The 115,343-nt window shown below is 39.8% G+C and carries 98 protein-coding genes, 5 tRNA genes and 2 rRNA genes (2 of these 105 only partly in view); 49 read left to right on the forward strand and 56 right to left on the reverse strand.

Features of this window, described 5'->3' with window-relative positions; translation table 11 throughout:
- From BLO34_RS07075 to BLO34_RS07145, 14 genes are all read right to left on the reverse strand, one after another.
- A 23S ribosomal RNA gene (locus BLO34_RS07075) occupies positions 1 to 1,344 on the reverse strand (it extends 1,481 nt beyond the left edge of the window).
- A 208-nt stretch (positions 1,345 to 1,552) separates the two neighbouring features.
- Positions 1,553 to 1,629 (reverse strand) — tRNA-Ala (locus tag BLO34_RS07080).
- A 129-nt stretch (positions 1,630 to 1,758) separates the two neighbouring features.
- A tRNA-Ile gene (locus BLO34_RS07085) sits at positions 1,759 to 1,832 on the reverse strand.
- Between the two features lie 155 nt (positions 1,833 to 1,987).
- Positions 1,988 to 3,508 (reverse strand): 16S ribosomal RNA (locus BLO34_RS07090).
- The 16S and 23S rRNA genes sit together here with 2 tRNA genes alongside, the layout of an rRNA operon.
- 575 nt (positions 3,509 to 4,083) lie before the next feature.
- Entirely contained in the window at positions 4,084 to 5,421 is a 1,338-nt protein-coding gene (locus tag BLO34_RS07100) for an MATE family efflux transporter (protein WP_090753958.1), read from the reverse strand.
- Between the two features lie 51 nt (positions 5,422 to 5,472).
- A complete protein-coding gene (locus BLO34_RS07105) occupies positions 5,473 to 6,879 on the reverse strand; it encodes a M20/M25/M40 family metallo-hydrolase (protein WP_410503928.1) in 1,407 nt (468 codons plus the stop codon).
- Entirely contained in the window at positions 6,872 to 7,741 is an 870-nt protein-coding gene (locus tag BLO34_RS07110) for a PPK2 family polyphosphate kinase (protein WP_090753960.1), read from the reverse strand. The genes BLO34_RS07105 and BLO34_RS07110 overlap by 8 nt, the downstream gene beginning before the upstream one ends.
- Positions 7,742 to 7,743: 2 nt before the next feature.
- Positions 7,744 to 8,910, reverse strand: a complete 1,167-nt coding sequence (locus BLO34_RS07115) for a sigma-54-dependent transcriptional regulator (protein ID WP_090753962.1) — start codon at positions 8,908 to 8,910, stop codon at positions 7,744 to 7,746.
- A complete protein-coding gene (locus BLO34_RS07120) occupies positions 8,910 to 9,800 on the reverse strand; it encodes a hypothetical protein (RefSeq protein ID WP_090753964.1) in 891 nt (296 codons plus the stop codon). The genes BLO34_RS07115 and BLO34_RS07120 overlap by 1 nt, the downstream gene beginning before the upstream one ends.
- Before the next feature lie 110 nt (positions 9,801 to 9,910).
- Entirely contained in the window at positions 9,911 to 10,828 is a 918-nt protein-coding gene (locus BLO34_RS07125) for a mechanosensitive ion channel family protein (protein WP_231959584.1), read from the reverse strand.
- Positions 10,813 to 12,108: an ABC transporter permease gene (locus BLO34_RS07130; protein WP_090753968.1), complete on the reverse strand. Its 1,296-nt coding sequence runs from the start codon at positions 12,106 to 12,108 to the stop codon at positions 10,813 to 10,815. Before BLO34_RS07130 ends, BLO34_RS07125 begins: the two co-directional genes overlap by 16 nt.
- On the reverse strand, positions 12,101 to 13,030 hold the full coding sequence (locus BLO34_RS07135) for an ABC transporter ATP-binding protein (RefSeq protein ID WP_090753971.1): 930 nt from the start codon (positions 13,028 to 13,030) through the stop codon (positions 12,101 to 12,103). The genes BLO34_RS07130 and BLO34_RS07135 overlap by 8 nt, the downstream gene beginning before the upstream one ends.
- Before the next feature lie 222 nt (positions 13,031 to 13,252).
- Entirely contained in the window at positions 13,253 to 14,386 is a 1,134-nt protein-coding gene (gene dnaJ, locus BLO34_RS07140) for a molecular chaperone DnaJ (protein ID WP_090753973.1), read from the reverse strand.
- Position 14,387: 1 nt separating this feature from the next.
- Positions 14,388 to 14,945 (reverse strand): nucleotide exchange factor GrpE, encoded by a 558-nt coding sequence (locus BLO34_RS07145; RefSeq protein ID WP_090753975.1) that lies wholly within the window; start codon positions 14,943 to 14,945, stop codon positions 14,388 to 14,390.
- Positions 14,946 to 15,163: 218 nt separating this feature from the next.
- Here BLO34_RS07145 and BLO34_RS07150 point away from each other — a divergent pair, with 218 nt between their 5' ends.
- Together BLO34_RS07150 and BLO34_RS07155 are read left to right on the forward strand one after the other, a co-directional pair.
- A complete protein-coding gene (locus BLO34_RS07150) occupies positions 15,164 to 15,817 on the forward strand; it encodes a YceI family protein (protein WP_090753977.1) in 654 nt (217 codons plus the stop codon).
- An 83-nt stretch (positions 15,818 to 15,900) separates the two neighbouring features.
- On the forward strand, positions 15,901 to 16,686 hold the full coding sequence (locus BLO34_RS07155) for a hypothetical protein (protein WP_090753980.1): 786 nt from the start codon (positions 15,901 to 15,903) through the stop codon (positions 16,684 to 16,686).
- Between the two features lie 47 nt (positions 16,687 to 16,733).
- Here the strand turns inward: BLO34_RS07155 and BLO34_RS07160 are convergent, their stop codons facing one another.
- A complete protein-coding gene (locus BLO34_RS07160) occupies positions 16,734 to 17,129 on the reverse strand; it encodes a hypothetical protein (protein WP_090753982.1) in 396 nt (131 codons plus the stop codon).
- 4 nt (positions 17,130 to 17,133) lie between these two features.
- Positions 17,134 to 18,045, reverse strand: a complete 912-nt coding sequence (locus BLO34_RS07165; RefSeq protein ID WP_090753984.1) for a TIGR01777 family oxidoreductase — start codon at positions 18,043 to 18,045, stop codon at positions 17,134 to 17,136.
- A gap of 121 nt (positions 18,046 to 18,166) precedes the next feature.
- Here BLO34_RS07165 and BLO34_RS07170 point away from each other — a divergent pair, with 121 nt between their 5' ends.
- Positions 18,167 to 19,165, forward strand: coding sequence for a Gfo/Idh/MocA family protein (locus tag BLO34_RS07170; RefSeq protein WP_090753986.1), 999 nt, complete (start codon positions 18,167 to 18,169; stop codon positions 19,163 to 19,165).
- A gap of 31 nt (positions 19,166 to 19,196) precedes the next feature.
- On the opposite strand, the gene BLO34_RS07175 is transcribed toward BLO34_RS07170, so the two are convergent.
- Positions 19,197 to 19,625 carry a DUF2141 domain-containing protein gene (locus tag BLO34_RS07175; protein ID WP_090753988.1) on the reverse strand — a complete coding sequence of 143 codons (429 nt, stop codon included), beginning with the start codon at positions 19,623 to 19,625 and terminating at the stop codon, positions 19,197 to 19,199.
- Between the two features lie 163 nt (positions 19,626 to 19,788).
- Between BLO34_RS07175 and BLO34_RS07180 the strand changes: the two genes are divergently transcribed.
- A complete protein-coding gene (locus BLO34_RS07180; RefSeq protein ID WP_090753990.1) occupies positions 19,789 to 20,607 on the forward strand; it encodes a hypothetical protein in 819 nt (272 codons plus the stop codon).
- Here BLO34_RS07180 and BLO34_RS07185 read toward each other — a convergent pair.
- Both BLO34_RS07185 and BLO34_RS07190 read right to left on the reverse strand, forming a co-directional pair.
- The gene (locus BLO34_RS07185) at positions 20,602 to 20,928 is read right to left on the reverse strand and encodes a MerR family transcriptional regulator (RefSeq protein WP_090753992.1); all 327 of its coding nucleotides are present in this window, start codon (positions 20,926 to 20,928) and stop codon (positions 20,602 to 20,604) included. The two genes, BLO34_RS07180 and BLO34_RS07185, sit on opposite strands and share 6 nt — an antisense overlap.
- Complete coding sequence (locus BLO34_RS07190) at positions 20,928 to 21,908, reverse strand: M23 family metallopeptidase (RefSeq protein WP_090753994.1); 981 nt, start codon at positions 21,906 to 21,908, stop codon at positions 20,928 to 20,930. The genes BLO34_RS07185 and BLO34_RS07190 overlap by 1 nt, the downstream gene beginning before the upstream one ends.
- 158 nt (positions 21,909 to 22,066) lie before the next feature.
- Between BLO34_RS07190 and alaS the strand changes: the two genes are divergently transcribed.
- The 6 genes from alaS (at position 22,067) to BLO34_RS07220 (ending at position 27,858) form a co-directional block, all read left to right on the forward strand.
- Positions 22,067 to 24,712: an alanine--tRNA ligase gene (gene alaS / locus BLO34_RS07195; protein WP_090753996.1), complete on the forward strand. Its 2,646-nt coding sequence runs from the start codon at positions 22,067 to 22,069 to the stop codon at positions 24,710 to 24,712.
- Between the two features lie 9 nt (positions 24,713 to 24,721).
- A complete protein-coding gene (locus BLO34_RS07200) occupies positions 24,722 to 25,291 on the forward strand; it encodes an RDD family protein (protein WP_090753998.1) in 570 nt (189 codons plus the stop codon).
- 35 nt (positions 25,292 to 25,326) lie between these two features.
- Positions 25,327 to 25,959, forward strand: a complete 633-nt coding sequence (locus BLO34_RS07205) for a hypothetical protein (RefSeq protein WP_090754000.1) — start codon at positions 25,327 to 25,329, stop codon at positions 25,957 to 25,959.
- Between the two features lie 5 nt (positions 25,960 to 25,964).
- Positions 25,965 to 26,258: a hypothetical protein gene (locus BLO34_RS07210; RefSeq protein ID WP_090754002.1), complete on the forward strand. Its 294-nt coding sequence runs from the start codon at positions 25,965 to 25,967 to the stop codon at positions 26,256 to 26,258.
- Between the two features lie 62 nt (positions 26,259 to 26,320).
- Complete coding sequence (locus tag BLO34_RS07215; protein WP_090754004.1) at positions 26,321 to 27,235, forward strand: GSCFA domain-containing protein; 915 nt, start codon at positions 26,321 to 26,323, stop codon at positions 27,233 to 27,235.
- Complete coding sequence (locus BLO34_RS07220; RefSeq protein WP_090754006.1) at positions 27,232 to 27,858, forward strand: DUF4230 domain-containing protein; 627 nt, start codon at positions 27,232 to 27,234, stop codon at positions 27,856 to 27,858. Before BLO34_RS07215 ends, BLO34_RS07220 begins: the two co-directional genes overlap by 4 nt.
- An 89-nt stretch (positions 27,859 to 27,947) precedes the next feature.
- Here the strand turns inward: BLO34_RS07220 and BLO34_RS07225 are convergent, their stop codons facing one another.
- The 6 genes from BLO34_RS07225 to BLO34_RS07250 form a co-directional block, all read right to left on the reverse strand.
- On the reverse strand, positions 27,948 to 28,409 hold the full coding sequence (locus BLO34_RS07225; RefSeq protein WP_157686715.1) for a hypothetical protein: 462 nt from the start codon (positions 28,407 to 28,409) through the stop codon (positions 27,948 to 27,950).
- Positions 28,406 to 29,098, reverse strand: a complete 693-nt coding sequence (locus tag BLO34_RS07230; RefSeq protein ID WP_090754010.1) for a hypothetical protein — start codon at positions 29,096 to 29,098, stop codon at positions 28,406 to 28,408. The genes BLO34_RS07225 and BLO34_RS07230 overlap by 4 nt, the downstream gene beginning before the upstream one ends.
- Before the next feature lie 30 nt (positions 29,099 to 29,128).
- Complete coding sequence (locus tag BLO34_RS07235; RefSeq protein WP_090754012.1) at positions 29,129 to 29,677, reverse strand: RNA polymerase sigma factor; 549 nt, start codon at positions 29,675 to 29,677, stop codon at positions 29,129 to 29,131.
- A gap of 132 nt (positions 29,678 to 29,809) precedes the next feature.
- Positions 29,810 to 32,953 (reverse strand): efflux RND transporter permease subunit, encoded by a 3,144-nt coding sequence (locus BLO34_RS07240; RefSeq protein ID WP_090754014.1) that lies wholly within the window; start codon positions 32,951 to 32,953, stop codon positions 29,810 to 29,812.
- A complete protein-coding gene (locus tag BLO34_RS07245; protein ID WP_090754016.1) occupies positions 32,946 to 34,106 on the reverse strand; it encodes an efflux RND transporter periplasmic adaptor subunit in 1,161 nt (386 codons plus the stop codon). Before BLO34_RS07245 ends, BLO34_RS07240 begins: the two co-directional genes overlap by 8 nt.
- A 169-nt stretch (positions 34,107 to 34,275) precedes the next feature.
- Entirely contained in the window at positions 34,276 to 35,745 is a 1,470-nt protein-coding gene (locus BLO34_RS07250; RefSeq protein WP_157686716.1) for an efflux transporter outer membrane subunit, read from the reverse strand.
- A 450-nt stretch (positions 35,746 to 36,195) separates the two neighbouring features.
- Here BLO34_RS07250 and BLO34_RS07255 point away from each other — a divergent pair, with 450 nt between their 5' ends.
- Both BLO34_RS07255 and BLO34_RS07260 read left to right on the forward strand, forming a co-directional pair.
- On the forward strand, positions 36,196 to 36,915 hold the full coding sequence (locus tag BLO34_RS07255; RefSeq protein ID WP_090754020.1) for a Bax inhibitor-1 family protein: 720 nt from the start codon (positions 36,196 to 36,198) through the stop codon (positions 36,913 to 36,915).
- Positions 36,916 to 37,761 (forward strand): zinc-dependent peptidase, encoded by an 846-nt coding sequence (locus BLO34_RS07260; protein WP_090754022.1) that lies wholly within the window; start codon positions 36,916 to 36,918, stop codon positions 37,759 to 37,761.
- On the opposite strand, the gene BLO34_RS07265 is transcribed toward BLO34_RS07260, so the two are convergent.
- From BLO34_RS07265 to BLO34_RS07285, 5 genes are all read right to left on the reverse strand, one after another.
- Positions 37,713 to 38,324 (reverse strand): hypothetical protein, encoded by a 612-nt coding sequence (locus BLO34_RS07265; protein ID WP_090754024.1) that lies wholly within the window; start codon positions 38,322 to 38,324, stop codon positions 37,713 to 37,715. The two genes, BLO34_RS07260 and BLO34_RS07265, sit on opposite strands and share 49 nt — an antisense overlap.
- A 218-nt stretch (positions 38,325 to 38,542) precedes the next feature.
- Positions 38,543 to 40,234, reverse strand: a complete 1,692-nt coding sequence (gene ettA, locus BLO34_RS07270; RefSeq protein ID WP_090754026.1) for an energy-dependent translational throttle protein EttA — start codon at positions 40,232 to 40,234, stop codon at positions 38,543 to 38,545.
- The gene (locus BLO34_RS07275) at positions 40,231 to 40,644 is read right to left on the reverse strand and encodes a hypothetical protein (protein WP_090754028.1); all 414 of its coding nucleotides are present in this window, start codon (positions 40,642 to 40,644) and stop codon (positions 40,231 to 40,233) included. The genes ettA and BLO34_RS07275 overlap by 4 nt, the downstream gene beginning before the upstream one ends.
- Positions 40,644 to 40,820 carry a CAL67264 family membrane protein gene (locus BLO34_RS07280; protein WP_090756521.1) on the reverse strand — a complete coding sequence of 59 codons (177 nt, stop codon included), beginning with the start codon at positions 40,818 to 40,820 and terminating at the stop codon, positions 40,644 to 40,646. The genes BLO34_RS07275 and BLO34_RS07280 overlap by 1 nt, the downstream gene beginning before the upstream one ends.
- A gap of 48 nt (positions 40,821 to 40,868) precedes the next feature.
- A complete protein-coding gene (locus BLO34_RS07285) occupies positions 40,869 to 42,023 on the reverse strand; it encodes a class I SAM-dependent RNA methyltransferase (protein ID WP_090754030.1) in 1,155 nt (384 codons plus the stop codon).
- 44 nt (positions 42,024 to 42,067) lie between these two features.
- Between BLO34_RS07285 and BLO34_RS07290 the strand changes: the two genes are divergently transcribed.
- From BLO34_RS07290 to BLO34_RS07310, 5 genes are all read left to right on the forward strand, one after another.
- The gene (locus BLO34_RS07290; protein WP_090756523.1) at positions 42,068 to 42,877 is read left to right on the forward strand and encodes a class I SAM-dependent DNA methyltransferase; all 810 of its coding nucleotides are present in this window, start codon (positions 42,068 to 42,070) and stop codon (positions 42,875 to 42,877) included.
- Entirely contained in the window at positions 42,874 to 43,545 is a 672-nt protein-coding gene (locus BLO34_RS07295) for a ZIP family metal transporter (RefSeq protein ID WP_231959422.1), read from the forward strand. The genes BLO34_RS07290 and BLO34_RS07295 overlap by 4 nt, the downstream gene beginning before the upstream one ends.
- A gap of 355 nt (positions 43,546 to 43,900) precedes the next feature.
- Positions 43,901 to 44,644, forward strand: coding sequence for an outer membrane beta-barrel protein (locus tag BLO34_RS07300; RefSeq protein ID WP_090754032.1), 744 nt, complete (start codon positions 43,901 to 43,903; stop codon positions 44,642 to 44,644).
- A gap of 81 nt (positions 44,645 to 44,725) precedes the next feature.
- On the forward strand, positions 44,726 to 46,216 hold the full coding sequence (locus BLO34_RS07305) for a coiled-coil domain-containing protein (RefSeq protein ID WP_090754034.1): 1,491 nt from the start codon (positions 44,726 to 44,728) through the stop codon (positions 46,214 to 46,216).
- Between the two features lie 3 nt (positions 46,217 to 46,219).
- Positions 46,220 to 47,242 carry an OmpA family protein gene (locus BLO34_RS07310; RefSeq protein ID WP_090754036.1) on the forward strand — a complete coding sequence of 341 codons (1,023 nt, stop codon included), beginning with the start codon at positions 46,220 to 46,222 and terminating at the stop codon, positions 47,240 to 47,242.
- Positions 47,243 to 47,359: 117 nt separating this feature from the next.
- On the opposite strand, the gene trhA is transcribed toward BLO34_RS07310, so the two are convergent.
- The 5 genes from trhA to mnmA form a co-directional block, all read right to left on the reverse strand.
- A complete protein-coding gene (gene trhA, locus BLO34_RS07315; RefSeq protein WP_090754038.1) occupies positions 47,360 to 47,989 on the reverse strand; it encodes a PAQR family membrane homeostasis protein TrhA in 630 nt (209 codons plus the stop codon).
- Positions 47,982 to 48,935: an NAD(P)H-dependent flavin oxidoreductase gene (locus BLO34_RS07320; RefSeq protein ID WP_090754040.1), complete on the reverse strand. Its 954-nt coding sequence runs from the start codon at positions 48,933 to 48,935 to the stop codon at positions 47,982 to 47,984. Before BLO34_RS07320 ends, trhA begins: the two co-directional genes overlap by 8 nt.
- A gap of 232 nt (positions 48,936 to 49,167) precedes the next feature.
- Positions 49,168 to 49,380, reverse strand: coding sequence for a DUF2007 domain-containing protein (locus BLO34_RS07325; protein WP_090754042.1), 213 nt, complete (start codon positions 49,378 to 49,380; stop codon positions 49,168 to 49,170).
- 12 nt (positions 49,381 to 49,392) lie between these two features.
- Complete coding sequence (locus BLO34_RS07330; protein ID WP_090754044.1) at positions 49,393 to 50,985, reverse strand: S8 family peptidase; 1,593 nt, start codon at positions 50,983 to 50,985, stop codon at positions 49,393 to 49,395.
- A gap of 9 nt (positions 50,986 to 50,994) precedes the next feature.
- Positions 50,995 to 52,173 carry a tRNA 2-thiouridine(34) synthase MnmA gene (mnmA, locus tag BLO34_RS07335; protein WP_090754046.1) on the reverse strand — a complete coding sequence of 393 codons (1,179 nt, stop codon included), beginning with the start codon at positions 52,171 to 52,173 and terminating at the stop codon, positions 50,995 to 50,997.
- A gap of 166 nt (positions 52,174 to 52,339) precedes the next feature.
- On the opposite strand from mnmA, the gene BLO34_RS07340 reads away from it, so the two are divergent.
- From BLO34_RS07340 to BLO34_RS07350, 3 genes are all read left to right on the forward strand, one after another.
- Complete coding sequence (locus BLO34_RS07340) at positions 52,340 to 53,299, forward strand: fasciclin domain-containing protein (RefSeq protein WP_090754048.1); 960 nt, start codon at positions 52,340 to 52,342, stop codon at positions 53,297 to 53,299.
- Between the two features lie 142 nt (positions 53,300 to 53,441).
- Entirely contained in the window at positions 53,442 to 53,909 is a 468-nt protein-coding gene (locus BLO34_RS07345; RefSeq protein ID WP_090754050.1) for a hypothetical protein, read from the forward strand.
- Between the two features lie 18 nt (positions 53,910 to 53,927).
- Positions 53,928 to 54,401, forward strand: coding sequence for a DUF1569 domain-containing protein (locus BLO34_RS07350; RefSeq protein WP_090754052.1), 474 nt, complete (start codon positions 53,928 to 53,930; stop codon positions 54,399 to 54,401).
- On the opposite strand, the gene BLO34_RS07355 is transcribed toward BLO34_RS07350, so the two are convergent.
- Entirely contained in the window at positions 54,398 to 54,838 is a 441-nt protein-coding gene (locus BLO34_RS07355; RefSeq protein ID WP_231959423.1) for a hypothetical protein, read from the reverse strand. The two genes, BLO34_RS07350 and BLO34_RS07355, sit on opposite strands and share 4 nt — an antisense overlap.
- Positions 54,839 to 54,994: 156 nt before the next feature.
- On the opposite strand from BLO34_RS07355, the gene trmD reads away from it, so the two are divergent.
- From trmD to BLO34_RS07380, 5 genes are all read left to right on the forward strand, one after another.
- Positions 54,995 to 55,675, forward strand: a complete 681-nt coding sequence (gene trmD, locus BLO34_RS07360; RefSeq protein ID WP_090754053.1) for a tRNA (guanosine(37)-N1)-methyltransferase TrmD — start codon at positions 54,995 to 54,997, stop codon at positions 55,673 to 55,675.
- A gap of 49 nt (positions 55,676 to 55,724) precedes the next feature.
- Positions 55,725 to 56,078, forward strand: a complete 354-nt coding sequence (locus BLO34_RS07365; RefSeq protein ID WP_090754054.1) for a T9SS type A sorting domain-containing protein — start codon at positions 55,725 to 55,727, stop codon at positions 56,076 to 56,078.
- 127 nt (positions 56,079 to 56,205) lie between these two features.
- Complete coding sequence (rplS, locus tag BLO34_RS07370; RefSeq protein WP_090754056.1) at positions 56,206 to 56,559, forward strand: 50S ribosomal protein L19; 354 nt, start codon at positions 56,206 to 56,208, stop codon at positions 56,557 to 56,559.
- A 364-nt stretch (positions 56,560 to 56,923) separates the two neighbouring features.
- Complete coding sequence (locus BLO34_RS07375; RefSeq protein ID WP_090754057.1) at positions 56,924 to 59,143, forward strand: NADP-dependent isocitrate dehydrogenase; 2,220 nt, start codon at positions 56,924 to 56,926, stop codon at positions 59,141 to 59,143.
- A 95-nt stretch (positions 59,144 to 59,238) separates the two neighbouring features.
- Positions 59,239 to 59,652: a DUF2306 domain-containing protein gene (locus BLO34_RS07380; RefSeq protein WP_197672877.1), complete on the forward strand. Its 414-nt coding sequence runs from the start codon at positions 59,239 to 59,241 to the stop codon at positions 59,650 to 59,652.
- A gap of 75 nt (positions 59,653 to 59,727) precedes the next feature.
- Here BLO34_RS07380 and BLO34_RS07385 read toward each other — a convergent pair whose 3' ends face one another.
- Positions 59,728 to 60,522, reverse strand: coding sequence for an MBL fold metallo-hydrolase (locus BLO34_RS07385; protein WP_090754059.1), 795 nt, complete (start codon positions 60,520 to 60,522; stop codon positions 59,728 to 59,730).
- Positions 60,523 to 60,712: 190 nt separating this feature from the next.
- Between BLO34_RS07385 and BLO34_RS07390 the strand changes: the two genes are divergently transcribed.
- From BLO34_RS07390 to BLO34_RS07400, 3 genes are all read left to right on the forward strand, one after another.
- The gene (locus BLO34_RS07390; protein ID WP_090754062.1) at positions 60,713 to 61,867 is read left to right on the forward strand and encodes a trans-sulfuration enzyme family protein; all 1,155 of its coding nucleotides are present in this window, start codon (positions 60,713 to 60,715) and stop codon (positions 61,865 to 61,867) included.
- Positions 61,868 to 61,870: 3 nt separating this feature from the next.
- Positions 61,871 to 62,587, forward strand: a complete 717-nt coding sequence (bshB1, locus tag BLO34_RS07395) for a bacillithiol biosynthesis deacetylase BshB1 (protein ID WP_090754064.1) — start codon at positions 61,871 to 61,873, stop codon at positions 62,585 to 62,587.
- A gap of 107 nt (positions 62,588 to 62,694) precedes the next feature.
- Positions 62,695 to 62,770: transfer RNA gene (locus BLO34_RS07400), tRNA-His, on the forward strand.
- A 611-nt stretch (positions 62,771 to 63,381) separates the two neighbouring features.
- Here BLO34_RS07400 and thrC read toward each other — a convergent pair.
- The 3 genes from thrC to thrA are packed head-to-tail and all read right to left on the reverse strand — an operon-like array spanning position 63,382 to position 68,036.
- Positions 63,382 to 64,665 carry a threonine synthase gene (thrC, locus tag BLO34_RS07405; protein ID WP_090754066.1) on the reverse strand — a complete coding sequence of 428 codons (1,284 nt, stop codon included), beginning with the start codon at positions 64,663 to 64,665 and terminating at the stop codon, positions 63,382 to 63,384.
- 9 nt (positions 64,666 to 64,674) lie between these two features.
- Positions 64,675 to 65,601 (reverse strand): homoserine kinase, encoded by a 927-nt coding sequence (locus BLO34_RS07410; RefSeq protein WP_090754068.1) that lies wholly within the window; start codon positions 65,599 to 65,601, stop codon positions 64,675 to 64,677.
- Complete coding sequence (gene thrA, locus BLO34_RS07415; RefSeq protein ID WP_090754069.1) at positions 65,598 to 68,036, reverse strand: bifunctional aspartate kinase/homoserine dehydrogenase I; 2,439 nt, start codon at positions 68,034 to 68,036, stop codon at positions 65,598 to 65,600. The genes BLO34_RS07410 and thrA overlap by 4 nt, the downstream gene beginning before the upstream one ends.
- A gap of 531 nt (positions 68,037 to 68,567) precedes the next feature.
- On the opposite strand from thrA, the gene BLO34_RS07420 reads away from it, so the two are divergent.
- Entirely contained in the window at positions 68,568 to 69,410 is an 843-nt protein-coding gene (locus tag BLO34_RS07420; protein ID WP_090754071.1) for a M57 family metalloprotease, read from the forward strand.
- A 59-nt stretch (positions 69,411 to 69,469) separates the two neighbouring features.
- Here BLO34_RS07420 and BLO34_RS07425 read toward each other — a convergent pair whose 3' ends face one another.
- Positions 69,470 to 69,991, reverse strand: coding sequence for an adenine phosphoribosyltransferase (locus BLO34_RS07425; protein ID WP_090754073.1), 522 nt, complete (start codon positions 69,989 to 69,991; stop codon positions 69,470 to 69,472).
- A 57-nt stretch (positions 69,992 to 70,048) separates the two neighbouring features.
- Here BLO34_RS07425 and BLO34_RS07430 point away from each other — a divergent pair, with 57 nt between their 5' ends.
- Together BLO34_RS07430 and BLO34_RS07435 are read left to right on the forward strand one after the other, a co-directional pair.
- Positions 70,049 to 71,899: a DUF4139 domain-containing protein gene (locus tag BLO34_RS07430; protein WP_090754075.1), complete on the forward strand. Its 1,851-nt coding sequence runs from the start codon at positions 70,049 to 70,051 to the stop codon at positions 71,897 to 71,899.
- Between the two features lie 92 nt (positions 71,900 to 71,991).
- Positions 71,992 to 72,065 (forward strand) — tRNA-Arg (locus BLO34_RS07435).
- A gap of 348 nt (positions 72,066 to 72,413) precedes the next feature.
- Here the strand turns inward: BLO34_RS07435 and BLO34_RS07440 are convergent.
- Both BLO34_RS07440 and BLO34_RS14560 read right to left on the reverse strand, forming a co-directional pair.
- Positions 72,414 to 73,367, reverse strand: coding sequence for an aldo/keto reductase (locus BLO34_RS07440; RefSeq protein WP_090754077.1), 954 nt, complete (start codon positions 73,365 to 73,367; stop codon positions 72,414 to 72,416).
- A 68-nt stretch (positions 73,368 to 73,435) separates the two neighbouring features.
- Positions 73,436 to 73,600 carry a hypothetical protein gene (locus BLO34_RS14560; protein ID WP_157686718.1) on the reverse strand — a complete coding sequence of 55 codons (165 nt, stop codon included), beginning with the start codon at positions 73,598 to 73,600 and terminating at the stop codon, positions 73,436 to 73,438.
- Here BLO34_RS14560 and pelF point away from each other — a divergent pair.
- Genes pelF through BLO34_RS07465 form a run of 5 tightly spaced genes read left to right on the forward strand, consistent with a single transcriptional unit; the run spans position 73,599 to position 83,521 of the window.
- Positions 73,599 to 75,107 carry a GT4 family glycosyltransferase PelF gene (pelF, locus tag BLO34_RS07445; RefSeq protein WP_090754079.1) on the forward strand — a complete coding sequence of 503 codons (1,509 nt, stop codon included), beginning with the start codon at positions 73,599 to 73,601 and terminating at the stop codon, positions 75,105 to 75,107. The genes BLO34_RS14560 and pelF overlap by 2 nt on opposite strands.
- Complete coding sequence (gene pelG, locus BLO34_RS07450) at positions 75,104 to 76,720, forward strand: exopolysaccharide Pel transporter PelG (RefSeq protein WP_090754081.1); 1,617 nt, start codon at positions 75,104 to 75,106, stop codon at positions 76,718 to 76,720. Before pelF ends, pelG begins: the two co-directional genes overlap by 4 nt.
- A gap of 4 nt (positions 76,721 to 76,724) precedes the next feature.
- On the forward strand, positions 76,725 to 77,516 hold the full coding sequence (locus tag BLO34_RS07455) for an endo alpha-1,4 polygalactosaminidase (protein ID WP_157686720.1): 792 nt from the start codon (positions 76,725 to 76,727) through the stop codon (positions 77,514 to 77,516).
- Between the two features lies 1 nt (position 77,517).
- A complete protein-coding gene (locus BLO34_RS07460; protein ID WP_157686721.1) occupies positions 77,518 to 79,512 on the forward strand; it encodes a hypothetical protein in 1,995 nt (664 codons plus the stop codon).
- Positions 79,513 to 79,516: 4 nt separating this feature from the next.
- Positions 79,517 to 83,521, forward strand: a complete 4,005-nt coding sequence (locus tag BLO34_RS07465) for a DUF2194 domain-containing protein (RefSeq protein ID WP_090754087.1) — start codon at positions 79,517 to 79,519, stop codon at positions 83,519 to 83,521.
- A gap of 90 nt (positions 83,522 to 83,611) precedes the next feature.
- On the opposite strand, the gene BLO34_RS07470 is transcribed toward BLO34_RS07465, so the two are convergent.
- From BLO34_RS07470 to BLO34_RS07520, 11 genes are all read right to left on the reverse strand, one after another.
- Entirely contained in the window at positions 83,612 to 83,908 is a 297-nt protein-coding gene (locus tag BLO34_RS07470; protein ID WP_090754089.1) for a hypothetical protein, read from the reverse strand.
- 50 nt (positions 83,909 to 83,958) lie between these two features.
- Positions 83,959 to 84,732 carry a hypothetical protein gene (locus BLO34_RS07475; protein WP_090754091.1) on the reverse strand — a complete coding sequence of 258 codons (774 nt, stop codon included), beginning with the start codon at positions 84,730 to 84,732 and terminating at the stop codon, positions 83,959 to 83,961.
- A gap of 84 nt (positions 84,733 to 84,816) precedes the next feature.
- Positions 84,817 to 86,070, reverse strand: a complete 1,254-nt coding sequence (locus BLO34_RS07480; RefSeq protein WP_090754092.1) for a serine hydrolase domain-containing protein — start codon at positions 86,068 to 86,070, stop codon at positions 84,817 to 84,819.
- A 99-nt stretch (positions 86,071 to 86,169) separates the two neighbouring features.
- Positions 86,170 to 87,129 carry a hypothetical protein gene (locus BLO34_RS07485; RefSeq protein ID WP_090754094.1) on the reverse strand — a complete coding sequence of 320 codons (960 nt, stop codon included), beginning with the start codon at positions 87,127 to 87,129 and terminating at the stop codon, positions 86,170 to 86,172.
- A 285-nt stretch (positions 87,130 to 87,414) separates the two neighbouring features.
- Positions 87,415 to 88,743, reverse strand: coding sequence for a serine hydrolase domain-containing protein (locus BLO34_RS07490; RefSeq protein ID WP_090754096.1), 1,329 nt, complete (start codon positions 88,741 to 88,743; stop codon positions 87,415 to 87,417).
- A gap of 220 nt (positions 88,744 to 88,963) precedes the next feature.
- The gene (locus BLO34_RS07495; protein WP_090754098.1) at positions 88,964 to 89,203 is read right to left on the reverse strand and encodes a DUF3192 domain-containing protein; all 240 of its coding nucleotides are present in this window, start codon (positions 89,201 to 89,203) and stop codon (positions 88,964 to 88,966) included.
- A gap of 274 nt (positions 89,204 to 89,477) precedes the next feature.
- Positions 89,478 to 89,873: a hypothetical protein gene (locus BLO34_RS07500; protein WP_090754100.1), complete on the reverse strand. Its 396-nt coding sequence runs from the start codon at positions 89,871 to 89,873 to the stop codon at positions 89,478 to 89,480.
- A gap of 5 nt (positions 89,874 to 89,878) precedes the next feature.
- Positions 89,879 to 90,265 carry a nitroreductase family protein gene (locus tag BLO34_RS07505; RefSeq protein WP_231959424.1) on the reverse strand — a complete coding sequence of 129 codons (387 nt, stop codon included), beginning with the start codon at positions 90,263 to 90,265 and terminating at the stop codon, positions 89,879 to 89,881.
- 282 nt (positions 90,266 to 90,547) lie between these two features.
- The gene (locus BLO34_RS07510) at positions 90,548 to 94,204 is read right to left on the reverse strand and encodes an Eco57I restriction-modification methylase domain-containing protein (RefSeq protein ID WP_090754103.1); all 3,657 of its coding nucleotides are present in this window, start codon (positions 94,202 to 94,204) and stop codon (positions 90,548 to 90,550) included.
- 350 nt (positions 94,205 to 94,554) lie between these two features.
- Entirely contained in the window at positions 94,555 to 95,508 is a 954-nt protein-coding gene (locus BLO34_RS07515) for a DUF5677 domain-containing protein (protein ID WP_090754105.1), read from the reverse strand.
- 245 nt (positions 95,509 to 95,753) lie between these two features.
- Positions 95,754 to 98,246: a M14 family metallopeptidase gene (locus tag BLO34_RS07520; RefSeq protein ID WP_090754107.1), complete on the reverse strand. Its 2,493-nt coding sequence runs from the start codon at positions 98,244 to 98,246 to the stop codon at positions 95,754 to 95,756.
- Between the two features lie 399 nt (positions 98,247 to 98,645).
- Between BLO34_RS07520 and BLO34_RS07525 the strand changes: the two genes are divergently transcribed.
- The 5 genes from BLO34_RS07525 to BLO34_RS07545 all read left to right on the forward strand — a co-directional run bounded on the left by BLO34_RS07525 (position 98,646) and on the right by BLO34_RS07545 (position 102,441).
- On the forward strand, positions 98,646 to 98,993 hold the full coding sequence (locus BLO34_RS07525; protein WP_090754110.1) for a GIY-YIG nuclease family protein: 348 nt from the start codon (positions 98,646 to 98,648) through the stop codon (positions 98,991 to 98,993).
- 344 nt (positions 98,994 to 99,337) lie between these two features.
- Positions 99,338 to 100,102 carry a patatin-like phospholipase family protein gene (locus tag BLO34_RS07530; RefSeq protein ID WP_090754113.1) on the forward strand — a complete coding sequence of 255 codons (765 nt, stop codon included), beginning with the start codon at positions 99,338 to 99,340 and terminating at the stop codon, positions 100,100 to 100,102.
- Positions 100,103 to 100,254: 152 nt separating this feature from the next.
- Positions 100,255 to 101,097, forward strand: a complete 843-nt coding sequence (locus BLO34_RS07535; RefSeq protein ID WP_172823963.1) for a phosphatase PAP2 family protein — start codon at positions 100,255 to 100,257, stop codon at positions 101,095 to 101,097.
- A 142-nt stretch (positions 101,098 to 101,239) separates the two neighbouring features.
- Complete coding sequence (locus BLO34_RS07540) at positions 101,240 to 101,488, forward strand: YgjV family protein (protein ID WP_090754115.1); 249 nt, start codon at positions 101,240 to 101,242, stop codon at positions 101,486 to 101,488.
- Between the two features lie 131 nt (positions 101,489 to 101,619).
- The gene (locus BLO34_RS07545) at positions 101,620 to 102,441 is read left to right on the forward strand and encodes a helix-turn-helix domain-containing protein (RefSeq protein ID WP_157686723.1); all 822 of its coding nucleotides are present in this window, start codon (positions 101,620 to 101,622) and stop codon (positions 102,439 to 102,441) included.
- Here BLO34_RS07545 and BLO34_RS07550 read toward each other — a convergent pair.
- Positions 102,438 to 103,406, reverse strand: a complete 969-nt coding sequence (locus BLO34_RS07550) for an NAD(P)H-dependent flavin oxidoreductase (RefSeq protein ID WP_090754119.1) — start codon at positions 103,404 to 103,406, stop codon at positions 102,438 to 102,440. The two genes, BLO34_RS07545 and BLO34_RS07550, sit on opposite strands and share 4 nt — an antisense overlap.
- A gap of 829 nt (positions 103,407 to 104,235) precedes the next feature.
- On the opposite strand from BLO34_RS07550, the gene BLO34_RS07555 reads away from it, so the two are divergent.
- Positions 104,236 to 106,593: a TonB-dependent receptor gene (locus BLO34_RS07555; RefSeq protein WP_090756534.1), complete on the forward strand. Its 2,358-nt coding sequence runs from the start codon at positions 104,236 to 104,238 to the stop codon at positions 106,591 to 106,593.
- 2 nt (positions 106,594 to 106,595) lie between these two features.
- Positions 106,596 to 107,399, forward strand: a complete 804-nt coding sequence (locus BLO34_RS07560) for a DUF4249 domain-containing protein (RefSeq protein WP_090756536.1) — start codon at positions 106,596 to 106,598, stop codon at positions 107,397 to 107,399.
- A gap of 11 nt (positions 107,400 to 107,410) precedes the next feature.
- Here the strand turns inward: BLO34_RS07560 and BLO34_RS07565 are convergent, their stop codons facing one another.
- Entirely contained in the window at positions 107,411 to 108,043 is a 633-nt protein-coding gene (locus BLO34_RS07565; protein WP_090754121.1) for an NAD(P)H-dependent oxidoreductase, read from the reverse strand.
- A gap of 149 nt (positions 108,044 to 108,192) precedes the next feature.
- Between BLO34_RS07565 and BLO34_RS07570 the strand changes: the two genes are divergently transcribed.
- The 6 genes from BLO34_RS07570 to BLO34_RS07595 all read left to right on the forward strand — a co-directional run.
- Positions 108,193 to 108,849 carry a vancomycin high temperature exclusion protein gene (locus BLO34_RS07570; protein ID WP_090754123.1) on the forward strand — a complete coding sequence of 219 codons (657 nt, stop codon included), beginning with the start codon at positions 108,193 to 108,195 and terminating at the stop codon, positions 108,847 to 108,849.
- A 97-nt stretch (positions 108,850 to 108,946) separates the two neighbouring features.
- Entirely contained in the window at positions 108,947 to 109,147 is a 201-nt protein-coding gene (locus BLO34_RS07575; protein WP_090754125.1) for a hypothetical protein, read from the forward strand.
- 128 nt (positions 109,148 to 109,275) lie between these two features.
- Positions 109,276 to 109,360, forward strand: a tRNA-Ser gene (locus tag BLO34_RS07580).
- A gap of 588 nt (positions 109,361 to 109,948) precedes the next feature.
- Positions 109,949 to 110,368, forward strand: coding sequence for an HYC_CC_PP family protein (locus BLO34_RS07585; RefSeq protein WP_090754127.1), 420 nt, complete (start codon positions 109,949 to 109,951; stop codon positions 110,366 to 110,368).
- Positions 110,369 to 110,476: 108 nt separating this feature from the next.
- Positions 110,477 to 114,229 (forward strand): efflux RND transporter permease subunit, encoded by a 3,753-nt coding sequence (locus BLO34_RS07590; RefSeq protein WP_090754129.1) that lies wholly within the window; start codon positions 110,477 to 110,479, stop codon positions 114,227 to 114,229.
- Positions 114,226 to 115,343, forward strand: partial view of a TolC family protein gene (locus BLO34_RS07595; RefSeq protein ID WP_090754131.1) — the 5' portion only. 106 nt of this gene lie beyond the right edge of the window; 1,118 of the gene's 1,224 nt are visible here — the first part of the coding sequence; the start codon lies at positions 114,226 to 114,228; the stop codon falls past the right edge of the window. The genes BLO34_RS07590 and BLO34_RS07595 overlap by 4 nt, the downstream gene beginning before the upstream one ends.

Raw genomic sequence — 115,343 nt, forward strand, 5'->3', positions numbered from 1 at the left:
AGCATAGCTGAGGAAACCTTGGTCTTTTGGTGAGGGGGTTTCTCGCCCCCTTTATCGTTACTTATGCCTACATTTTCGTTTCCATACGTTCCAACAGGCCTCACGGCCCATCTTCAGCACATATGGAATGCTCCCCTACCACTCCGTAGAGTCCATAGCTTCGGTAATATGTTTATGCCCGATTATTATCCATGCCGTACCGCTCGACTAGTGAGCTGTTACGCACTCTTTAAATGAATGGCTGCTTCCAAGCCAACATCCTAGCTGTCAGTGCAGTACAACCTCGTTTCTTCAACTTAACATATATTTAGGGACCTTAGCTGATGGTCTGGGTTCTTTCCCTTTCGGACATGGACCTTAGCACCCATGCCCTCACTGCTGATCATCATTTTATAGCATTCGGAGTTTGTCAGGAATTGGTAGGCGGTGAAGCCCCCGCATCCAATCAGTAGCTCTACCTCTATAAAACTAAATCAACGCTGCACCTAAATGCATTTCGGGGAGTACGAGCTATTTCCGAGTTTGATTGGCCTTTCACCCCTACCCACAGGTCATCCGAAGACTTTTCAACGTCAACCGGTTCGGGCCTCCACTATGTGTTACCACAGCTTCACCCTGCCCATGGGTAGATCACACGGTTTCGCGTCTACCACTGCTAACTATATCGCCCTATTCAGACTCGCTTTCGCTACGGCTGCGCACCTGAAGTGCTTAACCTTGCTAACAACGGTAACTCGTAGGCTCATTATGCAAAAGGCACGCCGTCACCACACTAGGTGGCTCCGACCGCTTGTAAGCGTATGGTTTCAGGTTCTATTTCACTCCCTTATTCAGGGTTCTTTTCACCTTTCCCTCACGGTACTGGTTCACTATCGGTCTCTCAGGAGTATTTAGCCTTGGCGGATGGTCCCGCCGGATTCATACAGGGTTTCACGTGCCCCGCACTACTCAGGATACCACTATCAATAACATTTCTTTCCTATACAGGGCTATCACCTTCTGCGGCTCCTCTTTCCAAAGGATTTTAATTCAAAATGCATCAAACGTTGTGGTCCTACAACCCCATGCAGTCCGTAAACTGAATGGTTTGGGCTATTCCGCGTTCGCTCGCCACTACTAGCGGAATCACTATTGTTTTCTCTTCCTCCGGCTACTTAGATGTTTCAGTTCACCGGGTTTGCTTGCCTTACGGCATGACATGTCTTCAACATGACGGGTTGCCCCATTCGGAAATCTGCGGATCACATCGTATGTGCCAATCCCCGCAGCTTATCGCAGCTTATCGCGTCCTTCGTCGCCTCTGAGAGCCTAGGCATCCCCCATACGCCCTTAATTTGCTTATGGTATTCAATGCTGATCTTCTAACGATAGAAAATCAACGCCTTGCTCTTGTATTCTTATTTTACTAATAACAAACACATCTTTCAATGTGCCTATCTGTTTCTCGTTTAATCTTTTCAATATGTCAATGAACGTTTCATACCCAGCTTGACTAGGTATCTCTTCAGGCTTATTGCTAAACTCGAAGAGATTCCCACCTACGTGGGAACTTTGGTGGAGAATATCGGAGTCGAACCGATGACCTCCTGCGTGCAAGGCAGGCGCTCTAGCCAGCTGAGCTAATCCCCCATTGTTTGGAATTCAGAATTGTGAATTCAGAATGATGAATGTAGAACTCTCTAACTTCTAGAATTTCCTTCAATATATATAATGAACTGAGTGCGATTTTAGCTTTCGCGAAAGCGTAATGTTTAAAAGTAGTCTCAGGCAGACTCGAACTGCCGACCTCTACATTATCAGTGTAGCGCTCTAACCAGCTGAGCTATGAGACTGTAACATACCTCGAAAGGCACACCACTCGTCTTTCGACTTTTTTTATAAATAAGATTGACAGTTGTACTAGATAATAATATAAACAAACACGCCATTTGCATGTAGTAGGTCACGGAACTCTCATTTTTAGGTTCCATTATTTCAGGAACTCCAGAAAGGAGGTGTTCCAGCCGCACCTTCCGGTACGGCTACCTTGTTACGACTTAGCCCCAGTTACCGGTTTTACCCTAGGCAGCTCCTTGCGGTCACCGACTTCAGGTACCCCCAGCTTCCATGGCTTGACGGGCGGTGTGTACAAGGCCCGGGAACGTATTCACCGCATCATGGCTGATATGCGATTACTAGCGATTCCAGCTTCACGTAGTCGAGTTGCAGACTACGATCCGAACTGTGATAGGGTTTATAGATTCGCTCCCTCTCACGAGGTGGCTGCTCTCTGTCCCTACCATTGTAGCACGTGTGTGGCCCAGGACGTAAGGGCCGTGATGATTTGACGTCATCCCCACCTTCCTCACGGTTTGCACCGGCAGTCTCGCTAGAGTCCCCGACATGACTCGCTGGCAACTAGCAATAGGGGTTGCGCTCGTTATAGGACTTAACCTGACACCTCACGGCACGAGCTGACGACAACCATGCAGCACCTTGCAAACTGTCCGAAGAAAAGCCTGTTTCCAAGCCTGTCAGTCTGCATTTAAGCCCTGGTAAGGTTCCTCGCGTATCATCGAATTAAACCACATGCTCCACCGCTTGTGCGGGCCCCGTCAATTCCTTTGAGTTTCATTCTTGCGAACGTACTCCCCAGGTGGGTTACTTATCACTTTCGCTTGGCCACCCAGCTCTCAATCGAGCCGGACAGCTAGTAACCATCGTTTACGGCGTGGACTACCAGGGTATCTAATCCTGTTCGCTACCCACGCTTTCGTCCCTCAGCGTCAATGTATTGTTAGTGACCTGCCTTCGCAATCGGTATTCTATGTAATATCTAAGCATTTCACCGCTACACTACATATTCTAGCCACTTCACAATAATTCAAGATGTTCAGTATCAATGGCAGTGCCGGAGTTGAGCCCCTGCATTTCACCACTGACTTAAACACCCGCCTACGGACCCTTTAAACCCAATGATTCCGGATAACGCTTGCACCCTCCGTATTACCGCGGCTGCTGGCACGGAGTTAGCCGGTGCTTATTCTTACGGTACCGTCAGCCCTCTACACGTAGAGGGGTTTCTTCCCGTACAAAAGCAGTTTACAACCCATAGGGCCGTCTTCCTGCACGCGGCATGGCTGGATCAGGCTCTCGCCCATTGTCCAATATTCCTCACTGCTGCCTCCCGTAGGAGTCTGGTCCGTGTCTCAGTACCAGTGTGGGGGATCTCCCTCTCAGGACCCCTACCTATCGTAGCCATGGGGAGCCGTTACCTCTCCATCTAGCTAATAGGACGCATACTCATCCATTACCGTAACCTTTAACCAGTAAGCCATGCGGCTAGCTGGTACCATGAGGCGTTAATCCAAATTTCTTCGGGCTATTCCTCAGTAATGGGCAGATTGTATACGCGTTACGCACCCGTGCGCCGGTCGTCAGCGGAGCAAGCTCCCTGTTACCCCTCGACTTGCATGTGTTAGGCCTGCCGCTAGCGTTCATCCTGAGCCAGGATCAAACTCTTCATCGTAGAATCTTGTTAAAAAGATCTCTTGCGAGAATCCCATAACCTATATACTACTAGCAATTGGCGTTCTTGTCTGTTTACACTATATTATAATTATTCTTACCGGTCCATCCCTTTCTAAAAAGGAACAAACCTGTTCTTTTTGTGCTGTCAATCAATATCTCAATGAACTTATCAGAAGCTATCTTTTTGGAACCTTCGCCAAGGCCTCTTCACGATGCCTAAATACTCCAGTCTTCCACTACTCCTGATGAACGTTGCTCTGAATTTCGACGTAACGTCTCTTGCAAAGCGGGTGCAAATATACAGATACATTTCTCTTCCAACCAAATCTTTTCAAAAGAAAAATGCAATAAATCCACTATTAAATTTCAACACCCTGATTTACAAAAAAATACAACCCCAAAAAAAATGAAATATTTTCTGGTAGCAAAGGATTTTCTTTGATTACAACGCAAAATCAAGAACTCATCACCCAAACCTATTAATCCAAACTCAATCAAAACAACTCCCAAAATGGAAAATGAAACCTACAATAACAGAAAAGCAGCCCACGAAGACTGCTTTTTGAAAATACTCTAAGAAAGAAGCGATTGCCTTGTCAGATATCTAAATCGTAAATACATTAACAGAGCAGATACTGATAACCCTACTAACAGACCTAGCCAAATACCATTAATGCCAAAATCTGCATGCAGGGAAGAATAGTATGAAATAGGAAATCCAATCAGGGTATAGGCGCAAAAGCAGATTAAACTTGGAACCCAAACATCTTGAAGGCCTCTTAATGCTCCGAGAACAACAACCTGTAATCCATCGCTTATTTGAAATAATGCAGCAATTAGTAAGAGACCGGAGGCCAACTCAATTACTGTGGGATCTTCTATATATATTTCTGGAAGGAAATTTCTTCCCAAATAGAAAAACAAAGCAAAAGCTATGTCTACGATTATTGCCATCAAAAATATAGACCTAGCGACTCTAATCAAATCAGGTCGTTTTTCAGGAGCTAAATGATTTCCTACCCTTATGGTCGCCGTAACACTTAAACCTACAGCTACCATAAAGGTCAACGCAGATAAGTTAAGTGCAATTTGATTTGCCGCCTGTTCTTCAGTTCCCAGCATTCCGGATAGAAAGATGGCAGATGTAAATAATGAAACTTCAAAAAACATCTGGAGAGCAGTAGGCAGTCCTAGATTAAGCAGAGACTTCATATAAGTCCAAGACAGCTTTCCGATTTTCTTGAAGTAGAACATGGTACTCGTGCTGTTCTTCAGAATGTAAAATAATAATAAGACCATCAAAATTCTCGAGATCAACGTACCATAGGCTGCTCCTTCCACCTCAAGCCTTGGGAATCCCCAATTACCATATATCAAGAGATAATTGATTGCCACATTGATTACGTTAGCAATTAAGGTGGCGTACATTGCATTTCGCGTAAGCGATAAACCATCAGAGAACTGCTTCATTGCTTGGAAAAGCATCAACGGAATCAATGATATACCTACAATACGCATATATGGGATGGCTAGCTCTACCACTTCTTGCGGCTGATCCAATTTATAAAGAATAGGCTCTGCTAGGAATAGTAATAAGACCAAAAGAAGCCCATTGACGGCACACATTACAAAACCATTATGAAAAGCAGCGCGGGCTACTAACGTGTTTTGGTTACCATCAGCTTCTGCAACAAGTGGAGTTATTGCAAATGAAAAACCTATTCCAACAGAAAGCGCGATAAAAATAAAAGTATTTCCCAGAGAGACAGCAGCCAATTGAGCCGCACCCAATTTACCAACCATAATATTATCTGCCAGTGCCACCAATAAATGAGCGACCTGACCTGCCATAATGGGTACGGCGATTGTCAAATTACGTTTGAACTCTCTAGTGTAAGCGCTTAGAATCATTTAGAAAAAAGCGGCGAAGATAACTTTTATGTGAGTAGCTAATCTACCAGCTTAGTTTTTAAAGGTGGAAACCAATCCATACTTATCGTATAGAAAAACTAAAGAACTCATAGTGGCTGCTCCCAATTCCAGTTCTCGTTTGTTCACAGCTTCAAAAGTATCGTTAGAAGCATGATGGTAATCAAAATAACGTTGAGAATCAGGTCGCAAACCAGCAAGCACAGCTCCCGTATCTTTCAATGGACCAACATCTGCACCGCTACCACCCAACTCAAAATAATGGATTAGGTAAGGAGCGAATAAGGGTTTCCAGGATTCAATCTGACTCATTTGCGCTGGATTTGTGTCAAACCTAAAACCTCGTGGACTAAAGCCACCTGCATCGCTTTCCAATGCTAGAATGTGTTTTTGGTTTTTGATCATGGCTTGTTCTGCATAGGCGTTTGCTCCTCTTAAGCCGTTTTCCTCATTCATGAATAGTACGGCTCTTATCGTACGCTTAGGTTTATAGTTGGTTGACTTGATTGTTTCTAAGACTTGCATAGACTGTACTACTCCAGCACCGTCGTCATGACTACCATCGCCCAAATCCCAAGAATCCAAGTGTCCTCCAACAAGAATTACCTCGTCGGGAAACTGATTGCCCTTTATCTCTGCAATAACATTATATGATTGGACCTCGCCATGATTCGTGCAGTCTTGTTGTAAAAAGAACTTTAAATCTTGATCATTTTCTAAGGCAGCATGTAACTTCTCTGCATCGTTTGTACTGATCGCAGCCGCAGGAATATATTGATCGATGGGCAAATCGCCGTAACTCATGGCTCCAGTGTGTGGTAAATCGTCCATTCTCAGATTCATTGATCTAACTATAACACCAACCGCACCATATTCCGCAGCAGCTGCGGCACCAGAATACCTTTGATCTACGCAACCTCCATAGGCTTCAAAAGTTTGAATTTTAGTGGCTTTCATAGGTCTGTTGTAGAACACATACTTTCCAGAAATAGCAGATTTTCCCAATTTCTCGAGATCTTCAATTCCGTCAACTTCTATGATTTGGGCAGATTTACCAGAAGGCTGTGTCGCTACAGAACCACCCAATGCACATACATTTACCTTGATTCTAACTCCATCTTTGGTTTCAAAGTAAGCTACTTCTGGTGTGCCACGTGTCCATCTAGGAACCATGACCGGTTGCAAATAAGCAGTGTCCGCTACTTTGGAGAGTTCTGCGAGAGTGTATTCTACCGCCATTTGTGCTTGTGGTGATCCGGATAACCTACCGCCTATTTCGTTTGACAAATGCTCGAGCCATTGATAGCTTTTGGAATTTGTCAAGTTGTGATTGTAAATGGTTCGCAGGACTGTAGAATCTTGCTGGGTTTGTGGAGATTGCGCTTTCGCGAAAGCGAAACTCATCAACATCACTCCTAACATCAAAATAGCTCTATTCATTATTCAATAGGTTTTTAAATTCATCAAGACGGCTTGCGGTTTTTTCATCCAGTTCTGGAAATTTGACGTCATCCAGCTTGCTGAGTTGTTCTACTAGAATCTGGCAAACTATGTAGCGCGCCATAGGTTTATCATCTGCCGGAATCACGTGCCAAGGCGCCTGCGGTGTTGTGGTGTGCTGGATGGCTTGCTCATAAGCGTGCATATACTTGTCCCAAATAGCTCGTTCCTTGAGGTCGCCGGCAGAGAATTTCCAGTTTTTTTCTGGTAATCGCAACCGTCGTAATAACCGATTCTTTTGCTCTTCTTTGCTAAGGTTCAAGAAAAATTTGAAAACCTTAGTACCATTCTGCACCAGCTCCTTTTCAAAGTTATTGATCTGTTCAAATCGCATGTTCCAAAACTCATCGTCAGCATCCTCTGGTTTATGAATATCTGGTAGATTCTCGCTCAACAAATATTCTGGGTGGACTCTTGTGACCAGTACGTTTTCATAATGGGTTCTGTTAAAAATGCCGAAGTGACCTTTTGAAGGTAATGCGATGTAATGCCTCCACAAATAACCGTGCGATAACTCTAATTCTGTCGGGACTTTGAAGCTATGTTGTTCTACACCGCGAACATTAAAATCCTTAAAAACTTCTCTTATCAAACTATCCTTTCCAGATGTATCCATTCCTTGAAAACAGACCAAAACAGCGTGGCGATCATGAGCATACATGCGTTCCTGAAAATCTGCCAATTCCTTTCGGCTTTTTTTCAGGGCTTTTTTTGCAGCTTTTTTATCCAACGGATTTTGAGGTGCAGTTGCGTATTCTTTTAGAGGCTTGTCTGGCGTTGCTTTATACTGGTCTAGATTCATCTTTATTTACTTGCAAATAGTTTTACGTCTTTCTCGCTTATTTCCTTACCTCCCAAAATGATGAGACGTTCCACTACATTGCGTAGTTCTCTAATATTTCCAGTCCAATCATATTCTTGAAGAAGCTTTATAGCTTTATCGTCAAAGTCTTTCACTGGCATTCCTTGTTCTGTAGAAATCTTATTGGAGAAATGCTCTACTAATATGGCTATATCTTCCCGACGCTCATTAAGAGATGGCACGTTAAGGAGAATGACCGCTAATCTGTGATACAAGTCTTCTCTGAAGTTATTTTCCTCTATTTCCTTCTTGAGGTTTTTGTTTGTGGCTGCAAGAATACGCACGTCTACTTTAATGTCGCGATCGCTACCTACTCGCTGTATTTTATTCTCTTGTAAGGCTCGCAATACTTTGGCTTGAGCGTTCAAACTCATGTCTCCTATCTCATCAAGAAAAATAGTACCACCATTAGCGGCCTCAAATTTCCCGGCACGATCTTTATTAGCTCCAGTAAAACTACCTTTAACATGACCAAATAATTCACTTTCAATTAGCTCACTAGGAATCGCGGCGCAATTCACTTCAATAAAAGGACCGCTGGAACGACCACTCTTTTCGTGCAACCAGTGTGCAACCAATTCCTTACCAGTACCATTTTCTCCTGTTATGAGTACACGTGCTTCGGTTGGTGCTACCTTTTCAATAATATTTTTGATGATGGTGATGAGTTCACTCTCGCCTACCATCTCATAGTTCTTGCTCACCTTTTTCTTAAGCCTTTTGTTTTCCACAACCAGCTCTTTACGATCCAATGCATTGCGCACTGTATTGAGAAGTCTGTTTAAATCTGGTGGTTTGGAGATGTAGTCAAAAGCTCCTAAGCGCATGGTATTCACCGCTGTATCAAGATCACCATGTCCAGAGATCATGACAATAGGAATTTCTGGTTTTATCTTTTTGAGAGCCGTGAGAACCTCGACGCCATCCATTTTTGGCATCTTGATATCACAAAGGATTAGATCATAATCATTATCTTTTGCCAGTTCAATACCTTCTAATCCATCGCTGGCCTCGGTGACATTGTATCCTTTGTTTTCTTCTGAAAGTATTTTAGTAAGCACACGCCTTATCGCTGCTTCATCTTCTATCAATAAAATATTTGAAGTCATTAGAACTTAAATTTTAGGCCACCTCTCACGTAAAAACTGGCATCTTCATTAATGGTATATATATCGTTGCGATCATTGTCTCGCAATCTAAAGTCATTACTTATCGTATAGGCTCCGTAACCGTAGAACAATAAATGATCTGTAAAATAGTGTTCATATCCCAAACCGCCCAATATCAGCGTCATCGATATATTTTCTGCGGTTTGACCGTCTATATTAATATTCTGCTGGATGTTACCAAAAAAGTTATCCAGTGTAACAAAACCTTGTACAGCATCTTTATGGCTATCATTAAGGTAACGACGCACGTTAGTTTTAGGAACCCCTAATGTATAAGTCCAGTTAGGCGCAAATTCTCTGTAGTAATTTACAATAGGTAACGGAAAACTACGACCTGGTGTGGTGGTGTATTCCGTTCCAAAAATCCAACGGTATGGTTTATCCACGCTCTCATCTGTCCTGTCATAAATAGCATATGCTGCGAGCCCATATATCATATCATCACTGGTAATCTTGCTATCTAGATTAGAGGCGACTCTCGCAAGACCACGCACTCCAAACCGCCAGTTTTCCATGTTTTGAGGTTTCCAAACATATCCTAAACTCACTTCCATTCTTTGCGTTGACGAGACGATATCTGGATTGAAAGGTACTGCATCTTTGATATTGATATCGTTATAACGATAGTCCAGACCTACTACGATAAGTTTATTTAAATCCTTATCCAATGGAATAGGCGCCTGGATGAATGCCCTGTATCGCTGTATGGAATTATCAGATTTGGAAAAAGGAATATTCATATACTCGATCCTCGCCAGGTCCGTGGTTTGGGCGTTAACTATAAAGCTTGATGCAAATAGGATTAATGCAATATTCAAATAATTTTTCATAGGGTATTTAGTCGTTCGGGTAATTATTCAGTGTTGCGATGTTGGTAGGTAATTTCGCTTTCGCGAAAGCGAACTCATCTAAAATCTCTTGCACTTCCATAATGATGGTTTTAATTATCATCTTCATTGGAAGTATTCTCACTACTATTCTGGTAATTGATTGGCTTTGATTGGTAAAAATGTACATCTCTTTGCGGGAATGGAATGGTGACACCATTCTCACGGAATGCCGCGTCAATCGCAAACCTCAAATTGCTCTTGATCCTAAGGTCCACAAAACTGTCACGAATGAAAAAGTAGATTCCAAAATCCAGGCTGCTGTCTCCAAAATTGTTGAACATCACAAAGGGTTCCGGACTTTTGAGAATGGCTTTTTCGGCTTTGGCACACTCAATTAACAAGCGCTCCACCTTACGCACGTCACTGCCATACGACACGCCTACATGAACAGATTCACGGGTCTTGCTATGGTTCTGGGTGAAGTTATAAATGATCTCAGTCAAGAACAGGTGATTGGGAATGATGAGTACCTTATCATCTCTTGTAATCGCCCTTGTGCTGCGCAGTTTGATTTCAAAAACTCTGGCCACTTTGTCATTCATCTCTACCACATCATTGACCAAAACCGATTTGTCGACCAATATGGTGATACCCGCAATAATATCCTTGAAAAAATCTTGAAGGGCAAAACCAATACCTACAAAAATTGCGGCACTCGCCGTCAAAATACCCGTCAAATTGATACCAGAACTACTTAAAATTACCAGTATTACCGTCAGATAAACTATGTAATTGAAAAACTTAAAGATGCTCTGAAACTTCAGTTTATCTGAAGGCTCCATCTTTCTGGTAAAAAAATTCTTTACTACTCTAAGGAATAAACCTGTGAGAAAAAGACCAACGACTATTAAAAGCAACATCCATGTATCAAAATGGAATTCCTCTTTTCTAGGGTCTCCTTCGATAATCTGATACGTCAGAAAGTCCCGGATTTGTTGCCAGTCGATATTCATTAGTACTTGAGCCATTTATAAAGTTCCTTCCAGTTGGTTTTCTTACCGTACATCAAGATTCCGATGCGATAAATTTTAGCCGCCAAGTAAGCTACAAAAATTATGGATGTATAAAGTAGCAATATACTTATTGCCAGCTGCCACCATGCAATCTCACCAAATGGAATTCTCATTAACATCACTATAGGCGATGTCAATGGAATGTATGAGAAAATTACCGCTACCGTACCGTTGGGATTATCCATCACGCTAAAAAACCCAACATAAATGGCCAGCATCAATGGTAAGATAACAGGCAGCATAAATTGCTGTGTATCTGTCTCACTATCTACTGCAGCACCAATAGCCGTGTAAATAGCAGCATACAAAAAGTAACCACCAATAAAATAAATAAAGAAACAAACTACAAGAGTCAATAATGGTAATTGCATGATATCGTTAACGATCAACTGCATCTCATCCATATTCTGGGCTTGATTGACCATTTCTTGATTGGCTGGATTTTGAAAGGCCTCAACCCCAAAAAATGCTGAGCCTACCATTATTAAAACAAACCCCAGTATCACCCAAATCACAAATTGTGTAATACCAGCAAGTGATGTTCCCGTGATTTTACCTAACATCAAATAAATAGGTTTGACAGAACTCACAATGATCTCGACAATACGATTGGTCTTTTCTTCAATGACAGATCGCATGACCATGTTGCCATAAATGATAATGAACATCATAAGTAAATATCCAGCAGCGCCGCCCAGCGCTATTTTAACCCAACTTGAAGCTTTACTACTCACTACTCCAGAGTAGGTTTGCAAGGTAACATCTGCTCTAACACGAGCATTTTCAAGGTCATTGAGATTGACTCCTTTTTCTACCAGATTGTTCTCTGTTGCTTTTTTAGAAAGCTTTTCTTCCATGGAGGTAATGAAAGATGTGGATGGTGAGTCGTTACTATAGATGGTTGCATCTACCTGATTTTGATCATCATCAGTTAGATATATTAAGGCATAGTTTCCATTATTCTCACTAATGGCAATAGCATTGACAAGTTCCACATTATCCAATCGCTCATATTCAAAATCAGAATTATCTTCAAACAACTGCCCATATCCAGCAGAAGATTGATCCAAGATAGCTACTTGTCGTGTCTCGCTTGAGTTGATACTCGTCAACCAACCAATAAGCAGTATCACGCCAATGAATATCAATGGACTAACAAACGTCATAATAACAAAAGTGCGATTGCGCACCTTGTTAATGTATTCCCGTTTTATGATCAACCACAACTTATCCATCCTGACGTACTGTTTTTATAAAAATTTCATTGACGCTAGGGATCACCTCGCTAAAATGAGTCAATTCTCCCAGCTGTGTCAATTCGTGAAGCAATTGAGGAACGGTAATATTCTCTGGAATATTAATGATAAGATCTGTCGTATTGTCGAGGCCTTTTAATTCTGCTGGGGTAACCGTCGCGATTGTATCCAGTTTGCGCAAGGCCTCTTCCTTATCATTACAAATGATGGAGACGGCATAAGTTCTATTTCTAAAGCTTTGTTTCACGTCGTTGAGCCTTCCTTCTAGAACAACGTTTGATTTGTTGATGAGCGAAATGTAGTCACACAACTCCTCAACACTCTCCATACGATGCGTAGAAAATATGATGGTAGATCCTAAATCTCTTAATCGCAAGATCTCATCTTTAATCAAGTCTGCATTCACAGGATCAAATCCAGAAAAGGGTTCGTCAAATATGAGTAAATCCGGTTCATGAAGTACAGTAACTATAAACTGAACTTTTTGAGCCATTCCCTTAGAAAGCTCCTGTAGTTTTTTATTCCACCAGCCTTGCATTCCCAATCGATCGAACCAGTATTGCAATTTTTCTTTGGCAACTGATTTTTTCATTCCTTTAAGCTGTGCTAAATAAATGCACTGCTCGCCTACCTTCATGGATTTGTACAATCCACGTTCTTCTGGCATGTACCCTATTTTAGAGATATGCTCTGGAACCAACTGTTCTCCATTTAGAAGTATGGTACCTGAATCTGGAACGGCAATTTGGTTGATGATTCTTATTAATGAAGTTTTACCAGCACCATTAGGTCCCAGCAATCCGTAAATACTTCCTTTAGGCACTCGTATGGTAACCTCATTAAGGGCTTTGTAGTCGCCGTAAGATTTTGAGATATTGACTGCCTCTAGAGCGTATTCCATAATTATGTTAATCGCGCTAAATTAACAATATAGCCCAGCAAATTGGGGCATTTTTGAATAATTTAATAGACGCGACAATCGCTTCAAAAACGTCATAAAAAAAACCCACCTCTCAATTGCTTGAGAGGTGGGAAAAATTGCTATGAAAAAGAAAAATAACAATTGGTTGGTTAACCAATGTTGATCAAATATAAACTTATTTTTCAATTCTTTATAGTTTTCTTAAGAAAACATGTCTTTTACTTTTTCGAAAAATGATTTATCTCCTTTTTCTGGTGCTGGTTCAAAATGGGAATCTGTTTTCATGGATTCAAAGAAATCCTTTTGTTCCTTATTCAAACTACGTGGCGTCCATACATTTACGTGGACTAAAAGGTCTCCAGTTCCGTATCCATTGAGGCTAGGCATTCCTTTACCTCTCAGTCTTAGAATTTTTCCACTTTGAATTCCTGCTTCAATTGGGATTCTCACTTTACCGGTTACGGTTTTGATTTCTTTTGAAGTTCCCAATACAGCATCAGGCACACTTACATACAAATCATAGTGCAAGTTATTTCCCTCGCGTTGTAATTCTGCATGAGGTTTTACTTCTATATCCACCAGTAAATCGCCACTTACACCATTACCTGGTGCTTCATTTCCTTTACCACCTACTTTAAGACGCATGTCACTTTCTACACCAGCCGGTATTTTGATAGCGACTGTTTCTTCTTCGGTAATCAATCCTTGATTGTCTGCACCGCTAGGCTTACTATCTAGTATTTGTCCAGATCCACCACAAGTGGTACATGGAGCGCTAGTCTGCATGCGACCTAAGATGGTATTTTGTATTCTAGAAACCTGTCCAGACCCATTACAGGTAGTACATGTTTTATAGCTTACGCCTGGCGCTTGCTTTTTACGTTTCACTTTCACCTTCTTCTCAACGCCATTTGCAGCTTCTTCCAAAGTAAGTGAAACACGTATGCGCAAGTCTTTTCCTTTCACGCGTCGTTGACCGCCACGACCACCGAATCCTCCAAAACCAGAGAATCCGCCACCGCCGCCACCAAAAATATCACCAAACTGGCTGAATATGTCATCCATATCCATCCCGCCAAAGCCTTGACCACCGCCAAAACCTTGACCACCACCAGAAGTATAAGCCTGATGGCCTAACTGGTCATACCTAGACTTTTTCTGTGGATCACTTAAGGTTTCATATGCCTCAGCTGCTTTCTTGAAATTCTCCTCTGCAGCAGCATCGCCAGGGTTTTTATCTGGGTGAAACTCAATGGCTTTTTTGCGATAGGCCTTTTTGATTTCGGCAGCGCTTGCTCCCTTTGAAATGCCTAGTATGTCATAAAAATCTGCCATATTATTGTCCTATCACTACTTTAGGGTAACGTACTATCTTGTCACCTAGTTTATATCCCTTTTCTATTACATCGATAATCTTGCCCTTCATATCATCACTAGGTGCAGGTATCTGTGTTACCGCTTCATGTTCATCTGCATTAAAGGTATCTCCTGCATTGACTTCCATCAATAACAGTCCTTTACCTACGAGCGTGTTGCGCAGTTTGTTATGGATAAGCACCACACCTTCAGACAACTGTTGATCTTCTGACTTCACTATTTCTAGAATCGCTCTATCAAAATCATCTAGAACAGGTATCATGTCCTTGAGAACGCCTTCACCTGCAGTCTTGAAAAGCTCGATACGCTCCTTGGCGGTGCGTCGTTTATAGTTTTCAAATTCTGCAAACAACCTTAGATATTTATCTTTTTCCTTTTGAAGATCTTCGGCAAGCACTTCTTCCACGCTTTTTTCTTCTTGTTCTTCTTGCTCTACCGCTTCCGTTTCTGCAGTTTCCTGCTCAGTGACTTGATCCTGTATTACTTCTTCCTGCTCGTTTTTATCTTTCTTTGCCATGGTTATGACTTCCTTTAAATTTTATAATTTGAACTATGGTTGATGTTGGTTACGCTTTCGCGAAAGCGAACTCATATCGAACCTTCCTGCACGCAATGGTCAAAAGTACTGCCACATAAAGATCGATGCCAAAATGTCACTGCATTATTTTAATAAACTTTTAACCAAACTATTTGTAGGTACATGTAATTTTGCAGCTTAACAATTAAACCAAAAAAATGACACGTAATTTTTTAAAAATCACAGGAATCGCATCAATGATGATCTTTGCTGTATCCTGTAAGGACACACCTAATGAAGTTGATGCCATGGATGCAGAAACTGAAGCGATGGCGAGCGATGCTGCCGTTACTTATAATGTAGATACAGATGCTTCTATCATCAATTGGGAAGGTTCTAAAGTAGGCGGAATGCACACAGGAACTATCGATATCCAAAGTGGTATGGTGATGGTAAATGGAGAAAATGTTGAAAGTGGTGAATTTACTATCGACATGAATTCTATCGCCGTGACTGACCTTGAAGGTGAAAGCGCAATGAGTCTTAAAGCTCACCTAGAAGGTACTGCAGAAGGTAAAGCGACTGACTTTTTTAATACTCCAGAATACCCAACTGCAAAATTTGTAGTTACTGGTCTTAATGGTAACACACTTGAAGGTAACCTTACTTTGAAAGACATTACTAAAAATGTTTCTTTCCCAGTAAACGTTTCTTATGATGGCGATAGAATGATGTTGACGTCTGAAGAATTTACTATCGACAGAACAGATTGGGGAATCGTATATGGTTCTACTACTCTTGCTGATACTGTAAAGGACAAAGCAATATCTGATGATATGACATTGAAAGTAAATCTGGTTGCTACTAAGTAATCTGGTTGGTTAAATGATGAATGATGAAAGCCTCCTTTTGGGAGGCTTTTTTTATTAGGTGATGATTGAGTATTATTGCTTTTATGAAATTTTCTGCCTTTTTATTGATGCTTTTCCTTTTGGGAATTCTACAAAATACGAATGCTAACAATTACTTACCTGCGGTAGTTAGCGATTCTTCCAACCAATTCATTGAGGTAAAAATAGACACGGTTCTTACCATTAGTTTACCTGGATATTATACCTATGAAAATGAATATTACGATGATGTCCACTCCAGGTATTGGATGGCGTACAACGAAGATGATGACACCACTTTTATAGTTTCCCTTAGCACAAGTGAATATGAGTATTGTTTAGGCAATCTAGAGGAAATGAAAATTCACTACAACGAGCTTTCTGAAGAATGGAAAGCAGAAGAACCTGAAATGGAAATAATTGATGATTTCCAGCAAATGAATAAAGGGATTTATCTGGCTAATCTAGGTTATACGCTCTACGATTCAGAATACGATGAAACCTATAAATATGATCATTCCACTTTTCAGGTAAAGGAAAATCTCTATCAAGTAATCTACATTCATCCAGTAAGTGCGCTACAAAATGAAATAGGAGATCAATTTCTCAAAAGTATTTCCATAGATGATGATTTCAAAGGAGTTAATCAATTTACTGCTTGTTCCAACCAAGATCCATTTAACGCAGGAGATTTTGACCGTCTAGGCTTATCAGCATACAACATTGGAATGGTCGCCGGCGGTGCTATTTGTGTGCTTCTACCCTTAGGCTTGATCATGATAATTGCACTTGTCATTTACAATAAACGCAAAAAGAAGAAGCAGGAAGAATGGAATAAATTGAATGGATAACTCCAATTTTCTCCAATCTAATATTCAAAACATCTAAGATTTGAAATTTACATCACAATTTCAAATGGTTGATTTTGTTCTATGTATTTATGAAAGAGAAAATGAATAGCAATGAAAATCACCATAGCAATTGACATGGTCCACCAACTCCAGTCTGAGAGATTAACATATGCCAGAAATCCAAAAAAGAAAAGCAACTGAATCATTTGCATCCATTTGATCAAGATGCTTGATTTGACAAAATATGTTGTAGAGTTATCTAGTTGGGGTATTTCCTCACGAATCCAGAAACCGATTTTTAGCTCTACTTTATCTTCAGGATTTATTTTTAGATGGACGCTCTTTCCTTCTCTCAGTTCATCAACCCGTTTATCATTTACCATAACACTTAATGGTGGTGCGTGCTGCAACCAATATCTACGTGCTGGGTATCTTAAAATCATCCATCTAAGATAGATATTTCTCCAATGCCGGTTTCAAATTAGAAAGTTCAAATTTATAACCTGCCTGCTCTATCTTCTCACCACTCACATATTGGCTAGAAAGAACCGTGGCAGACATCTCACCCAGCATCAACTTCATCATAAAAGCAGGAACGTTAGGTAAAAAAACAGGCTTGTCTAGAACATCTCCTATGGTTTCCATAAGCGGTCTGTTTCTTACTGGATTGGGAGCGACTCCATTATAAACTCCTACCAGCTCATTTTCAGAAATATGTCTGAAGATCCCGACAAGATCGTCTATTGCTATCCAACTTTGCCACATCTTACCGTTGCCAAATCCTGCTCCGGCGTACATCTTGACAGGCTTAGCCATTTGCTCTAATGCTCCACCTTTTGAAGCTAAAACAATTCCGATGCGGACAATGGAGTGTTTCAATCCTAATTCTTTGAACTGCTCGCCTACATCTTCCCAAGCCACACAGACTTCACCCAAAAAATTATCTGCTGTTGGTGGAACTTGATCTTCCGTCATGGGTTGGCCTTCCCATTTGTCTGGATAGATCCCTATGGCGCTTGCCGTTATGGCATGTTTAACTTGATGCTCATTATCTCTAAGAGTATTGATCAATAGCTCTGTACTATTGATACGGCTGGACATGATGCGATCCTTGGCTTCATCTGTCCATCGCTGGAATACCGATTCACCCGCAAGGTGAATGATGGTATCAACACCTTCCAAACAGGCTGCTTCTATAGACATCGACTTTACATCCCATAAGAAGCCCTTGTAGTCCGCTTCATTTTTTATAGCGCTTTCTCTAGTGGTGAGATAATGGATTTGATGTCCTACAGACCTCAACTCTTTTGTCAATTTTGAGCCTACCAATCCTGTGGCTCCTGTTATTAATAGCTTCATGTTCCTAATTTAAACCTGAATAGATGATGGAGTTTATTCATTTGCTAGAAATTAACGATTTGAAAGGCTAACTAGCTCAAATGAATTAAGAACTTGTTCCTTAGATTTTGAAAACAAAAATATGAGTAGTGATATACGTTGGGGAATAATGGGATTGGGCAAGATCGCCCACAAATTTGCACAGGATTTAAAGCTCGTTGACAACGCAGTGATTATGGCGGTTGGCTCCAGATCCTTAGAGAAAGCAGAGGAGTTTTCAAAAACCTACGGCGCTCAAAAAGCACATTCCAGCTATGAAGACCTTGCCGCAGACCCTGATGTTGACATCATCTACATAGCCACACCTCACGCTTATCACTATGAGAATACATTGATGTGTCTCAATCACGGCAAATCTGTATTATGTGAAAAGCCTATTGCGCTCAATCTTAAACAGGCAAACGAAATGGCAACGCTGGCGCGATCAAAAAACCTATTCTTAATGGAAGGAATTTGGACCAGATTTATTCCCGCTACGGTAAAGGTTTTAGAATTGCTGAACCAAAAAGTGCTTGGTAATCTTCTCTATGTAAAAGCAGATTTTGGTTTTAAGGTAAGCGCACCACCAGAAAGTAGATTGCTGGACAAGAGCCTTGGTGGCGGCGCACTCTTGGATATAGGTATATATCCGCTGTATTTGAGTATGTTGATATTGGGAGAACCGATGAATCTCAAAGCAAATGCTATACTAGCACCTAACGGCATCGACCAATTTTGTAGTGTGATTGCCAGTTTCCCTTATAACACGAGAGCCATCATGGAGTCGTCCTTTATTTCAAATACACCTACAGAAGCATTTATCTATGGTGAAAAAGGCTTCATCAAAATGCATCAGAAATTTCATCAGACTGAAAAAATTGAACTGCATCTTTACGAGAATCAATCCACAGAGGTATTTGAACTTCCCATAAGTGGTAATGGTTATGTGCATGAAATCCAGCATATCCACAAACAACTGCAATCTGGAAAAACGGAATCAGATCTCGTGCCACTAGATATGAGTTTGAAACTCACGCAGTATCTGGATGAAATCAAAGATCAAATTGGATACGGTACCACATCAAACGACCTGACATCATAGACATCAGGTCGTTGTTATAAAGTAATAGAGATTATATCGCAATTCTAAGCGTGGTGTTTTCGGTTACTTCAAATTTTGCTTCGGCCCATGTTGGTGGCCCAAAACTCATCACGTTATTACTGACGCCATAAGATTCCTTAGGCATGCCGTTCACTTCAAAATCCATTCGTTGGTTGCCATTTAAATCCTGTAAAACGATGATCGCATATTCGCCGGCAGGAACATTTTCAAAAGTAACGGTAGCAACTCCATCTTTAATGCTTGAGCTATCTGCCATTAAAGGTGCAGCACGCATGAATTGGTCTTTAGTGCTCAGGGAAAAAATCATCTTGCCATTGTCGTTGCGGGCATTGTCAACGTTGACGGTGATGCTGTAGGTTTCTACAGTTGTTTGTGGTGATTGCGCTTTCGCGAAAGCGGAAATAAGAATAAGAACTAAGGTGGTCATAAGCGTTTTCATATTATGTGTTTTAGATTGTTTGGTGGTTCAAATATGCAGAGACATGGCAGTTTTTAAAACTTGTAGCTACCCAACTGTAGGAATCAGTATCTGAATTGTACCTTTTCCTGAAAACGTAGAAAACCAACCAGCGTTTTGTACGTATCTTAAAGCAAATCAACCGATGAACTTCACCATCAAAACATGTTTTGCTTGCCTTTTCCTAGGTTGCTCTATTCAGTCAATTCAAAGTCAAGGACTCATTGATGGATTTTATAACGGTGCAGGAAACATTACAGCTGTAATTGGCGCTGGATATGAGGATAATCCAACCTATCTAGCTGGCAAAAACGAGTTGGAGCTTGAGAAGTCCTTTTATAACATCAATACTTTCATCGCTTACGGCATTACAAATCGCATTGATGTCAATCTAGCAGCAGCCTATGTAGAAAGTGACGCAGAAAAAGCATTACAAGATGCTAGACTTATAGCCAAGTTCAAAGCTTTCGAAACGATTGCAGAGAAATATGAACTATCAACCACCCTAGCAGGTGGCATCGCATTCCCTTTAACCAACTATCAAACCGAAGGTCTTAACGCTATAGGACAACGTGCCACCAGCTTTCCATTGCGAGCCTTGTTGCATTACAAAAGAACAGCTGGATGGTTCGCAACAGCACAAGTTGGTTATACGCCAACCCTAGAACCAACTCCAGATTCCAATACGGCGAGTTTGAAAATAGGTCTGGCGAAGACGAGTTATTATATAGACGCTTTTATAGATTACCAAAACTCGCTCAATGGAAGAGATTATCGCGGTTTTCCCGCGCCAGATAACTTCAGGGAATTGGAAGTTGATTTCTTGAGAGTTGGATTGACATTATCAAAATCTATCACAGCAAAAACAAGTGCTTTTGTAAATGGTGCCTATACGGTAGACGGTAGGAATGTGGGCTTGGGACCTGCGGTAAATTTAGGATTCGTTTATAAAACTGCTTTATAAATTGTTCTTGATCTTAAGCAGTTCGGCTTTTACAAATTCAAGTTTCTTGATGATCTCCAGATGACTTAAATCTTCTTTATGGGTTTTCATGTAGTCCCGAGCACCTTCTAACGTGAAACCTCGCTCCTTAACCAAATGAAAAATCGTTTGTAGATTCTTGATATCTGCTTGAGTGAATTTGCGGTTACCGCGAGCGTTCTTTTTAGGCTGGATGATATCGAACTCCTTTTCCCAAAATCTTATAAGCGATGCATTGACATCAAAAGCCTTAGTGACTTCGCCCATGGAATAATACAACTTCTCTGGTAGGTCAACGTGCATTAGTCCAGAGAGATATTTTCTTGTTCAGATTTCTTGAGTAGTTCATTAAACTCTTCTGGAGTCAAAGAACCGTAATAGAAATTAATAGGATTGATACGCTCGTTATCCTTAAACACTTCATAGTGTAGGTGCGGCGCTTGAGAGCGACCTGTAGAACCTACGTAACCTATGATGTCTCCACGTTTTACTTTTTGACCTATTCTTACATTATAAGGATTGCGTGCTCGTAGGTGTGCATATAAAGACACATAACCGAATCCATGATCAATTCTTACATGGTTTCCATAACCAGCACTATTAGCATCTGCGCGCTCCACTACTCCATCGCCACTGGCAAATACAGGTGTACCTCGCGGCGAGGTGAAATCCATTCCATAATGGAATTTTCTTGTTTTATTAAATGGATCAGTCCTGTAACCATAACCACTCGCCATACGTGTCAAATCCTGGTTACGAACTGGTTGAATCGCTGGGATACTTGCTAATAATTTTTCTTGATCCTTAGCAAGAACTGCAATCTCATCCAGTGATTTACTTTGGATTGCGGTACGCTTCTTCAATTTATCGATGGATTCCTTAAGCGTGATTACCTTATCAGAATTTGAATAACCCTCGTAGTTTCTGTATCTATTCACACCACCAAAACCTGCTTGACGTTGCTCTTCAGTAATAGGGTTGGCATCAAAATAAATGCGGTAGATGCTGTTATCACGATCTTCAACTTCTTCAATAACGGCGGTTAGCTGGTCAATCTCCTTTTCCATGCTCTCCATTTGCATTTCGACAAATTGCTTATCGCGCTTGGCACTGCGCAATTCTGGAGAATCATAAACCTTACCGGCATACAAATACAAAAGAAAACCTACTAGACAACTTGAAAAAACAAATAGAGTCACTTTACCTAAAGTTTTACGCTTGCGACGCTCTACTTTTTGGTAGGAAAGTGTTTCTTGATCGTAGTAGTACTTAACCTTTGCCATACGTTATAAAGTGCTATTTTTGCCGTGTTTTCTGCACTCTTTAGAAGACGCAGAAAGGTTGATTTTGTTACGCTTTCGCGAAAGCGAACTCATCATCAACCCGTTAACAACGAGGACAAAAGTAAGAAATTGTAATTAACCGCAGGATAGCAGCCACAATGAAGTCACAACAGATAAGACAGACCTTCCTAGATTTTTTCAAGAACAAACAACACCAGATAGTTGCCAGCGCTCCCATGGTCATCAAAAATGACCCGACGCTCATGTTCACAAATGCTGGGATGAATCAGTTTAAGGAGTATTTTCTAGGGATTTCAGATCCTAAGAACAATAGGGTGACTGACACGCAAAAATGCCTGCGTGTAAGCGGTAAACACAATGACCTTGAAGAAGTTGGTGTGGATACGTACCACCATACGATGTTTGAAATGTTGGGGAACTGGAGTTTTGGCGATTATTTTAAAAAAGAAGCCATTGCATGGGCATGGGAATTATTGGTTGACGTTTATGGCATTGATAAGGACTGCTTGTATGTCACGATTTTTGAAGGTGATGCCTCTGAAAACTTAGAACGCGATACCGAAGCCTATGATTTCTGGGCAGAACTTATCGACAAAGACCGCATCCTCAACGGAAACAAGAAGGATAATTTTTGGGAAATGGGTGATCAAGGTCCTTGTGGACCATGTTCTGAAATTCACGTGGACATACGCAGCGATGCCGAAAAGGCTAAAGTCGACGGTGCAACTCTTGTAAATGCAGACCATCCACAAGTGGTGGAAATTTGGAATCTCGTATTCATGCAATACAACCGCATGGCAGATGGTTCTTTAAAAAACTTACCTGCACAACATGTGGATACAGGTATGGGCTTTGAACGCCTTGCTATGGTTTTACAGCACAAACAATCCAATTATGACACTGATGTATTCCAGCCGCTCATCAGCGAGATTGAAACCATCACAGGTCATTCCTATGGAAATACCGAACAGGAAGATATCGCGATCAGAGTCATTGCAGATCACGTGCGCGCGGTTTCCTTCTCTATTGCAGATGGCCAATTGCCGTCCAATACTGGTGCTGGATATGTAATACGCAGAATCCTGAGACGTGCCATACGCTACGGATTTACCTACCTCAATAAAAAAGAACCTTTCATTTTCAAATTGGCTTCTACGCTGGCGCATCAAATGGGTGATGCTTTCCCAGAATTGAAGGCACAAAAGGATTTGATTATTAATGTAATCAAGGAAGAAGAGCAATCGTTCTTGAGAACCCTTGATCAAGGATTGGTTTTGTTGGATTCCATGATCGCTTCCGCGCGCCGCGCTGAGCCTGTCGAAGGGAAAGCGAAATCAGAAAACACCATCGAGGGATCCAAAGCATTTGAATTGTACGACACCTTTGGCTTTCCTATTGATTTAACCGCATTGATTTTGCGCGAGAAAGGAATGCAGCTTGACGAAGCAGGTTTTGATAAAGCCATGCAAGAACAAAAGGACAGATCCAGAGCAGCCAGTGCAACCTCTGCCACGGACTGGACCGAATTAAGATCTGACGATGTGCAGGAGTTTGTAGGCTACGATCGTCTAGAGGCTGATGTATTTATTTCCAGATACAGAAAAGTCACTTCTAAAAAAGACGGTGATCAATATCAGCTGGTTTTTAATATGACTCCGTTTTATGGAGAAAGTGGTGGTCAGACCGGTGACAAAGGGTATTTAGAGAGCACAAGCGGTGATACCGTTTACATTATCGACACAAAGAAGGAAAACGGACAAACCGTTCATATCACAAACAACCTGCCTAAAGAATTAAAGGAGCGACACAAGGCTGTGGTAGATGCTAAACAACGTCAACGCAGTGCCGCAAACCATACAGCTACTCACCTTTTACATCAAGCATTACGCAAGATTCTGGGAACGCATGTAGAACAAAAAGGTTCTATGGTACGCAGTTCTTCTTTGAGATTTGACTTCTCGCATTTTGCCAAAATGACTCCAGAAGAAATTGATCAGGTAGAACAATTTGTAAATGCTCGTATTTCTGAACAATTACAACTGGAAGAAAATAGAAACAACACATATGAAGCAGCGATTGAAGAAGGTGCTATTGGGTTGTTTGGTGAGAAATATGGTGATGTAGTTAGAACAGTTAAGTTTGGTGAAAGTCAGGAACTTTGTGGTGGAACACACGTTCAAAACACCGCAGATGTCTGGCATTTTAAAATTAAAAGCGAGGCTGCCGTAGCTGCTGGAATACGTCGTATTGAGGCCATCACAGGCGATGCCGTATTGAAGTATTTTGAAGATCAAGATGAAACGCTAGAAGAGATAAAAAACATCCTAAAATCAACAGCAAAAAATCCAGCCGATTCCGTTCAAGCGTTGCAGGATGAAAACGCTGCGCTTAAAAAGGAAATTGAGCAATTGCTTAAAGCGAAAGCTGGAAATCTCAAAGGTGATTTAATAGCTTCTGCTCAAGAAATCAATGGCGTACAGTTTATTTCTGCTGCTACTGATCTTGATACCAAATCCATCAAGGACTTGGCTTTTGAAATCGAGCGTGGTATGGAAAATTTATTCATGATTCTAGGATCTAATTCAGATGATAAGGCAACACTTACCGTCATCATTAGTAAAAATCTCGTAGAAGACAAAAAGCTGAATGCAGGAGCTATCGTCCGCGAACTAGGAAAGCACATTCAAGGCGGCGGCGGTGGCCAGCCACACTTTGCCACAGCTGGTGGTAAGAACCCGCAAGGGATTGATGCAGCGCTTGAGGCTGCTAAGGGTTATTTGTAGATTGATAACATGCAAAACGACCCTTTTCTAGAACAAGACGAATCACAAGAAACCGAACTCAATTTTAAAGGATTCGGTCCTCGATTGGGAGCATATTTGCTGGACGCACTTTTCTTGATCATTCCTGTAGGTGCGGTGAATATCTATAATCTTATTTATTTGCGCAGCTTCTGGTTGTATCTATTGGCGAGTATTGTTGCCATGGCTTACAAGCCAATATTAGAATGGCTTTATGGCGCAACTTGGGGTAAGATGATCCTTTATATTAAAGTCGTGGATTATGACGGCGGCAAAATCAATGCTGCACAGGCAGTCTTACGCAGCATCTTTACCATTGCCCAAACCCTAATCATGCTACCCATCTATTTTTATATTTTCAACGATGGTTACCTGGCTGATTTTGAAGGTTACTTCGATTACAGCCTTGCGCTTGCAGAACGTTATCCAGTGCTCAATGTGATTTCAGGTATCTCGGCACTCATCGTTTTTGCCGAAGTAATTGCTTTGCTTATGGATCAACCTTACTGGCGATCCATACACGATAGGATCGCAAAAACTTATGTAGTTGAGAAAGAATAGACCACAGAATATCAGTTTTTAAACTCGAACTTTACATGAAGACTTTTCTTTTTGTTTCTATAATAGCGCTTCTCGTTGTAGGCTGTAATAATATTCAGTCTGTCACCTACCAAGAACCTACAAAATTGAGAAAAAATGAATTTATTGTTAGAAAGGGCTCCTACACTATTGTAAAACCAGAAGTTCCTGTTCGGCTGGTTAATGAAACATTTTCTCGCTTAGAAGAAAATATGAGAGACCTTTTAGGCAACTGCTTATTAAGCAATAGCGTGGTCAAAGCAACTGATATACAAATTGACGATTACAAAATCAGAAAGGCCGACATCAATAGTATTAAAATACTCCAACCAAATGTGGATTTTGTAATCCATATAAGTTCAACTTACAAGGAGCCTATTGTTACTCAATTCAGAGATACTAGAAAATCATTTAGTCCTGATGAACATGTGACTGGAACGCTCACCATCTTTGATATTTCTACAAATCGTATTATTTACCAACAACAACTGATTGGTTCTACTGAGGAGAAATATGATGTCTTCAATGACGATAATGATCTTATTTTATTCAAAGCTACGGGCAACATGCTAACAGAAAAAGTCTTAAAACGCCTGATCGATGGCGTGTCTCGTCATGCAGAAAACTTCGTTGATAGCTGCAATAAATAGAAATTATGCTAGCAGGTGGCTTCATACAGCACATGATCACCGCAATGAAAAACAACGCCAGACGTCGTAAGACTAGCGATAAATCTCTGGCGGGAACTGAAAGCGGAGCTCTTTACAACAATGACTGGAGCAAAACACCTAAACACACTCCAGAACAAATTGCCGCAGCCAAAGCGGCGTTCCAAATCAAAGTTAAACAAGAGAAAAAGCGGCGAAATAAAGTAATTCTTGTCACCATTCTTGCCGCAGCGATCATATGCTATCTAATATATCTTGCATTGAATTATTTCATCACTTAGTTTAGAATTCTGCTAACAATCGCGGCATTTCATTTGATTACATTTGGTTGAGTATGTCATCTATGAAATTAACTACCTCTTTTGAGATTGATAAAATCGCCAGACCCATTGACCACAACAGTCAAGTGGTCCTGCTGGGCAGTTGCTTTGCGCAGCACATAGGAGATAAACTTAGTTACAATGCATTCCAGTCGGTAGTGAATCCTTTTGGGGTAATTTTCAATCCGCATAGTATTGCGGTATTGGTGGAGAAGTCACTAAAAGGTGATTTTAAAATGGATGATGTGGCTGGGAAATTCAGCTATCTCGCTCATTCTGATCTTAATGGTGAAAGTAGCAATGAAACGCTAGAGAATTTGAAAAGAGCTGGAAATATCTTAAAAAATCAGCTTTCTAAAGCTTCTCATTTGATCATTACATTGGGCACTTCTTGGATTTACGAACTCAAGGAAAGTAGCACTATCGTGGTCAACTGTCACCAACAACCTCAGAAGCTTTTTGATAAAAGACTTCTTACCCACGAAGAAATAAGTAATTCGCTTCATAAAATTGAAAAATTAATTTCCTCAATAAATCCTGACATCCAGCTTATCTACACGGTTTCACCCGTGCGGCATATAAAGGATGGTATGGTTGAAAACACCCGTAGCAAGGCGCGCTTGCAGGAGGCCATTCAGCAGCGATGTGATCATGGCGAGGCATATTATTTTCCGTCCTATGAGATCCTGATGGACGAACTGCGCGACTACCGCTTCTATGCCGGTGATATGATTCATCCTAATGATACCGCTGTGGATTATGTGTGGTTACGCTTTCGCGAAAGCGCACTCAACCCAAACACCTCAAAAGCAATAACAGCTATTGAGAAACATCAAAAATTAGTTTACCACAGGCCTAAGGACTCAAAGGCACATCAGGTGCAAGTAGAAGAGTCTCGCCATCAATTACTCACTCGATTTCCATCTCTCCAAATATGATACGTAGACTCAAAGGAATTTTTATAGGTGTTGCCGTCACACTGGTGATAGTACTCATGTACAGCTATTACAGCAATCGCAATAGTGAACAGGAACGACTGACCGCTCAAACTGCACTTATTGAAAAACAGGTGCGCAATGTGAGCAAACTAGTAGTGACAGAGGCTACCTATGCTAAAGTTTACACCTATGAAAACACAAAGTCATATGGATGGGACTTTTACAGCAGCCAGAAACGCGCTTTGATTATTTCAAATGCCAAAGTCCAGATCGCATACGATTTGCGCAAGATGAATTTTCAAATTGAAGAGAATGAAAAAACAATTAGGATCCTAAATATACCACCACCTGAAATCAAAATTGATCCAGATCTGACCTACTATAACATTGACAATGGATTGACCAATAGGTTTGAGGCAAAGGATTTTAATAAAATGAAAAGTCAGATCACTAAGGACCTGAGAGGTAAAATAAGTAAGAGTGAAATTGTCAACAACGCACAAAACCGACTGCTAAGCGAGCTGTCTCAAGTTTATGTACTGACTGAAAGTTTTGGTTGGAAACTGGAGTATGATGGATCTACCATCGACAGCAGTAGCGACTGGACAAGCATTATGGATTAACTGAAAGAAAGCACAAATCCCTCAAGAACTAATTCTTGAGGGATTTGCCATCATTAACCAAAACTAACTACTAAACTTTATACGAGCATTTATCTACCTCTGGTACGATATTCCCGCAATATTTTTTTCCTGAATTCATATTCGGCTTTTTTGAGTTGCAAAAATCTCTTTGGCCCTATGATTTTTATGATCTTACGGTTACGAGATTCAAAGTTGGACTCATTGAGAGAAGCCTCGATATCAAACATACCATCGACAAAACCTTGTGCTTGATCAACAGACATGGTGTTGAAACTCTTTGCCATGTCGTACATCAATTTCTTTTTCTTGATTTTCAAATCATTGCGCTCTTCCTTTATATCATTGAAGATAGGCCAGAACTTTTGAGCCTCGGCAGATGTTAATGACAATTCCTGCGTCAGGTAAGCCACTTCCATAGCTTCAATTTTATCTGTGGCACTTTGCACTTCTTGATAGCTGGTGCGTACGACTTGCGCCATAGAACTGAAAGATGCCATTAGGGCTATGGTAAATACAGTTATAGTTTTCATTCTTCCCACATTTGGTTCATATCTACCTCATCTGCGAGGTAGTTTAATAATTCATCGTTATCTAAAGAGGTTTCAAAGTTGGTGGTGTCTAAAATATCGTTGTCTGAGTATAAAATATTGATCGCGTCATTATCATATATGAAATCAGTTTCCGCTAAGTAAAGCGCGATTTCTTCATTTTCTAAATCCTCAATAGTCATATTTTGAGTAGGCCAGAAACCATCAATGGCTAGTATGGCAACAAATATGGCTGCTATTGCAATCATTGGAATTACCCAAGATGGATAATCTCTTTCTAGCTTCACGACAGGTTTATCTACCGTTGCTTCTAACACTCGTTGCTCTAGGCTCTCAAAATAATGCTCTGGAGTCGTAAATGGGTTTTCCTTATCAAGAGTAATCTGCTTACTTTGAGCAACAGTACTCATTACCCGATCTTCCAAACTCTCAAAATATCCTTGCGGTACTTCAAAAGGGTTTAAACTTGAAACCAATTTATTTTGATCTGCGCTAACAGCATTCAAGATGCGGTCTTCTAAAGTTTCAAAGTAACCAGACGGTACAGAAAACGGTGATTCCTTGCTCTCTTGATCAGGATTCACCTTATCGAACAAACGATCCATATTGGATTCAAAGTAGCCATCTGGCACTTTAAATCCTAAATCGTTATGTGTGTTCTTCTTCTTCATGTTTCTATGACACTAATTATGGCCGTTAGTTTAATCTTCTTTTAGGTAGGCCTCTATCTTTTTGGCTGCAATGTGATAGCTTGATTTTACTGCACCTTCACTCAATTCCAATATTTCTGCAATGTCCTTGAATTTGATCTCATCATAATATCTCATATTAAAAATCTCTCGTTGACGGTCAGGTAACCTTACTAGCGCTTTTTGCAGTTGTTTTTGAATCTCATCACCTGTAAAGTAGACATCTGCTTCCAACTGTTGTACCAGATAATCCTGCATCTCTGCGCTATTGATCTGAACAATTTTTGATTTACGCTTGAGAAATGTCATGCTTTCATTGTAGGCAATTCTAAACATCCAGGTACTCAATTTACTATCACCTTTGAACTTAGGCAAGCCTCTAAATATTTTGATAAAGACATTCTGCAACACGTCATCAGTATCCTCATGATTGAGAAGAATCTTACGTATTTGCCAGTAAAGGTTTTGTTGATGTTCTTTCACCAATAAACGAAAACCCTTATCCAAAGATTTAGGGTTACTAACGAGATCCAGAATTTGTTGGTCGGTAGATTGGCTCATTCGCTGGTTATGACGCCTAAAAATAACAAAGGTTTAATGATATGTTGGTCTAAAGCAAAATCATTGACGAAACAATTTCTTGATATTTTTAATCCCTCTAACTAACAGTGGATAATCCCTGAGAATTAATAATTATTCATCTTCTTCATCTTCCGTAAACAATTTTCCTACCGTTTTCTCATGCAGATTTTGAAAAACTATGAATAGCATTGGGACAAAAATAATCAGCAGAATGGTTCCAAAAAACAAACCTCCTGCAGCACCGGTTCCTATGGATCTGTTCCCTTTAGCACCTACACCAGATGCAATAATTAAAGGAACCATACCAGCAATAAATGCGATGGAGGTCATTAAAACGGGTCTTAATCGTTCTCTTGCCGCTTGGATAGCAGCATCCTTGATGGACTCGCCATCTCTCCTTTTCTGCTGTCCAAACTCTACTATAAGAATGGCGTTTTTAGCTAGCAGACCGACCAGCATGATCAATGCAATCCTGAAATAAATATTATTTTCTAAACCGAATAGGTACGTAAACAGATAAGAACCGAGTACACCTAGCGGCAGAGAAAGAATTACCGCAAATGGAATGATGTAGCTTTTGTATTGAACAGCGAGAAAAAAGTACATGAATATCAAACTAAGAACAAGTATTACCTGTAACTGACCTTCCGCCTCTATTTCTTCTCTAGTCAAACCATTAAATCCTAAGCTATAGCCGCGTTTCAAATCTTGGGCTTCTTCCCTAATTATAGCAATAGCATCACCCGTACTATAACCTTCAGCAATGGACCCATTGACGCCTATAGCATTGAACAAATTAAATCTATTGATAGATTGAGCTCCGTTTATTTCCTTTAACGTGAAGAATTCTGTAATGGGCGCCATTTCTCCCATATCATTGCGCACAAAGATCTTTTTAAAATCTTCTTTTGTCCTGCGATACTCTGGAAGAGCTTGTACGTAAACTTTATACTGTCTACCGAATTTGCTAAAATTGGAAGCGTAAATCCCGCCTATATAACCTTGTAATGATTCCAATACTGTATTTGCATTAATTCCTGCTGCCTTAATCTTGGGTAAATCCAACTCTATCTGATATTGAGGGAACTGGTTGCTAAACGTTGCTCTAGCCATGGCAATCTCCTGTCGTTGGTTGAGACGAGCGGTAAGGTTTTTGGTTTCCTCGTTCAAATCATCTAGCGACGCACCGCTCTCACTCAGGACATTAAATGAGAAACCACCAGAACCACTGTAACCCGGCACTTGCGCCGGTTGGAAAAAAGTCATTTGCGCATCAGGAAATGATTGAGCTATACCGTTAAGTTGTTTTATAATAGAATTGATAGACAAAGAATCAGTATCTCTTTTACTCCATTTCTGTAAAGGAAGGTACGCTAAGGCATAAGAGCCTCCAGTACCATTGAAAAAGTTAGAACCTGTTGAAAACGATATGGATTCAACTCCATCTATCTCTTTAGCTTGTTCACTAAAGTCTGCCATAATTTGATAAGTGCGATCCATGGAGGCACCATCAGGCAAGGTGACATTTGCAAAGACCACTCCTTTATCTTCGGTTGGTACGAATCCTTTAGGCAGTTTATTATTGATAAAAAATATAGCAACTACAGCAACAGCAAGAACGGCACCCGTTATGATTAGCTTACTGCTCAGTTTTGTTAGAATGCTTTCATAGCGGTCTTTCAATTGGTCAAACTTCTGGTTGAATCCATGGAAGAAACGTCTTAAAAAGTTTTTGTCTTTGTCCTCATCATCCTTAGGCTTCAAAATTAAAGCGCTTAGTGCAGGACTCAACGTAAGTGCATTAATGGATGAAATTAGTATTGAAATAATCAACGTTACTCCAAATTGCTCAAAGAATATTCCGGTAGGTCCCGTTAAAAAAGTTACCGGAATAAATACGGCAGCCATCACGAGCGTTGTAGCTACAATAGCTCCCGATATTTCTTTCATCGCATCTATACTAGCCTTTCTTGCGCTTTTTTCACCTTTTTCCATTTTTGATTTAACGGCTTCTGTAACTACAATAGCATCGTCAACAACAATACCTATGGCTAGAATTAAGGCAAATAATGTGAGAAGATTTAAGGAGTAACCCAACAAGTTTAAAAAGAAAAATGTTCCCACTACAGATACTGGAACTGCTATGGCTGGGATAATTGTCGTACGTATATCTTGAAGAAAGATAAAAACCACCACAAAAACTAATGCAAAAGCAAGCAGAAAAGTATTTATCAGATTGCTGATCGATGCTTCTAGGAAATCATTGATATTATAGTCAATGATATAATCCATCCCTTTGGGGAAATCTGCTGCAAGCCTATCGAGTTCTGCTTCGAGATCTTTAATAACTTTTTGGGCATTAGAACCTGGGGACTGAAATATTCCTAGACCTATAGACCGCTCTCCATTGGTTTCTGAGATAGAGGTATAACTAAATGCATCCAGCTCAATGTCTGCAACCTGTTTGAGTGTCAAATACTGGTTATCATCTAGGGTTTTAAGCACGATATCCTGGTATTCTTCAATTGAACTGAAACGTCCCTGATACTGTAGAGCATATTCAAAGGAAGAACCTGAATTTTGCCCCAACGTACCTGGAGCCGCCTCTATGCTCTGCTCATTCAAGGCAGTTAAAACATCTGATGGTTGTAAGTCATATGCAGCAAGTTTATCAGGCTTTATCCAGATGCGCATGGTATAGGATTTTCCACTACTGGATGAAATTTGAGCTACGCCTTCAATTCTTTGAAGAACTGGAACTACCTTGATATCAACATAATTCTGAACAAAAACCTCATCAAAATCATCAGTTGTAGTTCTAAAGGATAGATACATCAACGAACTGTTCTGCTTTTTTTGAGTAACGATACCACTATTAATAACCTCTGCAGGAAGTAGAGGGTTAGCTCTTGCTACACGGTTTTGAACATTAACAGCTGCAATATCCGGATCGGTTCCTTGCTTGAAGAAAATGGTAATAGTTGCATTACCGCTATTACTTGCAGTAGAGGTTATGTAGTCAATACCTTGCACCCCATTAATTTCTTGTTCAAGTGGTACCACAACACTCTCCAGGATGGTCTGCGCACCTGCACCTGGGAAGGTCGCTGTCACCTCAACGGTTGGCGGTGCAATTTGAGGGTACTGAGTAACCGGCAAGTTATTGAAACCCAATATTCCCAGAATTACAACCACAATTGAAATCACGGTTGATAAAACTGGATTATCAATAAATGTTTTGAGGAACTTATTCATTCCTAAAAGCTTTTTTTACATTCCCTAACACACTATCCAATGCGATAAGTTTTGGTTTTATCTTGGCACTATCCTGCACTTTACCTAGTCCCTTGGCGAGAATTGTATCACCTACCTTAATCCCAGAATTCACGATAATCACATTTCCAACCCGTTTTTCTATATTGACCAGCGTATTGTAAATCGTATCCTGATTAGCGACCCTAAAGAGATAGGTAAGCGTTTGTTCTTTATAAGTAGATTCTGCAGGCACTACAACAACGTCACTGTATTTAATAGGTATTTTTAAAAGACCACTATAACCATCTGTAAGCTTACCATCGGGATTTGGGAAAATAGCTCTAAAGGTGATGCTTCCCGTAGAACTATTAATGGTTCCAGTTGTTGTCTGAATCCTTCCTTTTTGCTTGTAGTTATTGCCGTTAGACAATTCAAAAACTACCTCTGGAAAATTTGCGATCTTTTCTTGTAGAGAAGTTCCTCTAGTCTCATCAAGAAAAGCAACATAATCTTTTTCATCCATAGAAAAATACACAAAAACGCTATCGTTCTGGCTTACCGTAGTCAACGGAAGGTTATTGGTAGGCCCCACAAGTGATCCTAATCGATAGGGCAATGAATTTATACGACCCGTTACAGGGCTCTTGATCGATTTGTAGTCTGACGTGCGCTGTGCGCTGCGATAGACATTTTCGCTTTCTTTCAATCTAGAGTTTGCCTGAGCAAGGCCGGCTTGAGCTTTCTTAAGTTCTACCTCGCTAATGATACCTTCTTCAACAAGTGGTACCAATTTATCAACGTCCACCTGTGCATCATAACGGTCTGCACGGGCAATACCTATAGCATCTCGTGCTGCTTGTGCGTCTGCCTGCAAAGGTTCAGCTTCCAGTTCAAACAGCAAGTCACCTTTTTGAACATAAGCGCCTTCATCCACATAAATTCTTTCTATGAATCCTTCAATTTTAGGCCTGATTTCTATGTTTTTAACACCTTCAACATTAGCAGGAAAGATGGTAGTATCGTTGACGGTTCTCTTTTCAACTTTAAGAACGGGTAATTGAGGTATTCGCTGCTCTTTTTTCTCGTCAGAACAAGAAAAGAATAGCGCAAACACCGTCAGGCAGGAAAAAGCAAAACTGTAATTAATCTTCATAGTTTATAGCTCCCAGAACTTCACTGGGTTTTTAAGTCGTTTTGGCAATAATTCTTTCTCATAAAATGGTCAGAAATCATCACCAACTTGTTTCAATTTTTAAATCAATCATGCCCTTTGATTCAAGTTATAAGGTTTGTTTGAAATTCGCTTTCGCGAAAGCGTAACTTCATTCATCCTTTTCCTTTTCATTAGACAACATGGTATCTACAGGAACGATCACTTTATTCCAGCCACCGCCCAAAGCACGGTACAACTCTACCGTAGCATTGAGCTGATCCAGTTTAAGGTTTATCAATTCTATCTGAGCATTGAGTCGGTTGGAGTCTGCTATGAGCACCTCGAGATAACTGGAAAGTCCGCTTTGATATAGGCGGAACGAATAGTCTGTGGCGTTATCAAGAAATAGCACCTGTTCCTGAAGTATTTTGTATTGTTCTTCTAGAGAATTTTGAGTGAACCACGCATCGTTTACTTCCTGATATGCATTGAGCAAGGTTTGTTTGAAGTCGAGAGATGCGGTTTTCTTATTGATCTGAGCTACCTCATAATTTGTTCTTATCCTTCTATTATTCAAAATGGGCTGTGCCAGACCTGCTACCAGCGAGTTAAACAACGAGGCACTGCTTATCCAGTTACTGGCATTCACACTTCTAAAACCCGCTGAAGCCCCAAGATTTAACTGCGGATAAAAATCTGCCCGAGCTACGTTTTCCAATTCAAAAGCGTTGATCAGGTTAAATTCTGCCTGTATCACGTCAGGTCTGTTTCTCAATAACTGCGATGGCAATCCCATGTTTATTTCTCTGTCCATGAACACATCAACCAACTCACTGCGGGAAATCTGTTGAGGGTTTTTTCCCAACAGCACGCTGAAGGCATTTTCTGCAACCTTGATTTGTAACTCGAGATCCAGTGCCAATAATTCCGCAATTTTTAGTTGAGAACCGGATTGCTGCACCACAACCTCACGTTCTAAACCTGCTTTTTTTAGCTTCTGTGTGATTTCATAGCTTCTTTGTCTTGCATCCACTGCCTTAAGAGCTGTTTCCAGTTGTTCATCAAGAGCCATAAGCAGATAATATTGCGAGGCAACATTTGAAATTATGGAGGTTTTAACCAGTCGTTGTCCAGCCTCGCTCTGTAAATAAGCGGCTGCCGTTGCTCTTTTATTGCTGGTGATACCGCCCCAAAGATCAACTTCCCAATCCAGTGTTCCCGTTAAGTCATATTGTTCAATGCGGGATGGAATATTACCATTACTGGATTGGTTTCCTTGACGGGCCTGTTGTCCCTGAAAACTATTATCGCTAAAGTCTGATGAAGTCACTGTAGCATCTACATTCAAGGTAGGCAAATATCCTGCTCGTCCCTGTTGATAAAGTGCCTGTGATCTATAAACATTTTGAAGCGACAATCTCAAGTCGTAATTATTTATGAGCGCTTCATCGATGTAGCCCAACAACAAAATATCCTTGAAGAACAATTCATAAGGAACCGAAGCCATAGATGTAGAATCTACTTCTTTGAAGTCTCTATAAACCACAGGGACATCAAGCTCTGGCTTTTGATAATTTTTAGTTATCAAACACGAGTGAGTCACAAAGGATAGAAGTAGTAGTAGGAAAATGTTTTTCAAAAGCAATCTTCAAATAAAAATGAAAATGTAGTCGCAGTTATTTATACTAAACAACTGGAAAATTGAAAATTAAGGAAGCACGCAGCAATAAATGATAGGGAAATGTGAAAGTTGCACCTGATCAGTCGTATTCTAATTGGAAAACAGCTTCTTTTAAACAAACCACCTACGTTCATCTTTCTTAAGATGTTATTGTTTTTATCATACACTTGAAAACTAAATTGTTGTCATCTGAAAATCGGTACTATTATTGTCAGATAAAACTTAAAGTTGGAAATGAAAACAATTTTATAAAATTATACTTGAGAGAAAGTGGATTACTCATAGTATCACGCTTTTATTACAGCTACGAATTAATTAAATATCTTTGATTCAGCAATAGCTCAAATCTGATGTGATTCAGACAAGGATTTTCTCCGAGAGCTTATAAACACAACAAAAATTAAAGAAATGGAAACCACAGAATATAGAAATCCTAGTACCTACCAACCGCTTATAGAAGTAAGTGATGATACCAGAGCAGCTTTTTACCGCAAGACTTACGGTCATGTTGCGCTAGCCACTTTACTATTTATCATTATTGAAACTGTTTTGTTGCGTATCGATCCATTGGTAGAACTGATGTTATCATTGACTCAAGGCTGGAAATGGCTGCTTGTTCTAGGTGCTTTCATGTTTGCGACCAACTATGCAGAAAAGCTAGCACACACTACACATGATAAAACGAAACAATATCTAGCGCTATTCCTCTTTGTACTGGCTGAAGCTATCATTTTTGTGCCACTTCTCTATATCGCTATTTTCTATATGGAAGGTGATTATTTCTCTGTTATCAATCAAGCCGCCATCATGACGCTTGCCCTATTTACGGGATTGAGCGCTGTGGTGCTTATCACTAAAAAGGACTTTTCATTTTTGCGCAGCTTCTTGATGATAGGTTTTGTCATCGCCGTTGGAGCAATCATTGCCGGGATGATTTTTGGATTCAATCTTGGATTGGTTTTTAGTGTAGGTATGATCGTTTTGGCTTCAGGAACAATTTTATATCAGACTTCGCAGTTGGTTCACAAATATTCTACAGATCAATATGTGGGCGCATCCTTGGGATTGTTTGCCTCACTGATGTTGTTATTCTGGTACATCATGAGCATTTTTATGTCAAACGACTAAGTGCCGTTTTTACTCATTCCAGGTGATACTAAACAATGGCTGGCTCCATATGGCTATGCTTTTGTAGGTCTCATTTTATTAGCCGCCATAGCGCATCTGGTTTTGAGGTATCTACAAAACAGGAGTGATTTTCTCTGGTACAGGCAGTTGATTAGCTGGAGAAAGTTATCGCTTTCGCGAAATCGTATTCTTCAATCCTTCCCTTTCTACAAGAATCTGTCATCGAGTTATCAAAAACAGTTTGAACATCGTGTCTCTTGTTTTATAGCAGACAAATCCTTTAGACACCGACACGGTAAGCAAGTTACCGAGGAGCAGATTGTTACCATTTCTAGTATTGCAGTTATGCTAACCTTTGGGCGGCGCAATTATATCATGGATCATTTAGATACGATTCTATTATTTGATGCAGAATTTGAGAGCGCAGCAAATGGTGTGAAACATAAAGGTGAATACAACCCTAGAGCCAAAGTGCTAGCTTTATCATGGCCTGATGTCGTTACTGGATTGAAAGTTACTGATGACAATTTCCATCTCGCACTACACGAATTTACTCATGTAATTCATTTGGAAAGTGAGCGATCACAGCATATTGATGCATTGCGCTATCATAAATATCACCAAAAGTTATTGCTGGCTTTAACGGATAAAGACCTTCGAGTTAAATTGGAGCAATCGGCATATTTTAGGGAATACGCATTTACCAATCAATACGAATTCATGTCTGTATTGACGGAATATTTCTTTGAATCTCCAAGGGTGTTTAAAGAGGAGTTTCCGCTATTATTTAGTCACCTTCAAACGGCGCTTTTATACAAAACGGATTGGCTTTCTGGAATAGATTGATTGGAGTTTGACTTTTGCAATTCCTGTGAATGCAGGGTCAAACAGTCGAGTGCCGCTAGAATTGATTTTACCTCGATGAAATCTTTAGCCTCCAAATTTAGACTGCGTTCGCTGTTATGAACAGCTGCCAAATATTGTAAACTAATAATACGATCACTAAAAGATGAACCTGGTTCACCTAAATAATTAATAACTTTATTATTGATTTCATCCAGTAATTCAGAAAGTGTCGATGCGACGCTATCATCTGTTACCGAAACATGAAACCTCAAACACTGATCAATTTCTGTGAATATTTTAACGGTATTAGAAGAGATAAGTTCGCCTCTTAAAAGCTTGATGAAATTATTGATTGAGATGGACAGTTCGCTCATCATAACGGCATTGGAACGGTCTGGAAATTGTTTATGAAATTTATCTCCAAAAACAACAGAAGAATAACGACATTCTGCCTTGTACTTGATGTAGTTTAAATAAGAAATGACTCCAAGTCCTTGCGCATCTTCATTGCTAATTAGGCCTTGTGCCATTTGTATTCCAAGGGATTGTAATTTTCTTTTCATCGAGCATGTTTTAAAAAGTTGAAATTAACCCTTCAAAATCGATGGAAAAATACCATTTGTAGGGTATTTCTGCCGCCTTATTCAAGTTAAAAGAATCTATTCAAACTGTTAATTAAATTTCTCAGTTAACACGACAATCAACGTTTAAAATGAAAAAATCCCGATTAGAGAATCTATTTCTCAAAATCGGGATTTAAATACTCTTCAATTAAGTTGATCTAGTCTCTTATCAACTTCTTATATCTAATACGTTTAGGAGTAACATCGCCCAATCGTTTCTTCTTATTCTCTTCATACTCGGTAAAACTACCTTCAAAAGAATACACTTGAGAGTCACCTTCAAAAGCTATAATGTGCGTACAAACACGATCCAGGAACCATCTGTCGTGCGAAATAATAACTGCACAACCTGCAAAGTTTTCCAGACCTTCTTCTAACGCTCTCAACGTATTTACATCTAAATCATTGGTAGGCTCATCCAGTAACAACACGTTTCCTTCCTCTTTCAAAGTCATTGCAAGGTGCAAACGGTTGCGTTCACCACCAGAAAGTGCGGACACCTTTTTGTTCTGTTCTGATCCTGAGAAATTAAATCGGCTCAGGTAGGCTCTTGAGTTGACCATTTTCCCGCCCATCATGACCATGTCCTGACCATCAGCGAAGTTTTCCCATATAGACTTATCCTGATCGATGTTAGAGTGTGTTTGATCTACGTAAGCTAGTTTGACCGTTTCACCTACTTTGAAAGAACCTTTGTCTGGTTCCACCTCATCCATGATCATTTTGAAGATGGTGGTTTTACCAGCACCATTGGGACCTATAATTCCTACGATTCCGTTTTGTGGTAGTACAAAGTTTAGGTCTTCATACAACAGCTTATCGCCAAAGGCCTTGCTCACACCACTAGCATCAATAACATTAGTTCCCAATCGTGGACCGTTAGGGATATAGATCTCTAATTTTTCTTCCTTGGCTTTTTGATCTTCATTCAAGAGTTTATCATAGTTATTCAAACGAGCCTTTTGTTTGGTCTGACGACCTTTAGCTCCTTGACGCACCCAGTCCAGCTCACGCTGTAATGTCTTGCGGCGCTTGGATTCGGTTTTTTCTTCTTTTGCAAGTCGGTCACTTTTTTGCTCCAACCAGCTAGAATAATTTCCTTTCCATGGAATTCCTTCACCACGATCCAATTCTAGAATCCATCCTGCAACATTATCAAGGAAATACCTATCGTGAGTTACTGCGATGACGGTTCCTTTATATTGTGCTAAGTGTTGTTCCAACCATAAAACAGATTCTGCATCAAGGTGGTTGGTAGGCTCATCCAGAAGTAAAATTTCTGGTTCTTGAAGCAATAATCTACAAAGTGCCACGCGGCGCTTTTCTCCACCAGAGAGATTTGCGATACTCGCGTCGCCAGGTGGCGTACGCAACGCATCCATAGCGATCTCCAATTTAGTATCCAGTTCCCAAGCATTTGATGCGTCGATCTTGTCCTGCAATTCTGCTTGACGATTCATCAACTTATCCATTTTATCAGAATCAGAGTAGTTCTCTTCCAACCCAAAGTCATCATTGATTTTATTGTATTCATCAAGGATCGCAACTGTTTCAGCTACGCCTTCTTTGACGATTTCCATAACGGTTTTGGACTCGTCCAGTTCAGGCTCTTGTTCCAGATAACCTACATTATAGCCAGGTAGGAAATTGATATCGCCTTGATAGTTTTTCTCTTTACCAGCTATAATCTTTAATAGGGTTGATTTACCAGAACCATTGAGACCCAGGATCCCAATTTTGGCTCCGTAAAAAAAGCTTAGGTAAATGTTTTTCAATACCTGTTTTCCCGTGCTTTGGTAGGTCTTGGATAGACCAGACATGGAAAATATTACTTGTTTGTCGTCACTCATTGCAATGTTGTTTTTTCTTGTAAAATAGTATGTAATTCTTCGAGGGATTGATCAGTGTAACGCTTTCGCGAAAGCTTTAAATCCTCCATCCCATCAACACGTATTAATAATCCCAATTCTTGTAAGCGTACTTCCCGCAAATCAGTAAATAAAAACCCGATGGTTTTATGTCCCAGTAGCTTCATGGTTACACTTTTAGACCCGTAAGAAACTGCATTTGAAGTCGTGAAACTGTCCATGCTCAAATAGGCAAAAAGCGTTATGGCTACTCCAGCGGCAATGTAAGCATACACGATAGGGCCATCAAGGAACCAGCACAAAAACGCAAGCACAAATAAAGCTGCCGCGGTATAGGTGATGCGCAGGTATTTCTTACTATTTAAATTCCTGATTTTAATTTCTCGCTTCATTAAACGCGACCTTTCAATGCATTAAATACCCAGGCAATCGCAAAAAAACCAATACCTACAGCAGCAAAGCCGTAGCCTGCTACTTCTCGATATCTAAAGGCTCCCAGCGCGATTAAACCAACGCCTATAATAATCATGATCAAGGTTGCCCATCCTAAAACTCCGTTCTTATTCATTGCCATAATTACTGTTTTTTAAATAATGCGCTGTGCAAATATACATTGCTATGCATCCTGTTTACTCGCTTTTTTTGAGCCTCGATACATTTCATATTTGACGAGTCTTGCTTCCAATTTACCATTAAAAAGCTTGATCCTGCGCGAGGCTTTTAAGCCTACATGCTTCAAGGCTTCAAGATTACCTGTGATCATCCATGCAGTACTGCCGGCATATCTAGTTTTAAGAGTGTCGCCTATCTCTTTATAAAAGGCTTCCATATCAATTTCCAATCGCTCATCGTACGGTGGATTGAACAATAAGAAGGCTTGGGCACTTTGTGAATCTCTAAAGAAATCACCTTTTTCAACACTCACAAAATCCTGAAGGTTGGCATTTTTGACGTTTTCAATGGCTTTCTCTACCGTGTACCCATCTGCATCACGAGCGATGATCTTACCGTCAAAACCTCTCATCTTTTTCAAACAACTCTCCTGAATATTCTCAAACAGTTCATTGTTATAATCTGGCCATTTCTCAAAACCGAACTCTTTCCTATTAATATTAGGAGCGATATTAGCTCCTATCATTGCTGCCTCAATCGCTATAGTTCCACTACCGCACATAGGATCAATAAAAGTGGATCGCTGGTCCCAGTTGCTTAAGAGAATAATCCCAGCTGCCAGGACCTCATTGATAGGTGCCACGTTAGTCTGGTCGCGATAACCTCTTTTATATAAAGGATCACCACTGGTGTCCAGAGAAACATCAACGGTTTGGTCATTAATGTGAACCGATATGCGCAGATCAGGATTTTTTGTATCCACATCAGGTCTGCGGCCATGCTTATCGCGCAATTGATCCACAATGGCATCCTTTGTTTTGAGCGCCACATATTGACTGTGATTAAAATATTGCGAGGATACCGTTGCATTTACCGCGAGTGTATCGTGTGGCGTTAGAAATTTTGTCCAATCCATTTGATAGATGCCATCATACAAATCGACTTCATTGCGCGCCCTAAAACTATGAATGGGTTTCAATATTCTGATCGCGGTACGCAGCATCATGTTTGCCTTGTACATAAAACCTTGATCGCCAGCAAAGCTCACCATACGCACGCCTTTCTCGATATCCATGGCTCCCAGATTCCTAAGTTCGGTTTCCAGAACTTCCTCTAGTCCAAAAAGAGTTTTGGCAATCATCTTAAAATTTTGCGACATGCGATAGGGTTTTGAGCGGCAAAATTAAGGTATTTTTGCCGCCTATGAGTGACACAAACGACCAGACTACATGGTATTCCAGTTGGTTCGACACGCCCTACTATCACATTCTGTACAGGGATCGTGATTATATCGAGGCTGGGCAGTTCATGAAGCGACTTACAAAACGTCTTGAGCTCCAACCGCAGGCGCACATCCTAGATCTTGCTTGTGGTCGCGGCCGTCATAGTATCTTTTTGAACAGGTTAGGATATGATGTTACCGGTGTTGATTTGAGTGAAAGTAGTATCGCTTTCGCGAAAGCGAAATTAGACCACATCAAATCTGGAAACCTTGAACTGGGTGAACTTGGAACCGGCGAGGTGCAACTGGACCGCATTAAATTTGCGGTTCATAACATGACCGAACCTTTTCATGAAAAGTTTGATGCGATCTTCAATTTGTTTACCAGCTTTGGGTACTTTGATGATCCCAAGGATAATTTAAAAACAATCCAAGCCATCAAAAATGGCCTCAAGCAAAATGGATATGGTGTTATTGACTTTTTCAATTCGCACAAAGTGATTGAAAACCTGGTAGCCCAAGATGAAAAGACGGAAAAAGGAATTACATTCAAACAATCTCGCAGATTTGAAAACGATCATATTTTCAAAGAAATCAGATTTAAGGAAGACGGTAACAACTTCCATTTTACAGAACGAGTGCAAGCCTTAACCCTAACTGATTTTGAATTCTATTTTAAGGTCGCTGGACTTGAACTGGTTTCAACTTATGGTAGTTATCAATTGGATGACTTTAACGAGAAAAAGAGCGATCGACTCATTCTAGTATTTCAAACAGCAAAAGAATCATGATGAATTTGTGGTTGCCATTTCTAGCAGTTGTTATAGGTAGTGCTACGGCTTTTATATTTAAAGAAGTTTCTAGACAACGCATGAAACTGCTATTGGCTTTTTCAGGTGCTTTTTTATTGAGTGCTGTTGCTACAGAATTCCTGCCTGAAATCTATGAATCTGGAGATTCAACTTTTGGCATCTACTTGATAGGTGGTGTTTTCCTTCAAATTATTCTAGAATTCTTCTCAAAAGGCGCAGAACATGGTCACCTGCATGTCCACAAAGACGTTTCTAAATTCCCGATCGCTTTATTTGTAAGTCTATGCATCCACGCATTTCTAGAAGGTATGCCATTGCAGGATTCCAGCGGCATGACTTATGGGGTTGCCATTCATAAAATCCCTATTGCATTTATTTTTACTGGTTTTTTGATTGCCAATAAAGCTTCCATAGGTAAAATATTGTTGGTCATAGGGTTATTTGCAATTATGTCTCCTTTGGGTAGTCTAGTCGCACAGCATGCAGATATTGTCTCTAGCTGGATGCTGCCTATCAAGGCTCTAGTTGCTGGAATTGTTCTTCATGTTTCCACCACTCTAATCCTTGAGTCTAGCGACGGTCACCAATTCAATTTCGCAAAATTATTAGTGATGCTGGTTGGAGCTGGATTGGCTTTTTTGTTATAATTCTTTAAAGGCCAGATCTTATTCTAGCGGGCTTGTTTCAACAATTTGGTTAACTGAAAGATTTATAATCTTAAATTTCTAACTGGGTACAAGTGATTATTTAATAAAAGTGAATAAAATCCTACAGGCCTTTAGCACTTCAACCGACTTTATTCCACGTTTTAAGGAAAGGATAATTCTTTACTAAAGTAAATCTAAAGACCTCTCTCTTGCTCTTCACTAATCGTAATTTTCCCACAAATTCTGAAGCTATTGATTCCCATTAATCCCTCTTAACTAATAGAGATAATTCGTCTCTCTTAATGGATCATTTACAGGCTCAACCCTAATTATTTCAATTTTAAAAATTTATAATATGAAAAAGATAATTACTTTATTTTCATTTGCATTGATTGCATCTGCAGCAAATGCTCAGTTACAAGATGTGACGATTACCCTTCAACCTACAGCCAGCTACAATTGGTTTGATGACAACACTGCCATTGAAGATGGTGTCCTTTATGGTGGACGAGTTGGATTCGGCTTTGGGGAAGCCATAGAATTAAGAGGAATCTATGAAAGATCCAGTGACCTCAACAATACTGTTGACGGCTTCAATGTCTTTTCAGATGACTTTGTAAACAATTTCAATACGCGCGAGGTTGAAGTAGAACGTTTTGGTGGAGAATTCAAAGCTAACATTCCTACACGTGGTACTTTTGTTCCGTTTCTTACATTAGGTGCTGGTGTTCAAACTTTGAAAGTTGATATCTCTGCAGATGGTCAACCTGCTGATGAGTTAGAATCTGATCAGATCTATGCTAACTTAGGATTGGGAACCCAAATTAGATTAGGTAGAAGACTATTCCTTAATCTAGAGGCAAAAAACACCATTTTCAACTTGAATCCTGCATCTGTCCTATTTCAGGAAGGTCAGGATCAAAGTGGAGCTGAAGACTTTTTTGGGAGCAACGACAACACTAGAATGTACAACTGGTCAGTACTTGCTGGTTTACAACTTTATCTAGGTGGACGCAACCCAGAAGATTTTAGCGATTTAGACCAAGCTTATTACTCTAAATTTTCAGGTGGCCTTGGTGGTTTCAAACTTATCGTTTAGCCCGTAGGAGCTTTTGTAAACTTTGATAACGATTCCAACTTTGCCGACTCTTACTTCCTTGGAGGTAAAGTAGGTTTTGATTTGAACCAATACGTAGGTTTAAGAGGTTATTATTACCGTGCTACCAGAAACGAAGAAATCTCAACAGATTTTGATGAATTAGCTATGTATGGTGGAGACTTTGTTGCAAAACTAAATGTATCTCGTGGCCTTGTACCTTATATCACTATTGGTGGTGGTTACTTAAATGCCTATGACAGTTATGTAGGTAAAGATGAAGTGAATGGTGCTGAATCAAGCTATTTTGCTAAAGGTGGTGTTGGTATCAATATTCCACTTGGAAGAAATTTTGAAGTATTTGGTGATGCAAGTTTATTGTACACATCTAGTCGTGATAACGATGACTTAGAAAATACCATTGCACCTGATGAATTGAGAACTAACACGATGTATACTGCTGGTATTCGTTTCTTATTAGGTAAAAGAGCAGATAATACAGATGAGATACTTCAAAACAGAATAGATGAAAGAGTAGATAGTAGAACACAACAATATCAAGATCGTATTGCAGCTCTAGAATCTGAACTTTCTGAAGCTTATGACGAGAATGACTCAAGAAAGGCAGTTGCTATTATTGAAGAGAAGAAAGAGCTAGAAAAGCAAATAGAGAAAGAAGAGCAAATGCAAGCTGTAGCTCCTAAGAAAACGGAGACTAAAGAGATGATGGCTGTTGGTGAATCTAAAGTAGTATTAACACCTACAGAATTAGAAGAGCTAATTCAAAACGTCATTGAAGGTGTTGATAAAGAATCTAGAGCACCTCAAACGGTTAATGAGAGAATGGATCGTCTTGAGAGACTGTTATTGGAAATCAATACTGGAACTTACAGAGATAACTTAACTCCAGCACGTCAAGAAGATGCTACTCAAAGAATTTTGGATAAGTTGAATGACCTAGATAGAAAAATGAACCAAAATTCTATCAAAATTGAAAATCTGGATAACAACATGAGAAACCAGAATCAAGGACAAGACAAGACAGTTATTGTAACTCCAGGACAACAAGCTGCTGCTCCTATAGCTCCAGCTTTTCAACAAACACCAGAAACAACAGTAACAACTGATGCTAATGGTAATACTGTAGTGGAATCAGAAAATTCCAATACTGGTGTTGTAACTGGATATACCGTTAATGAAGGTCTTTCAATTTTCACAGGTGTAGCTATTGCAGATGATATTTCAATGGTCGTTGGATTAAGAGGTAACTATGCATTTACCAACTCTCCATTTAAATTTGTTCCAGACATCTACATCGCACCAGGAAGTGATTTAGGTTTTGGTATCAACGGTAACATTATACTTCCTTTTGATTTTCAATCTGGAGTAGTAACAAGACCTTATGTTGGTTTGGGATTGGGTTATAACGACGCAGCAGGTGAGAGTACTTTTGGACCTAACTTTATTATTGGTACTTCATTCAATCTATTGAACGGAAAGTTATTCGCAGATTATACTGCTCATAGCTTTATCGATATTCACCAAGTATCAGTAGGATACAGACTAAATTTCTAGAACATGTTAGATACAATTAATATGAAGAAATTGAAATTGGTTTTGTTGATTATGATTGCGTTTTCAAGTAACCAGATCTTTGCCCAAGATGCAAATCAAGATGCTAAGACTGAAACTGAAGGCACGATCGTGATGACAGAATCAGAACTCAAATCTTTGTTGACCACCATAGCAAATGCTAGACGTGTACAACTAAAGAGAAGAGATTCCATCAGGAACATGAATGAGCTGGATCAGTTGCGTTTGAAATATCAGGATGGGAACACGAGATCCACATCAAATGATTTGAATTCAAATCAGCAAATGATGAGAGAATTGCGTTATCTCAATAATAAGATTGACGATTTGAGTGCTTCAAGAGGCAACACAATGTCGTCACCTGGTAGAGATAATTCAACAATCATCATTCCTGGTAGCAACTCGGCGCCTGCAAATCCTTATTATTCAGGAAGCAATGGAACCACTACTACAGTGATACCTTCTGACCAAAACAAAGCTCAAGAGCTCAAAGCACTTCAAGATCAAATTGATGCGTTGAATGCAGAGAAAGCTCGTCTTGCGACAGATGCTTATCAAAAATCTGTAGCAGATAGTCTAGGTGGAATGAATAGTAGGTTGATGGATGTACGCCGGGCAATGGACAGCCTGGAAGCTAGAATGATCGCTTCAAAGAAAGTGGATCTTATAGTGGATTCAAAAACAGATGACACCTACTTCAAGCAACAAGTTTATTTTGACAATAACTCAGAGGTTTTAAAACCTGAGTATACAGATTATGTTAGACAATTGATCAATATTCTAAAGGAATATCCAGAGTCTAGGATTCAGTTAGAAGGTTGGGCGAGTCCTGTTGGTGCGGCTTCTTATAATAAACAACTATCTATGCGCAGAGCATTGTCAGTTGAAAATGTATTGTTGAAAAACGGCATTGATCAGGAACGCATTCTGACTTCATTTAGAGGTGAGGATAATTCATCTTCTGAGAAATTGGCCCGTCGTGTGGACATGTCCATCATCGTAAAATAGATCCACTAAAATGTAACAAAATGCCCTACTCTTAAAAGTAGGGCATTTTTTTTATGCTATTTCTAATGCTTAATTATTAGTTCGCTTTCGCGAAAGCGGACTCAACCACAAACAGTTTTACAAAACCAACCACACCATCGCAAGGTGACTGAAACTACCTCCTAAAACGAAAAGATGCCAGATCACATGATTGAAATACAATTTGTTCCAGGCATAAAAGACAATCCCAACGGAAAATGAAATTCCTCCCGCAATGAGCCACATCATTTGCTCTGAACTGAATGCCGCTTGCAAAGAATCCAAATCCAAGACCACCATCCAACCCATTACCAAATAGAGGATGCTCGAGAATGCTTCAAATTTCCCGGTGAAGAATAGCTTCCAAATGGTTCCAAATAGAGCGATTCCCCAAACAGCTGCCAGAATCGTCCAACCACTACTCTGCTCCAAGCTAATTAAGCATACTGGCGTGTAGGTTCCTGCTATTGAGAAATAAATAGAGATATGATCCATTTTGCGCAGGGTCCACTTGATTTTTTCTGGTTTGGCGTAATGATAGGAAGTAGATGCCGCGTACAGAAAAAGCTGAGAGACACAGTAAATGATAACAGCAATAAGAGCATACGGCGCCACGTTTTCTACTGCTTTATCTAATAAGAAATAGGTTACGATCAAAAACACTGCAAAACCAAACCCGTGGGTAATAACATTCCAGCGCTCTTCCAGCGCGGTTTGGGCTCTAGGCATGGAGAGACTTTTCTAACATTTCCTTGCGTGCTTGCTCATATTCCGTTACCATGTCTTTTACGACTTGGGCTGCTGGAATAATATCGTTGATCAATCCAGATACTTGCCCTATCTCGAGTTCACCATTGTCCATATCGCCTTCAAACATTCCTTTTTTGGCTCTGGCACGACCTAGCAGGTTTGTAAGATCTTCCTTAGTTGGTGACTGCTTATATAATTCTTGAACCTCATTCCAGAACTTATTACGCATTAAACGGACTGGAGCCAGTTCTTTTAAGGTTAAATGAGTGTCGCCTTCACCAGCCTCTACAATAGCATTTTTGAAGTTGATGTGACTACTGGCTTCTGGTGTGCAAACAAATCTGCTTCCTACTTGTACTCCATCTGCTCCTAAAGTCATTGCTGCTAGCATCACTCTACCAGTTGCAATGCCACCAGCTGCCATTAACGGTATCTTAATTGCTTTTGCTACTTGTGGAATGAGCGTTAATGTGGTGGATTCCTCACGACCATTGTGGCCGCCAGCTTCAAAACCTTCTGCAACGACTGCATCTACTCCAGCTTCTTGAGATTTTAAGGCAAACTTGACTGAGCTTACTACGTGCACTACTGTAATTCCAGCTTCTTTTAATTGAGGCGTATAGCTCTTTGGGTTTCCAGCGCTTGTAAAAACGATGGGCACTTTTTCTTCCTTAATAATCTCTAGAATCTCATCAAGATCAGAATAGAGCAATGGTACATTAACGCCGTATGGCTTGTTGGTTGCTTTTTTAGTTTTTTGAATATGTTTTCGCAAAACATCTGGATACATGGATCCAGCTCCTATTAATCCCAAACCTCCAGCATTGCTTACCGCACTGGCCAACTTCCAACCACTCGCCCACACCATTCCACCTTGAACGATGGGATATTTGATTTTAAAAAGGTCTAAGATTTTATTGTTCATGAAGTGCTTTTGTAAAATTCAAAGATAGGAAGCTGATTAAAGGATTCCAGAATGGAAGATTGAATTTCCTCTTGAAGGTTAACTTCAAAAAGTGAAATCTTAAGATACAGTTCATTTGAGAAAGACCGATTGTACAACACGTGAGAATTGAAATCTCAAACTAATTTTTTCAATTAGATCAACGCATTGATAAAACCAATCTGCAAAGACATCAACACATATAAATGGTATTTTACCCCAACTCAGCGACGAATTCTTGTGCTTTTTTAAGGTCAGTTTCCTGTATATAAAGCTCTACGCTATTATCCGGAACGCCAAATCCAGCAAGTCTACCAGATTCGGTTTGATCTTTAATAAGAACTTTAATGTTCTCGCTTTCCAGCACACTCGCAACTCTGTTTATCGTAATCGAGTCACTGGTCAAAATTTTAATGTGGTTTTTCATATACTTTTTGGTCTACTTCAATCCTATTTTAAAGGCTTTGGCATCTTCTTGGATTCTGAAAAGATAGATACCTGTTGTAAATGCATTTAAATCCACGGTGTCCACTTGCAATATTTTTTTGTCGATCAACAGTTGACCTTGTAGATTGAAAAGCTGGAAAGGAACTGCGCTTTCGCCTTGAGCGGCATTAATATAAAGCACATTATCGCGCACATAATAATTGATGTTCTCGTCTTGCATTAATTCTTGACCCGATAATGTCTGGAATGTCTCTCCAAAATCAGGTATACCATATCCCAATTGATTGTCGGGATTTGATCCTTGGCTACTTGAATTCTGAACCGCTTCCATCAATTGCGCTGGAGTGAGATTAGGGTAAGCCTGCAGCAAACACGCCATTGCACCAGCTATTACCGGACCACTATAACTGGTACCATTACCGGTAACGACACGATCTCCTATTTCTTCTACCAGTACCGTTGCGGTTCCCTGAGCCACGACACTAGGTCGTATGCGACCATCAACTGTAGGTCCTATGCTTGAAAAATCAGATTTGTTACCACTAGCGGTCACGGCTCCTATGGCAAACACGCCTGGAGCGTCTGCTGGAGCTCCAATCCATGGATAGGTAGAACTACGACCAAAATTCCCGGCGCTGGTCACTATCAACAGTCCTTTTTCTGACGCTGTAGTGGCACCGCGAGAAATAAAGGAAGAACCATCTATATCCTGATAGGTCAAACTCTCGTTGGAATTATCAAAACCTAAATAGCCCAAAGAAACATTGACTACATCAACTCCTAAGGAGTCAGCACGCTCTGCAGCTGCGACCCAGTAACTCATCTCTACAGGAGTTTCTGACCGATGGTCTTCTGTCCTAAACAGGAAATAACTTGCATCTGGTGCGGTTCCTATATATTGATCGTTTCCTTCACTTATCTGTCCAGCTATGATGCTAAAAACACGAGCACCATGGAAATTATCGCCATAAATACTCTCATCGCCAGCGACAAAATCATAACCTCCCAAAATCCTACCTTCCATTCTAGCGGTCTCAAATGCGCGATTGACATTCACTCTAGGAAAACCGCTGTCTGTAATTGCCATCCACATGTTGTCGCCGGTAAAACCACGATTGTGAAGATCGTCTAGACCTATCATTTCGATTTGGTTGGTGGCACCACCATAATCTGCTGGTAAGGTGATCTCCTCGTCAAATTTTTCATCTTGATCAATGGAGACGCTTTTTGTCTGGTCTGCATAATCCACACGATCCACAAAATCCAGGTTTGTTAATTGCTCTAGGTTTTCAAAAGTCCCAACCACGTGAGCCGCATTGAACCACTTGGATTGCGTGCGATAATCTATTCCGTTTTGGGACTTCAGCGTATTTATATAATTCTGATTTACGGGAACATCACGTTCATCGACCGCTACACCATGGCGCAATTTGCGATCCAGAGCTCGTTGAGTCAATATAGTCGATGGATTTTCTAACGAAGTTTGCACGTTAGGCTTATCCTTAAAATAAACCAAAGCATGTAGTTCTTGGGCAGAAAGCGAGGTCACAAAGACCATCGCCATTAGAGTAAATAGGGTTTTCATAACTGGAATTTAAGCAATTACGCCAGAACCTAAACACTCTCCATTATCATACCATGCTGCAAATTGACCAGGAGAAATCGCGCTTTGTGGCTCGTCAAAAATCATGTAAAGTCCATCTGCGCGCTGGTGTAGCGTTGCTGGCTCCAATTTTTGACGGTAACGTATGCGCCCCATAACATCCATGGACTGCCCTATTTCCAATTGTAAATCTGTCCTAATCCAGTGCACTTCGTCGGGTTTTATGAACAAGCCGCGACGATACAATCCCGCGTGATCCTTGCCTTGACCCACAAAAATGGTATTCGACTCTACATCAGTTTCAATAACAAACAACGGTTCTGGAGTTCCACCTACATTGAGACCGCGGCGCTGGCCACGAGTGAAATAGTGTGCTCCTTGATGTTGTCCTTTTAAAATTCCTTCAGATTCTTGATAAGTCCGCTTTCGCGAAAGCGAGTACACCTCATCTTCATTGCTCAATTCTGACATTCTGGAAACACTCAAGTGCGTTGGTATTTCTACGATGTTTCCAGTTTTAGGCTTGAGTTGCTGTTGCAAAAAATCTGGTAATCTGACTTTACCTATAAAGCACAATCCTTGACTGTCCTTTTTTCCTGCGGTGATTAAATCTTGAGCTGCGGCGATCTCGCGTACCTTACTTTTTTGAAGATGACCGATTGGGAAAAGGGTTTTGGAGAGCTGCTCCTGTGAAACCTGACACAGAAAATAACTCTGATCTTTTCCAGGATCTGCGCCTGCTATTAAATGGTGGATTTCTTTACCATCTATGGTTGTTGTCTCCTTCTGGCAATAGTGGCCTGTCGCCACAAAATCTGCTCCTAAATCCAATGCGATGTCCATAAAAACATCGAACTTAATCTCACGATTACATAATACGTCAGGGTTAGGCGTGCGGCCGCGAGCGTATTCATCAAACATGTAATTGACAATACGCTCTTTGTATTGCTCGCTCAAATCGACCGTTTGAAAAGGGATTCCCAGTTTATCTGCCACGAGCATCGCGTCGTTGGAATCTTCCAACCACGGACATTCATCACTAATTGTCACAGTATCATCGTGCCAGTTCTTCATGAATAGACCTATCACCTCGTGACCTTGCTCCTTTAATAAATGAGCCGCCACGCTGGAATCTACACCACCAGAAAGTCCTACTACTACTTTTGCCATGCTGCAAAAATACGGCAGTTCGCTATCATGCGTGTTCCCGAAACATTTGATTTGTCGATGCCCATGATTTTTTTCTCTATGGAAAACCAATGCAGACTTTTGTTCGATCAACGCAATAGGCTTGCTGCATAATCGTTATTTTGCAAGACGAATTATCAGTAGTATTATGAAGAGATTTTTGAATAAAGTTTTGTTTCTGGTTTTGTTAGTAGTTTCAATTTCCTGCGTGGATGACGACGATAATATGAACGTCATTAATGGGCCTACAGCACTGGATTTTATAATGGAAAGTCCAGATCATACGTTGATGGTACAAGCACTGGAACGCAGCCAGCTTGACTTTACACTAGATCAAGATGGAAGTTTGACCGTTTTTGCTCCCAATAATCAGGCATTTTCCACCTTCTTATCTGCCAATAATTTTGGGAGTATTGATGCTATTCCAGAAGATCTATTGAGAACCTTGTTATTGTACCACGTTCAAACGGAAATCAAAACCGTAGGACAGTTCAATTCACAATACTTCAAAACACTGGCTCAAATTGATAATGCTCAAATGGATGTTTTTGTAGAGCTTGAGAACAGCAATTTGCGCATCAACGACGAGGCAACAGTAATAGATCCAGATAACACCGTAAGCAATGGTATTGTGCATATAATTGATAATGTGCTGGATTTGCCTAGTGTTTTTACTTTGATAAGTGCTAATCCAAATTTCTCAAACCTCACAACAGCACTTACTCAAGAAGGATTAAGCATCACGCTGGATGATAATACAGACGCGTCTGCTCCATTTACCCTTTTTGCGCCAAGCAATCCTGCATTTGCTTCTTTTATCGCTGCAGATCCCAATGACGAATTTGAAAATGTTCAAGATGTTCTAGATCAAAATAATCTTGACGATCAGTTATTATATCATGTTTTGGGTAATCAGGCGTTGCGCCAGGATGCCTTTGTGGATGGGTCTACAATAAATCCGCTGGGGAATGGAACTTTCACAGTAGGCACTATGAGTGGTATCTCCATACTTGATGGATCAGGAATGACTGTTAATCTAGTAGCTACCAACATCACGGCGTTTAACGGTGTTATCCACACTCTGGATTTTATATTGCAGCAGCAGTAGTTTTCAATCTTAGTTTTTTAGACAATATGAATTTGAGGTTCGCTAGATGATTTTCAGCACGATAGATGTAGGCGTGGTTCCTAAATTCCTATTTCAGTTATCTTTCATCTTTTTCAAGATAAATAATTCCCGATTATTTTAAATGTCCACCAAAGCCACTTCTTTACTTAAAAAGCAAGTTCATGATCATTGCCTTGCCCTAGTTAAGGAACAACTAGATACCATTCAGTCGAGTCTGGATCAGCTTATGGAAGCCAAAACTAACGAAACCAAATCCAGTGCTGGCGATAAATACGAGACTGGAATGGCCATGATCCAAAATCAGGAACAGCTTTACAAACGACAACAAGTAGATGCAAAAAACCGATGGAATGTTTTGAACTCCATTGATCCCACTAAAGAAAAAACTACGGTTGATACGGGTACATTGATACAACTGTCCACTGGCTGGTTTTATATGGCTGTAGCCATTGGAAAAGTAACTATGGAAGAGCAGGATGTTTTTGTGCTTAGTCTTCAATCACCGTTAGGTGTATTGTTAAAAGGAAAAACGGCAAAAGACCAGATCAACTTTAACGGCAAACAGATTACCGTGGAATCTGTACTTTAGCATTAGAAACGATCTCCAATGAAAAACCCTTTACAAAAACAATTTGACCAACTTGAGTCCTACTTTGAAAAGGGTGATCTGGTAGCACCTAGCGTATCTGCCCAAGGAATTTACTGGCATGTGGATCACAGTTTACGCATATTGGAAGGCGTTCCAGAAATGATGCGACAATCTAAACCTGAAGATTATAAACCGAAATCTTCCTTGATCAAGTTTGTGATAATGAATACCGGCTGGATGCCACGTGGTAAAGGGAAATCACCCAAACACGTTTTGCCAGAAGATCATTTACTTGACAAGGAACACATCGCGCGACGCATGGATCACGCTTTTCATCAAATCAATACCATTAAAGATTTAGATGACGATTCCTTTATGCGCCATCCCTTATTTGGGTCACTGAATAAAAAAGAAACCGTCAAATTTCTAACGATTCATACGAATCACCATTTGAAGATCATGCGTGATATCGTGAATAAGAAAGTTTCCTAGAAACCGATCTTCTCTTTGTTTTGTGGCAAAAACAAAGCTTTTACGTGTGGTTTACTTAATTCTATAAATGTAAAAACGCCCAACGCTATTCCCAGCATTCCCGTAAAACAATTGATGATTCCTACTGCAAAGATGAAATTGTAACCTTTGTGTTTTTTAATTTTTGATGCGCCTACAAGCGTCAAGATTCCAAAAACCAAACAAATCAATGCGCCAATCAATCCAATAATCAAAAACATCCAAAAAATGGGTTCTGGAAAGGGATCTTGATTTCCCGTAGTTTCTTGTTGACTATTCACAATGCCATTTATGAAAGATCCCATAAATGCATACGCTAGAAAAAATATCATGCCTAAAAAGTTGAAACAGGCTTTTACTATAAAAAGGATACGAAGTAGATTGAGGTCGTTATCACTCATGGGTTGTGTCGTTTGCATAGTGGTTGTGGTTTGTGACGCTTTCGCGAAAGCGATATCATTAATTTAAGAACTCTTATTAAACCTTTGTACAAAGTTGAAATCCAATAAAAATGCGCGCATCATTAATTACGGCATGTTTTTAGAAGAAGTACTTTTGTCCCAAAGTTATAAATTTTGAGAATAGACATCATCACATTGCTGCCAGAGTTGATTAAAAGCCCGTTTGAGGCGTCGATATTGAAGCGCGCGATGGATAAGGGAATTGTGGAAGTTCACATGCATGATCTGCGTAGATATGGTCTGAATAAATACAATCAAGTGGATGACTATCAATATGGCGGCGGCGCGGGAATGGTGATGATGATTGAGCCTATTGACAAGATGATTACAGAGTTGAGTGAAGATCGCACCTATGACGAGATCATCTACATGACTCCAGATGGCGAAACTCTAAATCAAGGAATTGCCAATCATTTGTCTCTCAAGGAAAATATTATAATTCTTTGCGGGCATTATAAAGGTGTTGATCAACGTGTTCGAGATCTATACGTGACTAAGGAAATTTCCATAGGCGATTACGTCTTGAGTGGTGGAGAGTTGGGAGCAGCAGTTTTGTGTGATGCGATCATTAGACTAATTCCTAACGTGATTAGTGATGAGACCAGTGCTTTGACAGACAGTTTCCAGGATGGATTGCTCGCACCGCCAGTCTATACCAGACCGGCTGATTACAAAGGCAGCCAGGTGCCAGAGATATTATTGAGTGGAAATAGTGCAAAAATTGACGAATGGAGAGAGGAACAGGCTTTTGAACGTACGAAAAAACGCAGACCTGATCTTTTAACTGATGATTAATACCGACAAATAACAAAATAAACGTAATTTTACTTGTAATTAGACATTTATGAAAATACTTATACTCTCTTTTATTTTAAGCGTGATTGGTTTTTCATCATACGCTATACCTACTGAGCAGCCTGCTGTAGTGGTTCATCAAATGGCACAAAAGCCAGAGAAGATGACTTTGCTGGCAAATCCCGTTAAGGATGGTACGCTTAAGCTTTCATTTGCTAACGTTCAAAGTGAATCATTAAACGTTGTGATCATCAACTCATTGGGCAAACGTGTTTTTGAGTCCAAACGCAGTCTTAATAAGCAAACCCAAATCTTTGATGTTTCCTCACTAGCTTCAGGAATCTACTTTTTAAGAGTCAATACAGACCAATCCAATTTTGTCAAGAAACTGATCGTACAGTAGTTGGATCATTTTTATTTGAAAATTTTGGTGGAATTAATTAATAAATCTATTTTTGCACCTCGTAAAAAATAACCTCTGACGATAATCGTGAACGTTGTTTGTTTACCTAACACATTAATCTATCAAGATGACTGATTTAGTAAAATTCGTTCAAGACGAGTTTATTACAAAGAAAGAATTTCCAAAATTTGGACCTGGAGACACGATCACCGTGTTTTATGAAATTAAGGAAGGCGAGAAAAGCCGTACCCAGTTTTTCCGTGGTGTCGTACTACAGGTAAGAGGTTCTGGAGCAACTAAGACCTTTACAATTCGCAAAATGAGTGGTAACACAGGTGTTGAGCGTATCTTCCCTATGAACCTTCCAGCGATCCAGAAGATCGAGATGAACAAAGCAGGTAGTGTACGTAGAAAACGTATCTTCTACTTTAGAGAACTTACTGGTAAGAAAGCCCGTATCAAAGAGGCACGTAGAAAATAATCTACCTTATCTAGCAATATTAAAAACCGTTTCCTTCCAGAGACGGTTTTTTTATGCGGTTGTTTTTGGATGGAGTTCGCTTTCGCGAAAGCGTGCAAGCTATTAAACAGGTTAATAAAAGAATAGACATTTAATAAAAGAATAGCCATGCTCATCCAAAGTTTCATTAACACGGCTGGTTTCAAACAGATAAAATCACAGGAAATCATCAAATCTTTATACAATTACCAAAAAGGCAATTGATTTACCCTTTGAAAGTGCTAAGCCTAAGCAAAAACCTCGTTAAAACAGCCATATACCTATTATATTTGTAGGCCGCACTTATGAGTGCCTTTGAAATTAATTTTAATAAATAAGTACATACATGTCCACCCAAAATCCAAAAATTATATACACCAAAACCGATGAAGCGCCAGCACTGGCTACGGCATCGTTTTTACCTATTGTCAAGAAATTTATCGAGCCCGCAGGTATTGATATTGAGACAAAAAATATCTCGTTAGCGGCGCGTATACTTGCTGTATTTCCAGATCGATTGGGCGACAAAAAAGTACCAGATGCCTTAGCTCAACTAGGCGAACTAGTAACCAAAGAAGAGGCTAACGTCATCAAATTGCCAAACATCAGTGCATCTGTTCCACAATTGAATGATGCCATTAAGGAATTAAAGGCTAAAGGTTATGACCTGCCTGAATATCCAGAAGAAGCTAAAACGGACGAGGAAAAAGATATTAAAAAGCGCTATGACAGCGTGAAAGGAAGTGCTGTAAATCCAGTACTACGTGAAGGGAATTCTGACCGTCGTGCACCTAAACCCGTGAAGCAGTATGCAAAGAATAATCCTCACAGTATGGGCGCATGGAGCAAGGACTCTAAGTCTCATGTTTCTACAATGGATCACGGCGATTTTGCACACAATGAAAAAAGTGTCACCCTAAATAAAGCGACTACTGTCAACATCCAACTGGTAGATACTGATAAGAATACGCACATGCTTAAAGAAGGTCTTGCCCTCAAAGCTGGCGAGATTATGGATGCTACTTTTATGAGTAAGGATGAACTTCTTGACTTTTTAGAAGATCAAATGGTGGATGCTCGTGAGAAAGATGTCTTGTTCTCATTACACATGAAAGCAACCATGATGAAGGTTTCTGACCCTATCATTTTTGGTCATGCCGTTCGCACCTTCTTTAAATCAGTTTTTGATAAATATGGTAAAGACCTAGAGAAGATAGGAGTTGATGTAAATAATGGTTTAGGAGATCTACTGAGCAAATTACACGAACTACCAGACGATAAAAAAGAAGATATTCAAGATGAGCTTAGACGTGTGATGGACTACCGTCCAGATCTAGCGATGGTAAATTCTGATAACGGAATTACCAACCTACACGTTCCTAGTGATGTTATTATTGATGCCTCCATGCCCGCCATGATTAGAAATTCTGGTCAAATGTGGAATAAGGATGGAGAATCACAAGATACTAAGGCTGTTATTCCTGATAGTTCCTATGCTGGAATCTATGCGGCCACTATTGATTTTTGTAGAGAGCATGGTGCTTTTGATCCACGTACCATGGGAACAGTTCCCAATGTAGGTTTGATGGCTCAAAAAGCCGAAGAGTACGGTTCCCACGATAAGACATTTGAAATTCCCAAAGCAGGAAAAGTACAAGTCGTCGACGCTGATGGTAATGTACTAATGGAGCATAAAGTTGAAGCTGGAGATATCTGGAGAGCCTGTCAGACAAAAGACGCACCTATTCAAGATTGGGTAAAACTTGCTGTTTCTAGAGCTAAAGCTACTGGTGATCCCGCTATTTTCTGGTTGGATGAGAAGCGTGCCCATGATGCAGAGATCATTAAAAAGGTAGATAAATACCTTAAGGATCACGATACCAAAGGACTGGATATCACAATCCAATCACCTATTGAGGCTACTAAAGTGACGTTGCAACGTATGAAGGATGGTAAGGACACAATCTCTGTTACTGGAAATGTATTACGTGATTATAATACGGACCTCTTCCCTATCCTTGAAGTAGGAACGAGCGCTAAGATGCTTTCCATCGTTCCATTGATGAATGGTGGTGGATTGTTTGAAACAGGTGCAGGTGGATCTGCTCCTAAGCACGTGCAACAGTTTGAAAAGGAAAACCACTTGCGTTGGGATTCTTTGGGAGAATTCCTGGCATTAGCTGTTTCTTTGGAGCATACTGCAGAAAAGTACGACAACAAAAAAGCGCAAATCATCGCAGATGCTTTGGATAAGGCAACAGAGAAATTCTTAACCAACAAAAAATCGCCTTCCCGTAAAGTGAATGAATTGGATAATCGTGGCTCTCACTACTACCTTGCACTATACTGGGCTCAGGAACTTGCAAATCAATCCAAGGATTCAGATCTAGCAAAACATTTCAGTAAGCTTGCAAAAGACCTAGCTGAAAATGAGGATAAGATCACGCAAGAACTTATTGAAGTTCAAGGCAAGTCGATGGATATAGGTGGTTATTACTTACCAGATCCAGAAAAGGAAGAAAAAGCAATGAGACCTAGTAAAACACTCAATGCGATTATAGGTTAGACTTGATTTCATAAAATCTAAAAGCCCGATGTTTTCACATCGGGCTTTTTTTAGGGTTAATTTTAAATACTGATCTTTAGTCAAATAACTACCAGATGCTAGCCATTCTACCTTATGATTCTCCACTTCTTAATTCACTGATGTATGCGCATCTCATAACTGTGATTCCGTGCATTTTCATTGGTGGGTATTTATTGCTAGCCTATAAAGGAACGCCCATACATAAATTATTGGGTAAGATTTATATGTCATTAATGCTGGTAACCGCAGTGATTACGGTTTTCCTGCCGGCAAATGTGGGGCCACAGCTGTTGGATCATTTTGGATGGATTCATCTATTTACGGTGCTGACTCTTTGGACAATTCCTACAGCTTATATAGCCATTAGGAAAAGACACATAAAGGCTCACAAGCGCAAGATGATTTTTCTTTACGTTGGTGCGATTAAGATTGCCGGCGGTTTCACTTTAGTTCCGGGACGCTATTTACATGGAGTGATTTTTGGATAGTTCGCTTTCGCGCAAGCGAAAACAAAAAAACCGCTTCGCAAAACGAAACGGTCTCAAATAATATTACTTATGGAACTAGCCTCTTTCTGGATACCAGTTCATGAACGTCACTTCAATATCTTCATTTCCTTGGTTCACCAATGATTTGAATTTATCTATATCACTTAAACCATTCTGGCCGCGATAGTGATACGGAATAACTTCTACTGGAGCAAATTCAATCACAGCGTCTGCTGCCTGCTCAACATCCATGGTGTAAGGAAGGTTCATACAAACGAATGCTTTATCAATATTTTCAAGGCTTCTCATCTCTGGAGTACCTTCAGTATCTCCTGAAACGTAAACTCTGTATCCATCACTCTCTATTACATAACCGTTTCCAACTCCTTCTGGATGATTGTTCAGGCGGCCTTTAGTGATGTTGTACATCGCAACTGCGTTTACTGTGATACCATCTACAGCTTCTGAATCACCATTATTCAAAACGGTTGTATCAAAGTCAGCTCCCAATTTATCTGCTACCGCTTGTGGAGCAAATAACATGGCGTTATCATTCATAACAGCTTTTAAAGTCGCTGGGGCCATGTGATCACCGTGCGTATGAGTAATCAAAATCATATCTGCCGGTGGCATACCTTCAAAAGCACTAGCGCCACCTACTGGATCTAAATAAATTACCTTATCATTCCAATTCATTACAAAAGTGGCGTGCGATATAGGCATGATCTCAATGTTGGGCATTTCATCAGATTCCATGGCCATTTCTTCTTGTTCCATCTGGTTATCTGCCGTATCCATTGTTGTTTCTTCTTTTTCCTTGCAAGAGCTGAATAGCACCAGCATTAGTAGGAATCCCATAATATTTTTCATGATTGTGTTTTGATCAAATATAATTTTGGGAAGATCGATCTCCTGTTAATTAAAACAGAAAGTCAATAATATGGCTATCAGCTTCTTGAAGATAGCTGTACTATAATTATATTATGGACCATCGGGCAAAATCAGTTGAAATCCCTGTCATTCTCCAAAATGCGCTAGCTTTGCCCATCACCATACGATTATGAAGAATAAGAGAAATGTCAACTATACCTGCGTTCATGCGGGCGAGCTTAAGGACACGATTTACGGCGGTGCGACCGCACCTATTTATACCTCAACGACTTATGATTATCGTGGACCAGGTACGAATCTGTATCCGCGATATTTCAACACGCCTAACCAGGTGGCACTGGCACAAAAGATGTCTGCACTGGAGCATACAGAATCGTCATTGATCTTCGGTAGTGGTATGGCCGCTATTAGTGCGGTTTTTATGGCATTCTTGAAAACTGGCGATCACGTCGTTATGCAAAGAGCTATTTATGGCGGTACATCACATTTTGCCGCAGCAGAATTTGATCGTGTGGGAATCACCTACACCATGCTGGAACACATCAATGAAGACACCATGAAGGAGGCTGTTCAGGATAACACCCAGATGCTGTACATTGAGACACCTAGCAATCCGCTGTTGGAAATTACTGATATTGAAATAGTTTCCGCTTTCGCGAAAGCGAACTCCATAACAACCGTTATCGATAACACTTTTGCTTCTCCTATCAACCAAAATCCTGCAGATCTAGGCATTGACCTGATCATTCATAGTGCGACCAAATATCTGGGCGGTCACAGTGATATATGTGCAGGAACCGTTAGCGGTACACAAAAACATATGGAACGTTTATGGAAAACGGCCAAAAATTATGGCGGTAGCTTAAGTGATGTAACCGTTCATTTATTAGAACGAAGTATCAAAACGCTCGCATTGCGAGTAAAGCAGCAATCAAAAACTGCTCTAAAACTGGCGCAATTCCTCGAGAAACATCCAGACATGCAGCAGGTGAATTATCCTGGATTGAAATCACATCCTAACCATCAAATTGCCAAAAAGCAGATGCATGCCTATGGCGGTATGATGTCATTTGAATTGAAAAACCATATAGATCACGATGACTTTTTAGAAGAATTAAAAGTCATTAAACCTGCCTTGAGCCTTGCTGGAGTAGAATCAACAATTCTATCACCAGCACTAACGTCGCATAGCCTCATGACGGCTGAAGAGCGTAAAGAACAAGGAATTACCGATAGATTACTAAGATTCTCAGTAGGAATTGAGGAGTTTAATATTCTTGTGGACGATCTAGAACAGGCACTTGAAAAAAGCCGAAAAAGATAAATAATGAAGTTAGATATACTTGCCATAGGATCACATCCTGATGACATAGAATTGAGTTGTGCCGGAACGCTGGCTAAGGAAGCCGCCAAAGGCAAAACCATAGGAATACTAGATCTCACTCGCGGCGAATTGGGAACTAGAGGCACTCCAGAAATACGCGATCAAGAAGCTGCAGACGCAGCTAAGGTTTTAGGCGTCGAGGTAAGAGAAAATCTAGAATTCGCAGATGGATTTTTTACCAACGACAAGCAACACCAGCTTAAGATTGTTGAGATTATCAGAAAATATCAACCAGAAATTGTGATATGCAACGCGATCGATGACCGTCATCCAGATCATGCAAAAGGATCAGAGTTGACCAGCGTGAGCTGTTTTCTTTCTGGATTACGCAAGATTGAAACAAAAGTGGATGGCAAAGTGCAAGAAGCATGGCGTCCTAAACACGTCTATCACTACATCCAGTGGAAGGATATTAAACCAGATGTGGTAGTCGATATCAGCGGATTTATTGAGACCAAGATAGATAGTGTCAAAGCTTATAAATCACAGTTCTTTGATCCAGATAACAATGAGCCTGCAACACCCATTAGTAGTAACAACTTTTTTGAATCGATACGATACAGAGCTGCTAACCTAGGCCGACTCATAGGAACCGATCATGCAGAAGGTTTTACCGTTGAGCGCTATCCAGCAGTGGACTCCATCTTTGATTTAATATAAAACTGCTAAAACTATTTGTCATTTTCAGAAATGCATTAAATTTGCATCCGCTTAACGGCTAGTGGTTGAATTCTTGAGATCCACTCTAATAAAACTCACATTGATATGGTGGTTGTAGCTCAGTTGGTTAGAGCGCTGGTTTGTGGTGCCGGAAGTCGCGGGTTCGAGTCCCGTCTTCCACCCTAAAAGGTCTTAGAGAAATCTAGGGCCTTTTTTAATGTAGCAAACTTTAAAAATGCAGCGCTTAAAACAGCATTACCGACCTTCGGAATAATCGTATTTAAGTGCATTTTTGTTAGTGAATCGCCTCTTCTCGACACTTCGACCAGCTCGGTGCATCGCTCTCGCTCGAAGCGGCTGGATAAATAGCATTCAAAAGCTGACAGTATTTACTCTTCTCAAAATTCAACTTTATTAGCACAAAGTTTGTAAACCAGTATCGAGCGGCAGTCGAGATATGGTTTTATTCAAAAGCATTTCGGGTAATGAATCGCTCCTTCTCGACACTTCGACCAGCTCAGTGCATCGCTCTCGCTCGAAGAGGCTTGATTTAAAGATTGCAGAAGCATGGCTAGTATTTACTCTTTTTGGAATTCAAGGTAACTATCACAAAGTTTGTAGACCAATATCGAGTGTTTCGACTTCGCTCAACATGAACTCCAGTCGAGATATGGTTTTGTTCAAATACCTAAACTTCCTAATAAGAATTTCCCTTAACACTTCGACAGGATGAGCGTAGCTAATTTGCTCAGAGTAAATATGAATAATACCAATGATGAACCGAGCATAAAAAACTACTCCTCCAACAAAATCTTCCTCAACTGATCGTAATTATTATCCATACTTAGTTTGTGGAAACCATCAAGCGAAGTTTCCTTTATAACATGATCGGGAACCGCTTTGACAATGATGTCTTGAAACTTATTGGGGTGCGCTGTTTCTACAAAGATTCCTACTTCGTCAGATTCTAAGCTACGTTCCAGCGCTAACTTCCCTACAGCTCCATGTGGATCCAATAAATAGCCTGTTTCCTTGATCGTATCTTTCATTTCCTGAACTGTTTCCTCATCTGAGATAGTGGCAGCAGAAATGTGCCCAGACATTGCTTTTAAATCTTTGTTATATAAATGAGCCAGTCGTTCATAATTACTAGGATTACCAACATCCATGGCATTTGAAAAAGTCAATACGGATGGTTTTGCTTTGTATTCGCCAGTTTTCAGGTAATCCGTAAAGGTATCGTTAGCGTTATGTGCAGCAATAAATCTCTTGATAGGTAATCCCATATGCTTTGCTAGTATTCCGGCAGATGCATTTCCTAAATTCCCTGATGGAATAGAGACTACTAATGATTTACCATCCAGATTTTTCTTCATCTGCTTATAGGCAAGGAAGTAATAAATCATTTGCGGCAACAATCGAGCTAGGTTAATAGAATTGGCGCTGGTCAATTCCACTTGCTTTCTCAATTCGCTATCATTAAACGCCTGTTTTACCATACGCTGACAGTCATCAAAAGTTCCATCTACTTCAATCGCCTTGATGTTTTTTCCTAGACTGGTCATCTGTCGCTCTTGATAAGGACTGACTTTATCCTTGGGAAAAAGAATCTTAACATTGACGCCATCGACATCAAAGAATCCGCTGGCGACGGCGCTGCCGGTATCGCCAGACGTGGCGACAAGAATGGTAATTTCTTTATCAGATTTCTTCTCAAATCTAGATAAACATCGAGACATAAAACGTGCTCCTACATCTTTGAAAGATTCGGTGGGACCGTGGAAAAGTTCCAGCACATACGTGTCTTTCTTAATATGTTCTACAGGTGTTGCAAAGTTGATGGCATCCTCAAGAATCCATTGAAGGTCCTCGTCAGATAAGTCTTCTTTGACATAAGGTTTCAAAGCCCTAAAGGCAATCTCATGATCTGAAAGATTCTCTATGTTCTCAAAAAAGCTGGATGGTAGTTGTGGTATTTCCTCTGGAAAATAGAGCGCTCCGTTTTCGGTTAGACCGTTGAGCACTGCTGTTCTGAAACTGACGCGTTCTTCGTTGGGAGTAGTACTTATGAATTTCATGATTGGATTTTAAAGAATGGTCGCGCCGCTGTCGGCATTGATTGGGCTGATATAGATTTTGAAATCTACGTCTGTTTTTGAATAGATCTCTTCTAGGGTTGTTTTGATGGTTTCGGTCATTTGCTGGCCTTTCACGATGGTAAATACTGAAGGTCCAGAACCTGAGATCCCAAAAGCCAACGCTCCTTTTCCAAGAACAGCTTGCTTCATCTCGTCAAATTTAGGGATCAACATACTGCGCATGGGTTCGATAATGACATCCTTCATGGCTGCCTTAAAAAGATCCATGTCCTGTAGATACAAGCTCGCTACAAAAGAGCCCATATATCCTATTTGCTGACTGGCAGTTTTTACCGCCATCGTTTCTTTCAAAATGCTTCGGGATTCTGATGTTTTTACCACGATTTGCGGATAAAGCAACACAGCATAGAGATCTGGCAGAATTGGGAGTGATATAAAATCTGTCTTGTCACTGGCTTTTTGCATCACCATACCACCTATAATGGATGGCGCCACATTATCCACATGTGGACTTCCGCAAGCTGCTTTCTCGCCTTGAGCTGCAAAATAGACCAATTGCTTATTGGTGAACGGTTTACCCAACAACTCATTGTAGGCAAATGCCGCCGCTGCGCTGCTCGCACTACTGGAACCAAGTCCACTACCTGATGCAAACCCTTTTTTTATATGAATATCGACACCCGTAAAATCATTGAGCTGCTCCTGCATGCACCGCACCACGACGGAGCAACAATTTCTTGACGCTTCTTTAGGCAGGTCTGCACCGTTCTCTATATCAGTGATAACGTTGGATTCGGTTTGATTGAAGCTCATCGTCACCTCATCGCCAATTCCTTGCAGAGCAACTCCTAGGAAGTCAAAGCCCACATTGAAATTGGCTATTGTTGCGGGTGCAAATGCCGTTACCTTTTTCATGATTTTCTGTTGAAGATGAGCATCAAATCTGCAAAAACTCCGCTGGCCGTTACCTCTGCTCCTGCACCAGCACCTTTGATAACGAGTGGCTCGTCCACATATCTTGACGTATTCAAAGCAATCACGTTGTCTTTCCCTTCAAGGTTATAAAATGGGCTGTGCGATGGCACTTCCTGCAAGGCGACTGACATGTTCCCGTTGTTTAACGATGCAACCACTTTAAGTTTGCACGCTTTCGCGAAAGCGGAATCATAAATAGCCTTAAAGTGCGATTCATGCTTCAACAACTCCTCAAAAAGAATGTCATTACTAGCTGCATTCTCGCAAGGTTCTGGCAAAAAGCTCTTGTAGGTAATATCACTGATCTCGCGGTTCAATCCAGATTCTCTGGACAGGATCAAGATCTTGCGCATCACGTCCAGACCACTCAAATCAATTAACGGATCTGGCTCTGTGTAGCCTTCATTCATCGCCAGTTTCACAACATCTGCAAAAGGTTTTGACCCATCATATTCATTGAATATAAAGTTGAGGCTACCAGAAATAACGGCCTCGATCTTGTGGATACGGTCACCACTGATGATAAGGTCTTGGATAGTTTTTATTACAGGCAATGCCGCACCAACAGAGGTCTCGTACTTGAAATCGCAGTTGTATTCTCGCGCGCTGTTGTTGAGATCCTCAAACAATTCCTGAGAGCTGCTGCAGGCGATCTTGTTACAGGTCACCACAGAAATGCTTTTCTTGAGGAGCGGCAAGTAACCATCACTCACAATGGCAGAGGCCGTCATGTCAAGAAAAACACTGTTTGATAAATTCTGATCAACAATTTCCTTCAAGAAGTTCTCGTAAGAGCCGTAGTCTGTTCCAGTTTCTTTAATTGATTTTAGGTCTTGTGTGGACAAACCATCGTTACTGTTGAAGAGCATCTTGCGACTGTTTGCCGCACCGCAAATTTTTAAATTGAGATTGTAATCTTCCAATAACGCCTTGCGCTGATTATCCAATATTTCCAGAAACTCGCCACCAACATTCCCTACACCGGCGATAAATATGTGCACATTCTTAACAGGTTTTGAGAAGAATCTCTCGTGTATCACGTTCAGCGCCTTAGTCTCGTCTTTCTTGTCAATGACAATAGATATATTGCGCTCACTGGCACCTTGAGCGATGGCAACGACATTGATACCGTTTTCACCGATCGCACTGAAAATATGGCCACACAAACCAACTTTGGACTTCATTTTATCACCGACCAGTGCGATGATGCAATGATCCATGGAGACTCTCGCCTCATTGAATTGCTGTTTGGCAATTTCTTCTGCAAATCGGTTATCGAGAAGTGTTTTTGCGATGGTTGCTTTGCTCTGATCGATTCCAAGGCCTATGCTTTGTTCAGAACAGCTCTGGGTAATCAATACAATATTGATGTCATTGTCTTCCAAAACTTGGAATACCTGACGAGCACTTCCCTTACGACCTGACAACCCAACTCCTGACACAGTGATCATGGCGATATTTGCTAGAGAAGAAACTCCCTGAATCTTGTGTAAGTCTGATTTATTCTGGTCGCTGATGTGGGTTCCCAGTTGATCTGGCGCACCCGTATTTTTAAGATACAACGGTATCTTTTTGTTGCGCAACGGTATCACCGATGGTGGGTACAAAACCTTAGCGCCAAAGTAGGCCATCTCAAAAGCCTCTTCATAACTTAGATTCTCAATAGCGATCGTTTGCTTCACCTTTCTAGGGTCTGCGCTCTGGACTCCATTCACATCACTCCATATCTCAACGGATGAGGCATTCAATACATTTCCTAAAATTGCTGCACTGTAATCACTACCACCACGACCTAAAGTTACGACCTCACCTTTTTCATTAGATCCAATGAAACCACCCATGATATAATTGGAATTTTTGATCAGTGCATTAGCTTGAACTTCCGTTTTTTCAAAGTCTACAACTGTATTTAAATAATCTTCATCTCCAGCGATAATTTTGGTAGCGTCTAACAATTCGATAGACATTCCTTGAGCGGTCAAATACTTATGCACCACAAAGGAAGATAAACGTTCACCAAAACTCAGAATCAACGCTCTAGTCCTATTGGAAAGTTCCTGTAGTGTAAAAACAGATGAACAAATATTTTCTAGTTGATTGCACTTTTTCTGAATTTCAACGAGAACTTCGGTCTGTTGCTTGTCAGTGAAATAATCCTGAATATGAGATACGTGTCTATCCTTAAATTCTTTTAACAACGCAGTTGGTTCTTCCTTTAGGGAATGAGCTGCGATGGATTCCAACAAGTTTGTTATCCCAGAAAATGCAGATACAATTAGTACAAAGGATTCTGATTTTGAGTCAGCTATACTCTTAAGTTGGTTGAGGTTGGCTGGTGAAGAAACGCTAGTTCCTCCGAATTTTAATACGATCATGGGTTGGTTTTATGGAAATGGTATATGTTATTCCTGTTATAGAAATAGAAGCCTGATGTGATATGTAGATAGATAACCCTTAACGGGTAATAATAGAAATACGTCCGCCGGTAGCTAACGTATTTGCAATAGAAGAAATGATTTGCACTATTATCATAGTTTCAAATGTATACAATTGCATTGAATTGACATTTTTTTAACTAGAAAAATTGAAATCTGATGTTTTGGTTACGAAAACGTTGTAGTTGAGTGGTTAAAATTCGTTTAAATCCAGTCCGATTACACCATAAAATCGACGAAACACATAGGTTGAGGCCACTACTTATCAACAGATCAAGTATTAATTTTTAAAGCATAAATAACTCTATATCAACATCTCAAATAGTCCTAAAAACTATTTTGTTACTGGTTTACCAGAGGTTAACTTTTCTTTATGATATCTTTTGTTTGCAATCAGGCGGGATAGTTCTCTAGTTTTAAAAATCTCGAGATAACCATTTTAAATCAAATTAATCCCTAATTATTTTAAACATGAAAAACTCCCTATTAAAAATAACGTTCATAGGACTTTCCGCTTGTGCCCTACTTTTCACATCATGTGAAAGCGAAGAAAGCTTTGAACAAGTAGAACAAAATGCAGAACTAACAAAAGCCAAGGCATTTGCTGAAGAAATAGGCTATCATCCAGATGACATCAAAATAGATGAGTTTCTATTACCTGATGGATCTACAGAAGAAAGAATCTTTATTGAAGATGATATTGCATTACAAGCTTCAGATTTCTATGCGTTAGAAAATATGAATACGTTTGCAAAGCAATACCGTACTAATAACCTAGTCACAGGTACAAATCGTACAATTGACGTTATAGGTTTTACTGGTGGCGGTGGACAAGGTCTAACCAATACGCAGCGTACAGCGTTGCAATGGGCCGTTGACAATTATAACAGATTGAGCGGTGTAACTCTAACCTTTAGATTAACATTTGGTACCGCATATCAAGATAAGGATATGGTAATTTACCGTAACCCAAGTAATAGTGGTGCTGGTGGATCTGCAGGATTCCCATCTAATGGTCGACCTAACAAGTTTGTACAATTATATGCTGGTATGGACGCTTATGACACTAATGTCAATGAGCACGTTATCACTCACGAGATTGGACACTCCATAGGTTTCCGTCATACAGACTACTTTTCACGCGCCTCTTGTGGCGACAACGTGAATGAAGGTGATGGTGGTGTAGGCGCTATTAGAGTTGCTGGAACACCTAGTGGTTACGATGCAACCTCTGTAATGTTATCTTGTTTCAGTTCTGGTGAGGATGGAGAATTTGGTAGCAACGATATTATTGCATTGCAAAATATGTACTAGAGTTCCACTGAAAATTTTAAGAAAGCCTCGATATCAAATGATATCGAGACTTTTAATTTTTAATAATGCAAAACACTAAACACATCCAGTTCTCCCAATTGTTCCTTGCCTTTTAAAAAGTCTAGCTCCATGATAAAATTAGCTCCAATAATTTCACCGCCTATACTATTGATAAGCTTTACGGCGGCACCTGCAGTTCCACCAGTGGCTAGAACATCGTCATGTAATAACACTTTACTTCCTTTAGGAATGGAATCCTTTTGAATTTCAATACTATCCGTACCATACTCAAGATCGTAAGAGAACTTCTCTATACTTCCAGGCAGTTTGCCAGGCTTGCGCAGCATCACAAATGAAGCGTTCAGTGCATTGGCGATTAAGGTACCAAACAAAAAGCCACGCGCTTCAATGCCTACGACAACATCAATGGTTTGATCTTTATAGTGTGATACTATGGCAGCGGTCATTGCTGTTCTCGCTTTCGCGGAAGCGAGCAAAGGAGAAATATCCTTGAACACGATTCCGTCTTTTGGAAAATCAGGTACATCGCGTATAAGTTCTTTTAAACTCTGTTTAGTCATTGTAGTAAGATGTAAAAGTGCGAAGTTTAGGGAAGTTTTTAATTCAACCAACTTTTTATGAAGTTTTTCCAATGTCTATTATTTGCTGCTTTAGTTTCAGCAATTACAAACGCTCAACAAATTACAAGTTCCACCATAGATGAAATTACTGTTTATCTAAGCGGTGCTAAAATCACGCGAAATGCTAAAGTTCAAGTAACTAAAGGTTTCAATGAAATACTATTATCGAAATTGTCACCCGATATTGATGATAGTAGTATCCAGGTTTCTGGTCTAGATGGTTTGGGTCTTTCTGGATTGAGTTATCAAATTGTGAATGCAGATGCAAAATCTAAAAGCAATGATTATTTAAATTTTGAAACTAGAATTGACTCTGCGGTCAATGCAGTATCAATAATTGATGCTAAAATCTCTGGACTCAAAGAGGAATCTCTCGTTCTACAATCGAATAGAAGCCTAAACAATAATGATACTGGTTTGACACTTTCTCAACTAAAAAGCTTTGGAAATTATTATAACCAACGTACTGAAGAAATAGCAATTGCTGAAACCAATTTGAATCTAAAAAGATCTAACCTTAGTGATAAATTGCAAAAGTTGAAACTTGATCAAAACAAATTAGATCCCGAATCCAACAATCGTCAAGGATCTATCACTTTGAAATTGAATAGTCTAACTACTAAAACCGTAGAATTAACAATCTCCTATAATGTTGATAACGCTGGATGGATTCCTATCTATGATATAAGAGCGAATGGCAAATCGCCATCTGTAGCACTTGATTTTAAGGGTCAGATCTATCAAAAAACAGGAGCCGACTGGAACAATGTTGCTATAAAACTATCCACTGGCGATCCAAATATTGACAATACAAAACCAGTTCTTGAAACTAAGCGTTTACGGTTTGTCAACTACGGATATTCAAATAGGGCGACGGGAAGAAGCAACCGAAGATTTAATCCAACTGTTAAAACTGTTTCAGGTAAAGTGACTGATCCTTCAGGGGAACCTATTCTAGGTGCAACGGTTATGGTGAGAGGAACCTCAAATGCAACTACCACTGACTTTGATGGAGACTATGTTTTAGATGTTACCAATGGTAAAGAATTAATTTTTAAGTTTTCTGGATATAATCAAGCCATTACTCCAATCTATTCATCAATCATTAATGAGCAGCTCGACACTAGCCTGGATGCAATTGTCGTTACGAGTTATAAAACTTCTACTAAAGAAAGAGCAAGTGTGGCTGCGTCTGTAGAAACATCTGAAATAGAAATCGTTTCAGATATCGAAGAAAATATCGCTTCTCGAATATTTACCTTGAACCAAAAGTATAATATACCTTCAACCGGCGAAACAATCGATATCAATATCTCTAGCAACAATATTGCTAGTACATATGAATATTATACTGCACCGGCTATAAATGAAAACGTATTCCTAACTGCAATCTTGAATAATTATGAGCGGTTGAATCTTATACCTGGTGATGCAAATGTTTATTTTGATGATACCTATACTGGTAAGATATATTTTGACACCGACACCACAGATGAAAACTTAATAATTAGTTTAGGCATCGATCCTCAAATAACAGTAAAAAGAGAAGACATTAAAGATCTTGCGAGCAGGAGTTTCTTGGGGTCCAACAGAATTCTAGAGAAGCAATACGAAATAACTTTAAAAAATAACCGTAGTAAAAGCGTTCAGGTTAAATTACAAGATCGTATACCCATCAGTGCAAATTCTGAAATTAAAATAGACGACATAGAAATTGGAACAGCGTCCATAAATAAAGACACCAATATTCTGACATGGATTTTAGATATACCTAGCGGTATTCAAGAAAAAAGAGATTTTAGCTATCAAGTTAAATACCCTAAAAACCGCAGAATCAATGAGAACTAAAATTAAGGATCAAAGATACCTTAAAGATTTGCCTCTTTTTAAAATAGAGTTATATTTGCACCCGCTAAAAGATCACTGATCTTAGGCAAAACGGCCTCGTGGCGCAACTGAATAGCGCACTTGATTACGGCTCAAGAGGTTACAGGTTTGAATCCTGTCGAGGTCACTTAAAGTGCAAACCCTACATGAAAATGTAGGGTTTTGTGTTTCCTGTAAAAGCGAAGCGATAGCTTCAAGCTTTGGAAGTAAAACCGAAACCGTATCGCCATAGCGATGCAGGTTTGCATTTTCATACGGGAGTTCCATCAGGATCATTTATCCTGTCGAGGTCACTTAAATTGCAAACCCTACATGAAAATGTAGGGTTTTGTTTTTCCTGTAAAAGTGTTGTGATAACTTATAGCTCTCGAAGTAAATTTAACCATCCAACCCGAACCACCAACTCAATTAAATAACTAAAAATCATCTTTTAGGCTTTTGAGTTAAGTCTTATTTGACAATCTCAAATCGCTAGCTATTCGCCATCGCTAGCCTCATTCAACAAATCCAGCAATTCCTGAGACAACTCATGAGAAGCTGCTTCCTTAAATGCCTCCAACTGCGATATCTTAGTAGCACTAACGATAGGCGCTGTTATTCCTGGCTGTGCCATAGTCCAGGCAATAGTGACTCCAGCTTGTGAGATGCCGGACTCGTCAGAGACTTTTTTCAAGGCTTTCAAAACACGTTTACCTCTATCATCAAAATACTTCTTGAGATTTTTTTCTCTGGACGATCCTTTGATGTCTTCGACACTTTCGTATTTACCGGTTAGAAAACCGTTGGCTAGCGCCCAGTAATTGGTAATAGCAACGTTATTTTTCATAACAAATTCCTGATAACCATTTTCAAAATCGGTTCGTTTTAGAAGGCTGTATTCTGGTTGGTAGACTTGATATTTAGGCAGGCTTTTCTCCTTACTAAGTTGGATAGCTTCCTTAAAAGTATCCAATGGAAAACTGCTGGCGCCTATATGCCTGATCTTTCCCTGCTTGATCAGGTCTGCATAGGTTTCCAGCACATTCTCGACGGCTGTGTTTTCATCATGCCTATGCGAAAAGTAAATATCTACATAATCGGTTTGAAGGTTTTCTAGGCTCTTATCGATCTGCTTGTTGATGTGCTGCCTGGACAGATCGATATGACCTTGACCTACATCCATACCTACTTTGGTCGCCACGATGATGCGGTCCCGCAGGCCGCGCTCCTTCATCCATGCACCTAGAATGCGCTCGCTCTCACCACCTTCATGACCATCAACCCACCTGGAGTAAACGTCTGCTGTATCCATGTAATTGAACCCCATTTCATACAGCTCGTCCAAAACTCTAAAGGATTGTTTCTTGTCCATGGTCCAACCCAAAACATTGCACCCAAATGCAATGGGCGGTATTCTTAAATCTGTGGTACCTATCTGTTTCGTTTTCATCACTTCTTTTTTCTAAGGTAAAAGAAAAACGTCCTTTTCACCTACAGATAATTCTATTTGGGAATTTTTTAATGAAGGTTATAGATGGATGATAACCTCGCTTTCGCGAAAGCGTAAACACCATCAATCATTTGATCAAAACTTATAGTTATGGAGTGCTTTATAGGTTCTATTTTCGCTGCTTGAAGTGCTCTCAACAAAAGCAATAATGCGTTTGTTAAATTCGTAGTCATGGATCCTAAAATTAGAGTTCTTCTAATCACTGAAGGCACCTATCCCTTTAACGGCGGTGGTGTTTCAACATGGGCCCATATTTTATGTAGTAAGACTACCGGTGTTAAGTTCACGATTTATTCAATTAATGCAGCGTTTGAGACAAAAACTAGGTATGAATTGCCTAGTTCCGTAAATGAGGTCTTTCAAGTACCGCTATGGACTGCAGATGAGCCCTTTGATTATATTGACTATGGTGATCAATATTATAAAACTATAGGTAAGAAGGAGTGGACGCAGGACGCTGTGGTTCGAGAAAAGTTTGTGCCAGTATTCCGTGAACTGCTGGAATTTATTTATAACGAGAAACAGGATATGCCACGACTGGACGCTATGTTCCGTAAACTCTGGCATTTCTTTGAAGACTATGATTACAAAGAAACCATGCGCAGTGAGGCTGTTTGGGAAACGTACAAAGAGGTGATACAACAAGTTGTCATTCCAGATCGAAATCCCAGCGCGACCATCATGGATATGACCATAGGTATGCGTTGGATTTATCGGTTTTTGATCCCGCTAGCTATAACTGATGTTCCTAAAACTGACATCGCACACCTCACACTTAGTGGATTCCCTACCATAGCTGCCCTTATTGCTAGTTATAAATATAACTCTCGTATCCTGTTGACTGAGCACGGTGTTTTCATTAGAGAACGACTGCTGGCCATCAACAATTCTGAATATCCATTTTTTCTTAAAAATTTATTGATTAAGTTCTCTGAGGCCATTACTAGACTGTGCTACTTCAAGGCAGACTTGATCATATCTGTCAATGAGTTTAATCGCAAGTGGGAAGAATGGTATGGTGCACCGGCTGATAAAATTAGCGTGGTATATAATGGAGTGGATACAGAACTTTTCAAACCAAGACCAAAACCTGACCATTTAAAAAATATTCCTACGGTTGTTGCGCTGGCTAGAGTCTTTGAACTCAAGGATATCATTACTATGATCCATAGCTGTGCTCATGCCAGTAAAACCATTCCCAACATTCAATATCTCTTGTACGGTGATGATGAAGCCGTTCCCGAATACACAGCAGAATGTATTGCGCTTATCGAGCAACTGAATATTCAGGAGAATTTCAAATTCATGGGACAAAGACCAGATCCACAACTGCTTTTTGCCGAAGGTGATATTTCTATCCTGACCTCAATCTCTGAAGGTTTTCCCTACACAGTCATCGAGTCCATGGCTAGCGGAGTTCCCGTGGTAGCTACAGATGTAGGCGGCGTTAGGGAAGCTCTGGACTCAAAATCTGGATTTCTATGCAAGCCTAAAGATTCGATAGAAATAGGGAACAGAGTTATTGAGTTATTAACTAATGCAGAGTTGCGCTTACAAATGAGTAAAAATGGTCGCCAGCGAGTTTTAGATCATTTTACAGTAGATAAGTTCATCTCATCCTATGAGGATTGTTATGAAAAACTTCATGCCGAATCAACCATAAAGCACTCACCGGCATGAGAACGAATGCACAAAATCAACAGCTGAAAGCCTTAATAGATGCCATCAAAAAACGGAATGGCAAACCTATCAATTCCTTTGTTATTATAGCAACTATAGAATCGTTCGGGATACGTGAGATGGACTTGATTGATGATTATGGATTTAAAACAACAGATGAACTCGCTCAGTTTATTTTTGAAAAGCTGGATACTCCAGAATTTAACCAGCTTAAAAATGAGAATCAACTCACTGCAGAAAATAACAACTACAAGCGCATATCCATTAATGATTATCTAAGTGGTCGCGCGGGACTCTTTATTAAAGATTACAGCATTGGTATGTTTCACTTATTACCTGTTGTAATACAGATTGTTGCTGTAATCCTATTCGGTTTCTCATTATGGACTTTTGTGGGATTCAACAATTTGCAGAGCACCGCTGTAGTTCTAGGTGTTATTCTAGGCCTTGTAGCGACCGGCGGATTTGTGCAAGCCACAGGTAAACAAGTCTCCTTCTACTGGTATAATGAAGATTATCAGATGACGTATCGCGTTATCCAAAAAATACATATAATAGGTCTTGAAATGATGGCGGTAGGTTTTGCCATCCTTGCCATTATCAATTCTTTCATTAGGCTTTTTCCATTCAAGTTTATTACGATCACATTTATTTATGCCTTTTTAATAGGTTCCTTATTACTGGCTCTAGCACCTTTATACACCGTCAAACGACGCTGGATGATCTCTGTCGCAGTTGGGATAAGCACGTTAATAACGCTGCTCCTTCATTGGTACACAAATCTGAACACCTATTTGATTCACTGGATAGGAATATTGATTGGTCTCTGTATATCAATTTTGTACCTGCATTATTTTTTCCAGAATATTATTGCAAAAAGTAAAAGTTATACAGACCAGATACCTCGCAAGGCGCTGGCTGTATATAGAAATGTCAATTACTTTATTTATGGTACATTATTGTATGTTTTTGTCTTTATGGATAGGATTATCGCGTGGTCCAGTCATGCTGGAAGAGAGTTACCTTACTTTATCTACTATGAACCCAATTATGAAATAGGGATGGATCTTGCTATTCTTGTTTTCTTTCTTCTTGCTGGCGTGATGGAATATAGCATTTCATCTTTTTCAAGATTTTTAGAGTACCACCAGAGAACGGAACGTTTCCATCAGTTTGACAATTTCAATCGCAAAATGATGCGTCATTATAAAAATCACTTAGCTCTATTTTTGATCAGTGGTTTGTTAGTTTTTGTTGCTTTATACCTTATTGTTACACAAGATTGGGGTTATGAGGCTGCTTTCAACGGTCGTTTGAATGATCTAAGTTTATGGGTTTGTGCTGTGGGTAGTTTGGGATATTTCATGCTCACCTTAGGCATGCTTAACGTACTGTATCTGTACACGTTAAATAGACACAAAACACCGGTGATATTTATCATTTGCGCCATACTTTTGAATGGAATTATTGGTATCGCAATGAGTCGCTGGATTTCATATGAGTATGCTGCAGTTGGAATGCTGGCTGGCTCCATATTATTTGCAGCATGGAGCACACTGGTTACCTTTAGATTCTTCAAAAAACTGGATTACTATTATTATGCGGCCTATTAAATTGATGATATTTTCCTTTTTGACCATTACAAGCTCTTGTAAGACAGTTCAACATACGGTCCATAATGCCTTGATCTGTTACGGCGATTTTTATCCCAATACGGTTAGCGGTTTGGACTATGTGGTTGTTGAGCCACAATTATTCAGTCCAGAAGATGTGTCCTTACTAAAAACCCAAAACAAGAAAGTACTCGCTTATATTAGTCTAGGCGAGGTGAATGCTGCCGCCGTACATTATCAGGAAATTAAAAAGGAAACCCTACAGTATAATGAAATATGGAATAGTTATGTCATTGATATTGCCGCTCCACAAACTCGAGAGGCTCTATTTTCCCTTATTGAAGAACATCTAGCGGTTAAAAAGTTTGATGGGCTGTTCCTCGACAATCTGGATAACTATACCAGCTTTGGCCCGACTCCCAATAATAAAGCTGCTCTCGTGTCATTTTTGAAAGAATTGAAAGTTCGCTTTCGCGAAAGCGTGCTCATGCAAAACGCAGGTTTACAAATCGTAGATGCTACTGAACCATATATAGATATCGTTGCGGTGGAAAGTGTAGCGAGTGATTATAATTTTGAAACACAGCAGTACCAGATGCGCTCCAATGACGGGTTTGAGGAACGCCTCAATAGCACTGTTGAAATACGCGACACATATAATCTACCCATCTTACTCATTGAATATGCTGATTCTCAAAAGTTGAGAACAGAGATACTGAATCGTTTGAAACCCTATCAATTCGACGTATTTGTAGGCCAGATAGACCTACAGAAGATTCCTGAATTTAGACCTTAGTATGGATTTATTCTATACGCCATCCATGTTTTGGGGACCGCTTAGGTTAATGCTATTTTTTGGGTTGGTGTATTTGATCAATTTAATCTCCATCAAAAAGAAATCTGCCAGGCGTGGCATGGATTATTTTGTGATGCGATACCTTGTTGTGATAAGCTTATTAACCATCGTTACTATGGTATTGACTCAATTAGATGCTTATGATCTATTGGTGGTTATTTCCATTTTAGGAGCTGTGCTGCTCTTTAATTTTTTACGACTCAAAAAAGGTAAGCCTCTTCTAAATCAGTTGGAAAAAATCAGGAGACGCAGTATTCTTTATATCATAAGAGCTACAGAAAATAAACAATCCTGGATTTCATTGCGCAATTTTCGGAAAGCCAATAATCAGATCGGTAAAAAAGACCTGAATCGTAAACTTCTGAAATATCAAATGTTTGTAGGTGCGATTCTAGCGGTCATCGCCTATGGATCTCGTTATTACTTTTTCAAGTATGACAGTTATTTGTTGAGTGATTTATGGTATTCTGATCTAGCCCATTTAAAAGATCTCTCTTTGCAGCATTGGTTCTTTAACCAAGGTACGATGATGGGTGAGTTTGCCATCATCAGTTTTTATAGCCAGATTACCGGTATTACTGACGATATCGCTTTGACTTCATTTGGATTGATAGAAGCTGCATTACTCACCATTTCCTTATTCTGGACCGTCAACAAATTAATGGGTAACACAGTTGTTTCGGGAATGGTTGCTGGGCTCTCATTTACTGCCTTATATGTGCTGTTGCCCTTAAACATCAACCTAATCACGCAGCCCAAATCGGTTTTCCTGGCCTTATCCATATTCTTACCATATTTAGTATATCAGATTTATCCAATCACTCAAAAAAACCGGCCTAGACAATTTATTGTATCACAGTTTCTTCTGTTGCTGGGTATATTTTTTATTGACTTTTTTGTGTTTGTTTGGATCGTTCCTTTGGGAATTGCCATCTGTGGAATATTTCAAATTAAGTCACATAGGTCTTTAGTGGCAAGCGCGATATCATCCTATTTATTGGCAATGGTTATAGGCTTGGGCATTCTCGTGTTAGCCTCTCTACATCAAGACACAGATTTATCTTCTTATTTGTATTCCAATCTTTTTAATTACAATAGCTACACCTATACGCCTCAATTAATTCTTCCTTTGGCTCAGCTTGAGATCATTTATGTGACCGCTTCATTAGCATGGTTGGGAGTCGCTGTATTTCTGTATTCAAAAGAGGCTGCATACAAGGGATTGATTATGATCGCAAGTTTGACGAGTGCTATTATGATCATGAGCTCGATGGATCTGACGTTCATTGACAAGGATTTGATGCTGCAAGTGGTATGTGTTTTTATACCTATTCTCATTACAGGTATTATGTATTCACTGTACGTCACTTTGGTTCATTTTATGAAAACGGATACGCTTCAATTAACTTCAAAAATAGGTTTGGCATTATTTGTTTTCGGTATCATAATCTGGCAAATTCCTATGGATCGCATCGACAGTTATCCAACTAAAAATCCAGTTTATGGTGAGATTATCAATGTGTACGATTACATGAATACTGAATTGTTGCCCTTTTCCTACGCCCTAGTTCACAATGATCGTAATGCTAGATTAAGTGATGGGAATCAATATTTTCTGGACTACAAAACCTTTATAGAAGAATATCCTGAACGAGATCTAGAGTATGAGCAGCATAAAACAGATGAATATTATTTGAAAACTCATCCTGATATCGTTTTACCTCAAAGTGTCATGGTCATCATTTATGATGAAAATAAGGTAGTCGATGGTGAGAACATTATAAATCGCATACAGCAGCAAGAAGTGATGGACTTGCTTCAGATATTAAAGAAAAGAGGTCGCACTATAAAGCCTTATTATAAAACTGAAAATATTACAGTTTATGAAATCATCAACATCCCAAAATCCACAAGAGTAATGGATTTACTATCTTAAATCAATGAATAACAGAAACTTCAGGATCTTTAAATATATTTTATCACTGGCTGTAGTATCCATATTTTTCAATGGATGCGCAAGTGATAAAGCCGGTATAGAAGTCACCAGGGTTACATACGATAAGGATAGTAAGGAACCTATGGTGGTCTTCCTTCTGGACTCCAAAGATCCCGAAAGCAATAACTACAATAATCAGATCAGGAAGACGGTCAATTATACAAAGATTCCTTACCAGCAAATAGACGTTAGCGATTTCAACAACGATACATCACTACCTGAAACCTCAAAAGTTGTCGTAGTGAAAGATAGTAAGGCACTTAACAATAAAGCTATTGAAAGTCTTATAAGTTTTGTGGTAAAAGGAAATACGTTGGTATTTACGAACACGTCAGACGATGCAAAGTTTGGATTTCTTGCCGGCGTGAAACGAAATTCCAACTATGAAACTGATGTTACATCATATAGCTATGTCTTCAAAAAGGAGCTGATTCCCAATCTCAAAAATGGAGAATATGATAATGACATTAACCATTACGGACTTAAATCAAAAAATTTCCTGCCTACCATTGAGGTACTAGCCACTGCAGTTAACGATCCTGAATATCCATCCATTATAAAACATAAGATTGGGAATGGTCAGGTAATTAGTTTTAACTCCACACAGTATTCCCAAAAGAAAGATCGTGGCCTTTATTTTTCAGTGATCTTAAGTGGCCTTGAAGCGGTTCCATATCCAGTAGCTAATGTAGGAGCTATTTTTCTGGATGACTTTCCATCGCCGCTTTATCAGTCACAACTTGAGCCTATTAAAACAGAATTTAGCCAATCCCAACAAGACTTTTATCAAGAAAACTGGTGGCCTGATATGCAGCGGCTCGCGAGACAGACTGGAATCTCATACACAGCAATTCCTGCCTTTGATTATAGAGGCAAGACAGAACCTCCATTTCTTTTTCCAGAATGGGATAACGCCTTAATCAACATAAACGGTAAAAAATTGATAGCCTCAGACGTTTTGATGAAGTCTGTAATATCAAGTGGTCATGAAATAGGATTTCATGGATACAATCACCAGTCGCTTACCATTCAGGACTGGCCAGATCAGGAAGTTATGGAGATTTCACTTTCAAGCGCCATTAAAAAATGGAAGTCGTCAGGTTTTGGAAGTCTGCCCGTTACTTATGTGCCTCCATCCAATATTATTGATCCTACAGGAATTGACGCCTTGAGCGTTGCGATTCCATCGCTTAAGGTGATGAGCAGCCTGTATTTCGGTGATTTTGAAGAAGGCGCTGCGCGTGAGTTTGATCCTGAACCCTACAATGATAATTTTTACGATTTCCCTAGAGTCACGAGTGGTTATGTCATCAATCAAAATGGCATCTATGCGCATCAATCGACTTTCTTATATACCGGTATTTGGACACACTTTATACATCCTGATGACGCCTATCAAATTCCTGAAAACGATGGCATAGGTAGCAAGGGAGATTATGACTATCGCAATAAATTTAAGCTGGGTTGGCAACAAACCGTAGACGGCAAGAATGGCCTATTCCCTACCTTTTCTAAATATTTGACCGATACTAAAAAGCAATATCCATTATTGTCCATTGTCACTGCAAAAGAGGCTGCTCAAAAGACCCAGCAATGGCGCGAATCAAAATTCAATTTTGATATTAAAAATCAAAACATCACCGTTTCTGGCAACTCAAAAACAGAACAAACGTGGATGGTCTATGTCTCGCAAAAGAACATCGCTCCTATTGAGGATCAACTGACTGTAAAAGGATTCAAGTATTCTCGAACCCCATTTTTAGATGGCTATTTGTACACTTTTCAAACTCCAAAACCTGAAGTACAGCTGGATCTCTCCGGTAATTATCAGTCCGGACTTGCTCCTGCTGGCATCGATTATCTCAATAAATTTGAAGAGTATTCCAGCGGTAGAATGGTTTTTGAAACCATTGATGAAGAGATCGCCTATTACGTTTCTAACGGTGAGTTGGATAAAGCGGTTGACCGGCTAGAGTACAAGATTTCTAGCAGTGATAGTTATCTAGAAGAAGATTGGATGGCGCTCAAGACCTATCTGGGATGGTCTGGTCGGGAATTTGCAATATGGCCTTTTTTAGAACGAAGGTTTCAGCAAACCAAAGATGATCAATTGATCTCGCTTTCGCGAAAGCTGACTCAAAACAGTGATTATCCATATTTATACATTCGGAAAACTTGGATGGAGCGCCAGATGCGTTTATATCCCAATGACGCAGTACTTAAGAAGCAATACAATGATTATTTTTTAGAACAACGCCGCCAGGAATTGACTCCAGAAAAGGCGATTCTAGCGCTCGCTGTGACTGATGATCCTGATGAGAAACGGGTGCTGCTCAATTACCTCGTTGATTATGATCCAGCAAAAGCTAAACTCTATTTGAGTAAAACAACGTCTTGTGAGGATGAAGATCTACAACCACTGGCAAATTCCATCGCATGGAGTTATGCACAGGATCAAAAGTATACTGAAGCGATTGCCTGGGCAAAATGTAGTGATCTAAATGCAGAAGTTGTGAAGGAATGGCGCATTCTCAATGGTGAGTTTGAATTCCTTAAAGAAACGGACTACCCAGCTTACATTCAATATCTACTGGCTAACAATCCACAACGCGCGGTTCAAGAATTGCTTTATAAAACACCGTGTGAAGATGAAGAACTACATGGCGCGAGTGCAGATATTGCCTACGCCTTTTCCATTATAGGTGCGTACCGCAAGGCACTGGACTGGTCACAGTGTTCTGATACCGTACCTATGATCGATAGAATGCAATGGTTGTTTGAATTGAGGGATTACCAACAACTCGAGAAAGAGTTACTCGTCTTAATAAATGACCAGCCTGAAAATGTACCTTTTTTAAAATTGATGGTACAAACGCAACTAGCGCAAAACAATATCATCAAAGCGTATGAATACCAGCGAAGACTACCTTTAAAAGAACAGCAACTTGAGCAACAACGATGGAATGAAATTGTAACGTATGCTACCGTAGAGCAGAAAAAAGTATTTTTAGAACGCTATGGGAATTCGCTGAACCCAGCCGTAAAAAGTAAATTGGTCAAGGACTTGCGCATCCAGAAAGGTACCACTCTAGAAACTTTTAGCAACCTGGTTACAGACCGCTTCTCTCCAACCCAACTCAACAACAGGTTTCTCTATGGTCAACGCGCCAAAAACGGCAGCAGACACCAATTTGGTCTTACGCAAACTACAGCCTATGCCATACCTGTAAGACAAGATGATCCCGCTAATAGAGACTTCAACCTTTACGGTGCGCGGTACGCTTATACCAGTCCAGAACGCACTAAAAAAGTAAACTACAATGGCGGTATTACTGTAGAAATGGATACTAACGACAACCAGTTGTTTTATAAGCTAGATGCAGCGGCATCACTTGCCATTGATAGCTTGTATAACTCGCTACAGCTTTCTTATGAACCTGCCATTACAGGTCCGGCCTATGCATTGAATATTTATCGGGCACAAGCAACTGTTTATGAAGAGTTGCAACTTAAAAACAACTTGAACATCGTCGCGACGCTAGAAGGGAATTACTATACTGATGGTGCCGTCGACGGTCTGGTACTGGCTAAGGTGGGCTATAACCTAAAACTAGCTACCAACTCGACACTCATTCCTTTTGTGGAAGGTTCTGGTATGTTAGGGAATAGAGATCAGCGAGAAGGTTTTCCTTACTGGACCATCAAAGAACGTCTCTATGGCGGCGGCGGATTAAATTACCGCTACAAGAACCTACCGTCTAAGTTAGAAGCACAAATCAATACAGGTGCCTTTCTCGATACATTCTCTGGCAGTTTCCTTAGATATGGCGGCTCTTTGAGTTATCCAGTCTCAGATTACTTTATCATAAATGCAAATGCAGAATTCTTTACAATTAAGAATTTCTATAGCAATAATTTTATTCTGGGGTTGAAGTATTATTTGAAGTGAAAAACGGTTCTTCTCTGAGTCATTGATGATAGCAATCCTAGACGAAATTCTATAATTGAATTATTATCTATAAGGTCATAATGAATTGCATCAGCTTCCCGCAAAAGGTGACCCAAAGATACCTACGGCCAACTCTGCCCAAACCAAGAACAACGCTACCAATAGAGCAACTCCTAATAGTATTCTATTTCTGGAGGTTTGGACTTTGCGCAGAATAAACTCCAGCGCCAGACCTGTTGAGACCAGCAAGAATCCCATAACGATAAAGTCAAATGCTGACCAATTCACCTCTGTGGTGAAGAGCATCGCGATGGCCGGAATCAAGAGAATTCCTAATGCGATGGTTAGAATGGTGAAAAGACGTCTGTTTTGGCTCTTGATGATCATTTATATTTTCGTATTTGGTTAGGCCAATTTATGAAAAATCTCAAATTAGATCAAAACCATGGCACATCCAGACCATCAAAATCCTTAACCTTAGATAAGTACACAGGCGTGTTTTTAGTGAGATTGGATCGGGTTTCTTCATAGACTTCATCGCCGCTTTCCATGGTATTTTCATTGACATTCTCATTGACGATTTTAAGTCCGTTCAAAAAATTGATGCTCGTGGTGCGATTTACAATAGGTCCATAATTGTCGCTGTTATCATATCCTATCAGCCTAAAACAATCATCTTCTAGCCTAAACGTATATTTCCAGTTACCATAACGCCCGTGCAGATAATCAATGAACAATTTGTTATTATTTACCGTCACTTCCAGTTCTGGTGGGTAATACACACCACCATCTTCATTTTCTGAAGAGAAGCAATTCAGATTCTCAAGGGCAAGCTCATAACCATCACCATGACTCAGGTAGATCAAGATGCCGCGTCTATTCCGATCCACCTTTTTATCAAATCTATTCATGACCACCTTATCAGGATCTGTCGCCTTGATGATCAGGACTTGATCATCTTTCCCATCATTGTTGAGATCACCGCTTATCTTTTGAAACTGGACATATCCATCGGGAATTTCTAGTGGATCTATACTGCTCTGATCAGCGTCAACTTGAGATTGAGATTCCATTGCTAGAGCTGCTTGATCGAGCGCGTCCATTGTTGAATCCTCCGTAGGATATGATGGCATCTCTTTACAGCTTGTTAGGATAGCGACGCTCGTTAGTATAATCAAAAAGAGCTGTTGCTTTTGAAAGAAATTTGTCATGATGATTTTTGAAACTGGGCAAAGTTAGTCAGATTGGCTTGATGTATTTCATTGACCAATGAATTAGAGGCAGCAGCTAGATTCTTATACCAGCCTGCGTTTTCTATTATTTCGTTTGAAAATAAATATGGAAATCCCGATGATAACTATAACCCCAATTCCCAATAAAAGAAACAAGAAGGTTTTATTACGTTGGATCACGACATAATCTGCGATTCCTGCTTTCCAGAACAACCACTCATCGGCGAGAGATGAGGCAATATCATAACTACCTGTTTCTAAAATGATGATGCCATCTTTGGACATTAGGTCGATTCTAGCGGCGGTATTGATCGCATCGTTGCCGCTACCGTCGTGACCTATTACCTTTGAGTCTGTAGCATTCTGGCTGTACAAATGCGGACCTAATCCGTAAACTCCCATCTCATTAATGAAGGTTTCTGGCTCAATCATAGTAGCAATAGTTTCTGCTCTTAACACTGGATTGCTAGACACACTAGCTTGAACAAATTTGGACAGATCTGCAGTCGTGGTAAATAGTGAAGCTGCTGCCAAAGCGGTAAAAGTATTCATCGGTCTGGTTGTTCCATCATTTTTATAGATGGGCGCCAGTTTAAGATTGGGCTTTTCTGAAATTACAAATGTGGAGTTGTTCATTTGCAAGGGTTGAAACACCACTTTGGTCATATACTCCTGAAAAGATAAATCCGTAATTTCCTCAATCAACAATTGCAAGATGGTATATCCAGCACCGGAATACATATACTGGCTTCCTGGTTCATACCCAACAATGGCAACGCCGTCAGAATAGTCAGTATCTGATGCTTTGGTGAGTGATTCTTCGATGGTCTGGACTTTTTCGTTAGGTTCAAACCCGTTATAACCCAAGTCATCCACCAATCCTGAGGAATGAGACAATAATTTCCTAATGGTAACTTTGTTGTTGTCAAAATCGCTTTCTGGTAACTGCCATCTGGTGAGGTAATCATCGACTGGTTTGTCAAGATCCAACTTGCCTTGCTCGACCAATTTCATGATTCCAAACGAAGTGACCCATTTACTAATGGAAGCCACAGGAAAAACAGTGTTCTCGTTGACAGGTTGATCAACAGAATAGAAATGGGTCTTTGCGACCTCTCCATCTTCTATGAGCATCATCGCAAAATTGCCGACAAAGTCTTCCTCTATCTTTTCTTGTGCCGCTTCAATAAATGCTTCTGAAGTATCTTCTGATGTGATCGATCTTAGTAGAAATCCATCCATGGTTCCGTAACCAATAAAGGCGGTCCAGATGATAATGGCTAGTACAACAAGACCTATGTATTTGAAGGTTCTCATGAGAATTGGTTTTGGTTGGTATTTAAAAGTAACCAATTCTGATCTTTTATATTTTAGAACGAACCCTATACTAAAATTCGATCTTGTAAACGATGTTTCCTATGACATTGTTTTAAACAGCTGAATGACATAGACAATGAAAATACTTACCGCCAAGCCTATGTTAACTTTAGCAAAATCCTTAGCGATGAGTTTGTACGAGTTCTTTAATTGCTTTTTGTTGAGTAAATAATTGATTGCAATTTCGCGTCCTGCAAGGATCCCAATAAATGTCCAAGTAGTACTCATGGGTACCGAATTGTAATTCCCGTAAAGAAATAGAATTAACCCGTAACACAAATCAATAATTGTAGCAGAACGGATATTTCTCGTATTGACTTTTTGATTGACAATTTCTTGAATTTTACCACCGCGGTTCTTAAATATGTAAGCCATGATCAACAAAATCACTACAATAGAACCCACCAATTCCCAAACTGACAAATCTCTGGGAAGGAATACATAGATATTGGCAAAATCCTGTATCAACCATTGAGACCACAAGAATGCGGTGGAACCCCATTGGGCAGCGATCCAAAACTTCTTTTGGTTGCTTTGTTCCAGTTTATCAATAGACTTTTTGGATTCAAAAAGTTTTGCAATTAACAGGTACAGTACAAATGCAGAGACCACAGATAGTGCATAGCCATAAACAGACTTCATCACCATTTTTTCAATAAGCTGCTGACTGGAGAAAACACTCAATATTAAAAAAGTGGTACTCACGGGAATTCCAAAACGGGTAATAATGAGCAAAGAAAGCGGAGCAATCAAATACCACCAGTTCAAGGTTTCTGGAAGCGGAATTTTATCCAATCTATCGTATGAAACATCACCATTATAAAAATACCAACCGTAAAGTAACGTACCTATTAAAATAGCTGAAGCATAACCCCACAAGACCGTCCAGTGGGTTTTGTTATTAGAAGTAAGAAAGGTTCCCAGAGTTTGAATAACATCATTCCCGATCACGGCATATGCAGCCAATATAAAACCAACATACAGCACTAGTAATTCCATATTCCAAAGTGAATAATCACCAACTTAAACTAAGTTAACCTCTTTACTATTAAAGCAATACGCGGCTTTTTTACTGTTGCAAAGATTGGAGCAAGAGTACTAAATGTGATTGAATTATATGCAACTAGATATGATAATATAATGCATCACTTAATTATATTCTTTTGCACAAAAATTTTATAGACAAGGCTATAGAATTGAGTCGCAAATTCCTTCCCGGAAAGTCTTTTGTAGACCTTGGACATGATTAAGAGATGCTAACATTGGGTGCGATCGATCATCGCGCTAGTTTTGCTCTTTGCTGAATAAAATCTGTCCGCCGCCTTGAAATAGGATCATAGAGTTTTCTGAGGGATTGAATTGAAATTTTGCTCCTGCTTGATCAAACTTGAAGGTGTCTTTTTCTGTGGCTTCTAGTGGGAAGGCCGGTTGACCAGTTCCTTGAGCGATCAACGTAGCTCCTTCTTTGGTAATTGTAATTTTCATAGGAATTTGGCTGGATGCATAAACTCCTAAATATGGGTCCAACTCTTCTGTGGTCAAACTATAACTTGTAAACGAAGGAATTTCATAGGGCTTATTATAAACAGCATTTAGCACAGCGATAGAGATATCGTTGTTATTGATATTAGTCCCATTTGAAGTTAAAGCATAAGAAACCTTACTCTCTGGAAAATAGGTATAAACCGAACTAAATCCATCAATGCCGCCGGTATGACCATACCCTATATTTTCATAGAAAGGAAACTGAAATAGTCCTTTACCATAACCATCTTTTATGGTTTTCATGATTTCTAAACTTTCTGGCGTCACCAATTTTCCAGCAAATAAAGCGTCTGCAAATTTGGTGAGGTCTACTGGTGTTGATGTGATGGCTCCAGCACCTAACGGAATGCTAGCGTCTGTTTCTGGTTCTACGTTCCAAGTATTTAGAAATTTATAGGATTTGGCTTCATTATTAGCAGTATCTAAGTTTCCAAAGACATAGGTGTCGGTCAATCCTATAGGTTCAACAATATGCTCTTTGACCAATTCTGAATACGGTTTTTCAAAAGTCTTTTCAAGTATGTAGGTCAGCAATACAAAATTGGAATTACTGTATTCTGCCTGGCTGTCTGGTTCAAAATCGCTACCACCATTGGCAATGATATCTACCAGTTCTTGTTCCGTTTTTGACTGGGTATTGTAAGTTAAATATTCTTCATCATTAGTAAAGTTATGGATACCGCTTCTATGTCCTAACAAATGTTCTACGGTGATTTCACTAGCGTTCTCAATAGATGGGAACCATTTGTCAATGGTTTGATCTAAGTCCAGCATCTTGTTTTCGACGGCTTTCATTGCCAATACTGTGGTGAAGGTTTTGGTTATAGAGCCTATTCTATACTTCGTTTCCTCAGTGGCTTCTACATTATTCTCCACGTCTGCAAAGCCTATGGAGTTGGTGTAAAGCAGCTCGCCATCTTTTGACACAGCAACGCTGCCCATGAATTTTTCGTTGTCTTCTAGTGCTTGAAAGTAGCTGTCTAGTTTCTCTTTATCAAAATTGGTTTGAGAGAAACCGAGTTGGCTAATCGTGAGAAACAGAATCGTGGTGAGAATAGCTTTAGTCATTGGTCAAGTTTTAACTGATTGATCTATAGGTTGCTCATTTGTGTGATTTGTTTCAGTTAAAAACAGATAATTTAAATTTTAATTTTTAGCTAAACTTATTACCATCAAATTATTGAATGGTTTTATTTAATTATTATGGTGAGAAGGATTACGTAACATACTCTAGCCTTAGAGGCGAATCATAAGGTCAATAAACCCAAAAAAAATGTTGCGTGAATATTTAATTAACTTCAACCTTATCATGAGGTAGTAACTCTCGATACCACTTTTCTAATTTTTGATCCTTAAAAAGGAATAAATAAAATTCGTCCTTATTGTAAAAGTCTCGATAAGATAAAACTTCTATTTCGTTGCTGTCTTGAACTCGCTTTTCTGCAATAGTATAATCATTCCCTAATATCTGCGTCACTTGTTCTTTGGACATACCTAATTCAAGTTTATTCATTTTTGCACTTGTCATATTTACTATTTGGCATGACACAAAGGAATGTAGAAACAATATTACAAAAGCGGAACGGACATAAAATTTGAGATTTTTCATAGTATGGTTGATTTAGAAAGTATATCCTATACTCGATGATCTTTATTTCCACCTGTTAAGTAGAAAAACGTATCCTGCATAAGACTCATTGACTTTTCACAAACAATTATCTTGCCCAAAGTTTAATTAAGTTGACAAAGCTGAATTCTATATCAAATTTGAATTGAAAGGTACACAACTGCAATACTAATTATTACAAGTTCATTTCACGCTCTCGATTTAGTAAATAGTTTTGCCACTGTACTACATTGGGCAAAGTAATAGGATAGTTTATAGTTGGATTAGACCACTCGTCTAATACTTCACCAACTTTGTGACCTTCTTTGTCTTCCATATCCCAATCAAAATAATCTGAACCGATCACCATAAATGAAATGGTCATCATGTGATGGAGTTTTAAATTCCCGTTTAAAACGTCATCGCAAATAGTTAGTAAATGTTTGGGTGTGATTATAAATTCACCTTCCTGAATCATTTCAACGTCCTTCCAGTATGCTAATTTTTTATCGCTTTTAGCTTTATCTACTTTCACTAATTCTGTTGCAGGAATTAGCCCTAATAAATAATCTCTGATCTTAGGTTCTGTCATTTTTTTCAAATACTCTCCACCACATCACTAAGATCCTTCCTTGACTTTGGATTCTTGCTGGGTTGGTTTTTGTCCTCTGGATCTCTGTAGCCTATGGCTACTGCCATGATGGTGGCGTAATCTGTTTGATTTAAGATCTTGTCGTAGTTTTCTGGTTCTACACCTTCCATGGGTGTGGAATCGATGCCCATTTGCGCGCATGCGCTTAGCAAAATTCCCAATGCTAGATAGACTTGTTTATCAAACCAGGCCTTGACCTGTTCTTCTGTTTGTGGTCTTATGTAGTCGTTAAAATAATCGACCGAGCTTTGCGTCAAGTTTTCGTTGACATGCTTTTCAAACAGTTCGATATTATCAATGCGACTGAAAACAATCAATGTATCACAGTCCAACACCTTGTTGGTATTGTGCCATGAATGTTAGGAGAGTCTTTTTGAGGAGAATTACAACACCAGAAGATATCCAAATCTTTGGACAGGAAACTTGTGGGTTAATTTAAATTAGTAAATGGCTTGTTTTTTACCTCAGTTCCTTGTTGTTAGTAGTGCTTTTCACGTTCTGCTTGATTTTCCGATGTTTCTTATTTAGTTTAAATGTTAGCCTTGGCAAGACATACTCCTTTGCAATTTTTTTGGCGTAGCTTTGGCTATAGGGAATTGCAAATGTGTATGGCTTTAGGCGTTGGCTTTTTCAATTATTTTAATTTCATTTTTAGTCAGATTAAAAATTCCATAAATCAGATAATCAATATCTTTTTCTAATAAGTTCGTTTCTCCGTCAATATTCTGCTCCTTTATGGCTAAAATTTTATGTGATAATGCTTGAATTTTAGAATTAGAATCAGAATCTATAAAGGGCAAATTATCTACCTCATATCCATTTACATTACTGCTTGTACTTCTTGTTTTAAATACAAAGTTTAATAAAGAAGAATTAAACCAGCCTAATAATAATTCTAAATCGTAATTATTTGGTTTTAATAAATAGTTGCAAGAATTTGCTAAAAATATGTTCTCCTTTATATAAGTGCCTTTTAATCTATGCTTTTCGTTGACTCCAGTTAAACCTTGTAATGCAATTCGTTTAGTTTGAGAGTCCGCTATCTTTTTTGAAGAGCCTATGTCGTCGAATATTATTTCATTTATAAATTCGATATCTCCTTGAGAAATTTGACTTTGTTCAGTCTTCATTATGAATCTATCGATTTGAACACCTTTTAATAATAACTTGTCATTATCGTTTTTTGTTAAAGCAGATTTACCAAAAGTCATATCTACTTCTCCGGTTATACAAGGTGAAATCGCGCCAAGTTTAATTACATCTTTAGTTTTATATATTTTAGAAAGTAGATTAAAAGAGGCTGTATCTGTCAAAGGAATTTGAACTAACTCTGGATTCAATTCTACTAATTCTTGAGTTTTGAATTCAGCTCTATTTTCAGAAATTTCTCTATTATAGGACACTCCAATATCAAAACTATTATTTGCTTTAGAGCTAGAAGTTAATAAAATAGCTGTAGACATCTTAACATCTTCAAAAACTCTTCTTTTTGTGCTGTCTCGTTCAGGAAACGCCTCAACCTTTAATAAAGAATGATTATTGAAAATATGCTTCCTTAGTTTAACCGAAGTGGTATCAGTTAAAACACCATAAGGTATAATCATACATTGGTAACCAGTTTTAGAACTAATTTTAATACCAAAGGCATAGAATATTCTCGCTGCATTTATTACTCCACCTGTCGCTTCTGGATATTTATGCTTTAACAATTCTACAGCTAATTTATCCGTAGTTAAGGCTACTTTTTTATTCTGTTTCTTATTGAATAACCCATATGGTGGATTACCAATAACAGCATCAAAGCCAATAAAATTACCATTATCATCTAAAATCTCTGGAAATTCAAAACGCCATTCGAAAGCTTCTTCATAAATCTTATTGTTTTTAATTTCTTCTATTACAGTTTCTAGTTTCTTTGATTCTTTAGTAAGTATTTTAAGTTTTTTATTCCAAGCTGTCTTTTCTTTTTTCGAGATTTCAAACATTTGAGGATGTTCAGTCATCAAAAAGATTTCACTTTTCAATTTGTTTAATCGTTTTACCTTTTTGTCATTTAATGAAATTTGACTTTTAAAGTCACTTTTTATGTCATCAATTAGTTTTTCCATTGCTCGCTTTTGCTCTTTATTCTGAGCATTACGATAAGTATCAACTGCAATTCGATAACTGTCAATAGTCCATTTACTACTTTTTAGAGCTTTTTTAAGGTCAGCCTCTAATTCAAAACGACTTATTAGAGAATTACCACATTTAATGTTTATGTCAATATTTGGTAATGTTTCTAGCTCTCTTTCATTTTTGTAGTAAGCATTTTTAAGTAATTCAATCCAAAGACGTAATCGGCATATTTTTACTGAATTTGGGTTAATATCAACACCAAACAAACATTTTTCAATTATGGTTTGCTTTTCATTGAAGACTGCTTCTTGTATTCTTTGGCTTTCTCTATTTGTAGGATTGTATTCAAATAATTCTCCATCTTCATCAGTTATAATTAATTCATCATTAACTACTTCAAATTGATATTCCTTAAGTCTTTTGCCATCTCTGTCTTGTAAAATTTTAAGGTCATTTTTAATTGCGAGTATTTCATTAAGCGCTGAAACTAAAAAATGACCTGAACCAACTGCTGGGTCGCAAATTTTAAGACTGTTCATTATACTATTTGCTTCTTGGCGGTCTTCAATTTTATCGTATATCGAATCTAGGTCTTTACAATTCCAATTTTTAGTTTCATTAAACTTTTGAATAACTGATTTTCTAATGGTTTCACGACACATATACATTGTAATAAAACCCGGTGTGAAAAAAGAGCCATCTTTGTAACCATTAATCTTCTCGAAAATTAAACCGAGAACCGAGGCATTAATTAAGGATTTATTGTCTTCTTGGATTTCCTCTTTCCCTTCGCTACTAAAATCGTAAGCATTCAGAAATTCAAATAGGTATTCAAGTGTGCTTAAATTTCCTGTTCTTTTTTTTCCATTCTTGTTCTTTAAAACGGTAGAGGGATAAATTGGAATTGTTTTGTCATCACTTAAATTGCTAATAAATAATGTTCCGTGTTCAATTCCAGTTGGTTCAAAAAGCGAGCTATTTAAATAAGGTACCTTTCCGAAAATTTCTAATACATCTTCATTTCTTTCTGATTGTTGTTTTGCTAGTACTTGAAAGAAAAGGCTGTTTAAATCATCGTAATTTTGTATTTTTTTAATATTTAAAAATTCATAAGATTTGTCTCCTTTATGATATGTTTTTAATTGAGCTTCTAAAAGTTTAAGAAATAAAATTCTGTTAATCCAAGTTATGTTTAATTCGAGTCCAACATTAAATAAGCGTTCCTCTTGGTTTGTTCCGAAATGACTAGGGTTGTCAAGTCTATTTATCTTATCTAAACTATCAAGTTGAATTATTGCATTTTCAAGAAATGTACCAGTATTTCTTTCACCTTTTTTCTTACGGTCTATTAATTTTTTGCTTCCTTTTCTGGTTTCCGCAAGTCCAATAATATGTAATAACTCTCCATAAAATTTTATATCAAGAGAATTACTGTCATTTGCAAATGGTAGTTTTAATAAATGTTCTGGGGAAAATAATTTAAAAAGTGAAATAAGTTTATTGTCATCTTTTGGATTATCGTTACGTAATGGTTTTTCGTATTCTCTAATGTCGAAATAAGTAAACTCAATCTCATGCTCTATATTATCTATAAATGGTGCTGCAATTTCATTATAGAAAACATTTGTAGATTTTTTTCCAGCTTCAAAATCTTGAAATTGTTTTACAAATTTATTGTTCCGAGCAAATATTCTTTCGAACAAATGTTCGTCGAAAACGAACCATTCGTTAATATTTGTTACAACTAAATGTTTTATTTCTAAATTTTTATTAGTGATTCTCTCTCTTAAATAGTAGAGCACTAATTCCTGAAATGCCTTAGCATTTAATTTGTTCTTAGATAGCATTTCAGATTTGTTGGTAGGCTTTTTGGCTTCTATTAAAACTCCAACATTACTTTTTGCTTTATTTCCATTATGGATGACTAAATCTGTTTTCCCTTTAGTATTTACAAAATGATTTGGTTCATAGTAAGTCTTTTTAAAGAAATCAATCACTAAATTTTTATGAAATTCTTCCGATTCAACATCATTTGTTCGGTCGAGTAGTTGAATCAAATTCATCTTGAAACTTTCAATTTCCGTTCTGTTCGGTTTTATTTTTAAGAAAGCCTTATTTATCGATTTTCTAGGTTTCAATATTTTTAATTCCATATAATTTATTCTCTCTGTCAGATTTTAAATTTAACTTTTTCTATTTAAAATTTTATAGCGTTGGCAAGAAGCAGCTCTTTTATTTTTTGAGCGTTGGCTTATCGCATTGGCAAAAAATAAATGTGCTGTTTGTGAGGTTAATTTTTTCAGTTCAAATAACCAATTTTAACACGATTTCCGCATTACTTACAACGGTCGAGTATATAAAAAGTAGCGCTGAGAAAGTGCGCTATCAATTCGGTTAAACTCAAGCCTAATTTAAAAATTTGGCGACCTCGAAAAAGTGCCCGAACCTCTTTGTTTACAAATACTCGCGCTATATTTTATATACATTGTTGCCATTAGTTATTTTATCCGAGTGCCTTCCATTCATTATTAATCGAGAAGCTTTCGTCTCTTGCAAAAACATTTTGTCTATCAATCACTATTTGTTCTATCTGGTTCAATTCTTCAAAGGTTGTTTTGACCTCTGGAAATAATTTGATATAATCAAACACAAATATGCTCAACAGAAAAAAGAAGTTGTTTAAATTATAAGTTGTTATGTAAATAAATGGATTTTCTTCTTTATCGAACATATTACCAAATTGAAAAACAGACACATTTGAGGGATGAGCGTATAATGAAAAATAAGTATAAATCGTATCCATTATTCCATCTCTAACTCCAAGTAACGGAACTGTTTCTTGCCAACTAAAAAATTCAACCTTGTTATCTTTAAATTGAATTTTATAGTCCTTTTCTTTTAATTTTGATTGAATTTTATTTTGGTCCTTTTCCTCAAGTCCTTTGTATAAGTCCGTATTTTCAATTTCTTCTTTTAAATTTTCAATTTGTTTTTTTTCATCATCTAACTTTTCCTGGCTTTCAGAATCTTTAATAACTACATTAAAACGTTGTCTATATTTTAATCCAGCAGACGCCCATAAATTGTAAAGTATGATTTTTTCGTCGGTATTTTTCGTGTTGATAAAAACCAAGTTGAACATAGAAATTGTTTCAAAAAGATTTCTTGTATGAGATGCTATAACAGTTGGGTCTATAATTCTGTTTAATTTCCTGCTTTTGTCCTCAGATTGATATTCAAAACCTTTCAATAGTTCTTTCATATGACCTGTTTTAGTGAAAATCATTTGATGAACTAATTTTGCCTCTGATTCAGCACGCGTATTAGAATCGTCAGAATTTTTTCGAATGACTTCAAATAGATATTTCAAATAAATATCTAAAAGGTCAGAACAATCTTCAATATTCTCTAATCTTGTAAGCCGAGTATATTCTTCTCTTAATTGTTCTTGGTTCATCGGTTTGTTAAATTAATGGCAACGGTTATATAAACAAACCTAAAACATTTTCCCTAAAAATAACTTGACAGTCAATATTTTAGAAAATGACGGGTTGATTTTCTTATATATCGAAAATGGATGGTTATGCAAACCTTTTCATTCCTAAACGTTTAATGTCGGCTAATTTCGAAGTCTTTCATCTCGCCAGATTGCAAAATGATTGTCGTTCATTCAGCTTTCGCGAAAGCGAACTAACAACACTCCTACAACTCTGGCCTGTTGTTATTCACTAGGAATACCGAGTTGACAAATAGCAATTTCCCGTTCTCCCAGAAGGCGCGAAACAGTGGGTCGTCCACCATATAGATCACGCTACCAGCGCCTAGACGCTGCTCGCCAAATACCATCGAATTCTTTAATTTGGTTTTGGCCGTGTCGCCTGCAAAACCAGAGACGTTGACCACGTCGTCCGGTATCCAGCCCACGTTGTAACCGCCGTCCAGATAGCTGTAGGAATCGCTGCCCAACTTTAAACTGTAATAGGAATCACCGTAGCCAAAGGCCATAGGGTGCGTCTTGTCCATCGTGATCTTGAAAATACTACCCGTAATCAAATCTGTCGTTCCAGATTCTTCACGGGATGCGTAAGGGATCAACAGGTCTTTTTTCTCGTCCTCACCTGCCGTAGAATCTTTGTCTTTCTCATTGCTGGTCACTCCAAAGCCTTCTTTACCCGCAAATGCGCTCACGGCTCCAGACAAAGCGACTACTTTACCACCGCTGCGTACAAAGGTCTTGACTTTGTCCAGCGTGCTGTCATTGAGCAAACTACCGTAATAACCGTCTGGCATGACCAGCACGTCGAATTGGCTTAAATCGGCACGGCCTAGATCGCCGGTATCGATAGAGGTTACTGGATAGCCCAAGTCTTGCTCAAAGAAATACCAAGTCGCTCCATAACTTAAGGAAGAGGTACGCTCACCGCGCAACAACGCCACGCGTGGCGCACTGATCAACTTCACGTCTGGCGAACCAAAATCTGGCCCTGAGGTGGCGAAAGAACTTAGCGCTGGTTCCAACTCACGTTTAAATTCATTGGCCACCGAATTCACGATCAGACCAAAGTTGTCCATACGCATGTTATCACTTTTGGTAATGATCAAACTACCGCGGTCGTAGGTGGTACCATTGTTGACAAAGGGCTTCTCCGTAAAGCGAACCTTGATGCCGGCCTTTAATAATTTGGCTAGGAATCTGGCGTCCTGCATGCTGTTCCATTTGGCAATGTAACCGGTCGCTGTGTTGTTGGTATTGCCCGTGTTTTTGACTTCCATGGTAGCATTAAGCGATTCCACTTGGGAAGAGCTCGCGACGGCTTCAAGGCCGTAGGCCTTTGGCAAATTCCAGGCGGTAATGTCATAGGTCAGTGGTGTGCTTAATTTAGCATCTGGTTCAAATAATACCTGCACCATTTTTCCTTTCGGCTGGTTGGTATTCACGACCATGGCCATGTCGTATTCCAGCGTTTTCTTCTTCTCTTTATCATAACCTACACCGCTCGCCTTTCCTTTTCCCGTAAAACCATACTGGATCTCGTGACGGTCCAGTAAGTTGGCCAGCGCGATCAGGTTGTCCTGATTTCCCGTCAACACAAAGCTTTTTGTGGTTAGCTCGTTATTGTCAAAGTATTTCTGAAATTCTGTATTCAGTTTTTGAACATTGTTAGAAGCCACCTCAACGGTAGAAAGTCCGGTAGTTTTGTGGTGCGCCACACGGTCTACCAGCGTCAATTCAAAACCTTCATCATTATTGATTCCCAAACCTGCACGACCGTGACCGGCTTGCTCATAGGTCATTCCTATCGCGCCCATGTAGGTAGGATAGGTATCGCCATAACTAGGATACAATAAATCAAAGCGTTCTTTGGTGAAATACAACCAGCCTTCATTGTCAAAATATTTAGCGTGATTCTTCCCTATTTGGTTTTGGAAATCGCGTTGGAAATCGGTGATGACTTCGTGAAATGGTTCTGCTGCAGGAGCGAAATAGTACGGCTCATTAATGCCTTGCTCGTGGAAATCCACGTGTATCTGCGGCATCCACTGATTGTACACTTTCAAACGCTGCTGGGATTCAACTTGCGTTGCCCAAGCCCAATCGCGGTTCAGGTCAAACAAGTAATGGTTAGGACGACCACCAGGCCATGGTTCGTTGTGCTCTGCTGCAATTTGTAAAGGATCGTAAGGTTTGCTGGCTACCTGATTGTACCAGTTCGCATACCTGTCGCGACCGTCTGGATTCACACAAGGATCGATGATGATGACCGTATTATCCAGCCAGTCTTTTTTAGTAGTAATCAATTCATACAGCGTCACCATAGAAGCCTCCGTACTGCTGGCCTCGTTACCGTGCACGTTGTAGGACAGCCATACAATGGCTTTGTCAGACGTTGCATCACCTTCTATAATTCCCGTTTGAGCCAAATTATTTTTTCTGATTTGCTCGATGTTGTTTTGGTTGGCAGGACTGGTCACGATCGCATACGTCAGCGGTCGGCGTTCGTTCGTCTTCCCGTATTCCTGATAGGTCACCATATCGCTATTTGCCGCGACGTGTTCAAAGTACCGCACCACATCAGCATGGCGGGAGAACTCGGTTCCTATTTCATAGCCTAGGAAATCGGCTGGAGATTGTAGTTGTGCCTGCACAGCCAAAGCAGCCAGCAAGAAAAAGCTTAAAATAACAGATTTGCGCATGAATCAAATTTTGAATTGCTAAGCTACTTAATAAACGGGAATACCTTTTTGGAAAATAGCCATGGGTTATTCACGAGTTATTTAGTTTTTGGATGATTTCGCTTTCGCGAAAGCAGAATATGATGAGCTTGTTGCAAGAAAACAGCTCGTTCTCGACACTTCGACAAGCTCAGCGCGGCGCTGCTGCTCGAACCGGCTTGCATTTGATACTTTACACTGAACCTTGTAAACCAGTATCGAGCGGCAGTCGAGATATGGTTTGAACACAATGACATTCTCTTAGATAAATCGCTCGTTCTCGACTGCCGCTCGAACCGGCTAGTATTTTCTATGCTACGATCCCAGTAAACCAGTGTCGAGCGGCAGTCGAGATATGGTTTTTGTTACCATCTTCATAACATGTTCAATAGCTTCCACATATACATCCTAGAATGCGCTGATGGAAAACTATACACCGGAATCACCAGCAATCTTGAACGTAGATTATTAGAGCATCAAACAGGTTACCGAGAAACAGCCTATACATTCAGCCGCAGACCGGTCAAGTTAGTATTTCAAGAAGCTATCGGTGATTTGTTCCAAGCCTTACACTACGAAAAACGAATCAAAAAATGGTCTGCCAGTAAAAAGCGCGCGCTGATCAACGGTGATTTTGATCGACTAAAGTTATTAGCATTATGCCAGAATGATTCTAGTAGCGCTTTTGTTTCTTCAGATTATGTTCCTAAAAAACTTCGTGGTAGATAATCCGCTCGTTCTCGACACATCGACAAGCTCAGTGCGGCGCTGCCGCTCGAACCGGCTTGCATTTTTCAACTTACAATCTCTACAAACCAGTATCGAGCGGCAGTCGAGATATGGTTCTTGCACAATGACATTCCCACAATGAATCCGCTCGTTCTCGACTGTCGTTCGAACCGGCTAATGTATTCCATGTTACAATCCTTGTAAACCAGTATAGAAACACATTGATATTGTTATCAAGATGCTTGTAATCCAATATCTAGCGGCAGCCTGCCTGCAGCAGGCAGGTCGAGATATGGTTTGAGTTCAATACTATTCACTAATACAACCGTTACTATCTTTGCGTTATGGCACAAAAAATAGGACTTGCACTTGCTGGTGGTGGTGCGCGGGCATCTGCTCATATTGGTGTACTGCAGGCATTGAACGAACATGATATTTTTCCTGACGAAATCTCGGGTGCCAGTGCTGGTGCGATGATAGGCGCTTTGTATTGTCACGGCTATTCTCCGTTAGAAATTCTAGAGCTTTCCATGCAAGAAGAATTTGTACGCATCTTCAAATTCCAACTCTTGACAAGAGAATGGAACCGTCTATCGATGCTTAAAAGACTGCTCCAAAAACATCTTCCCGAAAATAGTTTTGAGGCCATGAAGATTCCGTTACATGTTTGCGTGACCAACCTCAACAAAGGTGTCAGCGAATACTTGAAGGATGGCGATTTGACTACCAGCATCATCGCATCGTGTGCCGTACCGGTGATCTTTAAACCGGTTATTTTTAATAACACCACTTATGTGGATGGTGGCGTTCTCAATAACTTGCCAGTAGAGCCATTAATGAATCGCGGCATGAAAACTATGGGCGTAAGTATTTGTCCACATGAAGAACTAGAAACGATTAAGGGAATTCGCGAGATCAGCGAGCGTGTCTTTCAGCTTAATGTGTGGAGTAATACAGAACATCGCCTGCGGCAATGTGATGTAGCTCTTGAAGTAGAAGACTCATTTACCTACGGTATGTTTGATGTGAAAAAATCTGAGGAGTTATTCAAGATAGGCTACGATTGTGCGATGAAGCAAATGCCACAAATTATCGAGGGACTTTCCTAAGTCGTGTAAAACCCTACAAACTTTAAAGCATTCCTCAACAGCATCTGCTATTTAAAAAACTAGCTATAAGTAATTTACATCGCAGTAATAGCAATTGATTTTCGTTTTATAGAGCGCTTTTTTGAACCTATCTTTGTACAAACAAGTAACCTATGAGGATCTGTCTTTTCCTACTATTTATATTTTTTGCTGCGAGTTTGCAAGCACAACAAAACTTTACCGTAGATCGTGGCGATACTAATCTGTGGCAGGATTTCACCTATGATATGGGAAATGTCTTTCAAGGTGTGGGATTTGCCTATAGCAGGCCGCTGTATTGGGATGGTGGTGATGCTTTGATTGCTGGTGGCGTTGCTGCGACGACCTTTGGAATTTTTCTTATTGATGATGATATTAATAGAGAGTTTTTGAGCCATAGAGATCAGGTGCCACCTTTATTGTTGGATTATGGGAACTATGCAGGCGCACCCCAAAACAACTACGGACTTACCGGCGCGATTTATCTCACTGGCTTATTCACACGCAATGAGAAATTGAGACGTACGGGTGTACTGCTCATATCATCTGCCACGGCGACTGGATTTTTCCAACAGTTAACTAAATCGGCTACGGGTCGTGCGAGACCTGGCGGTAATTTTGGAAAGAACCATTTCAAGCCATTTGGTGGTGAGTCCGTTTATAGATCCTTTCCATCGGGTCATGCGGTATTGACTTTTACTAATGCTCATGTTATTGCAAAGCAGTTTGACAATGCATGGGTCAAGGCAGGTATTTACACCATAGGAGCGATTCCTGGATTGTCTCGCATTTATGACAATCAACATTGGGCCAGCGATGTTTTCTTGAGTTGGGCCTTAAGTTACTTTATGGTAGAGGCGATTGATCTCTATTTGGATCGCAAGTACGAGCAGAAATACAATGACGATCGCGTTGGAAAACCTTCGCTTGATCTCAATTTCTCACTCACTAGTGTAGGTGTGAGTTACAGTTTCTAACTATTTCTTTTTGAGAGTTGATATAGTTACGCTTTCCTGTCTGCCGACAGGCAGGCGCGAAAGCGTACTCCTTTTCAATTTTAAATGCGTGCGAAAAGCTATTTTGCGGCCACAATCACCACTGACAATAAATCACCCAATTATGGAATTCAACCTCACCGAAGTTATCGGTTATCTGGCCAGTCTTTTTGTACTGCTTTCTTTTTTCAACAAAGACCTGCGCAAATTGCGCATCGTGAATTCCGTGGGTTGTGGTTTGTTCGTAGTGTATGGTATTTTGCTGGGCAGTATTCCTATTATTCTCACTAATGTGGCTATCTTGATGGTAAATGCATATTACCTATTTATAAAGAAAGAGAATATAAGACCCGAAGAAGAACTAGAAAACTAGAACAGCCCAACTTCTAGGCTTTACAGGCACTGCAAGGCTTTGCCGTGTAAATGTCGGGTTTAAATACAGTAAAATATTTCATGAAAGCCCTGTTTCATCCATAACATTGTCTCAACCAAATGAAACAGATCATGAAACAACCACAACTGGGCGACTACATCGCCAACCTGCGAAAAGAGCAAGGACTCACCCAAGAAGAATTGGTAGAATTGTGCAACATCAATGTACGCACCATCCAGCGTATTGAAGCTGGCGATGTCACACCGCGCAATTATACGATCAAGAATATTTTACAAGCTTTGGGAAGTTCTTATGACGAAATCACTCAAGAACTTCACGAGAAACCTAAAGCTGAACAAGCTCCAGAAAACATGTTGAAGAATCCTAAAAATGGTTTGTGGATCGCGATAGCTGGAATGGCCTACGTACTTACCTCGCTTCCATTAACAATGATTGATTTGTCACTCAACTTTTTTGATCATGCTTTGGTGACATCCAATAACCGATTTTTCATAGCAGTGCTTTATTGCATACTAGCAATTCTCTTTTACCTAGGGTTTTCCTTCAACTTGAAATTTAAATCACCACTATTGAAAATATCTGCTATCGTATATCTAATTGCACTCCTGTTTGCTGAGATTTTATTCATGGACATGTACAATTCTAGCGTCAATGCCTCTTTTGATGCCTTTAACATAGGAATGAGCATTGTAATATCTATTCTATTTGCTATTGCCATCGGCTTATTAAGCATACCATTTATTCAAAATAGAGGTCGCTTCTCGCGCCCGTATAAATATTTAGGGTATCTATTAATTATAGCAGCAGCTTTTAACCTAACTGTACTGCTATTTCCTATCGGAAGTTTGCTCGTTACCCTATTTGAGGTAATGATTGTAATTTATTTTATCCAGAACCACAAAGCTTTTGCGAAAGCTAAGAACCCAGACTAGCTGAATCTTTTCAAATTCTCCACCTGCATTTCAATGGCGGTTTTGAATTCGCTTTTGAGCCTATCGATAAGCTCGTGAGCAGGAACAGTATCTTTTATGGTGGCGACACCTTGACCAGCACTCCAGATGGTTTTCCAAGCTTTAGCCTCGGTATCCATTTCTTTACCAAAATCGATCTTCCCTGTAGCTTTCAATTGTTCCTCAGTGATTCCTGCGGCATGTAAGCTTGCTCCTAAGAAGTTGGCACTTACTCCAGAAATTGCTGCCGTATACACCACGTCAGATGATCCAGCCTCGATGATCATCTGGCGATATTCATCGGTAGCTTTAGATTCGTTTGTATTGATGAATCGGGTGCCCATGTAGGCCAGGTCGGCTCCCATTTGAAGCGCACTGGCTACATCCTGACCAGAACTCATCGCTCCAGAAAGCATAATCACGCCATCAAAAAAGGAGCGTACTTCACGTATAAACGGCATAGGGTTCAACGTTCCTGCATGACCACCAGCACCAGCACAGACAAGTATCAATCCGTCAACGCCAGCTTCTTGAGCTTTCTCGGCATGTCGTTTTTTGATGACATCATGAAAAACGAGACCGCCATAACTATGTACTGCATTCACCACATCCTTGACCGCTCCTAGCGAGGTGATAATCAAAGGAACCTTATGCTTCATGCAAACCTTCAAATCTGCCTCCAATCGCGGATTGCTTCCATGAACAATCAGATTCACTCCATAGGGCGCTGCTTTCTTACCGGTTTCTTCTTCCCACTTTTTGAGCTCGGTTTCTATTTGGAAAAGCCATTCTTCAAAACCTTCTGTAGATCTTTGATTCAATGCTGGAAAAGTTCCGACGATTCCGTTTTTGCAGCATTCAATCACCAGGTCTGGTCCAGAGATTAAAAACATGGGCGCTGCTACTACGGGTAAAGAAAGTCTATCGATTAGGGCTGTTCCTGTCATGGGTGTTTGATTTTTTATAAAGTTACAAGGAAAATTGTTTACTGATTCTGGATTTCGGAGTTAGGATTGGGGATTTTTGATTTTATGAATGTCTAGCCATTTCAATCAACAGCGCTGCGCTGAGCTTGTAGATGTGTCAAGAACGAGCGGTTTTATAGGTAACAAGATTGTGTTTAGAGTCATATCTCGACCTGCCTGCGGCAGGCAGGCTGCCGCTCGATACTGATTTACTGAGATTGTGATAGAATCATGTCTGGAATAACGCTCGATACTGGTTTTAAAAAGATTAAAATAAACTGAAAAGACAGCCGATTCGAGCGGCAGTCGAGAACGAGCGGTTCTATAAGAAATAAGATTGTGCTGTAGGCAGGCTGCCGCTCGATACTGGTTTATAATCATTGAAATAAACTGAAAAGACGGCCAGTTCGAGCGGCAGCGCCGTACTGAGCTTGTCGATGTGTCGAGAATGAGCGATTTGAGTAAGAAAATTTCATCGTGCTGCAACCATATCTCGACTGCCGCTCGATACTGGTTTACTGAGATTTTGCTAGAATCATGTCTGGAATAACGCTCGATACTGGTTTTAAAAAGATTAAAATAAACTGAAAAGACAGCCGGTTCGAGCGGCAGTCGAGAACGAGCAATCTGAGCAAGGAAATCTTATAGTGATAGACTTCTACTGAATATTGAATGATCTAAACGGTAAGATTATAAAGCATAATAAGTTGACCTCATCTGAGTTGCTTTGAAAAGACCTCGATTTAAGTTAGCAAATTCACAATTGACTCTGAGGAAAACTCCTATGTCTTATGTTTGCGGCATGCAAAGAATGAAGTGGCTTGTTGTAATGATGATGTTTCTCGCTTTCGCGAAAGCGAACTCACAAAAATATACGTTATCAGGCACCGTCACTGAAGCTTCCAATGGTGAGACCTTACTCAATGTCAACATCCTGATTCCAGAACTAGGAACAGGTACCATTTCTAACGAATACGGCTTCTACTCCATCACGCTGGATGCTGGTTCTTATGAAATTGTGTACAGTAGTATAGGATTTCAAACCGTCACAAGAACCGTGGTTCTAGATCAAAACCTGCAACTCTCTATCAAAATGACGGAGCAAGGTGAGCAACTCGACGCCATTGTAATAGAAAGTGATATCGAGCAATTAAGCACGCGATCACCGCAAATGAGCGTGAACGCGCTATCAATCGAATCCATCAAAAAAATCCCTGTGGTATTAGGCGAAGTGGATTTGATCAAATCATTAACCTTATTACCAGGAGTAACAACAGCCGGTGAAGGCGCCAGCGGCTTTAACGTACGTGGTGGTGCGGCAGATCAAAACCTAGTGCTACTGGACGAGGCAACATTATATGGTAGCGATCACCTTTTCGGATTCTTTTCGGTTTTTAATCCAGATGCTATTAAAGATTTAAAATTATACAAAGGCGGAATTCCAGCGCGATATGGCGGTCGAGTTTCCAGTGTGCTTGATATTTATCAGCGTGATGGGAATAAGACTAGGTTGAGCGGTACTGGTGGTATTGGAATTGTATCCAGTCGACTCCTTCTAGAAGGTCCTATCCAAAAAGATAAATCTTCCTTTTTAGTAGGTGGTCGTAGTAGTTATGCGCACTTGTTTTTTCCTTTGTTTGGACTGGAGAATCAGGCTTATTTCTATGATTTAAATGCTAAGGTTTCCTTCAATCTCGATGATAGGAACCGGCTGTATGGGTCGGCTTATTTTGGTCGTGATGTGTTTGAGGTGAATGAATTGTTTGGGAACACCTTTGGGAACTCGTTTGTGAACCTGCGGTGGAATCATATTATCAATGATAAGTGGTTCAGCAATGCGTCTGCAATATTTTCTGATTACAATTATGCGTTGGAATTGGAATTTGTTGAGTTCGAATTCTTTAGCGGTATTACCAACTTCAATCTGAAATACGATTTAACTCATTTTGCTACTGACAAAGCGAAATTGCGCTACGGAATCAATTCTATTTACTACGAATTTGATCCAGGTAAAATTGTTCCGACAACACCTACCAGTCCCATCAATGAAGCTCAGCTCACCAAAAAGTACGCCTGGGAAAACGCAGCCTACATCGATGGTGAGTTCAAATTAACAGACAAGCTGAATGTTAATGCTGGCTTGCGCCTTACTTCATTTACAAGATTGGGTCAGGATGTTATCAATGTTTATGAGAATGATCAACCGCTGTTGTTTAATCAAGAACAAGGTGTTTATCAAAGTGCAGAGCCTATTACCAGAATTCTCAGCAGCCGCGATGAGGTTTTGGAAAGCTTTGTAAATCTTGAGCCTAGATTATCTGCGTCCTACAGTCTCAATGATAACACTAGTATCAAAGCAAGCTACCAGCGTATCAATCAATACATTCATCTGATTTCTAATACCACAGCTCCTACTCCATTTGACCTATATGCTCCTAGCGGTAATTTCATCAAACCCCAAAAAGGTGATCAAGTCGCGGTCGGTTTTTTTAAAAATATAGGTGACTATTCCGTAGAGCTGGAATCGTTCTATAAAACGGTAGATAATCGATTGGATTATATCGATGGCGCTGATCTTATTGCTCAAGAAGCGGTAGAATCCATTTTGCTTTCTGGAGAAGCTAGAGCTTATGGACTGGAGTTATTATTGCGTAAGAACAAAGGCAGACTTCAAGGCTGGATTGCCTATACACTTTCCAAAAGTGAGCAAAGAACACCAGGAAGAAATGCGTTGGAACCAGGAATCAACAATGGCGAGTGGTACAATGCACCATGGGATAAAACCCATGATTTGACCATTACTGCTAATTATGAATGGACTGAAAAGTGGAGTTTTGGCTCCAACTTTACGTTGCAAACCGGTCAACCGGTCACCTTTCCAAATGGTCAATATGAATTCAATGGATTGTTCGTTCCAACCTTTGAATCGCGTAATGCCAGTAGGCTGCCTATAATTCACAGGTTGGACGTATCTGCCACCTACGTTCCAAAACCAGAGAAAACCAAAGGCTGGCAAGGCAGTTGGGTATTCAGTTTATACAATGCCTATGACAGGAGAAATGCGGCGAGCATCAGCTTTGGAGAAAATGATGATACGGCGCGCAATGAGGCTACAAGGCTAGCGATATTTGGAATCGTTCCAGCAGTAACGTATAACTTTAAATTCTGATGATGAAAAAGTGGTTTTTAATATTCGTGCTGGCAATTAGTTTCACTCAGTGTGAAGATGTGATTGATGTAGACCTTAATACTGCAGATTCTAGACTCGTCATTGATGCTCGGTTGGAATTAATGGGTGATGGAACCAGCCGCAATGCTGTGCGACTCACAAGATCATCTGCTTTTTTTGAAGAAGTAAATCCAGTTGTAAGTGATGCCAGCGTGCAGGTTATTGTCAACAATGGCATCTCATTCCCATTTAGATTTGACGAACAACGTAATCTATATGTTAATAATAATCTCAATTTACAGGAAGGTGCTAATTACACGCTAGAAATAGTGGATGGTAACAATTCCTATAGAGCAAACCAGCGATTGATATCTACGGTACCTCTATCAAATATTGAACAAACCGAGGTGGATGGTTTTGGCGATTTTACACAAATCACCGCATTTTTTCAGGATCCGGAAGGTTTAGGCAATTATTACTTATTCACTTATGACGATCCCAATAACTTCCAGTTGGATGTTTCTGATGATGAATTTATCGATGGTAATTTGACTCCAACGAGCTTTTTTATTGAAGAACTCGAGCCGGGAACTGACATCAGATTATCCATAACTGGCATTGATTCTCAAGCCTTTCAATTTTTTGAAACGCTTATACAGCAAACCGATGATAGTGGTGGTGGACCATTTGACACGCAACCAGCGATTGTCAAAGGGAATGTTTTCAATGAGCGCAATCCAGATCGTTTTCCATTCGGTTACTTTAGGGTAGCACAAGTGTATGAACTCAATTATGTGAGTGAATAAATTTGTTATTGCTAACTTATAAACTCGACACTTTGTTCAAGAGGTAGTCTAACTTTCTTCATGCTGGCAAAAGGATCATCAGGACTGCGATGACCTACCGGTAGCATCAAGACAGATTTTAAATTTTTATTAGGCAAGTCCAATAATTCATCGATTTTTTGAGGCAAGAAACCTTCCATGGGACAGCTATCAATCTGCTCCTGTGCGCAAACATTCATTAGAGTACCTAATGTGATATACGCTTGATTGCGCGCCCATTGCTCTACCTCTTCTACTGCCATGTTATCAAACTTATCTGTCAACTGATCCACAAAAGGCTGCAATACCTCATCACTGGTATCACGCACATCCTTCACTCTATTAAAATACTGTCGCACATAATCCTGATCCACGGCTGTAGTACAAATAATAAGGACCGCAGCGGCATCGACTACCTGGCGTTGTCCAAAAGCCATGGGAACCATCTTCTCCTGCATTTCTTTATTGTGCACGACCATCAAACGACAAGGTTGTAATCCATACGATGTTGCCGTAAGATTGAACGCGGCGGCTAGCATTTCCAGTTGTTCCGTCGTCATGCTTCTATTGGGATCAAAATTCTTTGTGGCGTACCTCCATTTAAGGTTTTCAATACTTTTCGTCATCGCTTATCGTTATATTTGTGCTGTAAAGTTTAGGTAGAGTTCGCTTTCGCGAAAGCGGAACAACCATCCATCATTTTACAACGATCAACAAAGGTAATCCCTATAATATTCATGCAGGTACAGATCGCGAAAACAGCCAGCGCAGATTTATGAAAAGACTACTTAACATTCTTGTGTTTCTAGTCGTTGCTGGTCTCATTGCTGTGGTTTTCCTACAGGTTTATGTGAATCAGACGGCTGCTCGCCACATCACTGACAACATGGAGCAACTGGACGCCGCCTATACTGGGATCGTCCTGGGTGCGAGTGTGAGACCAGATAAAAGTTTATCACCCATTTTGAAAGATCGAGTGGATGCAGCGTTTCAAGCCTATAAACGTGGGAAGATCAAGAAATTCCTGTTGAGTGGTGACCACGGCCAGGTGGATTATGACGAGGTGAATGCCATGAAAACTTATCTAAACAATAAAGGTGTTCCCAATAGTGATATTTTTCTGGATCATGCGGGATTTGATACTTATGATAGTATGATACGAGCCAAATCAATTTTTAAAGTCACTGATGCCATTGTTTTTACGCAAAAATTCCACTTGCCACGGGCTATTTATTTAGGTCGCAATCTAGATCTGGATTTGAAAGGTTTTGCCGTCGATCCAGCTGACTATGAGCCATCATCACATTTGATACGCCGGGAATGGCTGGCTAATGTTAAAGCATGGACAGAAATCCACATTGAAAAGAAACCCACTTTTGAAGGTATTGCAATACCTATCACGGGAAGTAGCGCTCCTACACACGATCAATAATTAAAGTTACCTTAACAGTATCGAGTTAACGGTTGTTAATTATTGGTAATTCTCGCTTTGTTGCTTCTATCTTTCTATATAACTAAAACAAGATATCATGAGCGATAACAAACCACAGAAGAATAGCAATCAAGCAAATCCAAACGAAAACGATACGCATCCCAATCCAGCTAATCCTAAAAGAGTCAGTAATAAGGAGCAGGCGATCAATCTTGAACACACACATGGCAAGGAAATAAATCATCAGGTCAAAGACAAAAGAGAGCATCATCAACCTAGAGATACTATCAAAGATTAGTCACAGGGGTTTTACATATTTACAAACCGCACTATAATTAGTGCGGTTTTTTTTGAGCGCAATAATTAGAGTTTAAATAAAATCTTTATATTTGCACCCGCAAAATGGATAACCGTTTTGCAATTTAAGGAGAAGTGGCAGAGTGGTCGAATGCACTGGTCTTGAAAACCAGCGAGGGTCACACCTCCAGGGGTTCGAATCCCTTCTTCTCCGCATAAACCCTTGTAATCATTTGATTATAAGGGTTTTTAATTTTCAGTTGACAAATTAGTTGACTAGTCTACTAAATATCACGCTCTTTTTCCTTCTTTCTAACAGAAAAGCTTAGTGTAATAATTATACTGGGCAATATAATTTGTGGTCGCTAAATAGGCCTCTGATTTTAGCTTGTATCTACCTAAAAAAAATCTTTTATTTTTTTTTACACGATCAAACCACATTTTAGCATCTTATATAAAGGTTAATATCCTAATTGATTAGGCATGAAGTTGAATAATCTCAAAGGAAAAAAATGCACAATTTTTATTGCATTCAAATAATTTATACAAGTAACTACTCTAATTAGCTAGTTTGTAGATCTAGATTTTTCGTACTTGATAATAAAATTAATTAGCTGTAGTTTCATTTAGCGAACCTAGATCCGGTCAAACATAAAACTAATTTGCACATTAAGATAAAGGGATTAAATCTATGATGTTGAGAAGAAGTACAGCTCTTGAATCATATTTATAGCTTTTTTTAAGGATTAGCAGAAACGGTTAAAATAATAGCATAATATTTTTTTACTTAATTTTGTACTAAATGAAACAACTCATTCACAAATCAATGGCAATCCTTATGGCTTGCGTAGTCCTTATGACTACGATGTCATTTACTGTAGATATGCATTATTGTGGAGATACTTTAGTTGATTTCTCTTTTATCCAGTCTGCAAAAACTTGTGGTATGGAAAAAGTACAGACAAGTAAAGGATGTGAAAAGCCTATGCTTTCTGAAAAATCCTGTTGTTCTGATGAGCAAATAATCAAAGAAGGCAAAGACGACCTTAAAATATCTTTTGACACACTTTCCTTCGAGCAGCAAACATTGATCGCTGCTTTTACCTATTCTTATATAAACCTTTTTGAAGGAACCGAATCTGAAGAAGTTCCTTTTGAAGATTACCCGCGACCCTTTGTCAAACGGGATGTGCAAGTGCTGCACCAGACTTTCTTAATTTGATTTGTTAGATTTTTAGAATGAAGCCCAACAGCTACGCTGTCGTGGGCTAAAACTCGTGTTTGCCATTTTATGCAACACGCAATTCCAAAACTCTAATAATCAAATGCTATGCTGAATAAGAGCATTAAATTTCTCATAGAAAACAAACTTGTTGCCGTTCTACTGCTCGCCCTATTTGTGGGTTGGGGTGTGGTGAACGCACCCTTTAATTGGGAAACTGGATTTTTGCCTACAGACCCAGTTGCCGTGGATGCCATACCTGATATTGGCGAAAACCAGCAGATTGTTTTTACCAAGTGGCAAGGGCGTTCGCCACAGGATATTGAAGACCAAATCACATATCCGCTTACCACTTCCCTTCTGGGTATTCCGGGCGTGAAAACCATCCGTAGTTCTTCTATGTTTGGGTTTTCCAGCATCTACATCATTTTTGAAGAAGACATTGAGTTCTATTGGTCACGCAGTCGCATACTCGAAAAACTGAACTCACTACCAGCAAACCTTTTACCCGATGGTGTCAACCCATCTTTAGGTCCAGATGCCACAGGATTGGGACAGATATTCTGGTACACGTTGGAAGGTCGTGATAAAGACGGAAACGTGACTGGCGGTTGGGATTTACAGGAATTGCGTAGCATACAGGATTACTATGTGAAGTACGGATTATCGTCTGCAAGTGGTGTTTCTGAAGTGGCTTCCATAGGTGGTTATGTTCAGGAATATCAAGTAGATATCGACCCAGAAAAAATGCGCCAGTACAATGTAAGTATGGGCGATGTGGTCAAAGCCGTAAAGCAAAGCAATCAAGATATAGGCGCACAAACGCTCGAAATCAATCAAGCCGAATACCTCGTACGCGGATTGGGTTACGTCAAGTCCATAGCAGATATTGAAAATGCAGTTGTAGATTCTGAAAATTTCACTTCCATCCGCATCAAAGATGTGGCTAACGTCCATTTGGGGCCTGCTACCAGACGTGGTATTCTCGATAAGGAAGGGGCCGAAGTCGTAGGTGGTGTCGTAGTCGCTCGCTACGGTGCAAATCCGTTGGAAGTTATCAATAATGTCAAGGCGCAAATTGCCGAAATAAGCTCTGGACTTCCCACAAAAACTTTATCAGATGGTCGCATTTCGCAAGTTACCATTGTACCATTTTATGACCGGACAGAACTCATACAAGAAACGCTGGGAACGCTCAATGAAGCACTCACTTTGGAAATCCTAATTACCATTTTGGTCATTATTATAATGGTTTTCAATCTGCGTGCATCCATCCTTATTTCAGGGTTGTTACCCGTAGCCGTTTTGATGGTTTTCATCACGATGAAGCTCTTTAATGTAGATGCAAATATCGTCGCACTTTCAGGTATTGCCATTGCCATCGGTACAATGGTGGACGTGGGCGTGATACTCGCCGAAAATATGATACGGCACTTGGAAGATGAAAAGTTACGCCTTAATGAAAACGGTAAAGAATACACCACAAACGAAATCATCTACAACGCAACTGCCGAAGTTTCCGGCGCTATCCTTACGGCAGTTTTAACGACCATAATCAGTTTCCTACCAGTATTCACAATGATAGGTGCTGAAGGTAAACTATTCCGCCCGCTCGCCTTTACTAAAACAATGGCGCTCTCGGCATCGCTCATTATTGCGCTGTTTCTCATTCCACCCATTGCGGCATTCCTTTTCCGTAAGACGAATTTGCGTGAACGGACACAGTACGTCATCAATGGCGCACTTGTTTTATTGGGAATTCTCGCCATCGTTTACGGCTTTTGGTTAGGACTAATTCTAATCGCCTTTGCCATCACATCATTTTTAAAGATGCGCGGTACGCTTTCGCAAAAGCGCAAAAACCTGCTTGACATCATCATTTCATCTATTGCTATCGTAGTTTTATTAGCAGAATACTGGCGACCATTAGGCTTTGACCGAAGCATTGTTATGAACCTGATATTTGTTTCCATCATCTGTTTTGGACTGCTCGGTGTGTTCTCGATTTTTAGGATATACTATGCGCGTATTTTGCGATGGGCACTTCAGAACCGATATCTGTTCTTAATCATTCCGGCTACGGTGCTCACGTTGGGCATCATCATTATGCGCAACACAGGTAAGGAATTTATGCCAGCACTCAATGAAGGTTCATTCTTATTGATGCCCACATCCTTACCGCACGCAGGCGTTGAAGAAAACAAACGTGTATTGCAACAGCTGGATATGGCGGTGGCAAGCATCCCAGAGATTGAAACTGTGGTGGGAAAAGCTGGAAGAACGGAAAGCGCACTCGACCCAGCACCACTTTCAATGTATGAGAATGTCATTCAGTATAAATCTGAATATATGCGCAATGCATCTGGCCAACGACAACGCTATAAAGTCAATGATGATGGATTGTTTGTACTGAAGAACGACAAATTCATTATCAATCCGAACAACGAGATAGATGAAGATGCCAACTATGACGAAATATCGCTAAAAACTACTGCCACACGCGAAGACTTGATTGAAGATGAAGATGGCGAGTACTACCGAAATTGGCGACCAGACATCGAGAGTCCAGATGATATTTGGAACGAGATAGTTCGAGTAACCAAACTACCAGGCGTGACATCTGCACCCAAGTTGCAACCCATCGAAACACGTTTGGTAATGCTACAAACGGGAATGCGTGCGCCTATGGGCATCAAGGTAAAAGGTCCGGATTTAAAGTCCATAGAAAATTTTGGACTGCAACTGGAAGACATCTTGAAACAAGCCGAAGGCGTTAAAGAACAAGCTGTCTTTGCAGACCGTATCGTGGGCAAACCCTACTTGCTCATCGATATTAAGCGAGACCAATTGGCTCGCTATGGTATATCTATAATGGATGTGCAGGAAATACTTCAAGTGGCAGTTGGTGGTATGCCACTCACACAAACTGTGGAAGGTCGGGAACGCTATGCCGTTCGGGTTCGTCATCCACGAGAGCTACGGGCAAACCCAGACGACCTTAAAAACATCTACGTTCCCGTAGAAAAAGGCAGCCCTGTACCGCTGGGCGAATTGGTTGAAATTCGATACGAGCAAGGACCACAGGTCATTAAGAGTGAAGATACTTTTCTAATTGGCTATGTGCTGTTTGATAAACTCGATGGCTTTGCCGAAGTAGATGTGGTGGAAAATGCCCAAGCCTTAATTCAAGAAAATATTGATAACGGTTCGCTGGTCGTACCACAAGGCGTGAGCTATCGCTTTACGGGAACCTATGAAAATCAGTTACGAGCAGAAAAAACGCTATCGGTTGTCGTACCGCTTTGTTTGCTGGTTATTTTCTTGATTTTGTATTTCCAATTCAGGTCGGTTTCCACATCGCTTATGGTGTTTACCGCAATCGCCGTGGCCTTTGCTGGTGGCTTTATAATGATATGGCTATACGGACAAGATTGGTTTTTCAATTTCGGCTTTTTTGGCGAAAATCTGCGGGATTTGTTCAATATGAAAACCATCAATTTAAGTGTAGCCGTTTGGGTAGGTTTTATCGCCCTATTTGGTATTGCTACGGATGATGGCGTGGTAATGGCCACCTATTTAGACCAATCTTTCAAAAGCAACGAACCAGACAATAAAAAGGGCATTCGTCTCGCCACTTTGGAAGCCGCAGGTAAACGTATTCGTCCGTGTTTGATGACTACTGTAACTACGGTACTGGCACTACTTCCCGTACTTACATCCACAGGCAAGGGAAGCGATATAATGATACCGATGGCGATACCCATTTTTGGCGGAATGATAATCGATGTTACGTCCTATTTCCTACTGCCAGTCTTATATAGCTGGAAAAAGGAATACCAGCTTAAAAAAGCAAACAGATGAAGAAATTAAAATATATACTGGTGTTCTTGTTTGTTTCCGCTTTCGCGAAAGCGCAACAATTACAATCCTACATTAAGGAAGCCGAAGCGAACAATCCAGAAATTCAAGCCTTTGAACTGCGCTATAATATTGCCGAAGAAAAGGTAAATGAAGCCAACTGGATTCCAAATACCGAAGTGAGTGCCGGCTATTTTGTGAGTGAGCCTGAAACCAGAGTGGGCGCGCAACGAGCACGCATAGGTTTTAAACAGATGTTGCCTTGGTTTGGGACAATTACTGCAAGGGAAAATTATGCCTCTTCCATGGCAGATGCAGAATATGTGGAAGTCACTATCGCAAAGCGTAAGTTGGCTTTACAGGTCGCTCAATCCTATTACATGTTATACTCCATAAGAGCTAAGCAAAAGGTACTTGACGAGAATATCCAATTGTTGGAAACCTATGAGCGACTAGCGCTCACATCAGTAGAAGTTGGTAAAGCCAGTGCGGTCGACGTTCTGCGATTGCAGATACGACAAAATGAGTTACAGCAACAAAAGGAAGTGCTGGAACAAGAGTTTGTTGCTACACAAATTTCATTCAATAACCTGCTCAACCAGGAAGAAAACACTTTAGTTGAAACTCCAATTATGATGGAGATCCCGACCGATGATCTTGTTTATAATATGGAAAATCTGGCCCTCAATCCTGAGTTGCTCAAGTACGATAAACTTTACGAATCTGTAACCCAATCGGAATTACTCAATCTACGGGAAGCGCAACCTATGTTTGGATTTGGCGTGGATTATTTGCCAGTAACGGGAAATGACAACTCGATGTTTAGCGATAATGGAAAGGACGTTTTGATGCCTATGGTGACCATGACGATTCCCATTTTCAACAATCGGTATAAATCCATCACAAAGCAGAATGAATTACGCCAACAAGAAATAGAATCCCAGAAAAGCAATCGATTGAATGTGCTGGAGTCCACTTTCGCGAAAGCGAACTCCCAACGAAATCAAGCCAAGATAGCATTCCATACACAAGAAAAAAACTTGAAACAAGCTCGGGATGCGGAGCAGATATTAGTCAAGAGTTACGAGACTGGTACCATAGATTTTAACAATGTGCT

The organism is Nonlabens sp. Hel1_33_55 (genome assembly GCF_900101765.1).
Lineage (GTDB): Bacteria > Bacteroidota > Bacteroidia > Flavobacteriales > Flavobacteriaceae > Nonlabens.

Bases quoted from the DNA above. Each gene is read 5' to 3' on its own strand.
- BLO34_RS07525 (WP_090754110.1), top strand. From the start codon at position 98,646: ATGTTCAATAGCTTCCACATATACATCCTAGAATGCGCTGATGGAAAA.
- BLO34_RS07460 (WP_157686721.1), top strand. From the start codon at position 77,518: ATGGATTTATTCTATACGCCATCCATGTTTTGGGGACCGCTTAGGTTA.
- BLO34_RS07155 (WP_090753980.1), top strand. From the start codon at position 15,901: ATGAAATTTTCTGCCTTTTTATTGATGCTTTTCCTTTTGGGAATTCTA.
- BLO34_RS07145 (WP_090753975.1), bottom strand. From the start codon at position 14,945: ATGGCAAAGAAAGATAAAAACGAGCAGGAAGAAGTAATACAGGATCAA.
- BLO34_RS07275 (WP_090754028.1), bottom strand. From the start codon at position 40,644: ATGAAGCGAGAAATTAAAATCAGGAATTTAAATAGTAAGAAATACCTG.
- BLO34_RS07325 (WP_090754042.1), bottom strand. From the start codon at position 49,380: ATGAAAAACCACATTAAAATTTTGACCAGTGACTCGATTACGATAAAC.
- BLO34_RS07160 (WP_090753982.1), bottom strand. From the start codon at position 17,129: ATGATTTTAAGATACCCAGCACGTAGATATTGGTTGCAGCACGCACCA.
- BLO34_RS07310 (WP_090754036.1), top strand. From the start codon at position 46,220: ATGTTAGATACAATTAATATGAAGAAATTGAAATTGGTTTTGTTGATT.
- BLO34_RS07120 (WP_090753964.1), bottom strand. From the start codon at position 9,800: ATGAAAAATTATTTGAATATTGCATTAATCCTATTTGCATCAAGCTTT.
- BLO34_RS07150 (WP_090753977.1), top strand. From the start codon at position 15,164: ATGACACGTAATTTTTTAAAAATCACAGGAATCGCATCAATGATGATC.
- BLO34_RS07330 (WP_090754044.1), bottom strand. From the start codon at position 50,985: ATGAAAACCCTATTTACTCTAATGGCGATGGTCTTTGTGACCTCGCTT.
- BLO34_RS07555 (WP_090756534.1), top strand. From the start codon at position 104,236: ATGAAGTGGCTTGTTGTAATGATGATGTTTCTCGCTTTCGCGAAAGCG.
- BLO34_RS07380 (WP_197672877.1), top strand. From the start codon at position 59,239: ATGCTAGCCATTCTACCTTATGATTCTCCACTTCTTAATTCACTGATG.
- BLO34_RS07350 (WP_090754052.1), top strand. From the start codon at position 53,928: ATGAAAAACCCTTTACAAAAACAATTTGACCAACTTGAGTCCTACTTT.
- BLO34_RS07210 (WP_090754002.1), top strand. From the start codon at position 25,965: ATGCTAGCAGGTGGCTTCATACAGCACATGATCACCGCAATGAAAAAC.
- BLO34_RS07365 (WP_090754054.1), top strand. From the start codon at position 55,725: ATGAAAATACTTATACTCTCTTTTATTTTAAGCGTGATTGGTTTTTCA.
- BLO34_RS07590 (WP_090754129.1), top strand. From the start codon at position 110,477: ATGCTGAATAAGAGCATTAAATTTCTCATAGAAAACAAACTTGTTGCC.
- BLO34_RS07510 (WP_090754103.1), bottom strand. From the start codon at position 94,204: ATGGAATTAAAAATATTGAAACCTAGAAAATCGATAAATAAGGCTTTC.
- BLO34_RS07235 (WP_090754012.1), bottom strand. From the start codon at position 29,677: ATGAGCCAATCTACCGACCAACAAATTCTGGATCTCGTTAGTAACCCT.
- BLO34_RS07170 (WP_090753986.1), top strand. From the start codon at position 18,167: ATGAGTAGTGATATACGTTGGGGAATAATGGGATTGGGCAAGATCGCC.
- BLO34_RS07215 (WP_090754004.1), top strand. From the start codon at position 26,321: ATGAAATTAACTACCTCTTTTGAGATTGATAAAATCGCCAGACCCATT.
- BLO34_RS07190 (WP_090753994.1), bottom strand. From the start codon at position 21,908: ATGGCAAAGGTTAAGTACTACTACGATCAAGAAACACTTTCCTACCAA.
- BLO34_RS07220 (WP_090754006.1), top strand. From the start codon at position 27,232: ATGATACGTAGACTCAAAGGAATTTTTATAGGTGTTGCCGTCACACTG.
- BLO34_RS07515 (WP_090754105.1), bottom strand. From the start codon at position 95,508: ATGAACCAAGAACAATTAAGAGAAGAATATACTCGGCTTACAAGATTA.
- BLO34_RS07545 (WP_157686723.1), top strand. From the start codon at position 101,620: ATGAAACAACCACAACTGGGCGACTACATCGCCAACCTGCGAAAAGAG.
- BLO34_RS07320 (WP_090754040.1), bottom strand. From the start codon at position 48,935: ATGAACAATAAAATCTTAGACCTTTTTAAAATCAAATATCCCATCGTT.
- bshB1 (WP_090754064.1), top strand. From the start codon at position 61,871: ATGAAGTTAGATATACTTGCCATAGGATCACATCCTGATGACATAGAA.
- BLO34_RS07295 (WP_231959422.1), top strand. From the start codon at position 42,874: ATGATGAATTTGTGGTTGCCATTTCTAGCAGTTGTTATAGGTAGTGCT.
- rplS (WP_090754056.1), top strand. From the start codon at position 56,206: ATGACTGATTTAGTAAAATTCGTTCAAGACGAGTTTATTACAAAGAAA.
- thrA (WP_090754069.1), bottom strand. From the start codon at position 68,036: ATGATCGTATTAAAATTCGGAGGAACTAGCGTTTCTTCACCAGCCAAC.
- BLO34_RS07130 (WP_090753968.1), bottom strand. From the start codon at position 12,108: ATGGATAAGTTGTGGTTGATCATAAAACGGGAATACATTAACAAGGTG.
- BLO34_RS07180 (WP_090753990.1), top strand. From the start codon at position 19,789: ATGAACTTCACCATCAAAACATGTTTTGCTTGCCTTTTCCTAGGTTGC.
- BLO34_RS07285 (WP_090754030.1), bottom strand. From the start codon at position 42,023: ATGTCGCAAAATTTTAAGATGATTGCCAAAACTCTTTTTGGACTAGAG.
- BLO34_RS07100 (WP_090753958.1), bottom strand. From the start codon at position 5,421: ATGATTCTAAGCGCTTACACTAGAGAGTTCAAACGTAATTTGACAATC.
- mnmA (WP_090754046.1), bottom strand. From the start codon at position 52,173: ATGGCAAAAGTAGTAGTAGGACTTTCTGGTGGTGTAGATTCCAGCGTG.
- BLO34_RS07585 (WP_090754127.1), top strand. From the start codon at position 109,949: ATGAAACAACTCATTCACAAATCAATGGCAATCCTTATGGCTTGCGTA.
- BLO34_RS07565 (WP_090754121.1), bottom strand. From the start codon at position 108,043: ATGACGAAAAGTATTGAAAACCTTAAATGGAGGTACGCCACAAAGAAT.
- BLO34_RS07255 (WP_090754020.1), top strand. From the start codon at position 36,196: ATGGAAACCACAGAATATAGAAATCCTAGTACCTACCAACCGCTTATA.
- BLO34_RS07230 (WP_090754010.1), bottom strand. From the start codon at position 29,098: ATGAAGAAGAAGAACACACATAACGATTTAGGATTTAAAGTGCCAGAT.
- BLO34_RS07530 (WP_090754113.1), top strand. From the start codon at position 99,338: ATGGCACAAAAAATAGGACTTGCACTTGCTGGTGGTGGTGCGCGGGCA.
- BLO34_RS07420 (WP_090754071.1), top strand. From the start codon at position 68,568: ATGAAAAACTCCCTATTAAAAATAACGTTCATAGGACTTTCCGCTTGT.
- BLO34_RS07470 (WP_090754089.1), bottom strand. From the start codon at position 83,908: ATGATCATCAAGAGCCAAAACAGACGTCTTTTCACCATTCTAACCATC.
- BLO34_RS07280 (WP_090756521.1), bottom strand. From the start codon at position 40,820: ATGAATAAGAACGGAGTTTTAGGATGGGCAACCTTGATCATGATTATT.
- BLO34_RS07300 (WP_090754032.1), top strand. From the start codon at position 43,901: ATGAAAAAGATAATTACTTTATTTTCATTTGCATTGATTGCATCTGCA.
- BLO34_RS07520 (WP_090754107.1), bottom strand. From the start codon at position 98,246: ATGCGCAAATCTGTTATTTTAAGCTTTTTCTTGCTGGCTGCTTTGGCT.
- BLO34_RS07475 (WP_090754091.1), bottom strand. From the start codon at position 84,732: ATGACAAATTTCTTTCAAAAGCAACAGCTCTTTTTGATTATACTAACG.
- BLO34_RS07455 (WP_157686720.1), top strand. From the start codon at position 76,725: ATGATATTTTCCTTTTTGACCATTACAAGCTCTTGTAAGACAGTTCAA.
- BLO34_RS07550 (WP_090754119.1), bottom strand. From the start codon at position 103,406: ATGACAGGAACAGCCCTAATCGATAGACTTTCTTTACCCGTAGTAGCA.
- BLO34_RS07575 (WP_090754125.1), top strand. From the start codon at position 108,947: ATGAGCGATAACAAACCACAGAAGAATAGCAATCAAGCAAATCCAAAC.
- BLO34_RS07535 (WP_172823963.1), top strand. From the start codon at position 100,255: ATGAGGATCTGTCTTTTCCTACTATTTATATTTTTTGCTGCGAGTTTG.
- BLO34_RS07225 (WP_157686715.1), bottom strand. From the start codon at position 28,409: ATGAAAACTATAACTGTATTTACCATAGCCCTAATGGCATCTTTCAGT.
- BLO34_RS07355 (WP_231959423.1), bottom strand. From the start codon at position 54,838: ATGCAAACGACACAACCCATGAGTGATAACGACCTCAATCTACTTCGT.
- BLO34_RS07490 (WP_090754096.1), bottom strand. From the start codon at position 88,743: ATGACTAAAGCTATTCTCACCACGATTCTGTTTCTCACGATTAGCCAA.
- BLO34_RS07410 (WP_090754068.1), bottom strand. From the start codon at position 65,601: ATGAAAAAGGTAACGGCATTTGCACCCGCAACAATAGCCAATTTCAAT.
- alaS (WP_090753996.1), top strand. From the start codon at position 22,067: ATGAAGTCACAACAGATAAGACAGACCTTCCTAGATTTTTTCAAGAAC.
- BLO34_RS07265 (WP_090754024.1), bottom strand. From the start codon at position 38,324: ATGAAAAGAAAATTACAATCCCTTGGAATACAAATGGCACAAGGCCTA.
- BLO34_RS07430 (WP_090754075.1), top strand. From the start codon at position 70,049: ATGAAGTTTTTCCAATGTCTATTATTTGCTGCTTTAGTTTCAGCAATT.
- BLO34_RS07485 (WP_090754094.1), bottom strand. From the start codon at position 87,129: ATGGAATTACTAGTGCTGTATGTTGGTTTTATATTGGCTGCATATGCC.
- BLO34_RS07345 (WP_090754050.1), top strand. From the start codon at position 53,442: ATGTCCACCAAAGCCACTTCTTTACTTAAAAAGCAAGTTCATGATCAT.
- BLO34_RS07185 (WP_090753992.1), bottom strand. From the start codon at position 20,928: ATGCACGTTGACCTACCAGAGAAGTTGTATTATTCCATGGGCGAAGTC.
- trhA (WP_090754038.1), bottom strand. From the start codon at position 47,989: ATGCCTAGAGCCCAAACCGCGCTGGAAGAGCGCTGGAATGTTATTACC.
- BLO34_RS07480 (WP_090754092.1), bottom strand. From the start codon at position 86,070: ATGAGAACCTTCAAATACATAGGTCTTGTTGTACTAGCCATTATCATC.
- BLO34_RS07115 (WP_090753962.1), bottom strand. From the start codon at position 8,910: ATGACTTCAAATATTTTATTGATAGAAGATGAAGCAGCGATAAGGCGT.
- BLO34_RS07245 (WP_090754016.1), bottom strand. From the start codon at position 34,106: ATGAAGATTAATTACAGTTTTGCTTTTTCCTGCCTGACGGTGTTTGCG.
- BLO34_RS07175 (WP_090753988.1), bottom strand. From the start codon at position 19,625: ATGAAAACGCTTATGACCACCTTAGTTCTTATTCTTATTTCCGCTTTC.
- BLO34_RS07385 (WP_090754059.1), bottom strand. From the start codon at position 60,522: ATGAAAAATATTATGGGATTCCTACTAATGCTGGTGCTATTCAGCTCT.
- pelF (WP_090754079.1), top strand. From the start codon at position 73,599: ATGGATCCTAAAATTAGAGTTCTTCTAATCACTGAAGGCACCTATCCC.
- BLO34_RS07125 (WP_231959584.1), bottom strand. From the start codon at position 10,828: ATGGCTCAAGTACTAATGAATATCGACTGGCAACAAATCCGGGACTTT.
- BLO34_RS07500 (WP_090754100.1), bottom strand. From the start codon at position 89,873: ATGACAGAACCTAAGATCAGAGATTATTTATTAGGGCTAATTCCTGCA.
- thrC (WP_090754066.1), bottom strand. From the start codon at position 64,665: ATGAAATTCATAAGTACTACTCCCAACGAAGAACGCGTCAGTTTCAGA.
- dnaJ (WP_090753973.1), bottom strand. From the start codon at position 14,386: ATGGCAGATTTTTATGACATACTAGGCATTTCAAAGGGAGCAAGCGCT.
- BLO34_RS07340 (WP_090754048.1), top strand. From the start codon at position 52,340: ATGAAGAGATTTTTGAATAAAGTTTTGTTTCTGGTTTTGTTAGTAGTT.
- BLO34_RS07390 (WP_090754062.1), top strand. From the start codon at position 60,713: ATGAAGAATAAGAGAAATGTCAACTATACCTGCGTTCATGCGGGCGAG.
- BLO34_RS07290 (WP_090756523.1), top strand. From the start codon at position 42,068: ATGAGTGACACAAACGACCAGACTACATGGTATTCCAGTTGGTTCGAC.
- BLO34_RS07570 (WP_090754123.1), top strand. From the start codon at position 108,193: ATGAAAAGACTACTTAACATTCTTGTGTTTCTAGTCGTTGCTGGTCTC.
- BLO34_RS14560 (WP_157686718.1), bottom strand. From the start codon at position 73,600: ATGACTACGAATTTAACAAACGCATTATTGCTTTTGTTGAGAGCACTT.
- BLO34_RS07560 (WP_090756536.1), top strand. From the start codon at position 106,596: ATGAAAAAGTGGTTTTTAATATTCGTGCTGGCAATTAGTTTCACTCAG.
- ettA (WP_090754026.1), bottom strand. From the start codon at position 40,234: ATGAGTGACGACAAACAAGTAATATTTTCCATGTCTGGTCTATCCAAG.
- BLO34_RS07425 (WP_090754073.1), bottom strand. From the start codon at position 69,991: ATGACTAAACAGAGTTTAAAAGAACTTATACGCGATGTACCTGATTTT.
- BLO34_RS07110 (WP_090753960.1), bottom strand. From the start codon at position 7,741: ATGAATCTAGACCAGTATAAAGCAACGCCAGACAAGCCTCTAAAAGAA.
- BLO34_RS07205 (WP_090754000.1), top strand. From the start codon at position 25,327: ATGAAGACTTTTCTTTTTGTTTCTATAATAGCGCTTCTCGTTGTAGGC.
- BLO34_RS07200 (WP_090753998.1), top strand. From the start codon at position 24,722: ATGCAAAACGACCCTTTTCTAGAACAAGACGAATCACAAGAAACCGAA.
- BLO34_RS07240 (WP_090754014.1), bottom strand. From the start codon at position 32,953: ATGAATAAGTTCCTCAAAACATTTATTGATAATCCAGTTTTATCAACC.
- BLO34_RS07375 (WP_090754057.1), top strand. From the start codon at position 56,924: ATGTCCACCCAAAATCCAAAAATTATATACACCAAAACCGATGAAGCG.
- BLO34_RS07165 (WP_090753984.1), bottom strand. From the start codon at position 18,045: ATGAAGCTATTAATAACAGGAGCCACAGGATTGGTAGGCTCAAAATTG.
- BLO34_RS07440 (WP_090754077.1), bottom strand. From the start codon at position 73,367: ATGAAAACGAAACAGATAGGTACCACAGATTTAAGAATACCGCCCATT.
- pelG (WP_090754081.1), top strand. From the start codon at position 75,104: ATGAGAACGAATGCACAAAATCAACAGCTGAAAGCCTTAATAGATGCC.
- BLO34_RS07135 (WP_090753971.1), bottom strand. From the start codon at position 13,030: ATGGAATACGCTCTAGAGGCAGTCAATATCTCAAAATCTTACGGCGAC.
- BLO34_RS07540 (WP_090754115.1), top strand. From the start codon at position 101,240: ATGGAATTCAACCTCACCGAAGTTATCGGTTATCTGGCCAGTCTTTTT.
- BLO34_RS07495 (WP_090754098.1), bottom strand. From the start codon at position 89,203: ATGACAAGTGCAAAAATGAATAAACTTGAATTAGGTATGTCCAAAGAA.
- BLO34_RS07465 (WP_090754087.1), top strand. From the start codon at position 79,517: ATGAATAACAGAAACTTCAGGATCTTTAAATATATTTTATCACTGGCT.
- BLO34_RS07105 (WP_410503928.1), bottom strand. From the start codon at position 6,879: ATGAATAGAGCTATTTTGATGTTAGGAGTGATGTTGATGAGTTTCGCT.